Source organism: Streptomyces tuirus, from assembly GCF_014701095.1.
GTDB classification, from domain to species: domain Bacteria; phylum Actinomycetota; class Actinomycetes; order Streptomycetales; family Streptomycetaceae; genus Streptomyces; species Streptomyces tuirus.
Map to the genome: position 1 here is coordinate 4,338,599 of NZ_AP023439.1, position 113,613 is coordinate 4,452,211.

General features: G+C 69.8%; 108 protein-coding genes and 3 pseudogenes (2 of these 111 only partly in view). 73 read left to right on the plus strand and 38 right to left on the minus strand.

The genetic code is table 11. From position 1 onward, the window contains the following. From hemL to ccsB, 7 genes are all read left to right on the plus strand, one after another. Positions 1-1,085: the 3' portion of a glutamate-1-semialdehyde 2,1-aminomutase gene (gene hemL, locus IGS69_RS20000; RefSeq protein ID WP_190901755.1), read on the plus strand. The gene continues 232 nt to the left of window position 1, outside the view; 1,085 of the gene's 1,317 nt are visible here — the last part of the coding sequence; the start codon falls outside the window, past its left edge; it ends in the stop codon at positions 1,083-1,085. Further along, the gene (locus tag IGS69_RS20005; RefSeq protein WP_190901757.1) at positions 1,082-1,780 is read left to right on the plus strand and encodes a histidine phosphatase family protein; all 699 of its coding nucleotides are present in this window, start codon (positions 1,082-1,084) and stop codon (positions 1,778-1,780) included. Before hemL ends, IGS69_RS20005 begins: the two co-directional genes overlap by 4 nt. Positions 1,781-2,258: 478 nt before the next feature. Continuing rightward, entirely contained in the window at positions 2,259-3,548 is a 1,290-nt protein-coding gene (locus IGS69_RS20010) for a polysaccharide deacetylase family protein (protein ID WP_190901758.1), read from the plus strand. Positions 3,549-3,614: 66 nt separating this feature from the next. Then, complete coding sequence (locus tag IGS69_RS20015) at positions 3,615-4,262, plus strand: TlpA family protein disulfide reductase (protein WP_190901760.1); 648 nt, start codon at positions 3,615-3,617, stop codon at positions 4,260-4,262. Between the two features lie 13 nt (positions 4,263-4,275). Next, positions 4,276-5,049: a cytochrome c biogenesis CcdA family protein gene (locus IGS69_RS20020; RefSeq protein WP_190901762.1), complete on the plus strand. Its 774-nt coding sequence runs from the start codon at positions 4,276-4,278 to the stop codon at positions 5,047-5,049. 3 nt (positions 5,050-5,052) lie between these two features. Then, positions 5,053-6,792: a cytochrome c biogenesis protein ResB gene (gene resB / locus IGS69_RS20025; protein WP_190901765.1), complete on the plus strand. Its 1,740-nt coding sequence runs from the start codon at positions 5,053-5,055 to the stop codon at positions 6,790-6,792. After that, positions 6,789-7,871 carry a c-type cytochrome biogenesis protein CcsB gene (gene ccsB, locus IGS69_RS20030; RefSeq protein ID WP_190901767.1) on the plus strand — a complete coding sequence of 361 codons (1,083 nt, stop codon included), beginning with the start codon at positions 6,789-6,791 and terminating at the stop codon, positions 7,869-7,871. The genes resB and ccsB overlap by 4 nt, the downstream gene beginning before the upstream one ends. Positions 7,872-7,886: 15 nt before the next feature. Here ccsB and IGS69_RS20035 read toward each other — a convergent pair whose 3' ends face one another. From IGS69_RS20035 to IGS69_RS20045, 3 genes are all read right to left on the minus strand, one after another. Continuing rightward, entirely contained in the window at positions 7,887-9,299 is a 1,413-nt protein-coding gene (locus IGS69_RS20035) for a condensation domain-containing protein (RefSeq protein WP_190901769.1), read from the minus strand. A gap of 135 nt (positions 9,300-9,434) precedes the next feature. Continuing rightward, positions 9,435-9,887 (minus strand): nucleoside deaminase, encoded by a 453-nt coding sequence (locus tag IGS69_RS20040; RefSeq protein ID WP_190901771.1) that lies wholly within the window; start codon positions 9,885-9,887, stop codon positions 9,435-9,437. A gap of 3 nt (positions 9,888-9,890) precedes the next feature. Next, positions 9,891-10,643 (minus strand): MerR family transcriptional regulator, encoded by a 753-nt coding sequence (locus IGS69_RS20045; protein WP_190901773.1) that lies wholly within the window; start codon positions 10,641-10,643, stop codon positions 9,891-9,893. Between the two features lie 144 nt (positions 10,644-10,787). On the opposite strand from IGS69_RS20045, the gene IGS69_RS20050 reads away from it, so the two are divergent. From IGS69_RS20050 to IGS69_RS20060, 3 genes are all read left to right on the plus strand, one after another. Continuing rightward, positions 10,788-11,762, plus strand: a complete 975-nt coding sequence (locus IGS69_RS20050) for a phosphotransferase family protein (protein ID WP_190901775.1) — start codon at positions 10,788-10,790, stop codon at positions 11,760-11,762. Positions 11,763-12,060: 298 nt separating this feature from the next. Then, positions 12,061-13,128, plus strand: a complete 1,068-nt coding sequence (locus IGS69_RS20055) for a ferritin-like domain-containing protein (protein ID WP_190901777.1) — start codon at positions 12,061-12,063, stop codon at positions 13,126-13,128. Positions 13,129-13,306: 178 nt separating this feature from the next. Beyond that, entirely contained in the window at positions 13,307-14,107 is an 801-nt protein-coding gene (locus tag IGS69_RS20060) for a hypothetical protein (protein WP_190901779.1), read from the plus strand. Here IGS69_RS20060 and IGS69_RS35065 read toward each other — a convergent pair. Next, positions 14,085-14,705, minus strand: a complete 621-nt coding sequence (locus IGS69_RS35065; protein ID WP_190901782.1) for a DUF7848 domain-containing protein — start codon at positions 14,703-14,705, stop codon at positions 14,085-14,087. The two genes, IGS69_RS20060 and IGS69_RS35065, sit on opposite strands and share 23 nt — an antisense overlap. 105 nt (positions 14,706-14,810) lie before the next feature. Here IGS69_RS35065 and IGS69_RS20070 point away from each other — a divergent pair, with 105 nt between their 5' ends. From IGS69_RS20070 to IGS69_RS20080, 4 genes are read left to right on the plus strand one after another with little or no spacing between them, the layout of a single operon-like run. Next, positions 14,811-15,773 (plus strand): helix-turn-helix domain-containing protein, encoded by a 963-nt coding sequence (locus tag IGS69_RS20070; RefSeq protein ID WP_190901784.1) that lies wholly within the window; start codon positions 14,811-14,813, stop codon positions 15,771-15,773. After that, complete coding sequence (locus IGS69_RS34705; protein ID WP_232543779.1) at positions 15,721-15,831, plus strand: DUF397 domain-containing protein; 111 nt, start codon at positions 15,721-15,723, stop codon at positions 15,829-15,831. Before IGS69_RS20070 ends, IGS69_RS34705 begins: the two co-directional genes overlap by 53 nt. Positions 15,832-15,878: 47 nt before the next feature. After that, positions 15,879-17,105: an AAA family ATPase gene (locus tag IGS69_RS20075; protein ID WP_190901786.1), complete on the plus strand. Its 1,227-nt coding sequence runs from the start codon at positions 15,879-15,881 to the stop codon at positions 17,103-17,105. Beyond that, positions 17,102-17,713: a DUF4276 family protein gene (locus IGS69_RS20080; RefSeq protein ID WP_190901788.1), complete on the plus strand. Its 612-nt coding sequence runs from the start codon at positions 17,102-17,104 to the stop codon at positions 17,711-17,713. The genes IGS69_RS20075 and IGS69_RS20080 overlap by 4 nt, the downstream gene beginning before the upstream one ends. A gap of 18 nt (positions 17,714-17,731) precedes the next feature. On the opposite strand, the gene IGS69_RS20085 is transcribed toward IGS69_RS20080, so the two are convergent. The 3 genes from IGS69_RS20085 to IGS69_RS20095 all read right to left on the minus strand — a co-directional run bounded on the left by IGS69_RS20085 (position 17,732) and on the right by IGS69_RS20095 (position 19,099). Then, positions 17,732-18,076, minus strand: coding sequence for a hypothetical protein (locus IGS69_RS20085; protein ID WP_190901790.1), 345 nt, complete (start codon positions 18,074-18,076; stop codon positions 17,732-17,734). After that, positions 18,073-18,735, minus strand: coding sequence for a DUF6232 family protein (locus IGS69_RS20090; protein ID WP_332836560.1), 663 nt, complete (start codon positions 18,733-18,735; stop codon positions 18,073-18,075). The genes IGS69_RS20085 and IGS69_RS20090 overlap by 4 nt, the downstream gene beginning before the upstream one ends. A 70-nt stretch (positions 18,736-18,805) precedes the next feature. Further along, complete coding sequence (locus IGS69_RS20095; RefSeq protein WP_190901792.1) at positions 18,806-19,099, minus strand: PLD nuclease N-terminal domain-containing protein; 294 nt, start codon at positions 19,097-19,099, stop codon at positions 18,806-18,808. A 66-nt stretch (positions 19,100-19,165) separates the two neighbouring features. On the opposite strand from IGS69_RS20095, the gene IGS69_RS20100 reads away from it, so the two are divergent. After that, the gene (locus tag IGS69_RS20100) at positions 19,166-20,617 is read left to right on the plus strand and encodes a menaquinone biosynthesis decarboxylase (protein ID WP_190901794.1); all 1,452 of its coding nucleotides are present in this window, start codon (positions 19,166-19,168) and stop codon (positions 20,615-20,617) included. Continuing rightward, positions 20,614-21,516, plus strand: coding sequence for a menaquinone biosynthesis prenyltransferase MqnP (mqnP, locus tag IGS69_RS20105; protein ID WP_190901796.1), 903 nt, complete (start codon positions 20,614-20,616; stop codon positions 21,514-21,516). Before IGS69_RS20100 ends, mqnP begins: the two co-directional genes overlap by 4 nt. Here the strand turns inward: mqnP and IGS69_RS20110 are convergent, their stop codons facing one another. After that, the gene (locus IGS69_RS20110) at positions 21,517-22,131 is read right to left on the minus strand and encodes a rhomboid family intramembrane serine protease (protein WP_190901798.1); all 615 of its coding nucleotides are present in this window, start codon (positions 22,129-22,131) and stop codon (positions 21,517-21,519) included. A gap of 115 nt (positions 22,132-22,246) precedes the next feature. Between IGS69_RS20110 and IGS69_RS20115 the strand changes: the two genes are divergently transcribed. The 9 genes from IGS69_RS20115 to IGS69_RS20150 all read left to right on the plus strand — a co-directional run bounded on the left by IGS69_RS20115 (position 22,247) and on the right by IGS69_RS20150 (position 28,771). After that, positions 22,247-22,909 (plus strand): UbiX family flavin prenyltransferase, encoded by a 663-nt coding sequence (locus IGS69_RS20115; protein ID WP_190901800.1) that lies wholly within the window; start codon positions 22,247-22,249, stop codon positions 22,907-22,909. A gap of 58 nt (positions 22,910-22,967) precedes the next feature. Further along, positions 22,968-23,423: an Lrp/AsnC family transcriptional regulator gene (locus IGS69_RS20120; protein WP_031103084.1), complete on the plus strand. Its 456-nt coding sequence runs from the start codon at positions 22,968-22,970 to the stop codon at positions 23,421-23,423. Between the two features lie 45 nt (positions 23,424-23,468). Further along, positions 23,469-24,632 (plus strand): aminofutalosine synthase MqnE, encoded by a 1,164-nt coding sequence (gene mqnE / locus IGS69_RS20125; RefSeq protein WP_190901802.1) that lies wholly within the window; start codon positions 23,469-23,471, stop codon positions 24,630-24,632. A gap of 70 nt (positions 24,633-24,702) precedes the next feature. Further along, positions 24,703-25,353, plus strand: a complete 651-nt coding sequence (locus IGS69_RS20130) for a UdgX family uracil-DNA binding protein (protein WP_190901804.1) — start codon at positions 24,703-24,705, stop codon at positions 25,351-25,353. 16 nt (positions 25,354-25,369) lie between these two features. Next, complete coding sequence (locus IGS69_RS20135) at positions 25,370-25,894, plus strand: GNAT family N-acetyltransferase (RefSeq protein ID WP_190901806.1); 525 nt, start codon at positions 25,370-25,372, stop codon at positions 25,892-25,894. A gap of 102 nt (positions 25,895-25,996) precedes the next feature. Continuing rightward, complete coding sequence (locus IGS69_RS20140) at positions 25,997-26,296, plus strand: DUF4229 domain-containing protein (protein WP_190901808.1); 300 nt, start codon at positions 25,997-25,999, stop codon at positions 26,294-26,296. Positions 26,297-26,436: 140 nt separating this feature from the next. Beyond that, complete coding sequence (locus tag IGS69_RS35070; RefSeq protein ID WP_332836561.1) at positions 26,437-26,538, plus strand: putative leader peptide; 102 nt, start codon at positions 26,437-26,439, stop codon at positions 26,536-26,538. A gap of 66 nt (positions 26,539-26,604) precedes the next feature. After that, a complete protein-coding gene (locus IGS69_RS20145; protein ID WP_190901810.1) occupies positions 26,605-27,918 on the plus strand; it encodes a dicarboxylate/amino acid:cation symporter in 1,314 nt (437 codons plus the stop codon). A 187-nt stretch (positions 27,919-28,105) separates the two neighbouring features. Then, positions 28,106-28,771: a TetR/AcrR family transcriptional regulator gene (locus tag IGS69_RS20150; protein WP_190901812.1), complete on the plus strand. Its 666-nt coding sequence runs from the start codon at positions 28,106-28,108 to the stop codon at positions 28,769-28,771. Here the strand turns inward: IGS69_RS20150 and IGS69_RS20155 are convergent. Together IGS69_RS20155 and IGS69_RS20160 are read right to left on the minus strand one after the other, a co-directional pair. Further along, complete coding sequence (locus tag IGS69_RS20155; RefSeq protein ID WP_190901814.1) at positions 28,759-29,613, minus strand: MaoC/PaaZ C-terminal domain-containing protein; 855 nt, start codon at positions 29,611-29,613, stop codon at positions 28,759-28,761. The genes IGS69_RS20150 and IGS69_RS20155 overlap by 13 nt on opposite strands. After that, positions 29,613-30,938 (minus strand): 3-oxoacyl-ACP reductase, encoded by a 1,326-nt coding sequence (locus IGS69_RS20160; protein ID WP_190901816.1) that lies wholly within the window; start codon positions 30,936-30,938, stop codon positions 29,613-29,615. The genes IGS69_RS20155 and IGS69_RS20160 overlap by 1 nt, the downstream gene beginning before the upstream one ends. A gap of 469 nt (positions 30,939-31,407) precedes the next feature. Between IGS69_RS20160 and IGS69_RS20165 the strand changes: the two are divergent. Next, a pseudogene (locus IGS69_RS20165) lies at positions 31,408-31,683 on the plus strand (thiolase family protein); the annotation flags it as partial. On the opposite strand, the pseudogene IGS69_RS20170 reads toward IGS69_RS20165, so the two are convergent. Beyond that, positions 31,682-32,044: pseudogene (locus IGS69_RS20170) on the minus strand (RNA-guided endonuclease InsQ/TnpB family protein); the annotation flags it as partial. The pseudogenes IGS69_RS20165 and IGS69_RS20170 overlap by 2 nt on opposite strands. A 338-nt stretch (positions 32,045-32,382) precedes the next feature. On the opposite strand from IGS69_RS20170, the gene IGS69_RS20175 reads away from it, so the two are divergent. Together IGS69_RS20175 and IGS69_RS20180 are read left to right on the plus strand one after the other, a co-directional pair. Further along, positions 32,383-34,302: an AMP-dependent synthetase/ligase gene (locus IGS69_RS20175; protein WP_190901818.1), complete on the plus strand. Its 1,920-nt coding sequence runs from the start codon at positions 32,383-32,385 to the stop codon at positions 34,300-34,302. A gap of 107 nt (positions 34,303-34,409) precedes the next feature. Continuing rightward, a complete protein-coding gene (locus IGS69_RS20180; RefSeq protein ID WP_190901820.1) occupies positions 34,410-35,531 on the plus strand; it encodes a sugar ABC transporter substrate-binding protein in 1,122 nt (373 codons plus the stop codon). Positions 35,532-35,851: 320 nt separating this feature from the next. On the opposite strand, the gene IGS69_RS20185 is transcribed toward IGS69_RS20180, so the two are convergent. The 3 genes from IGS69_RS20185 to IGS69_RS20195 all read right to left on the minus strand — a co-directional run bounded on the left by IGS69_RS20185 (position 35,852) and on the right by IGS69_RS20195 (position 37,343). After that, entirely contained in the window at positions 35,852-36,505 is a 654-nt protein-coding gene (locus IGS69_RS20185) for a class I SAM-dependent methyltransferase (protein WP_232543780.1), read from the minus strand. A 64-nt stretch (positions 36,506-36,569) separates the two neighbouring features. Continuing rightward, positions 36,570-37,028, minus strand: a complete 459-nt coding sequence (locus tag IGS69_RS20190; protein ID WP_190901824.1) for a hypothetical protein — start codon at positions 37,026-37,028, stop codon at positions 36,570-36,572. Between the two features lie 111 nt (positions 37,029-37,139). Continuing rightward, entirely contained in the window at positions 37,140-37,343 is a 204-nt protein-coding gene (locus IGS69_RS20195; RefSeq protein ID WP_004984723.1) for a cold-shock protein, read from the minus strand. A gap of 321 nt (positions 37,344-37,664) precedes the next feature. Between IGS69_RS20195 and IGS69_RS20200 the strand changes: the two genes are divergently transcribed. Further along, the gene (locus tag IGS69_RS20200; protein ID WP_190901826.1) at positions 37,665-38,513 is read left to right on the plus strand and encodes a menaquinone biosynthetic enzyme MqnA/MqnD family protein; all 849 of its coding nucleotides are present in this window, start codon (positions 37,665-37,667) and stop codon (positions 38,511-38,513) included. Between the two features lie 93 nt (positions 38,514-38,606). Further along, positions 38,607-39,353 (plus strand): annotated as a pseudogene (locus IGS69_RS20205) (serine/threonine-protein kinase); the annotation flags it as partial. 88 nt (positions 39,354-39,441) lie between these two features. On the opposite strand, the gene IGS69_RS20210 reads toward IGS69_RS20205, so the two are convergent. Beyond that, a complete protein-coding gene (locus tag IGS69_RS20210) occupies positions 39,442-44,085 on the minus strand; it encodes an FtsK/SpoIIIE domain-containing protein (protein WP_190901827.1) in 4,644 nt (1,547 codons plus the stop codon). A gap of 423 nt (positions 44,086-44,508) precedes the next feature. On the opposite strand from IGS69_RS20210, the gene IGS69_RS20215 reads away from it, so the two are divergent. Then, positions 44,509-44,811: a WXG100 family type VII secretion target gene (locus IGS69_RS20215; protein WP_030840100.1), complete on the plus strand. Its 303-nt coding sequence runs from the start codon at positions 44,509-44,511 to the stop codon at positions 44,809-44,811. A gap of 105 nt (positions 44,812-44,916) precedes the next feature. On the opposite strand, the gene IGS69_RS20220 is transcribed toward IGS69_RS20215, so the two are convergent. After that, the gene (locus IGS69_RS20220; RefSeq protein WP_190901830.1) at positions 44,917-45,597 is read right to left on the minus strand and encodes a hypothetical protein; all 681 of its coding nucleotides are present in this window, start codon (positions 45,595-45,597) and stop codon (positions 44,917-44,919) included. A gap of 143 nt (positions 45,598-45,740) precedes the next feature. Here IGS69_RS20220 and IGS69_RS20225 point away from each other — a divergent pair, with 143 nt between their 5' ends. The 5 genes from IGS69_RS20225 (at position 45,741) to IGS69_RS20245 (ending at position 48,992) form a co-directional block, all read left to right on the plus strand. Then, positions 45,741-46,052, plus strand: a complete 312-nt coding sequence (locus tag IGS69_RS20225) for a WXG100 family type VII secretion target (protein ID WP_190901832.1) — start codon at positions 45,741-45,743, stop codon at positions 46,050-46,052. Then, complete coding sequence (locus tag IGS69_RS20230; protein ID WP_190901834.1) at positions 46,049-47,296, plus strand: putative T7SS-secreted protein; 1,248 nt, start codon at positions 46,049-46,051, stop codon at positions 47,294-47,296. The genes IGS69_RS20225 and IGS69_RS20230 overlap by 4 nt, the downstream gene beginning before the upstream one ends. A 31-nt stretch (positions 47,297-47,327) precedes the next feature. After that, positions 47,328-47,921, plus strand: a complete 594-nt coding sequence (locus IGS69_RS20235) for a hypothetical protein (protein ID WP_190901836.1) — start codon at positions 47,328-47,330, stop codon at positions 47,919-47,921. Further along, positions 47,902-48,570 (plus strand): hypothetical protein, encoded by a 669-nt coding sequence (locus IGS69_RS20240; protein ID WP_190901838.1) that lies wholly within the window; start codon positions 47,902-47,904, stop codon positions 48,568-48,570. Before IGS69_RS20235 ends, IGS69_RS20240 begins: the two co-directional genes overlap by 20 nt. A gap of 62 nt (positions 48,571-48,632) precedes the next feature. Then, a complete protein-coding gene (locus tag IGS69_RS20245; protein ID WP_232543589.1) occupies positions 48,633-48,992 on the plus strand; it encodes a hypothetical protein in 360 nt (119 codons plus the stop codon). A gap of 368 nt (positions 48,993-49,360) precedes the next feature. Here IGS69_RS20245 and IGS69_RS20250 read toward each other — a convergent pair whose 3' ends face one another. The 5 genes from IGS69_RS20250 to IGS69_RS20270 form a co-directional block, all read right to left on the minus strand. After that, complete coding sequence (locus IGS69_RS20250; protein WP_190901840.1) at positions 49,361-50,014, minus strand: hypothetical protein; 654 nt, start codon at positions 50,012-50,014, stop codon at positions 49,361-49,363. Further along, the gene (locus tag IGS69_RS20255; protein WP_190901842.1) at positions 50,011-50,694 is read right to left on the minus strand and encodes a hypothetical protein; all 684 of its coding nucleotides are present in this window, start codon (positions 50,692-50,694) and stop codon (positions 50,011-50,013) included. The genes IGS69_RS20250 and IGS69_RS20255 overlap by 4 nt, the downstream gene beginning before the upstream one ends. Further along, positions 50,691-51,038 (minus strand): hypothetical protein, encoded by a 348-nt coding sequence (locus IGS69_RS20260; RefSeq protein ID WP_190901844.1) that lies wholly within the window; start codon positions 51,036-51,038, stop codon positions 50,691-50,693. The genes IGS69_RS20255 and IGS69_RS20260 overlap by 4 nt, the downstream gene beginning before the upstream one ends. A gap of 118 nt (positions 51,039-51,156) precedes the next feature. Beyond that, the gene (locus tag IGS69_RS20265; RefSeq protein WP_190901846.1) at positions 51,157-52,458 is read right to left on the minus strand and encodes a putative T7SS-secreted protein; all 1,302 of its coding nucleotides are present in this window, start codon (positions 52,456-52,458) and stop codon (positions 51,157-51,159) included. A 3-nt stretch (positions 52,459-52,461) separates the two neighbouring features. Beyond that, positions 52,462-52,776 (minus strand): hypothetical protein, encoded by a 315-nt coding sequence (locus tag IGS69_RS20270; protein ID WP_190901848.1) that lies wholly within the window; start codon positions 52,774-52,776, stop codon positions 52,462-52,464. Positions 52,777-53,463: 687 nt separating this feature from the next. Between IGS69_RS20270 and IGS69_RS20275 the strand changes: the two genes are divergently transcribed. The 3 genes from IGS69_RS20275 to IGS69_RS20285 all read left to right on the plus strand — a co-directional run bounded on the left by IGS69_RS20275 (position 53,464) and on the right by IGS69_RS20285 (position 55,847). Then, positions 53,464-54,126 (plus strand): hypothetical protein, encoded by a 663-nt coding sequence (locus IGS69_RS20275; RefSeq protein ID WP_190901850.1) that lies wholly within the window; start codon positions 53,464-53,466, stop codon positions 54,124-54,126. Between the two features lie 436 nt (positions 54,127-54,562). Continuing rightward, on the plus strand, positions 54,563-55,198 hold the full coding sequence (locus IGS69_RS20280; RefSeq protein ID WP_190901853.1) for a hypothetical protein: 636 nt from the start codon (positions 54,563-54,565) through the stop codon (positions 55,196-55,198). A 79-nt stretch (positions 55,199-55,277) separates the two neighbouring features. Beyond that, positions 55,278-55,847 carry a hypothetical protein gene (locus tag IGS69_RS20285; protein WP_232543781.1) on the plus strand — a complete coding sequence of 190 codons (570 nt, stop codon included), beginning with the start codon at positions 55,278-55,280 and terminating at the stop codon, positions 55,845-55,847. A 77-nt stretch (positions 55,848-55,924) separates the two neighbouring features. Here the strand turns inward: IGS69_RS20285 and IGS69_RS20290 are convergent, their stop codons facing one another. The 4 genes from IGS69_RS20290 to IGS69_RS20305 form a co-directional block, all read right to left on the minus strand. Next, positions 55,925-56,956 carry a hypothetical protein gene (locus tag IGS69_RS20290; RefSeq protein WP_385863313.1) on the minus strand — a complete coding sequence of 344 codons (1,032 nt, stop codon included), beginning with the start codon at positions 56,954-56,956 and terminating at the stop codon, positions 55,925-55,927. Then, positions 56,944-57,396: a magnesium transporter CorA family protein gene (locus tag IGS69_RS20295; RefSeq protein ID WP_232543590.1), complete on the minus strand. Its 453-nt coding sequence runs from the start codon at positions 57,394-57,396 to the stop codon at positions 56,944-56,946. The genes IGS69_RS20290 and IGS69_RS20295 overlap by 13 nt, the downstream gene beginning before the upstream one ends. A 348-nt stretch (positions 57,397-57,744) precedes the next feature. Beyond that, positions 57,745-58,407, minus strand: coding sequence for a hypothetical protein (locus tag IGS69_RS20300; RefSeq protein WP_190901859.1), 663 nt, complete (start codon positions 58,405-58,407; stop codon positions 57,745-57,747). Between the two features lie 224 nt (positions 58,408-58,631). Beyond that, a complete protein-coding gene (locus tag IGS69_RS20305; protein ID WP_190901861.1) occupies positions 58,632-59,303 on the minus strand; it encodes a hypothetical protein in 672 nt (223 codons plus the stop codon). A gap of 1,017 nt (positions 59,304-60,320) precedes the next feature. Here IGS69_RS20305 and IGS69_RS20310 point away from each other — a divergent pair. The 3 genes from IGS69_RS20310 to IGS69_RS20320 all read left to right on the plus strand — a co-directional run bounded on the left by IGS69_RS20310 (position 60,321) and on the right by IGS69_RS20320 (position 64,359). Then, on the plus strand, positions 60,321-60,548 hold the full coding sequence (locus tag IGS69_RS20310) for a GntR family transcriptional regulator (protein ID WP_033309133.1): 228 nt from the start codon (positions 60,321-60,323) through the stop codon (positions 60,546-60,548). Between the two features lie 576 nt (positions 60,549-61,124). Next, positions 61,125-63,050 carry a glycosyltransferase gene (locus IGS69_RS20315; protein WP_190901870.1) on the plus strand — a complete coding sequence of 642 codons (1,926 nt, stop codon included), beginning with the start codon at positions 61,125-61,127 and terminating at the stop codon, positions 63,048-63,050. Positions 63,051-63,204: 154 nt separating this feature from the next. Next, positions 63,205-64,359, plus strand: a complete 1,155-nt coding sequence (locus IGS69_RS20320) for an LCP family protein (protein WP_190901872.1) — start codon at positions 63,205-63,207, stop codon at positions 64,357-64,359. 11 nt (positions 64,360-64,370) lie between these two features. On the opposite strand, the gene IGS69_RS20325 is transcribed toward IGS69_RS20320, so the two are convergent. Together IGS69_RS20325 and IGS69_RS20330 are read right to left on the minus strand one after the other, a co-directional pair. Further along, a complete protein-coding gene (locus IGS69_RS20325) occupies positions 64,371-65,075 on the minus strand; it encodes a sensor domain-containing protein (protein ID WP_190901874.1) in 705 nt (234 codons plus the stop codon). 163 nt (positions 65,076-65,238) lie between these two features. Continuing rightward, the gene (locus IGS69_RS20330; protein WP_190901877.1) at positions 65,239-67,341 is read right to left on the minus strand and encodes a hypothetical protein; all 2,103 of its coding nucleotides are present in this window, start codon (positions 67,339-67,341) and stop codon (positions 65,239-65,241) included. 844 nt (positions 67,342-68,185) lie between these two features. Here IGS69_RS20330 and IGS69_RS20335 point away from each other — a divergent pair. The 10 genes from IGS69_RS20335 to IGS69_RS20380 all read left to right on the plus strand — a co-directional run bounded on the left by IGS69_RS20335 (position 68,186) and on the right by IGS69_RS20380 (position 75,350). Continuing rightward, positions 68,186-68,926: a hypothetical protein gene (locus IGS69_RS20335; protein ID WP_190901879.1), complete on the plus strand. Its 741-nt coding sequence runs from the start codon at positions 68,186-68,188 to the stop codon at positions 68,924-68,926. A gap of 17 nt (positions 68,927-68,943) precedes the next feature. Beyond that, entirely contained in the window at positions 68,944-69,825 is an 882-nt protein-coding gene (locus IGS69_RS20340; protein ID WP_190901881.1) for a hypothetical protein, read from the plus strand. After that, a complete protein-coding gene (locus tag IGS69_RS20345; RefSeq protein ID WP_104787415.1) occupies positions 69,822-71,129 on the plus strand; it encodes a CpaF family protein in 1,308 nt (435 codons plus the stop codon). The genes IGS69_RS20340 and IGS69_RS20345 overlap by 4 nt, the downstream gene beginning before the upstream one ends. Before the next feature lie 46 nt (positions 71,130-71,175). After that, positions 71,176-72,126 carry a type II secretion system F family protein gene (locus tag IGS69_RS20350; protein WP_190904570.1) on the plus strand — a complete coding sequence of 317 codons (951 nt, stop codon included), beginning with the start codon at positions 71,176-71,178 and terminating at the stop codon, positions 72,124-72,126. Further along, a complete protein-coding gene (locus tag IGS69_RS20355; protein WP_190901890.1) occupies positions 72,126-73,049 on the plus strand; it encodes a type II secretion system F family protein in 924 nt (307 codons plus the stop codon). The genes IGS69_RS20350 and IGS69_RS20355 overlap by 1 nt, the downstream gene beginning before the upstream one ends. 100 nt (positions 73,050-73,149) lie before the next feature. Further along, positions 73,150-73,401, plus strand: coding sequence for a hypothetical protein (locus IGS69_RS20360; RefSeq protein ID WP_010041603.1), 252 nt, complete (start codon positions 73,150-73,152; stop codon positions 73,399-73,401). A gap of 55 nt (positions 73,402-73,456) precedes the next feature. Next, a complete protein-coding gene (locus tag IGS69_RS20365) occupies positions 73,457-73,918 on the plus strand; it encodes a TadE family protein (RefSeq protein ID WP_097219035.1) in 462 nt (153 codons plus the stop codon). Continuing rightward, a complete protein-coding gene (locus tag IGS69_RS20370) occupies positions 73,919-74,347 on the plus strand; it encodes a TadE/TadG family type IV pilus assembly protein (RefSeq protein ID WP_190901892.1) in 429 nt (142 codons plus the stop codon). Next, positions 74,344-74,814: a pilus assembly protein TadG-related protein gene (locus IGS69_RS20375; protein WP_190901894.1), complete on the plus strand. Its 471-nt coding sequence runs from the start codon at positions 74,344-74,346 to the stop codon at positions 74,812-74,814. The genes IGS69_RS20370 and IGS69_RS20375 overlap by 4 nt, the downstream gene beginning before the upstream one ends. A 305-nt stretch (positions 74,815-75,119) precedes the next feature. Next, entirely contained in the window at positions 75,120-75,350 is a 231-nt protein-coding gene (locus IGS69_RS20380; protein WP_190901896.1) for a hypothetical protein, read from the plus strand. A 65-nt stretch (positions 75,351-75,415) separates the two neighbouring features. On the opposite strand, the gene IGS69_RS20385 is transcribed toward IGS69_RS20380, so the two are convergent. The 6 genes from IGS69_RS20385 to IGS69_RS20410 form a co-directional block, all read right to left on the minus strand. Beyond that, complete coding sequence (locus tag IGS69_RS20385; protein WP_190901898.1) at positions 75,416-75,769, minus strand: hypothetical protein; 354 nt, start codon at positions 75,767-75,769, stop codon at positions 75,416-75,418. 25 nt (positions 75,770-75,794) lie between these two features. Further along, positions 75,795-76,400 (minus strand): hypothetical protein, encoded by a 606-nt coding sequence (locus IGS69_RS20390; protein ID WP_190901900.1) that lies wholly within the window; start codon positions 76,398-76,400, stop codon positions 75,795-75,797. Between the two features lie 32 nt (positions 76,401-76,432). Beyond that, positions 76,433-76,825, minus strand: coding sequence for a hypothetical protein (locus IGS69_RS34715; protein ID WP_232543592.1), 393 nt, complete (start codon positions 76,823-76,825; stop codon positions 76,433-76,435). Between the two features lie 26 nt (positions 76,826-76,851). Then, on the minus strand, positions 76,852-78,489 hold the full coding sequence (locus tag IGS69_RS20400) for a putative T7SS-secreted protein (protein ID WP_190904572.1): 1,638 nt from the start codon (positions 78,487-78,489) through the stop codon (positions 76,852-76,854). A gap of 82 nt (positions 78,490-78,571) precedes the next feature. After that, on the minus strand, positions 78,572-79,630 hold the full coding sequence (locus tag IGS69_RS20405; RefSeq protein ID WP_232543593.1) for a hypothetical protein: 1,059 nt from the start codon (positions 79,628-79,630) through the stop codon (positions 78,572-78,574). Then, on the minus strand, positions 79,627-80,277 hold the full coding sequence (locus tag IGS69_RS20410; RefSeq protein ID WP_190901902.1) for a hypothetical protein: 651 nt from the start codon (positions 80,275-80,277) through the stop codon (positions 79,627-79,629). Before IGS69_RS20410 ends, IGS69_RS20405 begins: the two co-directional genes overlap by 4 nt. A 401-nt stretch (positions 80,278-80,678) precedes the next feature. Between IGS69_RS20410 and IGS69_RS20415 the strand changes: the two genes are divergently transcribed. From IGS69_RS20415 to IGS69_RS20430, 4 genes are all read left to right on the plus strand, one after another. Next, entirely contained in the window at positions 80,679-83,615 is a 2,937-nt protein-coding gene (locus IGS69_RS20415) for a BTAD domain-containing putative transcriptional regulator (RefSeq protein ID WP_385863301.1), read from the plus strand. Next, positions 83,612-84,340: a prepilin peptidase gene (locus tag IGS69_RS20420; protein WP_190901907.1), complete on the plus strand. Its 729-nt coding sequence runs from the start codon at positions 83,612-83,614 to the stop codon at positions 84,338-84,340. The genes IGS69_RS20415 and IGS69_RS20420 overlap by 4 nt, the downstream gene beginning before the upstream one ends. Before the next feature lie 70 nt (positions 84,341-84,410). Continuing rightward, positions 84,411-85,610: a cyclic dehypoxanthinyl futalosine synthase gene (gene mqnC / locus IGS69_RS20425; protein WP_190901908.1), complete on the plus strand. Its 1,200-nt coding sequence runs from the start codon at positions 84,411-84,413 to the stop codon at positions 85,608-85,610. Positions 85,611-85,634: 24 nt separating this feature from the next. Continuing rightward, complete coding sequence (locus tag IGS69_RS20430; RefSeq protein WP_190901910.1) at positions 85,635-86,342, plus strand: imidazolonepropionase-like domain-containing protein; 708 nt, start codon at positions 85,635-85,637, stop codon at positions 86,340-86,342. 55 nt (positions 86,343-86,397) lie between these two features. On the opposite strand, the gene IGS69_RS20435 is transcribed toward IGS69_RS20430, so the two are convergent. Next, positions 86,398-87,420, minus strand: a complete 1,023-nt coding sequence (locus IGS69_RS20435; protein WP_190901912.1) for a chitinase — start codon at positions 87,418-87,420, stop codon at positions 86,398-86,400. A 396-nt stretch (positions 87,421-87,816) separates the two neighbouring features. On the opposite strand from IGS69_RS20435, the gene IGS69_RS20440 reads away from it, so the two are divergent. Next, entirely contained in the window at positions 87,817-88,512 is a 696-nt protein-coding gene (locus IGS69_RS20440) for a demethylmenaquinone methyltransferase (RefSeq protein ID WP_190901914.1), read from the plus strand. Between the two features lie 39 nt (positions 88,513-88,551). On the opposite strand, the gene IGS69_RS20445 is transcribed toward IGS69_RS20440, so the two are convergent. Together IGS69_RS20445 and IGS69_RS20450 are read right to left on the minus strand one after the other, a co-directional pair. Continuing rightward, positions 88,552-88,863, minus strand: coding sequence for a PASTA domain-containing protein (locus IGS69_RS20445; RefSeq protein WP_190901916.1), 312 nt, complete (start codon positions 88,861-88,863; stop codon positions 88,552-88,554). A gap of 110 nt (positions 88,864-88,973) precedes the next feature. Beyond that, positions 88,974-89,498, minus strand: a complete 525-nt coding sequence (locus IGS69_RS20450; RefSeq protein WP_190901918.1) for a GNAT family N-acetyltransferase — start codon at positions 89,496-89,498, stop codon at positions 88,974-88,976. 100 nt (positions 89,499-89,598) lie between these two features. Here IGS69_RS20450 and IGS69_RS20455 point away from each other — a divergent pair, with 100 nt between their 5' ends. Further along, entirely contained in the window at positions 89,599-90,891 is a 1,293-nt protein-coding gene (locus IGS69_RS20455; protein WP_190901920.1) for a geranylgeranyl reductase family protein, read from the plus strand. 368 nt (positions 90,892-91,259) lie between these two features. On the opposite strand, the gene IGS69_RS20460 is transcribed toward IGS69_RS20455, so the two are convergent. Continuing rightward, the gene (locus tag IGS69_RS20460; RefSeq protein ID WP_190901922.1) at positions 91,260-92,090 is read right to left on the minus strand and encodes a C40 family peptidase; all 831 of its coding nucleotides are present in this window, start codon (positions 92,088-92,090) and stop codon (positions 91,260-91,262) included. A 724-nt stretch (positions 92,091-92,814) separates the two neighbouring features. On the opposite strand from IGS69_RS20460, the gene IGS69_RS20465 reads away from it, so the two are divergent. From IGS69_RS20465 to recQ, 15 genes are all read left to right on the plus strand, one after another. Continuing rightward, a complete protein-coding gene (locus IGS69_RS20465) occupies positions 92,815-93,174 on the plus strand; it encodes an NADH-quinone oxidoreductase subunit A (RefSeq protein WP_003974383.1) in 360 nt (119 codons plus the stop codon). A 13-nt stretch (positions 93,175-93,187) separates the two neighbouring features. Continuing rightward, positions 93,188-93,742, plus strand: coding sequence for a NuoB/complex I 20 kDa subunit family protein (locus IGS69_RS20470; RefSeq protein ID WP_030610600.1), 555 nt, complete (start codon positions 93,188-93,190; stop codon positions 93,740-93,742). Next, a complete protein-coding gene (locus IGS69_RS20475) occupies positions 93,739-94,479 on the plus strand; it encodes an NADH-quinone oxidoreductase subunit C (protein ID WP_190901924.1) in 741 nt (246 codons plus the stop codon). The genes IGS69_RS20470 and IGS69_RS20475 overlap by 4 nt, the downstream gene beginning before the upstream one ends. Further along, a complete protein-coding gene (locus tag IGS69_RS20480) occupies positions 94,476-95,798 on the plus strand; it encodes an NADH-quinone oxidoreductase subunit D (protein WP_142160732.1) in 1,323 nt (440 codons plus the stop codon). The genes IGS69_RS20475 and IGS69_RS20480 overlap by 4 nt, the downstream gene beginning before the upstream one ends. After that, positions 95,795-96,655 (plus strand): NADH-quinone oxidoreductase subunit NuoE, encoded by an 861-nt coding sequence (gene nuoE / locus IGS69_RS20485; RefSeq protein WP_190901926.1) that lies wholly within the window; start codon positions 95,795-95,797, stop codon positions 96,653-96,655. The genes IGS69_RS20480 and nuoE overlap by 4 nt, the downstream gene beginning before the upstream one ends. After that, positions 96,655-98,001 carry an NADH-quinone oxidoreductase subunit NuoF gene (nuoF, locus tag IGS69_RS20490; RefSeq protein ID WP_385863291.1) on the plus strand — a complete coding sequence of 449 codons (1,347 nt, stop codon included), beginning with the start codon at positions 96,655-96,657 and terminating at the stop codon, positions 97,999-98,001. The genes nuoE and nuoF overlap by 1 nt, the downstream gene beginning before the upstream one ends. Continuing rightward, positions 97,998-100,499 carry an NADH-quinone oxidoreductase subunit G gene (locus tag IGS69_RS20495; protein ID WP_190901930.1) on the plus strand — a complete coding sequence of 834 codons (2,502 nt, stop codon included), beginning with the start codon at positions 97,998-98,000 and terminating at the stop codon, positions 100,497-100,499. Before nuoF ends, IGS69_RS20495 begins: the two co-directional genes overlap by 4 nt. 20 nt (positions 100,500-100,519) lie before the next feature. Then, the gene (nuoH, locus tag IGS69_RS20500) at positions 100,520-101,896 is read left to right on the plus strand and encodes an NADH-quinone oxidoreductase subunit NuoH (RefSeq protein WP_190904574.1); all 1,377 of its coding nucleotides are present in this window, start codon (positions 100,520-100,522) and stop codon (positions 101,894-101,896) included. Further along, positions 101,889-102,554, plus strand: coding sequence for an NADH-quinone oxidoreductase subunit NuoI (gene nuoI / locus IGS69_RS20505; RefSeq protein ID WP_190901932.1), 666 nt, complete (start codon positions 101,889-101,891; stop codon positions 102,552-102,554). Before nuoH ends, nuoI begins: the two co-directional genes overlap by 8 nt. Then, positions 102,551-103,393 (plus strand): NADH-quinone oxidoreductase subunit J, encoded by an 843-nt coding sequence (locus IGS69_RS20510; RefSeq protein ID WP_190901934.1) that lies wholly within the window; start codon positions 102,551-102,553, stop codon positions 103,391-103,393. The genes nuoI and IGS69_RS20510 overlap by 4 nt, the downstream gene beginning before the upstream one ends. Then, a complete protein-coding gene (gene nuoK / locus IGS69_RS20515; RefSeq protein ID WP_003992252.1) occupies positions 103,390-103,689 on the plus strand; it encodes an NADH-quinone oxidoreductase subunit NuoK in 300 nt (99 codons plus the stop codon). The genes IGS69_RS20510 and nuoK overlap by 4 nt, the downstream gene beginning before the upstream one ends. Positions 103,690-103,704: 15 nt before the next feature. After that, positions 103,705-105,669 (plus strand): NADH-quinone oxidoreductase subunit L, encoded by a 1,965-nt coding sequence (gene nuoL, locus IGS69_RS20520; protein ID WP_190901936.1) that lies wholly within the window; start codon positions 103,705-103,707, stop codon positions 105,667-105,669. A gap of 5 nt (positions 105,670-105,674) precedes the next feature. Beyond that, positions 105,675-107,246 (plus strand): NADH-quinone oxidoreductase subunit M, encoded by a 1,572-nt coding sequence (locus IGS69_RS20525; RefSeq protein ID WP_190901938.1) that lies wholly within the window; start codon positions 105,675-105,677, stop codon positions 107,244-107,246. Further along, the gene (gene nuoN, locus IGS69_RS20530) at positions 107,243-108,892 is read left to right on the plus strand and encodes an NADH-quinone oxidoreductase subunit NuoN (protein WP_190901940.1); all 1,650 of its coding nucleotides are present in this window, start codon (positions 107,243-107,245) and stop codon (positions 108,890-108,892) included. The genes IGS69_RS20525 and nuoN overlap by 4 nt, the downstream gene beginning before the upstream one ends. A 209-nt stretch (positions 108,893-109,101) precedes the next feature. Next, positions 109,102-111,249: a DNA helicase RecQ gene (recQ, locus tag IGS69_RS20535; RefSeq protein ID WP_190904575.1), complete on the plus strand. Its 2,148-nt coding sequence runs from the start codon at positions 109,102-109,104 to the stop codon at positions 111,247-111,249. A gap of 48 nt (positions 111,250-111,297) precedes the next feature. Here the strand turns inward: recQ and IGS69_RS20540 are convergent, their stop codons facing one another. After that, a protein-coding gene (locus IGS69_RS20540; protein ID WP_232543594.1) for a fumarate reductase/succinate dehydrogenase flavoprotein subunit crosses the window boundary here: on the minus strand, positions 111,298-113,613 show its 3' portion. The gene runs 507 nt beyond the window's last position; the window shows 2,316 of its 2,823 coding nt (coding positions 508-2,823); its start codon lies beyond the right edge, outside the window; its stop codon occupies positions 111,298-111,300.

Genomic DNA, 113,613 nt, shown 5'->3' on the forward strand with positions numbered 1-113,613 from the left:
CCGAGGTCATCGCCGCCGTGCAGGACGCCGTCTCCCGCGGTACGTCCTTCGGCACGCCCGGTGAGGGCGAGGTCGCGCTCGCCGAGGAGATGGTCGCGCGGGTCGCGCCGCTCGAGCAGGTGCGGCTCGTGTCCAGCGGCACCGAGGCGACCATGTCCGCCATCCGGCTCGCTCGCGGCTTCACCCAGCGCACCAAGGTGATCAAGTTCGCCGGGTGCTACCACGGGCACGTCGACTCGCTGCTCGCCGCCGCCGGCAGCGGCGTCGCGACCTTCGCGCTGCCCGACACCCCCGGCGTCACCGGCGCGCAGGCCGGCGACACGATCGTCCTGCCGTACAACGACCTCGACGCCGTCCGCGAGGCCTTCCGGGCGCACCCCGGCGAGGTCGCCTGTGTGATCACCGAGGCGTCCCCGGGCAACATGGGCGTCGTCCCGCCCGCCGAGGGGTTCAACCAGGGCCTGAAGGACATCTGCGCCGAGAACGGCGCGCTCTACGTCTCCGACGAGGTCATGACCGGCTTCCGGACCAGCCGCGCCGGCTGGTTCGGGGTCGACGGCGTGGTCCCCGACCTGATGACCTTCGGCAAGGTCATGGGCGGCGGCTTCCCGGCGGCGGCCTTCGGCGGACGGGCGGACGTGATGGCCCACCTCGCCCCGGCCGGGCCCGTCTACCAGGCCGGCACCCTCTCCGGTAACCCCGTCGCCACCGCGGCCGGGCTCGCCCAGCTGCGGCTCCTCGACGACGCCGCGTACGCCAAGGTCGACGCCGTGTCGAAGGAGATCCAGGGGCTCGTCACCGGGGCCCTGAGCAAGGAGGGCGTCGCGCACCGGCTGCAGACCGCCTCCAACATGTTCTCGGTGTTCTTCACCGACCGGCCCGTGCGGAACTACGAGGACGCCAAGACGCAGGAGTCCTTCCGCTTCACCGCGTTCTTCCACTCGCTGCTCGCGAACGGTGTCTACCTGCCGCCGTCGTCCTTCGAGTCCTGGTTCGTGTCCACCGCGCACGACGAGCGGGCCGTGCAGAAGATCGCCGACGCCCTTCCGGCGGCGGCCCGGGCGGCTGCGGAGGCCACGGCATGAGCGAGCAGCGGAGCAACAGCGCCGAGGACATCACCGTCGTCCACGTCATGCGGCACGGCGAGGTCGCCAACCCGGACGGCATCCTCTACGGCCGCCTTCCCGGCTACCACCTCTCCGACCTGGGCCGGCGCATGGCCGACCGGGTCGCCGAGCACCTGTCCGGCCGTGATGTGACGCACGTCGTCGCCTCGCCGCTGGAGCGGGCGCAGGAGACGGCCGAGCCGATCGCCAAGGCGCACGGGCTGGATCTGGCGACCGACGAGCGGCTGATCGAGGCCGACAACATCTTCCAGGGCAAGACGTTCGGCGTCGGGGACGGGGCGCTGCGCAAGCCGGGCAACTGGAAGCACCTGGTCAATCCGTTCCGGCCGTCCTGGGGCGAGCCGTACGTCGACCAGGTCGTCCGCATGATGAGCGCGCTGGGCGCGGCGAAGGACAAGGCCCGGGGGCACGAGGCGGTCGTGGTCAGCCACCAGCTGCCCATCTGGATCGTCCGGTCGTACGTCGAGCGCCGGCGCCTCTGGCACGACCCGCGCAAGCGCCAGTGCACGCTCGCCTCGCTGACGACCTTCACGTACCAGGGCGACCGGATCGTCTCCGTCGGCTACACCGAGCCGGCCCGCGACCTGGTCCCGGCCCACCTCCTCGCCGGCGCGAAGCCGGTCAAGGGCCAGGCCAAGGCCTTCGGGGCGTAGGCGCGGCCCGCGTCAACGGGGTGTGGACGAGCGCGCCGATCCGGGCGGAAGCGCACTCCCCCTCCGCCCCCGGGGACCCCCGCGACCCGGGAGCGTGGCGCTGCCGCGGGCGCGGGGCTCGCGGTCTCGCCGCTTCGGTGAGGGGAGCCCAGAGTCGAGCGCGCTCGCGGCGCGACGGGCATGAACCGTGCGCGGACGAGGGCTCCGGCCCGGGCGGAATCCCGGGCAGCCGCGCACGCCGCCCCGGGGGACGGGGGACCTCTGTGAGGCACGCCCCGTCTCCGCCGCGGGGGCGGGAGACACCCCCTGAGGCACACCCCCGTCTCCGCCCCAAGGCCAGTGCGTAAACCCCTCTCCGCGACCTCTTCCGCTCGCTTACGACTGCTTCGTTACGGAATCTGCGCAAACACGCGGAACCTCCCCGTTCGTCACGTCCTCTGACTGGGTGACCAGCACGACGTGATGAATCGGGGATGCCATGCGCGCTCTCTCCCGCAGGGGAATGCTCGGACTCGGCGCGGGAGCCGCCGCCGTCTCGCTCGCCGGGTGCGGCGGTCTCACGGGCTCGGACGACTCCCGCCAGGCCGACGGTTCCGGCGGCGACTCCGCGCAGGGCGGAGCGAAGCCCAAGCCCACCGCCCGCCCCATCGGCGACGGGTCGACCAGTCACACCGGCAAGCAGCCCCACCAGCCCTCGGCGCCCGAGCCGCTCGAGCCGGGCCAGACCCCGCCGCAGTTCGTCGTGTTCTCCTGGGACGGGGCCGGCGAGGTCGGCAACGGCCTCTTCCCGCGCTTCCTGGACCTCGCCAAGGAGCACGGCGCGAGCATGACCTTCTTCCTGTCCGGGCTGTACCTGCTGCCCGAGTCGAAGAAGCGCCTCTACAACCCGCCCAACAACCCCCGCGGCGCCTCCGACATCGGCTACCTCACCGACGACCACGTCAAGGCGACCCTGAAGAACGTCCACCGAGCCTGGCTCGAGGGCCACGAGATCGGCACCCACTTCAACGGGCACTTCTGCGGCGAGTCCCACGGCTCCGTCAAGAACTGGACGCCCCGGCAGTGGCGCAGCGAGATCGACCAGGCCAAGGCCTTCGTGAAGGAGTGGCGCACCAACACCGGCTGGACCGACCTGCCGTCGCTGCCGTTCGACTACGACAAGGAACTCGTCGGCGGCCGTACGCCCTGTCTGCTCGGCCAGGACAACCTGCTGCCCACCGCCCGCGAGCTCGGCTGGCGCTACGACGCCTCCTCGCCCGGCGGTCTCCAGGTCTGGCCCACCAAGCGCCAGGGCATATGGGACCTGCCCCTGCAGCAGATACCTTTCCCCGGCCGCGGCTTCGAGGTCCTGTCGATGGACTACAACATGCTGGCCAACCAGTCCCTCGCGACCACGAAGGCACCCGCCCACAACTACCCGGGCTGGCGGAAGCAGTCGGCGCAGGCGTACATCCAGGGATTCAAGCGGTCATATGAGACAAACCGGGCACCCTTGTTCATCGGCAACCACTTCGAACAGTGGAACGGCGGCATCTACATGGACGCCGTCGAGGAGTCCTTCAAGCACATCGCGCGCGAGAAGGAGAAGGGCGCGGATGTGCGTCTCGTCTCCTTCCGGCAGTTCACCGACTGGCTGGACGCGCAGCGGCCCGAGGTGCTCGAAAAGCTCCGCACGCTCGGCGTCGGACAGCAGCCGGCCGGTGGCTGGCGGGAGTTCACCGGCCGGACCTCCACGCCCGGCGCGGACCCCTCGCGGAACGCCGCCTGAAATGCGGTCTTCCGCCCGCAAGGGGGGTGGGCGAGAGTCCCAGAACGGGCATGCGAAACTTTTCACATGAGTGCCGACAGCGCCCCCCAGCGTTCGAACCGCACGACCCGTGCCACCGAGCGCACCCGCCGTGTCCGCCGTAGCGCCGTCCTGACCGCCGGTCTCGCCGCGAGCGCACTCCTCGTCACCGCGTGCGGCTCCGGCGGCACCTCCGGCGGGGGCGGCAACACCAACTTCGTCACCGGCACCGACGGCGTCGCCACCGTCGCCCAGGGCAAGCGCACCCCGGCCCCCGACCTGTCCGGCAAGACCATCGCCAGCAAGACCCTCGACGTCGCCGACTACAAGGGCAAGGTCGTCGTCCTCAACGTGTGGGGTTCTTGGTGCAACCCCTGCCGCGCCGAGGCCAAGTACTTCGCGAAGGTCTCCAAGGCCTACGCCGGCAAGGGCGTGCAGTTCGTCGGCATCAACACCCGGGACACCTCCACCGGCGCGGCCCTCGCCTTCGAGAAGGACTGGGACATCACCTACCCCAGCCTCTACGACCCCACCGGCAAGCTGCTGCTGCGCTTCAAGAAGGGCACCCTCAACCCGCAGGCGATCCCCTCCACGCTCATCCTCGACCGCGACGGCAAGATCGCGGCCCGCTCGCTGTCCGCGCTCAGCGAGGAACGGCTGCTGAAGATGCTCAAGCCGGTCGTCGCCGAGAAGTGAGCGGAGTAGTGACGTGAGCGCCCTCACCACGCTCGCCGCGGTGGCGGACCCCAACGGCACGGTGCTCAACGGCGCCCTGCTGGTCGCCCTGCCGATCGCGCTGCTCGGCGGGGTCGTCTCCTTCTTCTCGCCCTGCGTCCTGCCCCTGGTGCCCGGCTACCTGTCCTATGTGACGGGCGTCGCGGGCACCGACCTCGCCGAGGCGCGGCGCGGCCGGATGGTCGCGGGCGCCTCCCTGTTCGTGGCGGGCTTCACCGCCGTGTTCGTCTCCGGCGGGGCGCTGTTCGGCTACTTCGGACAGACGCTGCAGGAGCAGCAGGGCGTGCTGTCCAAGGTGCTCGGCGTCCTCATGATCCTCATGGGCGTCTTCTTCATGGGTCTGATGCCCTGGCTCACCCAGCGGGAGTTCCGTTTCCACCGGCGGCCCGTGGCCGGGCTGGCCGGCGCGCCCCTGCTGGGCGCCCTGTTCGGCATCGGCTGGACGCCCTGCATCGGCCCCACCCTCGCCTCCGTGCAGGCGCTCGCCATCGACCAGGCCAGCGCCGGACGCGGTGCCGTGCTGACCATCGCGTACTGTCTGGGCCTGGGCGTGCCGTTCGTGCTCGCCGCGGTCGCCTTCCGCAAGGCCCTGGGAGCCTTCGGCTGGATCAAGCGCCACTACGTCTGGGTGATGCGGATCGGCGGCACCATGATGATCGTGACCGGTCTGCTGCTGCTGACCGGCGCGTGGGACCGCATCGTGCAGGAGATGCAGGTCTGGTCCGACGGCTTCACTGTGGGGATCTGATCGATGAGCAAGACCACCGCCTCCGACCCGGCCCCCTCCGCCGCCGAGGACCAGGAGCTGGGTGACGCCGGCTCCCAGCTGTCCACCGCCCCCAAGGAGGAGGCGCCCAACCTGCCCGCCCTGGGCGTCATCGGCTGGGCCCGCTGGTTCTGGCGGCAGCTGACCTCCATGCGGGTCGCCCTGCTGCTGCTCCTGCTGCTCTCCCTCGGCGCGATCCCCGGCTCGCTCATCCCGCAGTCCGGCAGCGACGAGACGAAGGTCGCCGACTTCCGCAAGGCGCACCCGACGCTGGGGGACGTCTACGACAAGATCGGCATGTTCCACGTCTACAGCTCGGTGTGGTTCTCCGCGATCTACATCCTGCTGTTCATCTCCCTCATCGGCTGCATCGTGCCCCGCACCTGGCAGTTCGTCGGCCAGCTGCGCGGCCTGCCGCCCGGCGCGCCCCGGCGGCTGAACCGGCTGCCCGCCCACACCACCTGGCGCACCACGGCCGAACCCGAGCAGGTCCACGAGGCCGCTCTCGCCCTGCTGAAGAAGCGCCGCTTCCGCGCCCACCGCACCGGGGACGCCGTCGCCGCCGAGAAGGGCTACCTGCGCGAGGTCGGCAACCTCGTCTTCCACATCGCCCTCATCGTGATGCTGGTCGCCTTCGCCTGGGGCCAGCTGTACAAGTCCGAGGGCAACAAGCTGGTCGTCGAGGGCAACGGCTTCTCCAACACCCTCACCCAGTACGACGACTTCAAGTCCGGCAACCTCTTCACGTCGGACGACCTGGTGCCGTTCAGCTTCAACCTGAAGAAGTTCACCGGCACCTACGAGCGCACCGGCCCCAACAAGGGCACCCCGCGCGTCTACAAGGCCGGCATCACCTACAGCGCGGGCGCCTACGGCAAGGACGAGACCGACACCGTCGAGGTGAACCACCCGCTGGAGATCGGCGACTCCAAGGTCTACCTCGTCAGCCACGGCTACGCCCCGGTCGTCACGGTCCGCGACGCCAAGGGCAAGGTCGTCTTCGACGACGCCGTACCGCTGCTGCCGCTGGACGCCAACGTCACCTCCTCCGGTGTCGTCAAGGTCCTCGACGGCTACCGCAACGCCAAGGGCGAGAAGGAGCAGCTCGGCTTCAACGCGTTCTTCGTGCCGACCTTCGGCGGCCACGCCAGCGGCACGATGCTGTCGCAGTTCCCCGCGCTGGACAATCCGCTGCTCGCGCTGTCCGCCTACCACGGCGACCTCGGGGCCGACTCGGGCATCCCGCAGAGCGTGTACCAGATGGACCGCAGCAACATGAAGGAGTTCAAGAACTCCGAGGGCAAGCTGTTCAAGAAGCTGCTGAAGCCCGGCGAGACCATGACGCTCCCGAACGGCGCCGGTTCGGTCACCTTCGGCAAGGACATCAAGGAGTGGGCCGGCTTCCAGGTCGTCCAGCAGCCCGGCAGCGGCTGGGCCCTCGCCGGTGCCCTCGCCGCGATCGGCGGCCTGGCCGCCTCCCTGTTCATCCAGCGCCGCCGCGTCTGGGTGCGCGCCGTCAAGGGCGCCGACGGCGTCACCGTCGTCGAGATGGCCGGCCTCGGCCGCAGCGAGTCCGCCAAGGTCCCCGAGGAACTGGGGCACCTCGCCGGCGACCTCTACGAGCAGGCGCCCGGCGCCCCCGACGACCCCGCAGATTTCCCCGACCCCGACCAGGAGCCGGGTACCGAACCCCCCGTACCTGCCGAAGGGGCTGAGAAGCAGTGACTCTCGCCGCCGCCACCAACGAAAACCTCGCGGAGATCAGCAACGTACTGATCTACTCCGCGATGGCCGTCTACACCCTGGCCTTCTTCGCGTACATCGCCGAATGGCTCTTCGGCAGCCGCAGCAAGGTCGGCCGGACCGCCGCCGCGCTCACCGCCAAGGCGGACGCCGGGAAGGCGGCCCCGGCCGTCACCGTGAACCAGTCCGGCGGCACCGCCGTGCTGGAGCGGCCGAAGGTCACCGTGCGGGCCGCCGCCGGCCGGCGCGACGTGCCGGACGGCCCCGGGGCGCACGGCGGGGACGAGCAGGGCGACCTGTACGGCCGGATCGCCATCTCTCTCACGGTGCTTGCCTTCCTGATCGAGTTCGGCGGTGTCCTCACCCGCGCCCTGTCGGTGGAGCGCGCACCGTGGGGCAACATGTACGAGTTCAACATCACGTTCTCCACGGTCGCGGTCGGCGTGTACCTCGGGCTGCTGGCGCTGAAGAAGAACGTGCGCTGGCTCGGCCTGTTCCTGATCACCTCGGTCCTGCTCGACCTGGGCCTGGCGGTCACGGTCCTCTACACCGCCAGCGACCAGCTGGTCCCGGCGCTGCACTCGTACTGGCTGTACATCCACGTCTCGACGGCGATCTTCTGCGGCGCGGTCTTCTACGTGGGCGCGATGGCCACGATCCTGTACCTGTTCAAGGACTCCTACGAGAGCAAGCTGGCGAGCGGCGGCACGCCCGGCACCTTCGCCACCTCCGTCCTGGAGCGGCTGCCCTCCTCCGCCTCCCTCGACAAGTTCTCCTACCGCGTCAACGCGGCCGTCTTCCCGCTGTGGACGTTCACGATCATCGCGGGCGCCATCTGGGCGGGCGACGCCTGGGGCCGCTACTGGGGCTGGGACCCGAAGGAGACCTGGTCCTTCATCACCTGGGTCGCCTACGCCTGCTACCTGCACGCCCGCGCGACGGCCGGCTGGAAGGGCCGCAAGGCCGCCTACCTGGCCCTCATCGCCTTCGGCTGCTGGCTGTTCAACTACTACGGCGTGAACATCTTCGTCTCCGGCAAGCACTCCTACGCGGACGTGTAGTTCCCGCCGGGGCAGTCACCGCCGGGCGGCGGGGGCGTGGTCCGCGACCGACACGACGATGTCGCGCAGCCGGTCGGCGTACAGCCGCAGGTTCTTGTGCGCGACATCCGTGTCCGGGTAGCGGGACGCGAACCACAGGCCCTCGTGGAGCCGGGTGACCCAGGCGCAGACCTGGTCGCCGTAGGACACCCGGATCAGGCCGTAGGCGTTGCGTTCGGTCCAGGTGGCGGACTCGGGGATGCCGCGGGCGTCGGCGAACGACACGATCGAGTACATGTCGGGGGACGTCGGCCGGAAGTCCGCGCCGAGCAGCCGCAGTACCCGGGCCAGCGGCATGCGGGCCAGTGGCCGGTTGGCGTGCAGCGCGGCGCGTACGGTCTTCAGCGCGGCGGGGAAGTCGGGCGCCTCGGCGACCGGCACCTCGATCGGGGCGCCGCCCACGTACCAGCCGACCGAGTCCGAGTAGGCGGACTTGGCCCGGGTGTGGAAGGGCACCACCGTCCGGTAGACGGGCTCGCCGCCGATCTCGTGGACGATCAGGGCCGTGGCGGCCAGCAGCCCGACCAGGGAGCCGCCGAAGGGGCGGCAGTACGCCTCGAAGGCGGCGGCCGCGTCGGCGTCCACGAGCATCTCGCGCATGAGCTTCTGGGTCGGCAGCGCGCCGTCCGGCTCCAGGCCGAGGTCGACGGGGAAGCTCGGCAGCCGCCCGTCGCAGCGCCGGATGAACTCCCGCCAGCGGGCGACGATCTCGTGGTCCGCGTCGATCCGGTCGGCGTCCGCCCGCTCGGCCTCGCAGAAGTCGACGTAGCTGGAGACCGGCGACTGCTCGGGGGCGCTGCCGGTGAGGTGGCCGGTGTACAGCTCCTGGATCTCTGCGGGGATGCGGTAGATGGAGAACGCGTCGACGTTGCTGTGGTCGAAGGCCATGTACACGCTGGTGGAGTCGTCGCGGACGACGGCCGTGTAGATGAGGTTCGGCCAGCGCAGCGCGTCGGCGGTGGTGTCGAAGCGGTCCTGGAGGTGCTGGGCCAGGGCCGCCGGGTCGGTGAACTCGCCGGCGTCCTCGCGGTGCAGGGAGACGGACGCCGGGTCGAGGGTGAAGCGGCGGATCGAGTCGCCCGGGCCGCCCGCCCAGCGGAAGCCGCTGCGCAGCGTCTCGTGCCGCAGTGTCCAGGCGCGCAGGGCCTGACCGAGGGCGTCCAGGTCGGCCCGGCCGGGCAGGTCGAAGGCGGCGCCGATCCAGGTCGGCACGAACAGCCCGTCCTCGCGCACCGACCGCGCCGTCCGCAGATGTGACTCCTGGATGTAGGCGGGAGGCCGGGAGTCCTCGGGCAGGGCCTTCGCCGTCGCGACGGTCGCGGGACTGAGCGTCCATTCGACGAGTCGTCCAGGCCGGACGTCGCAGCGCTGGATGTCGGTCATTCGCACGGGGCGTCTCCGTTCGCAGTTGGGACAGACCCGATCAAGGGAATGCCGAGCCCGCCACCGACCACACCGCATGTCGCAGCATTTCAGGGAAACGGATGGCATCTCGAACGGCGATACGGGGCCTGCCCGATGTGCTCAGTTGACGCCGATGTCCTCGTTCCAGAGCGCGGGGTGTGCGGCGATGAAGTCGCGCATCAGCCCGGCGCATTCGGCGTCGTCCAACAGCACGATCTCCACACCGTGTTCGGCCAGCCAGTCATGGCCGCCGTGGAAGGTGACCGCCTCGCCGATCACCACCCGGGAGATGCCGAACTGCCGCACCAGGCCGGAGCAGTACCAGCAGGGCGACAGGGTCGTCACCATCGTCGTGCCCCGGTAGGTGCGTTGCCGTCCGGCCGCGCGGAAGGCCGCCGTCTCCGCGTGCAGGGACGGATCGCCGTCCTGGACACGGCGGTTGTGGCCGCGGCCCAGCAGGGTGCCGTCGGCGCCGTACAGCGCGGCACCGATCGGGATGCCGCCCTCGGCGAGCCCGGAACGGGCCTCCTCGACGGCGGTCGTGAGCCATGTGCGTGCCCGTGCCTGGTCCATGACTCATCCATGACCCGGCTCCGCCGCTCCGTAACCCGGCTCGGCCGCCGTGCGCCGTTCCAGATAGGCGTGCAGAGCCCCCGCGCCCTCGATCATGACCCTCGTGCGGGCCGTCAGCGCCTCACCGCGCGCCGCCACGGCCGCCCGCAGCGCCGCGCTGCCGCCTTCTCGCCGCAGCCCCTCCAATACCGGCCGGATCTGGTCGAACAAATAGTGGCTGCGGCGCAGGGTGTGCACGAGCCGGGCGTCGCGCACATCAGCCGGCGCGTAGAGGCGGTACCCCGTCGCGCGCTCCCGGCCCGGCGTGAGCAGCCCGGCCCCCTCCCACACCCGCAGCGCCGACGTCCGTACGCCCAGCAGCACCGCCACCTCCCCGATGCGCAGCCCGCCCGAACGCGGCAGCGGGGCGGGCGGTTCTGCCGCGAGCAGCTCCAGGGCCTCGCTCGCCGCCCGCAGGGACACCCGCTCCTTGTGCAGGGCGGCATGGGCGGCGTCGAGCCGCGCGAGCGCGCCGGGGACGTCCCCCTCGTGCACGGTCCGCATGATCGCCGTCGCGGTCACCGGCCCGTACCCCCGCATCAGCGTCCGGTACGCCAGCAGCGCGCTCCGGTGCGTCTCCCCGAAGACGCGGTAGCCGGACGCGGTCCGCGCGGCGGGCGGGAGCACACCGGCGTCCTCGTAGTTGCGGATCTGCTGCGTCGAGACACCGGCCGACCGGGCCAGGTCGACGGGGCGGAGGCGGCGGACGTTCGTCATCGATTTGGAGGTTACGGCAGGCGGCCCCAGGGGCCGGGGTGTGTGCCGGCAGGGGTCCGGTGAGACTGAGCTCCTGTACGGGGCTATCGGCAACCTGCGCGACCGCCATCGACATGCGTGCCACCGTCCGGATGGTGAGGTGGCATGGTGACCAATCATGATGAGACGGCGGCTGTCCGGCCGTTGACACTGGCCTGGGTGGGCCGGCACCTGGAGGCCGGCGAGTGGATCGCCGGAGGCGAGGCGCTGCACGGCGGTGCCACCGCCGACATGCGGAGGCTGACCATCGGCACGCGGGGCGGCGGCACCCGGCACCTGGTGCTGCGCTCCTTCGTCGACCCGACCTGGCAGGGGCCGGCCGAGGACCTCCTGCACCGGGAGGCCGACGCCCTGACCGCGCTCACCGGCACCGGCGTGCCGACCCCCGAACTCGTCGCCGTCGATCCGACCGCCGCGCAGTGCGAGTACCCCTCGCTCCTCATGACCCACCTGCCGGGCCGGACGGTCCTCGACGACGAGGGGCTGGAGACGCGCCTGCCTCTGCTGGCCCGTCAACTCGTGGCGGTCCACGCGGTGCGGCCGGCCGTCCGGCCCCGGAAGTACGTGGCGCTGACGACCGCCGACACGGTCGTGGCCCCCGAGGGCGCCGACGCCGTGGTCTGGGCCGCCGCGATCGACGTGATCCGCAAGCCCGCGCCGCGCTACGAAGGGCGGTTCCTGCACCGGGACTTCCAGCCAGGCAACGTGCTGTTTGACTTGCCGCCCGAGGACCCGGCCGGTGCCACTGGTGCCCGGATCACCGGCGTCGTCGACTGGGCGGCGGCCTCCTGGGGCCCGGCGGACCTCGACGTGGCCCACTGCTCCACCAATCTCGCGCTGCTGCACGGCCCGGCGTGGGGCCTGCGCTTCACCGAGGCGTACCAGGAGGCCGGCGGGATGCCGGCCGCGGCCGCAGACGAACGGCTGTACTGGCAGGTGCGGGCGCCAATGGCGTTCTCGGAAGAAGTTCAGTGGGTGGCGCAGCCGTGGCAGGAGGCAGGACGGACCGAGTTGACGACACGAGCCGTGGAGGAGCGGCTGGATGCCTATGTCATCTCGTTGATGGACACGCTGGGCTGAGCCAAGGCGACGCGGGCCACTCCGTCGTCACCATCGAACACAACGTGGACGTGATGCGGGCCTCCGACTGGCTGATCGACCTGGGGCCGGTCGGCGCGGCCGGCGGGGGAAGGGGCATGGCGGAAGGAACACCGGGAAAGGTGCTGCCCCGCGAGGGGACGCATTGACCGGCTTCCGGATGGGCTGCGGGCTGTACGGGTGCGTCGTAGGCTCGTGAATATCGGGGACGCGCGCCGAAAAACGTGACTCATTATGCGCCTTCTGATGGTGCACGAGCACAGCGGGGAAGTGACGTCCGATGAGGACCATCGTCAGCTATCAGAGCAGCAGAATCGTCGAATTGATGGACACGCGTGATGATCAGCGTGATGCCGAATGGTTGAAGGACGCACTGCAACAGGCCGTCATGCTGGAGCTGTCCACCCTTCCGCCGTATCTGTGCGCCATGTGGTCCATCGAGGACCAGGAATCGGATGTGGCCCTGGCCATCCGGCGCATCGTCTTCGACGAGATGTCGCATCTGGGGCTCGCCGGGAATCTGCTGACCACGATCGGCGGTATGCCGCGGCTGGCCGACGCCCAGACGGCACCGAAGTATCCCGGCCCGCTGCCCGGGGGAGTGCGCCCGGAGCTGACCGTGTTCCTGAGCGGGCTGACCAAGGAGTCCCTGGATCTGTTCTCCCGGATCGAGGAACCCGACGACCCCCTCGCGGAATCCGGCAGCGGGCACACGTCCATCGGAGCCTTCTACGCGGCGATCGGCGAGGCGTTCCGGCAGCATCCGGAGCTGATCACCGGCGCCCATCAGATCCGCCGGTTCATGTCGCACCACGGCGAGGGCAACGACGTGGTGGAGATCAACTCGCTCGCCGCCGCCGAGAAGGCCATCGGCATCATCAAGGAACAGGGCGAGGGCACGACGGCGTCGCCGGAGAACCCCCACCCCGGTGAAGAGGGGGAACTCGCCCACTTCTACGTCTTCCGGGAACTGTTCCACGGCCGCAGGCTGGTCCGGACGTCGGAGAACCCCGACCGGTGGGATTTCACCGGGGACGCCATCGCGATGCCCTCGGCCCTGCCCATGGGGAAGGTGCCGGTGGGCGGCTGGGAAGCCGGAGGCCTGCCCGCGCCGGACGACGAGACCAGGCAGCGGCTGGTGGAGGTCAATCTCCAGTACAGCAAGATGCTGAGCTTCCTCGAAGAGGCCTGGGAGGCCACCGCGACGGCCGTGATGCAGAGCAAACTCGCGGCGGCGGTGACCCGGATGCGCATGCTCGTCGAGCCCTCCCAGCTCCTGATGCAGCGCGCCCTGCCCGACGGCAGCGGAAAGACATATGGTCCGGAATTCAGGTGTGTGGACCCTTGATCTCCGACTGTAAATTCGAATTCAACCAGTCGGGCATTTCGCGTTGTTGGTCACGACTCGCAATGGTCCGCGGTGAGTGCAATAGTGAAGTATGAGTGAAAACATAGCCATTGACGTCTACGATGATGAACAGTTGACGTCGGAACAACGAGAAGAAGCGATCCGCTCAGTGCGGACAATGGCGGCACCGGCCGTCGAGTCCCGTAACGGGTATCTCGAAAGTGAAGCCGCCGCAACGGAATTGTCCAACGCGATCAACAGGCCCCTGCTCGACCTCGTGGAGCAGGATGACAAGGCCCGGCACGCCGCTGAGGGAGCGGTGCCGTTGCTCAGGGTCGAGCCTGACTTCCACGTCGACTGGCTGGACTCACCGGTCGGCTACACCGAACCGCCGAGGGCCGCCGGCCGAAGCTTCTTCGCGCCGCCGTTCCACTTCGGCTGGGCGTGGCACCGGATCGACGGCGGTGCGCCCGAGGCGGTCATCATCGACAGGCCCAACGGTGTCGTCATCTTCGACGGCCGCTGCGGGCCCTTGGCACCGAATGGACGGAACAAGTTCGTCGAGATCCACGCAGGCTTCGGTGTCGGTTTCAGGCCCGACCGGGACGGAGTGCTGACCGCCACGTCCGACCGGCGGTTCATGAAGTTCTACTACGGAGTGGCCGCCCACGGAATCGGTACCTGGGCCGTCGCCGAAGGCGGCACCGAGTGTTCCATCATGTCGGAAGGGAACTGGAAGGCCGGCGAGTCCCGGAAGAAGTTCCGCAAGAGGGTCAGCGTCAACGAGCGGGAGACGTTCGAGTCGAACCTGTTCGGAGACGGAGTCATGCGCCACATGGTCCCGGTGCGGGCCGGCCACGACTACCAGTTCAACGTCGGGGCGTGGCTGTTCGTCGACAACACCTCGGCCGTGGGCCAGTCCGGGGCGCTCGCCCAGGTGCGGTGCGAGATCCCGATCATGGAGCTGACCGGGCCGTGACCTGTTCGAGCACGGCGTAGTCCGCGAAGCTGCGGCGGTAGCGCAGGTGCCTCGTCTCCTGGGTGTGCCTGCGCTGCCACTCCTCCACCTCGCCGGGCGCCTGACACGGACCCGAACCCGCCCCGCAGTCCTCCTCCTCGCCCGAGACGCAGTACGCCTCGTACTCGGGCTGCGCCGACGCGTCCTGCACGATCGTGTACGGCACGTACCGGAAGATCCTCCGACCGGTGGATTCCCCACCGTGCTCGTCGCGTTGGTGCTGGCGCAGCAGCACGTTCGCGTCCGTCACGGCACTGCCGTCGAACGCGGCGCGTGCGCGGTCGCGCCGGAGCGCCAGTTCCTCACAGCCCACGCATCCGGGTACCGGGGTGGGCGGCCGGGTCGGATCGGCCGACAGGCCCTCCCTGGAACGGTCGTTGAGCGCGCGTACGCCCGCGCTGAGCCGTTCGTCCAGGGTGGCCTCCCGGATCCTCGCCGGGTCGGCCTGCCATTCCCGGCCGCCGCCGACCGGGCGCAGCATCGCATACGGGCCGGTCCTGTCCTGGTACTCGCCGACCTTGCGCGTGTGCGGGTCGAAGACGAGCGTTCCCGGTTCCATGTCGCGTACCTCCGTCACTCTGGGTGTACCGAGCGTTGCGCACGGGAACAGTCCGGTTCAATGCTTGGCGTGTGACACCGGTGCACTGTCACGGAGGGGGGAGCAGTGAGCCGACGGAACGGCGGGGCGGAGTCGGGGGCGAGTACGGCGGCGGTGTTCGGGGAGGTGCTGCGTCATTTCCGCGAGGCGGCGCTGCTCACGCAGGAGGGTCTGGCGAGGCAGATCCCGTGCGACCGTTCGCATGTGGCGCGGGTGGAGGCGGGGACGAGGGTTCCGCAGGACACGTTCGCCAAGACCTGTGACGAACTTCTGGGTACGGGTGGGGTGTTGGCTCGGCTGTGGGGTCGCATCGACTGGTATCCGCAGGTGGAGCATCCGGATTGGTTCGAGCGGCGTGTGCGGATGGACGCCGAGGCGGTGTCGCTGCTGGCGTACCAGGCCAACGTCGTTCCCGGTCTGCTGCAGACGCAGGACTACGCGTGGGCGCTGTTCGCCCGGCACATCGCCGACCAGGATGAGGTGGAAGAGCGCGTGAAGGCGCGGATGAGTCGACAGCGACGCTTCCTCGCCTCGGACGGTCCCCTGTTCGTGGTCGTACTCGACGAGAGCTGCCTACGCACCAGGGTGGGTGGTCCGGCGATCATGCGCGATCAGTTCGCCCATCTGCTGGAGGCGGGGCAGCGCCCCAACATCCGCATCCAAGTAGTACCGGCCGACGACCCCGGCATTGACCGCCCCAACACGTCCATGTCACTGATCACGCTGCCGGACGGCCACCAGTGGGTGTACTCCGAGTCGCTGGATCAGGGCCATTTCAACGACAATCCGGCCCTCTTTGCGAAGCATCGCCACACCTATGATGTGCTCAGGGCTGACGCGCTGTCCGCCCGCCAATCAGCCGCTCTGATCAGCGACTTGTTGAAGGGGTATGAGCACGATGAGCAGCCAGCAACTCAGGCGCGCGACCTGGATCAAGAGCAGCCACAGCGGCACAAACGGCGGGGACTGCATAGAAATAGCCCCCGGTTACCCCGAAACCGTCCCCGTCCGCGACAGCAAGAACCCTGACGGACCCGTCCTCCTCGTCACCCGACACGCCTGGTCGGTGTTCGTGTCCGCCCTGTGAGCGCACCGCTCCGCTGGCGAGGCGCTTCTGCTGGATAGGGTTCGGGCATGACCTATGAGCAGGAGCGCAGCCCGGTGTTCCTGACCCGCGTGCGGGTGGAGAACTACCGTTCCATCGCGTCCTGCGATGTGCGGCTCGGGCCGCTGACCGTCCTGGCCGGGCCGAACGCGGCGGGCAAGTCGAACTTCCTTGACGCCATCCGGTTCGTTCGTGACGCCCTGCGCTCCTCGCCGGGACGTGCTCTGGAGCCCCGAGGGGGTCTGGAAGAGGTGCTGCACAGGGACGTCTCGGGCCGGCAGGCCGACTTCTTCCGTATCGAGCTGAGCCTCAGCGTCCAGGGCTCCGCCCGGCCGGCGTTCGAGGCGACGTACCGCCTTGAGGTCGGCGTACGTCCGGGCGGTGATGATTTCGCGCCGGTGCTGCGACGAGAGGAACTGCTCGTCGACGGGGTTCGGCGAGGGCACTCCTTCCTCCCGGAACCGGCAGGTGAGCATCCGGTCGCGTGGAGGGACGACATCCTGCTGCCGAGGGTGAGCCCGGACGACCGTGAGGGGCGGGAGGTCCTCGCGGGCCTGCTGCACACGCGCTTCTACGAGCTCCTCACTCCCACGCTGCGCGCGGTCGACGACACCCCTCACCGAGCGGGCAGCAGCCCCCTCGGTGAGAACGGGGAGCATCTGCCTCGCGTGCTGAACGCACTGTCCAGCAGCCACCCCTGGGTCAAGGAGACCCTCGACGGCTATGTCGCCACCATGATCGACAACGCGATGGGGCTGGACGGCGTGGAGGTGCGGGAAGCGGACCTGGCGTTCGTCGTCGGGCGCTTCCTGGGCGCGGACGGGCAGGTCGCCAAGGTGGACCGCCGCGCGCTGTCCGAAGGGACCCTGCGTCTCGCCGGTGTCCTTTCCGCCCTGTTCCAGCCACTCGCCCTCACGGGTGACATCCCCCTCGTCGCCATCGAGGAACCCGAGATCTCGCTGCATCCGCCGATGCTCGGCGGGCTGTACGACGCCCTGGTCGCCGCCGCGCGCAACACCCAGGTCATGGTGACGACGCAGAGCGCGGACCTGCTGGACAACGCCGCCGCCGATCCGGCGCATGTGCTGGTGGCCCGCGACGAGGGCGCCGGCACCCTGATCGGCCCGGTCGACGCGGCGGGGCGCCGGCTCCTGGCGGACGGCGTGCTGACGCTGTCCGAACTCCTGCGCAGCGGAGAGCTGCGCCCGGCACCGGGGCCCGCGCCGGAAGGCGAGAAGGGGACGGACGAGCGGTGAGCGCCCCGTACCCGGTGATCGCCTCCCTCGTCGAGGGCCACGGCGAGGAGCGAGCCCTCCAAGGTCTGCTGCACCGGCTCGTGCCCCACCTCGTGCCCGGCGCCTACGCCGAGATCCAGCGCCCGTTCCGCGTCCCCAGGGACCGGATGTTCCGGCGAGACGTGCTGGACAGCGCCCTGACCATCGTCACGACGCGCATGCCCGCACCGACGGGCATCGTGGTCCTGCTCGACGCCGACGACGACTGCGCCGTGCAGCTGGCGCAGTGTGTCCGCAGCCATGCGGAGGCCACCCACGCGCACCTGCCGGTCGTGGTGGTCGCCGCTGTCCGGGAGTTCGAAGCGTGGTTCCTCGCCGGTGCCGCCGGGCTCGCCGGCAAGGCGGGTCTGCCCGAGGATCTGGCGCCGCCGGCCGAACCGGAATCGATCCGTGGCGCCAAGGAGTGGCTCTCCCGGCGGATGCCACGCGGCTCCACTTACCAGGAGACCGCTCACCAGCCGTCGTTCGCCACGCTGTTCGACCTTGACACGGCGCGCGCCGCGGCGCCCTCGTTCGACAAGTTCTGCCGTGATGTGCGGTTCCTGCTCACCGGCAAGCGGGAAGGCTGACCGGCGGGGCCGGCTGACCTACTGCCCGCCCACCATCTGCAGGATCCGGTTGGCCGCCTCCGCGACCGGCTGGCCCACCGCTCCGACGGCCGCGGCGATCGCGGCGACGGCCAGCAGGGCGCGGTGGCGCTCCTGCGGGGGCGCGGCGTCGGCGGCGAGGACCGGGAGGGAGTCGTCGATGAGCTGCGCGCTCGGCTGCGGCAGCTGGTCGCGCAACTCCCGGACCTCGCGGATCAGTTCGGCGAGGGCCAGCCGCAGGGCGGGGTCCGTGTCGCCCGTGGAGCCGTTCTTCACGATGCCCGTGTTGCCGGTGCCGCCATGCATGGTGACGCTGTCGCCGTAGTGGTAGTTGTTTCCGCTCATGCCGCGATCCCCGTGTTTCCGCTGCCGCCGTACATGTTCACGCTGTCACCGAAGTGGTAGTTCGTGGGCGAGTTGATCGTCAGGCGCTCCACCGTCACCTGGAACTCGGTGTCGGGATTCTCCAGAGCTCCCGAGACATAGCCCACGAGCCGGTCCAGGTGCTGTGGGTCGGGGCTGGTCACCATCGCCGTGGAGGGGCCGGCCGTCTCGACGGCGAGGACGTAGTGCGAGGGGGCCGTCACGACGGAGAGCATCTCCACGAAGAAGTAGATCAGCGCCGCGCCGGAGCAGAGCCACACGAAGACGATCAGTCCACCACCGCCGCCGGACGACTCACTCTCGTACGGGCCTCTGGAACTCCCCGCCAGGGAGATCAGGCCGCCGATGACCGACAGGCCGATCCCCACCGCCAGGACGATCAGGAGGCGGGTCAGGAAGCGGAAGACCGCCTCCTTGCGCTTGGGTCGGAGGGTGAAGGTGTACACCCGGGCGATGTTGCGCAGGGGGTAGGCCGCGCCGCCGACCCATAACAGCCGCTTGTGGACGCGGAGTTGGACGTCGGTCATGGCGCGCGGTGGAGTGGAGGGCGGGGGCGGCACGTCGAACTGCCCCGGTGGCTGCTGGATCTCCATGGCGTCCTTCTGAAGGCCGGTGGTCACACTGTGAACACCATTGACGACCATGCGTGCACCTGGGGGCAACCCGTTTCCCGAAAGCTTCGCAGGACCCTCAGGACTCCTCGCGCCTCGGGTCGTCGTCCTTGTTCTTGTCCTCGTCCAGCGACTTCAGGAAGTCCGGATTGTCGTCCGGCGCCACCCACTGCCGCGGACGCTCCGCCGCGGGCACCCGCTTCTTGCCGGCGATCAGCCAGGAGATCGACCCGACGAGCGGGAACACCAGGACGAGCAGTGCCCACAGCGGCTTGGGCATGTGGCGGATCTCGTCGTCCTGCGTGCTGATGCAGTCGATGAACGCGTACACGCTCAGCGCCAGCGGCACGAGGAACATCAGTACCCGGAGCATGCGGCCTCTCAGCGAAAGCGGTGGGTGGTTCCAGGCCAGGGTAGCCGCTCGGGGATACTGGACCCCATGGCTTACGACGATCTTCGCTCCCTGCTCAGGGCGCTGGAGCGCGAGGGCGACCTCAAGCGCATCAAGGCCGAGGTGGATCCGTACCTGGAGGTCGGGGAGATCGTCGACCGGGTGCAGAAGTCCGGCGGCCCCGCCCTGCTCTTCGAGAACGTGCGCGGGTCGAGCATGCCGCTGGCGATGAACGTGTTCGGCACGGACCGGCGGCTGCTGAAGTCCCTGGGCCTGAAGTCCTACGCCGAGATCTCCGAGCGGATCGGCGGGCTGCTGAAGCCCGAGCTGCCGCACGGCTTCGTCGGCGTGCGCGAGGCCTTCGGCAAGCTCGGCGCGATGACACACGTACCGCCGAAGAAGGTGAAGGACGGCCCCGTGCACGAGGTCGTCCTGACCGGGGACGACGTCGACCTGGACCAGCTGCCGGCCCTCTTCACCTGGCCGAAGGACGGCGGGTCGTTCTTCAACCTGGGGCTGACCCACACCAAGGACCCGGAGAGCGGCGTCCGCAACCTCGGGCTGTACCGCCTCCAGCGCCACGACAAGCGCACCATCGGCATGCACTGGCAGATCCACAAGGACAGCCGCAACCACTACCAGGTGGCGGCGCGCCGGGGTGAGCGGCTGCCGGTCGCGATCGCCTTCGGCTGTCCGCCCGCCGTGACGTACGCGTCCACGGCGCCGCTGCCCGGGGACATCGACGAGTACCTGTTCGCCGGGTTCCTCGCGGGCAAGCGGATCGAGATGGTCGACTGCAAGACCGTGCCGCTCCAGGTGCCGGCGCAGGCCGAGGTCGTCATCGAGGGCTGGCTGGAGCCGGGCGAGATGCTGCCCGAGGGCCCCTTCGGCGACCACACGGGCTTCTACACGCCGCAGGAGCCCTTCCCCGCGCTGAAGATCGACTGCGTGACGATGCGGAAGCGGCCGCTGCTCCAGTCGATCGTCGTGGGCAGGCCCCCGACGGAGGACGGGCCGCTGGGCCGGGCGACGGAACGCTTCTTCCTGCCGCTGCTGAAGATCATCGTGCCGGACATCGTGGACTACCACCTGCCGGAGGCGGGCGGCTTCCACAACTGCGCGATCGTCTCCATCGACAAGAAGTACCCGAAGCACGCGCAGAAGGTCATGCACGCCATCTGGGGCGCGCACATGATGTCCCTGACCAAGCTGATCGTGGTCGTCGACTCCGACTGCGACGTGCACGACCTGCACGAGGTCGCCTGGCGGGCCCTGGGCAACACCGACTACGCCCGCGACCTGTCGGTCGTCGAGGGCCCGGTCGACCACCTCGACCACGCCTCCTACCAGCAGTTCTGGGGTGGCAAGGCCGGCATCGACGCGACGAAGAAGTGGCCCGAAGAGGGCTACACCCGCGACGGCGGCTGGCCCGACATGGTGGAGTCCGACCCGGAGACGGCGGCGAAGGTGGACCGCCGCTGGAAGGAGTACGGGCTGTGAGTTCCGCTTCCGCCGCGATCCCCCAGCCGGGACGCACCAAGGCCTTCCTGCGGCTGGTGATGATCGAGCACTCGGTCTTCGCGCTGCCCTTCGCCTACATCGCCGCGCTCACCGCGATGTTCCAGTGGGACAAGAACATCCACTGGGGCCGGCTGCTGCTGGTCACCGTCTGCATGGTGGGCCTGCGCACCTTCGCGATGGCGGTCAACCGGATCATCGACCGGGAGATCGACGCGCGGAACCCGCGCACGGCGCAGCGCGAGCTGGTGACGGGCGCCATGTCGGTGAAGCACGCCTGGACGGGCGCGCTGATCGCCCTGGCCGTGTTCCTGACCGCGGCCGCCCTGCTGAACCCGCTGTGCCTGGCGCTCGCCCCCATCGCCGTGATCCCGATGGTGGTCTACCCCTACGGCAAGCGGTTCACGAACTTCCCGCAGGCCATCCTCGGCCTCGCCCAGGCCATGGGCCCGGTCGGCGGCTGGCTGGCGATCTCGGGGGAGTGGTCCTGGGACGCGGTGATCCTCGGCCTCGCGGTGGGCATCTGGATCGGCGGCTTCGACCTGATCTACGCCTGCCAGGACGTGGAGACCGACCGCGAGATCGGCGTCATGTCCGTCCCCGCCCGCTTCGGCATCCCGTCGGCGATCTGGGGCGCGCGGGTCTGCCACGCCCTGACCACGGCCCTGTTCGTCTGGTACGCCCTGGCCACCGGCGCCGGCGCCTTTTTCTGGCTGGGCCTGCTGATCGTCGCCGGCGCGTTCCTCTACGAGCACTCGATCGTGCGCCCCCATGACCTCTCCCGCGTGAACCGCGCCTTCTTCAGCGTCAACGGCTTCATCGGGATCGCGCTGTTCGTGTGCGCGCTGCTGGACCTGCTGGTGCGCGGTCTGACCGTCTGATCAGGAGGCGCCCAGCGCGCGGCCGGGCTCCGGCTCCGGGCGGCGGCGGAACAGGAACGCCGCCGCCACGCCCGCGAGCAGGCCTATGAGGTGGCCCTGCCAGCTGACGCCCGTCTGGGTGGGGGCCAGGCCCGCCAGGATCGAGCCGCCCCAGACCGCGGCGATCAGGACCCCGGCCAGGACGCCCAGCGGGCGGCGCTCGACGAAACCGGTGACCAGGAGGAACCCGAACAGGCCGAAGATCACACCCGAGGCGCCCGCGGTGTTGGAGTGCGCCGGGGCGATCAGCCAGACGCCCAGGCCGTCCGCGACGATGATCAGCGCGCAGACGAGCAGGAACCGGCGCAGCCCCGCGAGCGCGGCGAGGAAGCCGAGCACCAGCAACGGCACGGTGTTCGCCGCCAGATGGGCGAAGCCGAAGTGGATGAAGGAGGAGGGGACGACATCGACCAGCTCGGAAGGGTCGCGCGGGGTGACACCGAAGCCGTCCAGCGCATGGCCCGTGGCCACGTCCACCACTTCCAGCAGCCACAGCAGCGCCACCCAGGCCAGCATCAGCTTGCCCGCGGCCAGCGCACGATCGCCCGGTGACCACCCGGCTCGTGGATCCGACATGGCGACCCCCAGTGCTCGCTCGTCCCCTCCGTGCAACGGCCCGCACCCCTTGGCCGGTTCCCACCCTGCGACGCCGGATAGGCTCGGTGTTGTGAACCCAGTCAAGCCAGGCGAGATGCCGCGTACGCCTTGGATCGTAGGGGTGTCCGGGGCCTCCGGCACCCCGTATGCCGCTGCCGTGCTGAGGGCTCTTCTGGACGCCGGCGAGAGCGTCGACCTCGTGGTGTCCCGGGCCTCCCGGCTCACCCTGCTGGACGAGACCGGGATCTCCTTCCGGGACGCCCACTGGCAGGCCGACCTGCGGGAATGGCTGTCCCGGGGCGCCGACGGCAAGCCGGACACCTTCTCCGTCGACATCGACGCCGTACGGCACTGGAGCGCCGGCGACCTGGCCGCCGGGCCCTCCTCGGGGTCGTACCGCACCAAGGGCATGCTCATCGTGCCCGCCTCGACGGCGAGCGTGGCGGGGGTCGCGCTCGGACTGTCGAAGGACCTGCTGCAACGGGCGGCGAGCGTCACCCTCAAAGAGGACCGCAAGCTGATCGTGGCCGTGCGCGAGACCCCGCTGAACGGCCAGACCCTGCGGCACCTGGTCACCCTCGACGGCGCGGGCGCGACGGTCGTACCCGCCTCACCCGCTTTCTACGCGGGCGCGACGCACATCCAGGACCTGGTGGACTTCGTCGCCGGACGCGTACTCGACGCGGCGGGCGTGCCGCACCGGCTCTACCGCCGTTGGCAAGGTGAACTCGGCGGCGGTGCGCACCGCGACGGCTGAGCAGCACCCGACCCCCATCGGACTTCAACCACAACTTCAGCGGAAGGCTTCGATCGCAATGGACGCGGTGGACAGGCAGCTCATCCAGGCCCTCAGGGAGAACGGCCGGGCCTCCTACGCGGAGCTGGGACGCCTCGTCGGACTGTCGGGACCCAGTGTCACCGACCGCATCAACCGGCTGGAGGCGGCCGGAGTCATCACCGGCTACCGGGCCACCGTCGACGCCGCCTCGCTCGGCCTCGGCGTCACCGCCCTGGTCGGCATCTCGCTCTCCGACGCCACCGACCACGAGGACGTGGCGCAGCGCCTGAAGGACCTCTCGGAGATCGAGGACTGCTGGTTCATCGCCGGCGACGACTCGTACATGCTCAAGGTGCGCGCGGCCGACGTGGACGGCCTGGAGAAGATGATCCGGCGGCTCAGCGGAACCAAGGGCGTCTCCCGGACGCGTACGACCATCGTGCTCTCCACCAAGTGGGAGAACCGGGTCGGGGAGCTGCCGGAAGAGGAGTAGGCGCGTAGTCGTACGGTTGGGACGTCTTCGGAGAAAGGTGTGGGCATGGATCTCGGGCTCAAGCGCGAGCTGGAGGAGAAGGTCAGGGCGGGTGTCCGTCTGACCCGTGAGGACGGCATCGCGCTGTACGAGTCGGACGACCTGGCCTGGCTCGGCGGCCTGGCGCACGAGGTGCGCACCCGCAAGAACGGCGACGTCGTGCACTTCAACGTCAACCGGCACCTCAACATGACGAACGTGTGCACGGCCTCCTGCGCGTACTGCTCCTTCCAGCGCAAGCCGGGGGAGAAGGACGCGTACACGATGCGCATCGAGGAGGCCGTCAAGCTCGCGAAGGCGATGGAGTCGGAGAACCTCACCGAGCTGCACATCGTCAACGGGCTGCACCCGAACCTGCCGTGGCGCTACTACCCGCGCTCGCTGCGGGAGCTGAAGGCCGCGCTGCCGGACGTCTCGCTGAAGGCGTTCACGGCCACGGAGATCCACCACTTCGAGACGATCTCGGGGCTGAGCGCGTCGGAGATCCTCGACGAGCTCATCGACGCCGGTCTGGAGTCCCTCACCGGTGGTGGCGCCGAGATCTTCGACTGGGAGGTCCGGCAGCACATCGTGGACCACCGGACCCACTGGGAGGACTGGTCCCGGATCCACCGGCTCGCGCACGAGAAGGGTCTCAAGACCCCGGCCACCATGCTCTACGGCCACATCGAGGAGCCGCGGCACCGGGTGGACCACGTGCTGCGGCTGCGCGAGCTGCAGGACGAGACCGGGGGCTTCCAGGTCTTCATCCCGCTGCGGTACCAGCACGACTTCGTCGACATGAAGGACGGCAAGGTCCGCAACCGGCTTCAGGCGCGGACGCAGATGGCGACGGGGGCGGAGGCGCTGAAGACCTTCGCGGTGTCGCGGCTGCTGTTCGACAACGTGCCGCATGTGAAGGTCTTCTGGGTCATGCACGGCGTCCAGACCGCGCAGCTCGCGCTTCAGCATGGTGCGGATGACATGGACGGGTCTGTCGTCGAGTACAAGATCACTCATGACGCGGACAACTATGGGACGCCGAACAAGCTGACGCGTGAGGACTTGCTCGACCTGATTCGTGATGCCGGGTTCCGGCCTGTGGAGCGGAACACGCGGTACGAGATCATTCGGGAGTATGAGGGGCCCGACCCCTTGCTTCGCGAGTCGCCGCAGCCGATGCGGGTTTGATTGCGGCTTTCGGTGCGTGGGGGGCTGGTCGCGCAGTTCCTCGCGCCCCCAAGTCGGGTACCCGGAGGGCATGGTCAGGACCGAGGCACCTGAGGATGCCTACACCGCTGAACCGTTCGTTCCCAGTCGCGGCGGGCTCGTTGCTCTGCGGCGGGCCGCTGCCGGATGTCGGGGGTGTCCCTTGCACCGGGACGCCACGCAGACCGTGTTCGGGGACGGGAGTGCGGACGCCCGGGTCATGCTCGTGGGGGAGCAGCCCGGGGATCAGGAGGATCGGCAGGGGAAGCCGTTCGTAGGGCCCGCCGGGAAGGTGCTGGACCGGGCCCTGGCGGAAGCCGGGATCGATCCATCAGAGGCCTATGTCACCAACGCCGTGAAGCACTTCAAGTTCACGCAGGCCGAGCCGCGGAAGCGGCGGATCCACAAGGCGCCGACCCTGCGGGAGATGACCGCGTGCGGGCCCTGGTTGGCCGCGGAGCTCGCCGTCGTGGAGCCGGAGCTGATCGTCGTGCTGGGGGCGACCGCCGGGAAGGCCCTGCTCGGTTCCTCGTTCCGGGTCACGCAGGTGCGCGGGACGGTGCTGGAGGAGGAGATCCACGGGCGGGCCGAGCGGCTGGTGCCCACCGTGCATCCGTCGTCTGTGCTGCGGTCCGACGACCGGGAGGCCGCGTACCGGGGGCTGGTGTCGGACCTGAAAGTGGCGGCGGACGCGCTGTCGTAATGGCTAGAATCCCCGCATGCCCCTTACCTTCACGCTCGAACCCGCCGTCACCCCCGAGCTGCGTGACGGTCTGCTCGATCTGTGGACCGATGTCTCCAACGCCGGCGGAGCCGTCGGGTACGTGCCGCCGGTGACGCGGGAGGAGATCCGCCCCGCGCTGGTGCAGCACTTCGCGTCGATGGCCGAGGGGCGGGTCAAGCTGCTCGTCGGGCACGACGAGGAGGGGCGGGTCGCGGCGACGGCGTTCCTGACGTACAACACGCACCACCTGATGACGCACTGGCTGTGGCTGTACACGGTGATGGTCCACCCGCGGCACCAGGGCAAGGGCTACGGCCGGGACCTGCTGGCCGCCGCCGCCGACGCGGTCCGGCGCATGGACGGGATCGAGGCGATCCGGCTGACCTGCCGGGGCGGACTCGGACTCGAGCGGTTCTACGCGTCCTGCGGCTACAAGGAGGTCGGCCGCATCCCCGGGGCGATCCGGGTGGCGCCGGGGGACGACCGCGACGACGTCATCATGCTGCTGCCGCTGGCCTGACCCCGGCCCGACCCCCGTGCAAGATCGGCCGTTCGGCGTGCTTCACTGGACGGTGCCCCTTTGGGTGCGTTCCGACCGTTCGAACCGGAAGAGTGGATTGAGATGCTCCGCTACACGCTGATGCGCCTCGGCGTCTTCGTGGGCTGCCTCGTGGTCGTCTGGGGCGCCGTCTACTCCGGCATCGCCCCGCGCGGTCTCGGCAACAGCAACGGCCTGTGGGTCGTGCTGCTCGCGCTGCTGATCTCCGCGCCGATCAGCTTCGTCGTCCTGCGCAAGGAGCGGGACCGGGCGTCGATCCAGGTCGCCCAGCGCGTCGACCGGATGAAGGCCAACCTCGACGCCAACCGCAGCCAGGAGGACGTGGCCGACGACGCGGCCCGCACCCAGGGTCAGACCTCGTAAGGTCCCCGCACGCGTTCACGGCGCCCCGTTTCCGTACATCCTCGGAAACGGGGCGCTTTGCGTTGTATGGGTGTGTGTGCGCCGTCACCTGTCAAAGCCAGGCTTTGGGGTGCCCAAAGTTCAGGTGTTAAGGTCGTTGTATGAAGTCAGCAGTCGCGCCCCATTCGCCCCCGAGCGCTCGGCTCGTGGCGCGGCTGCACGTGGATCTCTGTCGGTGCGCGTCCGCTTTCTGTCGTCCCTGACGTAACGCAACCCCCCGTCGTCTCCCACGTCAGTTCCCCCCTCGCGTCCCCCAACGGAGTCAGTCCGTGTCCTCACACACGAAGTCCTTCAAGGTGCCCTTCTGGGGCCAGATACTCGCCGGTCTCCTCCTGGGTGTGCTGCTCGGCTGGGTCGCCCGCAACCAGGACGTGTCCTGGCTGGTCACGACACTGGAGAAGGTCGGCGACACCTTCATCGGGCTGCTGAAGCTCGCGGTCGCCCCGCTCGTCTTCTTCGCGATCCTGGTCTCGATCACCAACCTGCGGAAGGTCAACAACGCGGCCCGGCTGGCCTCGCGCACCCTCCTCTGGTTCATGATCACGTCGCTGATCGCGGTCAGCATCGGCCTGATCATCGGCCTGGTCACCAACCCGGGCGCCGGCACCGGCCTCACCCCCAAGGACGGCGGGAAGCCCGAGAGCACCGGCTCCTGGATCGACTTCCTGACCGGCATCATCCCGACCGACGTCATCACGCCGTTCACCGAGCTGAACGTGCTGCAGATCGTCTTCATGGCCGCCGTCGCCGGTATCGCCGCGCTCCAGCTCGGTGAGAAGGCCCAGCCGATCCTCACCCTCAGCGAGTCGGTCCTCAGCCTGCTCCAGAAGGCGCTGTGGTGGGTCATCCGGCTCGCCCCGATCGGCACGATCGGCCTCATCGGCTACGCCATCGCCACCTACGGCTGGGACCTGATCGGCAAGTACGCGACGTTCACCGCTGACATCTACGTCGGCTGCCTCATCGTGCTGTTCGGTGTCTACCCGACGCTGCTCGCGACCGTCGCCAAGGTCAACCCGATCCAGTTCTTCAAGGGCGCCTGGCCCGCGATCCAGCTGGCCTTCGTCTCCCGCTCCTCGGTCGGCACCATGCCGCTGACGCAGAAGGTCACCGAGCGGCTCGGCGTGCCGAAGGAGTACGCGTCCTTCGCGGTGCCGTTCGGCGCCACGACCAAGATGGACGGCTGCGCCGCGATCTACCCGGCCGTCGCCGCGATCTTCGTCGCCCAGATCTTCGACATCCAGCTGGGCGTCGGCGACTACCTGCTGATCGCGTTCGTCTCGGTGGTCGGCTCCGCCGCCACGGCCGGCCTGACCGGCGCGACGGTCATGCTGACCCTGACCCTGTCCACCCTCGGCCTGCCGATGGAGGGCGTGGGCCTGCTCCTCGCGATCGACCCGATCCTGGACATGATCCGCACCGCGACCAACGTCGCCGGACAGGCGCTGATCCCGGTCCTGGTCTCCGCCCGCGAGAACCTGCTCGACCGTGACGCGTACGCCACGGCCGACGGCTCCTCCCTGGACGACCCGTTCGACCAGGAGCCGCGCGACAAGGCCGAGCCGGTCCCCGCGGCCGCCTGACGGGCCGATCAAGACCGAGCCGGTCCCCGCACCGAGCCGGTCCCCGCACCGAGCCGGTCCCCGCACCGAGCCGGTCCCCGCGGCCGCCTGACGGACCGATCGGTCCCGGTCACAGACGGGCCCCCTCGGCGGTCCTTCCCCGGTTTCCCGGGCGAGGGCCGCCCAGGGGGCCCGTACGCTAAGCGGTATGGGTGCCGTGAAGACCAAGAGGATGCCGCGCGCGGTCCGTGAGCAGCAGATGCTGGACGCAGCCGTGCGGATCTTCGGCCAACGGGGCTACATGGCCGCCTCGATGGACGAGATAGCCGAACTCGCCGGTGTGTCCAAGCCGTTGGTCTACCTGTACCTCAACTCGAAGGAAGACCTCTTCACCGCCTGCATCCGCCGGGAGGCGGGCGCCCTCGTCGAGGCGGTGCGGGCCGGGGTCCGCCGCGACCTGCCCGCCGACCGGCAGCTGTGGGAGGGTCTCGGCGCCTTCTTCACGCACACCGGCGAGAACCCGGACGCCTGGTCGGTCCTGCACCTCCAGGCGCGCACCCACGGCGAGCCGTTCGCCGCCGAGGTCACCGCGATGCGCGAGGAGATCGTCGCCTTCGTGACGCAGCTGATCCTCGCCGGCGCCCGCGAGGCCCACCGCGACCCCGACCTGCCCGAGCGCGAGGTCGCGGGTCTCGCCGAGGCCCTGGTCGGCGCCGCCGAGTCGCTCGCCGCCTGGGCCAACGCCACCCCGGGCGTCACCGCCCGCCAGGCCGCGGCCACACTGATGAACTTCGCCTGGGCCGGGCTCGGCGACCTCATGGCGGGACGGCCCTGGGCACCCCCGGAGGAGCCCCCGGGCCCTCACACCGGGTAGACCTCCCCCGTCACATGGATGCGGTCCTCGCTGCCGCGCAGCTCGAACCGGCCGTCCCGCTCCGCGTACGTCACCGTCCCGGGCAGCAGCACCGGTGCCCGGAACTCCGCGCGCAGACGGCAGGACTCCGGGACGCCGTGCGCGGCGAGGCACCGGGCCACGGTCCACATGCCGTGGGCGATGGCCCGGGGGAAGCCGAACAGCCGGGCCGTGAGCGGGTGCAGATGGATCGGGTTGCGGTCCCCGGAGGCGGCCCCGTAGCGGCGTCCTGTGTCCCCGGCCAGCCGCCACCGTGCCGCCTCGGGCAGCGGTTTGCGCGTCTCCGCCTCCCGGGGGGCCGCGGCCGGCTCCCGTGTGCGGTGCCGGGCCAGGTAGGTGCTCCTGGACTCCCACACCGGATCCCCGCCGGCGCGCACCTCGGTGACGACCGTGGCCTGCGTGCCGCGCCGGTGCGGGGCCAGCCCCTCGATGTGCACGGACAGTTCGTAGGTGCCGCTCGCCGGCATCCGTGCGTGCCGGATGACGGTGATCGACGTGTGGACGAGACCGAGCAGCGGCAGCGGGAAGTCCCGGCCGCTCATCAGCCGCATGGCCAGGGGGAATCCGAGCACATGCGGATACGTCACCGGCAGCCCGTCCTCCCCGGTCGGGAACCCGCAGACCCGCTCGTACGCCGCGAGCCGCGCGAGGTCCACGCGCAGGCCGGGCAGGACGAGCCGGGTGCGGGGGAACTCCGCGTCGGGGCCGGGGCGTTTGAAGGGCGACAGCAGGGCGCCCCGGGCGAGGAGCGGGGCGAGGGAGGGGGACTCCGTGAGGACGACAGCGGCGGCGGGGTCGGCCATCACGCCCCCAGCAGGCTCTGGCCGCAGACGCGGACGACCTGGCCGTTGACCGCGCCCGAGCCCGGGTGCGCCAGCCAGGCGGTGGTCTCGGCGACGTCGGCCGGGAGGCCGCCCTGCGCGAGGGAGTTCATCCGGCGGCCCGCCTCCCGGATGAACAGCGGGACGGCGGCCGTCATCTTCGTCTCGATGAAGCCGGGCGCGACCGCGTTGACCGTCACGCCGTGCTCGTCGAGCGCGCGCGGCGCGAGGGAGCGGACCATGCCGACGACGCCCGCCTTGCTCGCCCCGTAGTTGGTCTGGCCGGCGTTGCCGGCGATCCCCGCGATCGAGGCGGTGGCGACGATCCGGCCGCCGTGCTTCAGCGTCCCGTCCTTCAGCAGGGCGTCCGTGGTGCGCAGCACGCTCGCCAGGTTCACCTCCAGCACGGAGATCCAGCGCTCGGCGGGCATGTTCACCAGGCGCCGGTCGCGGGTGATGCCCGCGTTGTGGATCAGCAGGTCCAGGCCGTCGGGCAGCGCCTCGGCGATCCGGGCGCCCGCGTCGGCGGACGTCATGTCGAGCAGCAGCGCGGTGCCCCCGAGCCGCTCGGCGACCCGCCGGGCGTCCTGCTCGGCCTGCGGCACATCGAGCACGACGACCCGCGCACCGTCGCGCGCGAGGGTCTCGGCGACCGCCTCACCGATGCCCCGGGCGGCGCCGGTGACGAGGGCGGTGCGGCCGGACAGGGGGCGGTCCGGGTCGACGGGGGCCGGCTCCCGGTCATCGGCGGTCGGCTTCCGGCCGGCTCCGACCTCGATCACCTGCCCGCTCACATACGCCGACTTGGGGGACAGCAGGAAGCGCAGGGTGGACTCCGCGGCGGCGGCGTCCGTGAGCCGGACCAGATTCACCGTCCTGCCCCGGCCGATCTCCTTGCCGAGGGAGCGCGTGAAACCCTCCAGGGCCTGCTGGGCCGCGGCCTGCTGGTGGTCGGCGGGGTCGAGCGGCGCGCCGAGCACCACGACGCGCCCGCTCGCGGCGACCGACCGTACGACGGGATGCAGGGCGGCGTGCACCTCGGCCAGGGCCTCGACGCACCGCACCCCGGTCGCGTCCAGGACGACGGCGGCCGTGCGGCCGGAGCCGTCCCGGCCGGTCGCAGTACGGGCCAGGACCGCAGCCGCGTCGAGGGCGGAGCGGCCCGCCGTGAGGTGCAGCAGGCCGCCGTCCAGGGCGGGCCGCTCGGCGGACCAGCGGGCCAGCGCCGCGGGCTGCGGCAGCCCCAGCCGGCGCGTGAGGAAGCGGCCGGGCGCGGTGCCGGTCAAGCGCAGATAGCGGTCGGCCATGGACGACTCCCAGTTCCCGAGGACGGCTCACGAAGCCCCACTCCTGCTTACTCTGGAGTAAGGTTACCGAAGGTAAGGCTACGTCACGGACGAGGAGCGGGTCGAGATGAGTTGGTCGAGATGAGCCCCCGGCAACTGTCGCAGTCGGTGCGGCGCGTGGCGGTCGTGGGCGGAGCGCGCATCCCCTTCACCCGCTCCGACAGCCCCTACGCCACCGCCTCCAACCAGCAGATGCTCACCGCCGCCCTAGGGTCTGTCGTTTGGATCAGCCCGCAGACGCGGGGCCTGGCACGCGCATCTGCCGCGTTGTCGTCGGTTGTCAACTCCCCCACGCTCGGCTGCGCTCGCGCGGGAGGGACCCCCATCGCGTTGACGCCCTCCTCCGCCTTGCAGCTACACGCACCAGGCCCCGCTCACCGGCATCGAGAAGCACCGCCGATTCCCTGCGACCTGATCCAAACGACAGACCCTAGACGGCCTCGTCGAGCGGTACGGACTCCAGGAGCCGGGCGCGGTCGGCGAGTTCGTCGCCGGAGCCGTACTCAAGCACAGCCGCGACTTCAACCTCGCCCGCGAGACCGTCCTCGGCTCGAAGCTCCACCCGCGCACCCCCGCCTACGACATCCAGCAGGCCTGCGGCACCGGTCTCCAGGCCGTCATCGCCGCCGCCAACAAGATCGCCCTCGGCCAGACCGAATCGGCCGTCGCGGGCGGCGCCGACACCGCCAGCGACGCACCCCTCGGCGGATCGACTGCCGGGCGTCCTTCTTCGACTTGTACCGAGGCGGCCCCACTCTCCGGCCCTTCCGCTCGCCGCTCCGGCTGTCGAAGAAGTTCTTGAAGGCGGTGTCCAGGTCCCGCAGGGACTGCTGCAGGACCACCGCCGACACCTCGGCGAGCCAGGCACGCTCCTCAGTGCGCTTGGCCTGAGTGATCCGCAGCCGCGAAAGCTCCGTCGATTTCACATACGGCAACCCCGCAGCATGCGCCTCCTTCCGGTCGCGCAGGCAGTCGTTCCACACCACACGTGCACACCCGAACGCCCGCGCCAGCGCACGGCACTGGGAGGCATCGGGGTAAGCCCGGTAGTTGTAGCGAAGCTGCATACCGATCACCGTAGGGACGCCCCATGGCTGCACACGGCGAAAGATCATATTCAACCGTTCTTGCGCGCAATGTGGGGTAAGTGCGTTCGAGGCGAGCCCGGTACTTCTTCACGCTCGGTGGCAGGGTCCACGTAACCCCCGAGATTGCACAGGCCCGGCTCCGGACCATCCCCGAACCTGCACGGACCCGCCACGTCAGCGCCGTACGATCCCGTTCCTACCGCCAGTAACCCATTGAGGACCTCTCCGGGGGGATTGAGCCGGCTGAGCGCCTCGGCGTGCGAGGCACGTACGTCATGCAGCAAGCAGTTCTTCGCTGCACGCCCCAGGAGCCGCCCGTGTCCACTGCGTATCCCTCCTCCGTCCACGGCAACGCGTACGAAGGGCCGGTGCTCGTCGAGCCCCAGGTGCGACGGCTGGACGGAGCGGTACGGGAGGCATCCGTACCGCCGCTGGCCCCGCCGCGGACCCACGGGTCGCTCGCCGACCTGCCGTTCCACAACGCGAGCGCCGACCCGGGCGCCGCGGCCCTCAGCCGCAGGGACGCCGACGGCCGCTGGAGCGACGTCACGGCGGCGCAGTTCGCCGACCAGGTGCGGACCGTGGCCAAGGGCCTGATCGCCGAGGGCCTGATGCCCGGCGACCGGATCGCCGTGATGGCCCGCACCATCTACGAGTGGACCGTCCTGGACTTCGCCGCCTGGGCGGCCGGACTGGTCACCGTCCCGATCTACCCCACCTCCTCCGTCTTCCAGGCCCGCTGGATCCTCCACGACTCCGGCGCGGTCGCCCTGGTCACCGAGACCGCCGCACAGGCCGCCGCCCTCGGCCCGGAGCGCGAGCGGCTGCCCGACCTCAAGCACATATGGATCGTCGAGAAGGGCCACGTGGACCGGCTCGCGGAGGCCGGGGCGCACCTGCCCGACCAGGAGGTCGAGGTGCGGCGCGGCATGCTCGGCCCCGACACCCTCGCCACCCTCGTCTACACCTCGGGCACCACGGGCCGCCCCAAGGGCTGCGCCCTCACCCACGGCAACTTCTTCGCCGAGGTCGACAACGCCATCGAGCTGCTCTACCCCGTCTTCCGGGCCAGGACCAGCGAAGAGGCCTCCGTCCTGCTGTTCCTGCCGATGTCCCACGTCTTCGGCCGCATGGTGGCGATCGCCTGCGTCCGGGCCCGCGTCCGGCTGGGTCACGCGCCCAGCATCAAGGCCGACGACCTGCTGCCCGACCTCGCCGCCTTCCGGCCGACCTGTCTGCTGGCCATCCCGTACATGCTGGAGAAAATCTTCAACTCCGCCCGCGCCAAAGCCGAGTCGAGCGGCCGGACCTCCTCGTTCGACCGCGCGGCGTCGGTCGCGCAGCGCTACGGAGAGGCCATGGAGGCCCGGCAGACCGGCACCGGCCCCGGCCCCTCCCGCGTCCTGAAGACCGCCCGCGCCATCTACGACCCGCTGGTCTACCGTCGCATCCGCAACGCCATGGGCGGCCGGGTCCGCTACGCCATCTGCGGCGGCTCCCCGCTCGGCCGCCGCCTCGCCGCGTTCTACGCCGGTGCCGGCATCGAGATCTTCGAGGGCTACGGCCTGACGGAGACCACCGGCGCGAGCACCGTCACCCCGCCCCTCAAACCCCGCCTGGGCACCGTCGGCTGGCCGCTGCCCGGCACCCGCGTCCGCATCGCCGCCGACGGCGAGATCCTGGTCGGTGGCGACCACGTGCTGCGCGGCTACTGGGACCCGCAGGCCGGGGGCGTCGTACCCGCCGCCCCCGACGGCTGGCTCGCCACCGGCGACCTCGGCGAACTCGACGACGAGGGCTATCTGACGATCACCGGCCGCAAGAAGGAACTGCTCATCACCGCGGGCGGCAAGTCCGTCGCCCCGGCCCCGCTCGAGAACTGGCTGCGCTCGCACCCGCTGATCTCCCAGTGCCTCGTCCTGGGCGACGGCCGCCCCTTCGTCTCGGCACTGATCACCCTCGACCCGGACGGCGTCACCCACTGGCGCCAGATGAACGGCAAACACCCCGTACCGCTCACCCTCCTCGTCGACGACGAGGAACTGCGCGCCATCCTGCAACGCGCCGTCGACGAGGCCAACAAGATGGTCTCCCGCCCGGAGTCCATCCGCCGCTTCGCCGTCCTGACCGAGGACTTCACGGAGGAGGCCGGCCATCTGACCCCGTCGATGAAGCTCCGCCGGGAGGCCGTACTGCGCGCTTTCGCCACGGAAGTGGAGGGTCTGTACACCCGGTGAGTCACCTTTGCGAGGTCTTCACACGTGGTTCTTGACGACGCACGGCGTCTGCCCGTTGGCTTTCGACCACGTCGTCACGATGATCCCCCCACCGGAAGGCACCACCAGTGATACCGCGCAACCCCCGCCAGGCCGCCGTCCGGCGCATCTCCGTGGCCCTGGCGGTCTCCGTATCGGCCGTGTCCCTCGCCGCCTGCGGCGACGGCGGGAGTGACGACTCCGCCGCGAACAAGGGCAACGACATCACGGTGGGCCTGCTGCTGCCCGACCGGGACACGGCACGCTTCGAGAAGTTCGACTACCCGCTGATCAAGCAGGAAGTCGCGTCCCTCACGGAGAACAAGGGCACGGTCCGCTACGCCAACGCCGAGTCCAGCGTCACCAGACAGAGCGAGCAGTTCCAGAAGATGATCGCCGACAAGGTGGACGTCATCCTCGTCGACGCCCTCAACTCCAAGGCCATCGCCACGGACGTCCAGAAGGCCAAGGACGCCGGGATCCCGGTCATCGCCTACGACCGGCTCGCCGAGGGCCCCATCGACGCCTACGTCTCCCACGACAACGAACTCGTCGGGCAGGTCCAGGGCCGCGCCATCATCGGGGAACTCGGCGGCAAGGCCCAGCAGAGCAAGGTCGTCATGATGAACGGCGACCCCGGCGACCCCAACACCGCCCGCTTCAAGGACGGCGCGCTGAGCGAGCTCCGGGGCCAGGTGAACATCGTCAAGGAGTACGACACCAAGGACTGGAAGCCCGCGACCGCCAAGGCCAACATGAGGAAGGCGATCCAGTCCGTCGGGCTGAACGACATCGCCGCCGTCTACTCGGCCAACGACGGCATGGCCGGCGCCGTCATCGAGGCGCTGGAGGAGGCCGGGGCCACCAGGATGCCGCCGGTGACCGGGCAGGACGCCAACCTCGACGCGGTGCAGCGGGTCGTCTCCGGCGAGCAGAACATGACCGTGTACAAGTCCTTCCTGCTGGAGGCGACCAACGCCGCGAAGATCGCGGTGGCCAAGGTGCAGGACCGCGCGATCGAGTTCGCGGCACTGACCCGGGAGACCGTCGACAGCCCCACGAAGAAGAGCATCCCGGCGATGCTGGTGCCGGTGGTCGCCCTCACCCAGGACAACATCAAGGAGACGGTGATCACGGACGGCGTGTACACCGTGAAGGACATCTGCACCGCGAAGTACAAGGCGGACTGCGCGGCCATCGGCCTCGAGTAGCGGAAGGCGGATGGCCGCCGGATCCTCCGGGGTGCGGGGCTCGCCCCCGAAAGAAGGGCGTTGCCCCGCCGTCAGGTTCGGGTGGTGGACGCGCGGCGGGTGCCGCGGGGGTCTTGACTTCGCAAGACCCCCGCGCGACATTTCCCCACCCCTTCCGCGTTCTCGCCGGGCTGGATGTGGAGGCGGCTGAGTGTGTGTCGGCCGGTTGAGCGTGCGGGCGGCTGAGCGTGCGCCGGGCGCGGTGCGTCTGGGGGCACCGCGGCCGGACACGGGGCCACCCGGGGCGTCGCGCGTGGGGTCGCGGCGGTGCCCCGGGCGGTTCAGCCCCCTGGCTTGCGCGCCACGAGGCTCGCCTGGGCGACGGGCTCGCCCTGGGTCTCGTCGGGCTCTCGTACGGTCGTGGCGCGGACCGTGAAGCCGGCGCCGCTCAGCAGGGCGGCGACGCGCTCCGGCCGGCCCCGGCGGAAGGTGACGGACACCTCGTGCCCGAAGGCCTTCTCGTAGCGGCGGGGCTCGTCCCCGCACTGGAAGCCGAGCAGCAGATGGCCGCCGGGGCGCAGGACGCGGTGGAAACCGGCGAAGAGGGCGGGCAGGTGCTCCTCGGGCGTGTGGATGATCGAGTACCAGGCCACGACACCGTCGAGCGAGCCGTCCGGCAGGTCCAGCTCCTGCATCGAGCCCTGCTGGAACCGCAGGCCCGGGTTCTCGCGGCGGGCGATCGCGAGCATCGACCCCGACAGGTCCAGCCCGAACACCGACAGCCCCTGGGACGCCAGGTACGCCGTGACCCGCCCGGGCCCGCACCCCAGGTCGGCCACCTCGCCGCCCTCGCCCACCAGCTCCGCGAACCCGTGGAGCACGCCCCGGTCCAGCGGCGTCCCCGGGCGCAGGTCACCGAACTGGACGGCGTACTCCTCGGCGACGGTGTCGTAGAACAGGCGGGTCTCGGTGAGGAAGTCGGGGGCGTGGGTCACGTGATCGGGGGCGCTCACCTGGTCGGGGGCGTCGGGCGGGTGGTCAGGGGCGTCATTCACCTGGTCAGCGGCGTCGGTCATGGCCGGAGACCCTAGCGCGAGCCGCTGTCTCCGCGGCCCTCGTCGGACCGGCCGCGCGCCTGGTTCCGGCCATGCTTCCCGCCACCGGGGGTTTCCCGGCCGCCCGGGTTCGCTCCGCTGCCTCCCCCCGCCGCCCGGAGCCCCCCACGGCCGGGGTTTCACTTCTCCCCGTCCCTTGCCTCTCCCCGTCCCCGTGGACTTGCGAGGCCCGCCCCGCGCCGATGCCCGCTCCCGCCCCGATCGCCGTGCCGAAGCCGAGGCCCTGGGCCAGGCCCAGCGCGAGATTGTCGAAGACGGTCCTGCCGAGCGCGATGCCTATGGCCGTGCCGAGGGACAGGCCTACCGACAGGCCTACCGACAGGCCCGTGGCCAGGTGCTTGCCGGTGCCTTCGGAGGCGGGCGAGCCGCCGGCCTCCCCACTGTTCTCCTGGTCTTCCCGCATCCGCTCATCGTTCCACGGCCGGAATTCGCCAGGAATTCACCGGACGTAAGGGATCCGGAAAGGGCAGGAGCCCCGTCGCCTGGCGGCGCGGGGCTCCTTGGGTACTACAAATCAGACCGGCGTGACGTTCTCAGCCTGCGGGCCCTTCGGACCCTGCGTGACGTCGAAAGACACCTGCTGGTTCTCCTCGAGGGACCGGAATCCGGTCGCGTTGATCGCGGAGTAGTGGACGAAGACGTCGGGGCCGCCGCCCTCCTGGGCGATGAAACCAAAGCCCTTTTCGGCGTTGAACCACTTAACGGTTCCGGTAGCCATAAGCCCTCCTTGGGCCCAAAAGGGTTGCCCTGCTCCAGAACCAGCAAGTGTGAAGATGAATTCCGCACAAGTGCATATGTCTGAGAATGACGAGAGCCCGCGGTCACATGCTCCGCAGGCTCTGTACTGCAAGGGAAACCAAACTGCAACTTGCGACGAGCCTAGCACGCAGGCCGTGGAATGCAATAGGGGTCAAGATCACGTCACCCGAATGTTTGAACATCCCCCGGCCGACTGGCGGAGGGGGCGCCCGCAACCGCCCCACACCCCGACGGCGGGGTCGCGCGCCGGTCCGTACGCCGTGAGGGCTAGCCTCACGATGTGGACAATCCTCGCACCCGGCCGCGCGTCGGCCACATCCAGTTCCTTAACTGCCTGCCCCTGTACTGGGGGCTCGCGAGAACGGGCACGCTCCTCGACTTTGAGCTCTCCAAGGACACCCCGGAGAAGCTCAGCGAGAAGCTGGTGCAGGGCGAACTCGACATCGGCCCGATCACCCTCGTCGAGTTCCTCCGGCACGCCGACGACCTGGTCGCCTTCCCCGACATCGCCGTCGGCTGCGACGGCCCGGTCATGTCCTGCGTGATCGTCTCGCAGGTCCCCCTGGACCGGCTGGACGGCGCCCGCGTCGCCCTCGGGTCGACCTCCCGCACCTCCGTGCGCCTCGCCCAGCTGCTCCTCGCCGAGCGCTACGGCGTCCAGCCGGACTACTACACCTGCCCGCCCGACCTGAGCCTGATGATGCAGGAGGCCGACGCCGCCGTCCTCATCGGCGACGCCGCGCTGCGCGCCAACATGCTCGACGGGCCGCGCTTCGGCCTGCAGGTGCACGACCTGGGCGCGCTGTGGAAGGAGTGGACGGGCCTGCCGTTCGTCTTCGCGGTCTGGGCGGCCCGCCGCGACTACCTGGAGCGCGAGCCGGTCATCACGCGCCGGGTGCACGAGGCGTTCCTCGACTCCCGCAACCTCTCCCTGGAGGAGGTCGGCAAGGTCGCCGAGCAGGCCGCCCGCTGGGAGGCCTTCGACGAGGAGACCCTCGCCCGCTACTTCACGACCCTCGACTTCCGCTTCGGGGGCCCGCAACTGGCGGCGGTCGCCGAGTTCGCCCGGCGCGTCGGCCCGACGACCGGCTTCCCCGCGGACGTGAAGGTGGACCTGCTCCAGCCGTGAGCCGGACGGTGCTCCCGCACTCCTCTGCTGGGTGGTGCCGGCGCACCGGGACCGGAGCCGTCCCCGCCTGCCCACGGGGGAGGGGTGACGCCCATGTCGTCGCTCGACCTCGACGAACCCACCGTCGTGGGGCCCTACCGGCTGCTCGGCAGGCTGGGCTCCGGCGGCATGGGCCGGGTCTACCTGGGCCGCAGTGCCGGTGGCCGCACGGTCGCCGTGAAGATGGTGCATCCGCACTTCGCGCTGGACGAGGAGTTCCGGGCGCTCCCCCAAGCTCTCGGCTTCGCTCGAGCAGGGGGGACCCCATCGGCGTGAGGTCGAGGCCGCGCGCCGGGTGGGCGGTGCCTGGACGGCGCCCGTGCTGGACGCCGACCCGGGGGCGAGCGTCCCCTGGGTGGCGACCGCGTACGCCGCCGGTTCCTCCCTGTCGGCCGCGGTCTCCGACGGCGGACCCCTGCCGGCCCACACCGTGCGGGCCCTGGGCGCGGAACTCGCCGAGGCGCTGGCGGCGGTGCACGAACTGGGCCTGGTGCACCGGGACGTGACGCCGTCGAACGTCCTGCTGACCCTCGACGGGCCGCTGCTGATCGACTTCGGGATCGCCCGGGCCACCGACGGCACGGCGTCCCTCACCTCCACCGGCGTGTCCATCGGCTCGCCCGGCCACATGTCGCCCGAGCAGATCCTGGGCAAGGGCGTCACGGGCGCGGCCGACGTCTTCTCGCTGGGCGCGGTCCTCGCGTACGCGGCGACCGGCCGCCCTTCCCCGGCGACTCCTCGGCCGCCCTGCTCTACAAGGTCGTCCACGAGGAACCGGAACTCGGCCTGCTGGACGGGGAGTCGGGGCGGCCGCAGGCCCGGATGTCGAAGGTCGGGTAGCGGGGGCAGCCGGTCCTTCGCGCCGGGCCGGCTGCCCCCGCTCGACTCCTCACCCCGGAATGACCACCGTCCGCAGCTCCCCGTCGCCGAGGTGGAGCATGCCCTTGCCCGGGGCGACCTGGCCGCCGACCATGCTGCGGTTGAGACGGACACCGACGAGGTCGCCGCTGGAGGACTCCTGCGGGGACAGCAGGATGCCGCGGCGGGCCTTCTTCGCGTCGACCTGCCAGCCCGAGAAGCCGCTGCACACGTCCTCCTCGTCACCGGCGATGACGAGCGCGAGCCCGCGTTCCGCGCCGCGGGAGACCAGCTTCTTCATCTGGCTCTCGGCGTCGCAGTCCTCCAGGAGCTCGCCGTCGTCGACGAGGACGGCGATCGGCTCCTCCAAGGACGCCTGATCGACGAGCTCCTCGAACTCGTCCTCGTCGATGTCGTCACCGGTGAAGACCTTCAGGACGCCGTCCGTGCCGTCGAGCCCGCGGAGCGGGGACTGGCGCGGGGCCGCGATGACCAGGCGGGTGCCCTGGGACAGGAACGAGTGGGCGAAGTTCAGCAGGACTGTCGAGCGGCCCGACTTGGCCGGGCCCGCCACCACGAACGCCGGTACGCCCTCGGCCAGATCGGGGCCGAAGCCGACGATCTCGTCGCCGCCGATGCCGACCAGACCCCACAGCCGCGAGCGGGACGCCTCCGGGTCGCGCATCTCCCAGGCCTCCGGGAAGGAGATGCGGCTGGGCAAACTGTCGACGCGGAAGGGCCGCCGCGAGCGGGGGACGTCCGCGTCGCGGGCCGCGGCCGCCTCGCCGATCGCCGCCAGCGCCGCCGCCTGCCCCTGACCCGTGGTGTCCGCGGCGAGCAGCGCGAACTGCGTCTCCGTACCGAACTCGTTGCGGAACGCACGGCCCGGCGGGATCTCCTCCGGCACCTTGCGCGCCGGGATGCCGAGCGCCGAGAAGTCGCTGCGGTCGGCGAGCCGCAGACCGTACTTGTCCTCGGTGAGGGTCGCGATCCGGCCCACCAGGAGGGTGCGGTCACCCGTCAGCACCAGGTGGATGCCGACGCTGGCGCCCTCGCGCATCATCGTCTGCAGCTCGTCCGTCAGCGACCCGTGGTCGACCTCGCCGAGGGTGGGCACCCAGCCCTCCCAGCGGTCCAGCAGCACCACGATGTGCGGCAGCCGCTCGTCCTCGGCGACCGACGCCCGCTGCTCGCCGATGTCCGCGAAGCCCTTCTCCGCCAGCACGTCCTGGCGGCGGCCCATCTCGCCCTTGAGCCGGTTGACCAGCCGCACGACCCGCTCGGTCTGGTTACGGCTCACCACCGCACCGCAGTGCGGCAGCCGCGTCAGGGCGTTGAGGGCGCCGTTGCCGCAGTCGATGCCGTAGAGGTGCACGTCGGCGATGGAGTGCGTGCGGGCGATGGAGCCCGCGAGGGTGCGCAGCACCTGGGAGCGGCCACTGCGCGGGGCGCCGCCGATCATGAGGTGACCGAAGGAGGAGAAGTCCACGGCGACCGGGCGGCGGGCCTGGCTCGCGGGCAGGTCCTCGATGCCGTACGGCGCCGGCGGCAGTTTGCCCGGGCCGCCCGCGAACGCGGGCAGCTCCACGTCGTCCAGCAGCAGCGTCTCGTCCAGGGCGGGCAGCCACGGGCTGTGCTGCGGCGGGATGCCGAGGGAACTGTTGGCGTCGCGGATGGTGTCCACGAGGACCTTCAGGTCGGTGATCTCCTCGTCCTCGCGGGACTCGGCCTTCGGCTTGACCAGCGCCGCCCGGCCCAGGTCCTCCCAGGCCAGCGCGCCCACCCACGGCATCAGCACGGCCGGATCGGCCGCACCGGGCCGGCGGCCACCGACACGGCCGGACTGGAACGGCACCAGCGAGGCGTGCCCGAGCCGGGCGTACGCGCGGCCCGGGGTGTTCTTGGAGATGTGCCCGGCCTCGGGCGAGTCGATGACGTCCGACGACTCGCCGCCGTCCGTCACCCGCAGCGCGATACGGAGGTTGGTGTTGGCGCGGATCTCGGGAGACACCACACCGGAGGGCCGCTGCGTCGCCAGCAGCAGGTGGATGCCGAGGGAACGACCACGCTGGGCGATGTTCACCAGCCCCGTGACGAAGTCGGGCAGGTCGCGCACCATCGAGGCGAACTCGTCGATGACGATGAGCAGTCGGGGCACCGGCTTGTGCGAGGGGTCCCGGCGCACCAGGTCCTGGTAGTCCTCGATGTCCTTGGCGTCGGCGGCGGCCAGGATGTGCTCGCGCCGGTGCAGCTCCGCGCCCAGCGACTCCAGCGCCCGCTCCACCAGGTGGGCGTCGAGGTCGGTCACCATGCCGACCGTGTGCGGCAGATGCACACAGTCCTTGAACGCCGCGCCACCCTTGTAGTCGACCAGCACGAACGTCATGTTCTCGGGCGTGTTCGCCACCGCCAGCGCCGCAACGATGGTCTGCAGCAGCTCCGACTTACCCGAACCGGTCGTACCGGCGATGAGCCCGTGCGGCCCGTCCTTGCGGATGTCGATCCCGAACGGCCCGTCGTACGACTCGCCGATCACGGCCAGCGTCGACTGCCCGCCCATCCGCCAGCGCGCCTCGATCGCGTCACTGGTCGGCGGCTCCAGCTGGAGCACGTCCAGCAGCCGGCTCGACCCGGGCAGCGCCGAGTCCTCGGTCTCGCCGCTGATGTCCCGCAGCGGTGACAGCGACCGGGCCAGGCGCAGACACCAGGCGGCGGAGACGAAGTCGGGCCGTACGTCCTTCAGGCGCTCCGCACCCGCCTCCTCGACGCGCAGCCGCAACCGCTCGGTGTGCTCGGCCTGTTCGGGCCGGCGGTCGTCGGTGTGCCAGGCCTGGAAGGAGGGGAAACCACCGGCGGCCTGCTGAGGTTCCTGCTGGGTCTGCCGGTCCGGCTCGTACTCCGCGGCCTTCGGCTCGGCCACCACGTACGCCTGGCACTCACCCGGCAGGAACCGCTCCTCGGCGTCCAGGCAGATGGCGAACATCGACACGGCCGGCCCCTCGCGCAGCAGCCGCACGACACCGGGAAGGGACCGCAGTCGCCGCGACCCGTCCCACACCACGACGATGTCGGGGTCGCCGAAGCTCGAATTACCCTGCGACTTGTTCTCCTCGGCGGCCTTCTTGCGCGCGTCGAGGATCTGCGTCAGCTCACCGATCCGCGCGCCGACCGTCTCGGCGTCCGTCCCGATGAGCGCGTTGACGTCCTGACCGCCGGACGGCCGGGCGTGCGGCAGCCAGCGCACCCAGTCCCAGGACTCCTGCGCGGCGTTGTCGCTCAGCACGTAGAACTGCACGTCCATCGGGCTGTGCAGCGCCGCGGTCTGCGCGACGGCCCAGCGCCCGAGGGCACGGGCGGAATCCCCGGGCCCGGCCAGGCCGACGACACCGAGGGTGCGCAGGTGCAGCGCGACCGGGGCGTCCTCGATCTTCCAGGTCACCTGGCGGCGGTGGTCGTCCTGCTCGGGGTCGTCGAGCACCACCTCGGAGGGCAGTTGCCCGGTCCCGAAACGGACCAGCAGGTGGTCGCGGTCGGTGCGCCGCCGCTCCCACAGCCGGGTCCGCGGCCCGGTCCCGAGGGCGAGCACGGTCGCCGGGTCGGGTATGGCGTGCCGCCGGTCGTTGCGCTCGGCGACGAGCGCGTCCTGGGCGTCCTTCTCGATCCGCTCCTTCTGCTCCTCGTACTCCTCGACCTGCTTGGCGTGCGACTTACGCCCGTGCTTCTTGTCGTTGTAGTAGTTGGCGAAGAGCAGGATCGGGCTGAGGGCCGCCATGATCAGGTAGTACCAGCGCTGGAAGATCATCACCGACACGACGGCACCCACGAGCGGCGTCAGCGCCATCAGCCAGGGCAGCGGCCTGGCCTCGTAGTCACGGGGCCGCGACGGCAGCCGGAAGCTGGTCTGCCGCTCGGGCGGGCGCAGCCGCGGGGGGCGGTTGTAGTCGAGGCCGACCCCGTCGTCGGACCACTTGAGGGCGGCGTTCGGGGGCGTGTACCGGGTGAGCTCGAAAAGGGTGTTCCCGACCCCGATCTGAGCGCCGAGGGGCCACTCGGTGGGCCCGGTCCTCTTCTCTTCCGACTTCTCCGGGCTCTTCTTCCTGCCGCGCTTCTTGCCGCCGGACTCGTCCTTCTTCTTGTCCTCGTCCTCCGCGAGGGAGGTGCCGTCGAGGGTGACGTGCTCCTTGCCGGTGTGCACGGCGACCTGGCAGGTGCCGTCGGTGGCGACGGAGAGGGTGAGGGCCCGGGCGTCGACCTCGGGGTCGTCGACACGGATGTACGACGCCGCGCCGCTGCCGATGTCGTAGCGCCCCACGCCGAGCCGGTGCACGAACCCGGCGGCCGGCCCCCCGACGACGCGCAGCTCGACGAGTCCGGTCGGCTCACCCGGCAGACACCCGGACGGATCCAGAAGACTGACGACGGCGCCCTCGCGCAGGGGCGACCCGACGACGGTGGCATTCGGATCGACGGCGTACCCGTCCACGTACACGAGGGGCGCGTTGTTGGCCGGCGCGTGCCGGTGCTGCCCGAGCGGGATGACCTGCGCCCCGCTGTGCCCCACCTGCTTGGCCAGCTCCTGCGCGATGTCCCCCACGGTGGACTCAGGATCGGCATCGAGCACCACGTCGGCGGTGCCACCGCCGTACGGGTCGACGACGGTCAGAGTCAGGCGCACGACTTGTCCTCCCCGTGCCACTGGGCCGGTACGGCCGTGTGGTGTCTGTCGCTGGTACCGCTGTGCCGTCGGCTTGCTGTGCCGTCGGCTTGCTGTGCTGTCGGCTTGCTGTGCTGCTCGTTCGTTGTGCTCTTCAGCCACGTGGGTCACAGCGGTACAGGGACGATATCCGCTCGGTACGACAGCGGGGCAATGGGGAGGCGCCGTGACGTTCCCGATGGCAACGGCGTACACGCTTTCATGACGGCTCGTTCACAAGGCGGGTATGGGGCACCACAGACCACCCCCGTAAGCTGCTGACGCAAGAGCGGACGATCACACCGGTTGCCACGTGCGGTCGGCAACTCGGCTTCAGGGCCGAAGAGTCCGCAAACAGGGAGCCACGGGGGTTGGCCCTGCGGCGTTGCGAGAGGGAGCGGCTTCATGGCCAAGGACCTTGATGTCACATATCAGGACATGCGGGATGCAGCCAAGCATGTCGTGAAGGAGAAGGAAAAGCTCCAGGAGAAGCTCGAGGGCCTCAAGAAGTACATCAACAACCTTGTGCAGGGCGGCTACGTCACGAAGAGCTCGTCGAAGGCGTTCGACGAGAACTTCGACGAGTTCGTGCGCGGCATGAAGGACACGCTGGACGGTCTCGACGGCATGGGTGACTACCTGACCATGGCCGCGGACAAGTTCGAGCAGATCGACGACGAGCTGGCGAAGCAGGCTCGGAGCAAGTAGGGCTCAGGGCTTCGGAGCCCGTAGAGCCCGGGGCTCAGGGGCTTGTCGGGTGCCGGGAGCGAGATGCTGCCGGCCCCCGGCCGGTCGCCGACCGGACGGGGTTCGTCAGTTGTCCGGGAGAGGCTGCCGGAGCAGGTAGGTGTGCAGGTCGCTGCGGAGCTCCTCCGTGTCGACGCGCAGCCAGGATCCGTCGCGGAAGCGGAGCAGCAGCATCCGGGTTTCGTACGCTCCGGAAAACGGGTCGACGAGGAGTGCTTCGCCGGCGGGGAGCCGGGCGACGATCTGCATGGCTTTCTCCCTTCCGACGGTGACCCGTTGCGGTGGGGCCGCCAGCAGGATCCCGTCCTCGGTGGCGAGCACCAGACGCTGATGGTGAGTGGAGTGGCTGTACCACTGCAGCAGGAACTGCCCGGCGGAGCCTTGCCAGTTGCCGTCGAACACCCGGTCGAGTCCCTGTTCGGCGATGATGGCGTCCCGACGTCTGTCGTCCTCGTCCGCGGCTCGCAGTCGCTCCTTCTCGCCCTTCGTGGCGAGAGCCCGCTTGAACGCTTCTTCCATGTTGGACAGAAGGGTCAGCAACATGAGGAGAGGCATGAACGGTACTGCGAGCACCGCGCCGACCATGCCCAGAGGACGCAGCCTTCCAGGCCGAAGGCGAGGAGAGCCGGCAGCCTGAAGCACCTCCGCGGGGGGCTGCGGGATCTTGTCGATCGTGCACCATTCCCCTGCTTCGGAGTGAATGCCCAGACGCTCGGATATCACACGCTGCTTGCTCCTGGATGTCACGTCACGACTCTCCTTGTCCACGCGGAACGGCCCCGTATACCGAGAGCGTATCCGGTGCCGGGGCGCGGACAGGGGTGACGATCGTTCGGACTGTGCCCGCGCTCATCTGATTTCACCGAGAACAACCAGAAAGAGAAGTGCTCATGGGGGACCACATCAAGGCGGACCTTGCCGCCATCAAACGATGCTCGCGCGATCTCACCAAGATTCACGGCGAGTTCGAGCGGCACGGCAACCCTGCGGACGAGTACGGCCGGGCTGTCGGGCATGGAGGTCTGAAGGATGCCTTCTCCGATTTCGGGGACACCTGGAAGAAAACTCGGAAGAAACTGATGAAGGAGCTCGAGCAGCTGGCTGAGTTCACCTCCACCGCCGCCAAGGCGTATGACGAGGTCGACCAGAAGCTGGCACAGGCCATCCGGGACGCCAAGGCGGAGAGCAAGGGGAAGAAGTGAGCAGGACGGACTCCGACTGGCCCCCTCTGTGGCATGACGACCCGACGCCGGGCGACCCGGAGGAAGTGGCCGAACTGGGGCGCAAGTTGCGCAAGATGGCGGACATGATCGACGAGCAGTCGCGCGTCATCAAGGCACTCGCGTCCGTGGAGGGCTGGGACAGCGAGGCCGGTAAAGGCTTCCACGAGTTGGCCGGTGGCACGGCGGACAAGCTGAAGAAGTCCTTCGAGCGCTACGACGAGGCGGCCAAAGCCATCGGCGAGGACGTGCGCGAAGGGAGCTCGGACCAGTTCGCCAGCGAGATGCGCCGTGCGCAGCGCAAAGCCGACAAGGCGCTGAGCGACTATCGCGAAGCCAAGAGTGACCACGATCTCGCGGATCGTGAAGTGCAGAAGTACGACGACAAGTACCCGACGCACAACATACCGGCGGCAGAGAAGGACGACTACGACCGCTGGGTCAAAAAGCGCTCAGAGGCGCTGCTGCGCATCGGCGGTGCCCGGAAAGATGTGAAGGACGCCAGGGAAATCTATGACGATGCGGGGGACAAGGCCGCTCGTCACATCAAGAACGTCGTGCATCACGATGACGTTCGGGACCCGGGCGGATTCATGAACTTCCTGGCCGACTGGGCGGATATGCTGTCGAATATCTCGGCAGTGCTGTCCGTGCTCGCGGTCATCTGCGCCTTCGTGCCGCCGCTGCAGTTCCTGACTCCCATTTTCGCCACCCTCGCCGTGCTGTCCAGCGCTGCCGCCCTCGCCGGTCACGCGTACGACATGTCGGTGCGCGGAGGGAAGGTCGACTGGCTGAAGCTGGGTGCCGACGCGCTGGGAATCCTGCCCGGATTGGGTGCGCTGAAGGGGTTCAGGGCCCTGACCGGGCTCAAGGGGCTGGCGAAAATCAAGGCATTCGGATCGCTGAAGACCATCGGGTCGTTCCGTGGCATGGCCGCGATGGACGGAATCGGACACGCCTTCTTGAACGGTGTCGGTGTCACGTTGACCAACAAGGTCCTGGGCAGGGTGGCGCGCAACGAGCTCGTCGACGGCAGGAAGGTCACGGCTGTCATCAAGGGCACCGGCCTCGCGAGCGCCTTGCACAGAATGATCGGCGGCGAGAACGGCGAGCGCACCGGATACCAGGAGCCGGAGACGGCCAAGCCCACTCCCATGCCGTCTCCCTCACCCGGCCCCGCCCCGAGCGTCTCGCCCAAGGCGTTCAACACGGCTCTGGCGGCGTAGGCCGCGGAGATTGTCCAGGAGGGCAGATGCTGTGAACGACGATGACGAGCTCAAGGAACGGGAGTTCATCGGGCGGCGGGGTGGCGATGTCGCCACCCTGGTCAGCGGTTCGGTGATCGCTGCCGTACCCGAGGCGAATCGAGCCGCGGAGCAGGCAGGGCAGGAGCTGCGGTTCGACTTCCTCGACGACCGGGCCGTGCTGACCATGCTGCACCGACGCCATGGCGACGAAGAGGACATGTTCAAGGCGGGCTTTGCGCATGGCGTGCCCTTGGCTCTCGTGGGCTTCGGGGCCGTGCTCTATTGGGCCGGTGTGGCGCAGTACTGGGAGACCGCAGCTCCCCGCAACGCCTATCTGGCGGTCGCCATCACCGTCGTGGTGACTCAGCTCTTCTTCTTCGTGCGCGGCGCGATGTCGCACTGGGGCGACCCGGTCCGGCAGAACCTGCGGGCCCGGGCGGCGGCCTACCGGAAGATCGCCCACATCGCTCGACGGGGAGGGGCGGACATCCCCGCCCACTATCCGCACTACGGGCCCTACCCCTTCGCGGCGACCTTTCGCCCTGAGGTGGACGACCGCGAACAGTCCGGGAGCAAGAAGGCAGATGACCACGGAGACCGTTGACGAAGCCCGGCGCAGCCTCACGGAGGCCGGTGGCATAGAGGTCCGCTGGATCATGCCGGAGGGTTTCCTCGAGCTGCCCTTCGAGGCGGACGACCTGGATGAGCTGGCCGAGCAACTGATCGAGCTGGCCAAGCAGGCGTTGCCCGGTGCCGACGAGGAAGTGCAGGTGCAGTACGCCGCGATGTGCGCGGCGCACTACGACGAGTTCATCGAGTCGGGGGTGCAGTACGCCGGCTTCGTCACCACGGAGGTCGACGGCGTCCGCTGCACCGCCACGGTGAACGTCAGCCTCCTGGACCTCGACGAGCGAGCCGGCGCCAATCCGGCGGGCTTCATCGCGACCACGATGCGGCACCTGGAGCTCGGAGAGATCGGCGAAGTGCAGCTGCCCTGCGGCCCCGCGGTGACGTGCGTGGGCAGCCGGTCCTCCCACATCGACGGCACTCTGACGCAGTCGGGCCGGGACGAGCCGATCTGGACGTCGTTCATACAGGCCCAGATCCCCCTGAACAACGGGACCGTGCTCCTGCTCGAGATGGGCACGCCGACCGTCGAAGGGTGGGACGTCTTCTCCGCCATGTTCGCCGGCATCGTGAAGAGCGTCCGCCTCTTCGACAACGACGGAGCTCCGCTGGTGATGCCGGGGTGAAGGAAGCGGCAGCAGGCGATACCTCACCGGCGACGGGAGTACCCAGTGACTACAAACTGCTGGTGCCGCGCGAGTGGTTCCGTGTCGACCTCATGCGGGACCGCTGGCGCTCCCAGCTCAAGACGTTCGTCGACCGCCAGTCGGAGGGCCGGACCGTTCCCGCGGAACTCAAGCGGGACGTCTGGACCACCCTGCGCAATACCGCGGAGGCCGGCCGGGCACGCGGGGCCATGGAGTTCTTCCTCCTGACGACCTCCCGGGACGGCGGCCTCCCCGCCTCGCTCCTGGTGTCCCTGCTGCCTCTGGGCGATACCCCCGCCGACCCGGAGGAGTACGCGGCGTGGCTCGAACTGCGAGAGCCTGAAGGGGCAGGGCGGCGACAGGTGTCGGTGGTGGACCTTACGGCGGGGCCGGCTACCTGACGCTCTCCTTCTCGTCTCCGCTCACCGGGATGGCCGGTCCGATGGAGCGCTTGTGCGACGCCATCGCGGGGTCGTTGCGGTGGGTGGAGTGACGTAAGGGGCCGCCTGCAGACTTCGGAAGGACGACGAGGCGCGACGGCTTTGGAATCGCCGGAGTGAGTCTCTGCCTGGTGGCCGGCGCGGGCGTGGTCCTGCTGCTCATGGGTCTGTGGAAGCGGTTCGTTGCGGGACCGTCCCGACGCCCGTGGAGCTGTCCGGAGGACCTGGGGCATTCGGTGGAGTCCTCGGTGCTGTCACCGCGCCAGGGGCGGCGGAGGGCTGCGCCGCGCCCCCGGCGTCTCGGGTGGGATCCGCCTGGCACGCGGAGGTCATGAGGACTTCCAGGTATCGGCTTCCTCATCCGGGCTGATCCGGATGGTGCGGGCGAATTCGTCGACATCGTCGAGAGCCCGGAGGATCCTGCCGGCGTCGGGATCGGCCAGGATGATCAGGACGTCCGCGGCTTCCTCGCCCTTCTCGTAGCGCCAGGCGTAACGGAGTCCGACGTGCACCTCGTTGCTGTCGTCGTCCTGGTAGTAGCGCAGCACCCGCAAGCCGGCTCCCAGGTGCGGAGAGTCGAAGTCCTCGACGATGGGGGGCTCGACGGTGTAACTCGCATCGGCATGGGTGAGCTCCCGCAATGCCGTTTCCCGGTCTTCGCCCTCCTCGATCTGCACCAGATCGACATACGCCGGAAGCGGGATCTCCCGAGGGTGCGGGAGATGGAGGAAGACCTCGAAGTCCGGAAAGGCCGCGGGGGCCCTGAGGGCGTACATCAACAGGATGTTGGTCAGCAGGTCGACTTCGCCCGGCTCTGGCTTCTCCGACGAAAAATCCGCCCAGAGACCCTCGGCGAAGTAGCGTGCCCACGCCTCAGGCGTCTGTGCCTCCTCGACGTCCTCAAGGCCAGGCTCCGGCCACATGAGCGGGATGCGGATCCAGGGGGCCAGATCCATAACGTGCTTGACGTTGAGCCAGCTCACTCATAACTCCATCTGAACGTGCCGACCACCGCGTCGAACAACTCGACCAGCACGCCGGTGAACTCACTTTCCAGATCGCCGTCACCTGGTGTGGAGAAGCTGATGCTGATCCAGCGACCGGGACCGTCGGCCACGGGGAGCACATACTCGACCCGCCGCGTCGGCAGGGCGGTCTGCCGTACGGCTTCGGGGGCGGAACTCAGCTCCTCCTCGGCAGGGGCGGAACGGTAGGCGCGGCGGAGCGCGGGAGCCCCTGCCACCTCGACCTCCGTCGCCGTTCCGTCGGGGACGCCTTCGTCGGCCAGTTGAGCGATCACTGCCTGTGGAGGAACCGCATGGTCTTGGCCGATCGGCATCTCGGCAACGATGAAAGAGGCCATGAGGAAGATGCCCCCGCGTGGGAGCACCGGAAGGTAAAGGTCAAGGCCGCCGTTTCTCCTGGCTGCACGGGCCTGCTTCTCCATCTGGCGACGCATGTCCAGTCGGAAGCGCATCGCCTCGTCCCGGGGAATGCCTTCCGGGACTTGCCCCATGTGTGAGAAGAGGACATTCTCGAGCGCTTCCTTGGTGCCCTCGCGCAGGGGGATGCGAACCCAACCGGGCGGCAGGACGAGCTCATAGCCGCGGGGAGCGGCCAGCTTGACGGGGGATGGCTGTTGCTCCAGATCGGACGTACTCACGCGCCTGCCTGCTTCTTGAGCTGCCGGTCGGCCACCAGGATCGTGAGGGAGGAGAGCACCGAGATCACGGCGAGCCAGCTGTAGCCGAGGGCCGCGAATACGTTCGGGAGCAGGAAGAGGCAGGAGACAATCTTGATCACCTGGGAGAAGTTGGCACCCCTCCTCGGGTCGCGGATCAGCTCCCGATTGTTGATGAACAGGAGCAGCATCAAGACGGGTGCCACCATCATCGGCCAAGCTGCGTAACCTTTGGTGAGCCAGTCCACCCCTCCATACTTGCTTCCAAGGTCCTGGAAGGCGAAGCATAGGATCGGCACCAAGGTGAACGCGGCAAGGAATTTCATGGCCCGAGACTCTTCCGGGCTTTTCGCCGGTACTGTTGCCACTATCTCCCACTCCAAAAGGAAACTTGCTTCACATCTTGTTGTGTGCGGTCTCTGCGGGTCGAACCTAGCGCAGGAGTCACCAGCGACTCCCTACTTCACGTGTCAGAACATCCTTGGCATCTCCATAAGCGTCCCCGCCAAGCTTTTCTCCGGCCTTGTCGCCGAGATCTACGAAGGTAGCTGCTCCGTAGTTCAAGCGAAAATTCCTTACGGCTTTGTCAGTTGCATCGGCCGCCGCCCGCACGCTGGCATTCCCGCCGAACTCGGCCCGCATCGCCTTGGCGAACTTGGAGGCGCTGGCGACCTCCCCCTCGCCGCTCAGCAGGCGGTCCAGCCGGGTCGTCCCGGGTCGCGTTTCCTTCGCCCCGATCTGACGCAGCGCATCCTTCGCGCGCACTGCTTTCGCGCCGCGGGCCGAGTCGGCACCGTATCGCATGACGTTCTTGTCGAGCAGCTTGCGCAGATTCGTGTAGCGCTGGAACCGCCCCGCCCTACTGGCGGTCTTGAGCGTCGTCGCTGCCGCCTTCACACCCTTCATCGCGATGCTGCCGAATCCCAGCGTCGCCAGCGCGAAGACGTCCATGGCGACGTCCGCCCAGTTCCCGTCACCGGAGAGGGCGAGCAACGTGTGCCCGACGCCGACAAGTGCCGTGAGACTGAGGGTGGTTACCGTGATGAGAGTCGCCAGCCAGCCGACCGGTGTGAAGAGGAGGGCGATGACCCCGATGATGGTCGCGGCCCAACTCAGTACTTCGATGACGCTCTTGATGGTATCCGCGTGCTCGTGCACCCAGTCCTTGAAGTTCTCCCACTTGCTGTCCTTGATGACATCCGAGATGTCAGCGCCGATGTTCTTGGCGTAGTACTGGGCACGGGAGTTGCGGTCGGAGATGACCTGGTTGAGCTGCTTGTGGTACGACGCCAGGTGGCTGTTGGGATCGGACTCCTCCGACGACTTGTTGTCGCCGTCTTTGCCGTCCTTCTTGGCCTCGGCTTCCTTCTTCTTCACCTCGGCAGCGTGTTCCTCGTCAGCCTGCTTCGCGGCTCGGAGGACGCCGTCGGCCCGCTCCTGGAAGCCCTCCAGCTCGTTGGCCCAACTGCCGAGGTCGCCCACCACGCGTTCGTAGCGACCCGCTGTCTCGCGGAAGCGCTTCTCAAGGTCGCCGGACTTCTCGCGGATCTTGTCGGCGTACTTGCCCTGCAGGGCGTCGCCGTCAGCGGCCTTGCGTAGGATGCCGGCCTGGTCGCGGAGGGTCGAGGCGAGGTCCTTCATTCTGCGGACCTCGTCTCGGATGTCCTCCGGATCGCCGGGGATCGGGTCCTTCTCCGCCAGCGGATGCCAGTCGACCGGTCGGCGTTTTCCCTTACCTGTGCCCATCGGTCAGTTTCCCCCGTTCTGGCTGTGCTTTTTCTCGCTCGCCTTCTTGAGGTCGAGGTCCAGCTTTTCGAAGCTCTTGAGTGAGGTCTCTACTTGCTTGCCCAAGTCCTCGACGTTTTCGAGGAGTTCACGTCGATAGTTGTCCCAGTTGCTGACGAACTCGTTCATCTTTCCGGAGATGCTCTCATGGCCCCAGATGTCATGAATGTCGGAACGATGCTTATCGATGCCTTTGAGGGCTCTTTTGATGTCCCTGAGATTTGTCTTCGAAGACTCCAGAAGTTTGTAGTCGACCACCAGGCGGTCGTGCTCCCCCATGGGTCCCTCCATCTGTACGTGCGTCGTCAAAAATACTCTTGTGCGGGTTCAACCCGCTGGCACAGTCACCGCAAACGCCTCCCCGCTCGTCAGGGCGCAGTCCCTGGGCCTTGCTCGTGAATGTGGGCACCCAATGATGTGCGGGGCCGGATCGGGCAGCACCGCCGCCGGTCACGGCCGACACCGGTCGTCGCAGGTCCGTGACCTGCCAGTGGCGGACCGCGCCTGTAATCGGTCAGCGGTCGGCGGTCGTGCACGCCCAGGCGGTGGCGCCGAGCGTCTGGCCGAACGGTCCGTGGCGTGAGCCGTAACGGAGAGCCTGTGGCGGACGCGGTGGCGGGCGGAACTGCAGACGGCGTATCAAGTGACTCACCCCGAGAGCGAGAACGGTGTGCCAGGTACGCCGACGGTATCTGTTGGGTTCCGCGGTCTGTCGGGCAGAGCCTCTCGGTGAAGGGGGTGATTCCTGTGCTTGCGGGTGGAGTTGGGGGTGTGCATAGGCGGCGCGTCATCTTCTTCGAGACGTGAAGCTGGTGAAGGTTCGGTGACGCGGGCGATCCTCCATGTGAAGGGGTCTCCGCACGGATCACACGACCGTACCGGTCCTGATAGGCGTTTCGGTGAACGGCTGCGCCCCATGGGATCATCCGTTGTCACGCCGACCATCTGCCTCTGAGGACGAGCGCCATGCTGACTACCCGCCGGAGGGTGGCTGCGGCCTGCCTCCTTGCTGCTGTCACTTTCTCTGCGGCTGGTTGCAGCAGCGATTCGGACGACGGATCGAGTAGCGACGAGATCGTAGGAGCTGGTGGGGGAGGTAAGGAGTCGCCGTCGTCGTCCGCATCCGTTGTGCCGGAGGAGGGCGCGCCGACGTTCGACCTCCCGTCGGATGTCAAGGCTGTGGTCGAGAACGAGCAGAGCGGAGACGCTACGAAGGACGCGATCCTGCGAGACGTGGCGTACTCGGCTCAGGCACGCCTGGAGGCTTTCGGTAAGGGCAGTGGTCGGACGGCGAACATGAACCGCTATTTTGCGGCCTCGGCCCTTACCTACTGGACCGATCGGATCGCGGCGGTCAAGGAGGACGGGCTCACCGTCAGTGGTGACTACCGATATTTTGGCTTCGAGGTCACGGACGTGACGAACGGCAAGACCGCGGCGGTCCGTTACTGCGAGGACCAGAGCAAGGGGTATAGCAAGGAAATCAGCACGAAGAAGGTGCTGCGCACCCAGCCGAGCGACAAGGACTTCATCCTGTACACCCTTCAGGCCGCCAGGGACGCGCGGGGTGACTGGCAGGTACAGAAGCAGAGCTGGAAGAAGGGGGACGCGTCGTGCGTTCAGGGGTAGGGGCACGGGCGGTTCGGCAGGATCGTCGTCCGATTCTCCGCGCGGCCGCCGCCGCAGGGCTCCTAGTGACGTTGTGCCTCGGCTCCCCGGCGTACGCGGGTGACGGCCAGGTCAGCGGTGACAGCGGCACCACTGAGACCGACCAGCCGGGTGCCGAGTCGGGCGTCGGCACCGATGCCGGCGCCAAGTCCGGCAAAGGTTCCATCGGTGCCCACATCCGCATCAACCAGAGCACCCCGGCCTCGAGCGGCGCCACCGCGTCCGCCACCTCCGCCGACACCAACTGGGAACCGCCCGTGTGCTGGTACGAGCCCATGTACACGCCGGAGGAGTACGAGACGTTCATCAAGGACGCCTATGGAGACGCGGGGGAACCTGCCGCGAGTTACGCGCGTAAGCGAGGCAAGGAGAAGTACCACAAGGGCGATAAGGGCCTGTGGTGTGGCAGGTCCAGTTCCGCGACGACAATTTCAGCAAGGCCTGCCCCGTCACCACGGACAACTGGGAGATCTGGGTCCCGCCCGCCGACCCGCAGCCGGACCCGAACAAGGTGACCCCCGAGATCCTCTCCGAACTGGCCTTCAACTCGACCAAGTTGCCCAGTCCGCCAGTGGAGTTGCAGCCCCGCGCGGACCGGCTGCTCGTGAACCTCGGTACGCGGGTCGCGTTCAAGGGCGATCTCGACCGCGTGTGGACGACGGCCAGCCTTGACTACAAGGGCGTCCAGCTCGCCGCCACCACCGTGGCCACGCCGGTGGCGCTCAAGGTCGAAGCGGGTACCGCCGACGCGGACCCGCAGAGCTGCACGTATGACCTGGTCAAGGGCAAGGGTGGCTACACGGCCGACAGTGAGGGTGCCGGCTGCAACGTCACGTATCTCCGGGCGTCCGGCAATGCTACTTACCCTTTCAAGGCGTCGATCACCTGGAAGGTGACCTGGACCGACTCGGTCGACCCGGACGGTCCAGCGCGGCAGCCGGGGCTGCCGGACGGGCTGTCCACGTTCGAGCAAGATGTGACGGTCAAGGAAGCCCAGGCAGTGAACCGTTCGACCGGCGGAGACCATGTCTGAGACCGCGGTGCGGGTATCGCGATGCGGTCAAGGGGCCTGGTGGCGCTTCGACTTGGTGCGGTGGGCGGCGTTGAGCGTCATGTGTGCCGGCGGTTCGCTCGGGCTCGCCTGGCTCGGGCCCGTCGTGCCGTTGCCGAGTCCAGTGGGCGGGGTGGCCCTGCTCCTCGCCTGGATCGTGCTGCCGCTCGCTGCGGTTCTCGTGCCGGTTCTGGTGCTGCGGAGGGTTCCGCGCAAGCGGCGGAAGGTCGCCTGGCAGTTCCTCTTCCCCGTTGTCGCCGGGGTTGCGCTGGGAGTGTTCGGCGGGGAGGCCGGTGACCAGGCCGCCCTGGCAGAGCGGGGGACATGGAGCGACGCCGTGGTCGTACGGAAGGACGACAGCGGGAAGACCGACTTCTGCGACCTGCGCACAGCCGACGGGCGCGAGATCTCGCCCGCGCTCTCGGAAGGCGAGGGATGCGGGGAGTGGGTGACGGCGGGCTCCAAGCTGCGAGTCCGGTATGACCCCGCAGGCGTTGCCAGGCCGACCACCGACGAGGAGACCGGCTCGGAGGCCGGGCTCCTCGCCGTCCTGTTCGTGCTCGCGGTAGGGATGGGGACGTGGGGTGGTGTGCGGCAGAGTCGGTGGGATCGGGAGCATGTGGGGGAGTGAGCGAGTGAAGGGTACTTATCCCTGTCGAATCGGCGCTCGCCGCACCTCGCACCCTCGCTGTCCCCCTCTTCGCCAGGTCACCTGTTGACGGACTGGATCTCCTGGACGGTCACGTCCTGGTCGTTGCCGAAGGTGCCGTTGGGAAGTTGTGTCGGGTTGGGGTTGCCCGTGCCCGTCCAGGTGATTTCCCAGGTCACGGTGGCCTGGAGATTGAAGGTGCCGTCCCCGGAGGAGCGGAGGTACCTGATTCCGCAGGGCGGGGTCCTGTCGGCCTTGCCCTTGGCATAGGGCTCGCCGATTGAACCGTCCTCGTTGATCGTGCACTCGCCGGAGGTGGGATAGGTCTCGGCGTCGGGCGTACCGGGTTCCAGCTTGAGAGAGACCGGCTTTGCGGTGGTCGTGGCTTGGATGTTGAGGCCGCCCACATTGAGCGCGGCGGTGACCGAGACCTCTTTGAACTTGGCTTTGTCCAGCCAGGCCCAGGTGGGGAGATTGACCTTGGTGGTCGCCTCGGGGGCGACGGTTACTTCGGTGTTCGGCAGTTGGATGCGGTTGTAGGCGAGTTCGGCGAGAACTTGGGGAGTGACTGGGTTCTCCACGGGTGGGGCAGCACCGTTCTCGACCCAGAAGGGGGGCTTGTCGCAGAGCTGGGCTTCGGGCTCCATCCAGCGGTCCTCGTCGCGGACGGCGACCCACCAGTTGCCCTCGTCCTTCTGGTCGAGGTTGTAGTTCTTGTACTTTCCGTCCTTGTATTTGTCGCGGAACATACCGGCCGAAGTCTTGGCGTAGCTGTGCTGGCCCGGAGTGTTGATCGTCTCGTCGTACATATTCTCGACGTACTTGGAGAACTCCTGCGCGGAGCGCGGTTCGTACCAACATGCAGGCGGGGTCCAGTTGCCTACAGGGGTGACATTGCCCTTGCGGCCATCGCCCGAGGCGGTGCTTGTGTACCTGATCATGGAGACGAGGTCGCTTCCGGACCGCTTGCCGCTGGCATCGACCTCGGCCTCGGACGCGCCAGGGCCTTTCGCCGCTGCAGTGCCGGCGGTCATGCCGACAGCCGTGAGGAGAGCACTCAGCGTGGTTATGCCACGGGTCAGGGCGCGCACGTCTTGTCCCCTCGCTTCGACAGCACCTCCGTGGTCTGCCAGACCCCCTTGGTGTTCTTCTTGAGCTGGGTGCTGTACGTGACGTACGGGCTCTCGTCGGACGGCGACTTGTCCACCGTTCCGGTTTTGCGGTTCTTGTTGTAGGCCTTGCTCTCGTCAGCGCAGTAGGCAACCGCGGCCGTGTCGCCGTCCGCGACCTTGACCTTCGGGTTGAAGTAGCGCGTGGAGCCTGTCCACGTGAGGTCCTCGTCCAGCCAGGCCCGGACCCACTTCTGCGCGCTCACGAGTGCCTTGCCCTGGCGGTAGTAGGCGAGTGTCGCCGAGTTCGAATCGCCGCGGAGGATCGCGTCGTCCACCGCGTTCACCGTCTGCGTCACGTCGGACAGCACGGCGTCCTTGGTCGGGTCACCCGTCTTCCAGCTCTCGAACTTGTTCTCCACCCCGTCGGGAAACGTGATCTTGGGCCTGTCAGCGGGACCGGATGCGCCGGCGCTCGGTGAAGCCGATGGCTCCGTCTTGCCTGTATCGGCGCCTGCGATGTTGTCGTTGCTCTTCGAGCTGTCGTCCCCGCTGCCGCAGGCCGTCAGCAGGAGGGCTGCCGTTGCCGTGAGTGCGGCAGCAACGGGCAATGGGCGGCGCTTCACAGTGACTCCCCGTGAGACAGAAGAACAGTCCAAAGCACTGACGGTATCGGTGAGGTTCCTGGTTTCACCAGTGCGAATTTCCGTGAGAACTGGGGCAATTTGGAGTGTATGGGGATGGTTGGAGTGCGGTGCGCCGTGACCTGTTCACTGGCACTTCGCTGCCTTCGTCTCGACGAACACCTTGGATGCCTGCCACAGGTCCTCGCTCGTCGGGAACTTGACCATGACGATCTTGAAGTAGTCGAAGTCCTCGATGCTGGGCTTGGTCTTGAGGAGCTTCTTGGTCTTGACTTCCCTGCCGAAGAACTTGCCCGAGTCCGCGCAGAACCCCACCTCCACCGAATTGCCGTTCGGAGCGGAGCGCGTGGTGGTGTCGTAGTGACGCAGTGTTCCGGTGGCGGTCCAGCCACCCTTGATCCACTCGTTGATCTGCACCTGCGCGTAGTGCAGCCCATTACCGGTGGCGTAGGCCGTCACGGCCGCATCCTTGGTCGTTCGCTTGTCGACACCCCGGTAGATGGCCCGGATGTAGTTCGCGGCGTCCTCCATCGCGGCAGCCTCGTTCTTGTCCTTCGGCTTGTCCCAGTCGAAGACCAGGTCTATGTCGCTGGGCAGGGACACGTCCACGCCGTCCGGCTTGTCCCCCGCCGAAGAATCCGCGGACTCCTTCGGGGATTCCGCCGCCTGGCCGGCACCTGCGGTCTTGTCGTTGTCGCCGGGCTTGCCGTCTCCGCTACCGCAGGCCGTCAACAGCAGTGTTGCCGTCGCCGCCAACGCGGCAGCAACGGGCAATGGGCGGCGCTTCACAGTTACTCTCCGTAAGACAGAAGTTCAGTCGAGAGCACCGAAGGTATCGGTGAGGTTGTTGGGTTCGCCAGAGCGAACTTCCGCGCGTGCCGGGGTAACTGGTGCGTTTGGGACTCGCGCGGGCTGGTTGTGTCTTGGCCGTTCCCGGACTGGGGACGGGTCCCGGACGCTGCGGTGTGCGTCGTCCGGAGTGCTGGTGCCGAGAAGTCTGCGGTGTGGTCGGTTCACCGGCACTGCGCCGCCCTTGCCTCGACGTACACCTTGGACGCTTGCCACAGACCCTCTCCGGTGGGGAGCTTGGCCATGACGATCCTGAAGTAGTCGAAGTCCGTGATACTCGGCTCGGTCTTGCGGACCTTCTTGGTTCTGATGTCCTTGCCGTAGAACCTACTGGAGTCCACGCAGAACGCGACCTCCACCGAGTTGCCGTTCGGGGCGGACCGGGTGGTCTCCTGGTAGTGGCGCCGGGTGCCGGTCGCCGTCCAATCACCTTCGAGTCTGACGTCGATCTGGGTCCTCGCGTACTTCAGCCCATCGCCCGTGGAGTATGCGGTCAATGCCGCGTCCGTGGTCGTGCGTTGGTCAACGCCCCGGTAGATGGCCCGGATGAAGTTCGCGGCGTCCTCCATCGCGGCAGCCTCGTTCTTGTCCTTCGGCTTGTCCCAGTCGAAGACCAGGTCTATGTCGCTGGGCAGGGACACGTCCACGCCGTCCGGCTTGTCCTCCGCCGAGACCGACGGCGGTTCCGTGGACCACTTCGGTGCTTTCACCTCCTGGTCGGCGCTGGCGTTCCGGTCGTTGCCGCTGGACTTGTCATCCCCGCTACCGCAGGCCGTCAGCAGCAGTGCTGCTGTCGCCGTCAGTGCGGCAGTAACGGGCAATGGGTGGCGCTTCACAATGACTCCCCGTGATACAGAAGTTCCGTCAAGAGCACTGACGGTATAGGTGGGGTTCCTGGTTTCACCGCGGCGAACTACTGCAAGAACAGGGGCAATCCTGAGTGTTTGGGGCCTTCAGGGCGCCGGTTGGGTCCTGATCGCGCCCGAAGAGGGGACGGCCCCGGCGTCGCGGTGTCCGGCGTCCGGGGCCTGGAACTGGGGGTTCCGCTCCGCTAGTGCGGTGCCCTGCATCTCGGGCAACCACACGGCGGATAAGCCGAGGTGAAGGGAACCGGGTGGATGTGTTCGTCGGCCAGGAACTCGACCTTGCCGCGCTCTTCGGTCACCGCGCCCTCTGCGTTGATCTTGTAGACATGGATGGTGAGGCGGGATCGGTGACCCGCCGGGGCGGGGATTCCGAGAGGGCCTGCCGGAGATGAGTAGTGGGTGGCGCACTCCGAGCAGGCGTACACGTTGAAGCCAGGGCCTGTGGGGGTGTGGATCAGGTGCACCAGGACCGGCTCGTCCGTGTTGCGCTGGCAGCGAGCGCACATTCGGAGGGCCGGACGGGTCATCGGGCGGCCGCCGGGACTCGAACGCTGTGTAGGCGCTTCGGCCCTGTGTCGATGCCGAAGGTGGTCAGGTGGGCGGCTCTGCGGCGTTCACTTTGGCGGCGAAGTTCGGTCGGGTCCAGAACGTAGGGGCGCACGAGGTGGGATGCGTTGCCGTCGAGTCGTTCGGTGAAGCGGCGAGGGGGCGGTGGGGTGGGGATGATCCGCAGGGGTGGTAGCGAGCCGAGGCGGTGACGACCGCGAGGCCGTGGAGGGCACAGGCTCAGTGCCCACGAGAGGGTGCGGGCGATAAGGTCCAGCATGTCGACGCTCCTTGCAGCGTTGGCCATGCCCCGGGACGGCCAGCATCCGTCGCCGGGGTCTGTCGTGAGAAACCGTAGGGCGACCTGTATGCGCCTGTCTACCCATATGGGCTCAGAGGGGCATCTATGACTCGATGGAGGGTCGTACGTACAGTTCACCTGTGTTCGAATTTGACCCGACCAGACCAAAGTGGCAGCAGATCGCCGAAGTGGTTCGGCAGCGCATCGCCAGTGGCGAGTACCCGGTGCGAGGCTTGATCTCCGAGGTGAAGCTGGAGCAGGAGTTCGGAGTTGCTCGCGAGACTGTCCGTAAGGCCACCGCGGCTTTGAGGGAAGAGGGGCTGATCGTCACCACGCGGGGCATGGGGTCCTTCGTCGCGGAGCGCTGAGCGAGGCTTGCGGCGCTCGCGGTGTTGCAGTCGCGACGAACCGCCTGACCGCACCACCAGGGCACGAGTGGTGTACGCCTTCTGCAAGGGGTACACCTGGGGCCCATTTGCTGAGCGCCGACCAGCGGTGTCAGTGCGTCGCTGGCCGGGCTGCCCGTCGCCGCGCTCGGGAGCATCCACCCCGTCCGTCCACGACGCTCTCCGTTCCGGCCCTACGGCCCGGTCTCCGAAACTACAATCGCGCCCCATGCGTAACTCCCGCAGCATCACCGCGAATACGGCAGCCGTGGCCAGGAGCATGTTCTACGCCGGCGTGTGGAGACGGCAGCCCGCGGAGGGAGCGGGAGTCGGGCGATGGCCGGAGTCCGGAGGCGGTGACGCCCCCTGACCCCCGCCGCGTCCAATGCCAATGCCAAGACCCGGGCCCGAGCCCGCCACAAACACCCCCGCGACCCCCGAGCCCACTGGCTTCTCCTCGCCCTCACCCTCCCCCTCCTCCTAGCCCTGCTGACCTTCCAGGGCTGGACCCAGCACGAGGTCGACGCCGCGAAGGCGCGGTCGCCCTGTACGGAGCCCGTGCCCGACGCCGTCGCCCGGGGCGGACCCGTGATCGGGATCAACCGGGACGGGATACGCACCGGGTCGATGCCCGCGCGGACCGTCGCGCTCACCTTCGACGGCGGGCCCGACCCCGTGTGGACACCCCGGATCCTCGACCTGCTGCACAGGAACAACGCGCGGGCGACCTTCTTCGTGTACGGGGCCCAGGCCGCCCGGCACCCCGAGTTGGTCCGGCGGATCCGGGCCGAGGGGCACGAGATCGGGTCCCACACGTACACCGGGGCCGTGCTCGGTGAGTCCTCCGCGCCCCGTTTCCGGGCGGAGCTCGAGATGACCCAGAGTGCCCTCGCCGGGGCCACCGGCCGGCGGACCCATCTGGTGCGGCTGCCCCGCACCACCAGCCCGGACACCCTGTGCGGGCGCGAGTGGCAGGCAGCGCGGCGGGCCGCCGGGTACGGGTATGTGCTCGTCGCCGCCGACAAGGGGTCCCGCAGCCCCGCGCGGGGCATCGTCCGGCAGCTCAGCCAGACGGAGAGCGCGTATCAGGAGGCGCGCCGGCTGCTGAAGAACCGCGGCGTCGAACGGTTCACGACCGTGTCCGACGGGCTCGAGCTCGTCCCGGACGCCCCGTCGTCCCTCGTCACGCGGTGGCTCGGGCAAGGGCTGATCCGGATCACCGGCCTCGGGCAGGTCCTCTCCACCGCCATGATCTGGATCCTCGGCGTCGCCGGTGGCCTCGGCGTGCTGCGGCTGTTGCTGCTCGCCCTCTTCGCCCGGGCCCATGTGCGGCGGCTGGAGCGGTTCCGGACCGGGGCGCCTTGGATGGGGGAGACGTCCGGGCCGGTCACCGTGCTCGTCCCCGCGTACAACGAGGAGGCCGGGATCGGGGCGACCCTGCGGTCCCTGCTCGACTCCCGGCTCCGGGAACTCCAGGTCGTCGTCATCGACGACGGGTCCACCGACCGGACCGCCGACATCGCCGCGAACATGGGGGACGCCCGGGTCGAGGTCGTACGGCAGGCCAATGCCGGTAAGGCCGCCGCCCTCAACACCGGGATGGCGCAGGCCCGTTACGACATCGTGGTGATGGTGGACGCCGACACCGTCTTCGAACCCGACGCCATCGAGCGGATCGTGCAGCCGCTCGCGCACCCGGCCGTGGGTGCCGTCAGCGGCAACACCAAGGTCGGCAACCGGCGCGGCCTGCTCGCCCGTTGGCAGCACCTGGAGTACGTCTTCGGCTTCAACCTCGACCGCCGCATGTTCGAGGTGCTGGAGTGCATGCCGACCGTGCCGGGTGCCATCGGGGCGTTCCGGCGGGACGCCGTGCTCGGTGTCGGCGGGGTCAGCGAGGACACCCTCGCCGAGGACACCGACCTGACCATGGCCCTGTGGCGGTCCGGCTGGCGGGTGCTGTACGAGGAGTCCGCCGTCGCCTGGACCGAAGTGCCCACCACCGTCCGGCAGTTGTGGCGACAGCGGTACCGGTGGTGCTACGGCACGCTGCAGGCGATGTGGAAGCACCGGGGTGCTCTGGTCGGCAGGGGCCCGGCCGGGCGGTTCGGGCGGCGCGGGCTGACGTATCTCGCGCTGTTCCAGGTCGCGCTGCCGCTGCTCGCGCCCGTCATCGACGTGTACGCCCTCTACGGCGTGCTGTTCCGCGACCCGTGGGAGTCCGCCGCGGTCTGGTTCGCGTTCCTCGGCGTGCAGATCGTCTGCTCGGGCTACGCGCTGAGACTTGACGGCGAGCCGGTGCGGGCCCTGTGGTCGATGCCGTTCCAGATCGTCGTCTACCGGCAGTTGATGTATCTCGTCGTCATTCAGTCGCTGGTCGCGCTGCTGCTCGGCAGCCGGCTGCGGTGGCAGCGGATGCAGCGGTCCGGGACGGCCGCTGAACAGATCGGTGGGCCCGTTCCGTATAGGGGTGTGCCGATGCGCTGACCCGAGAGCCCCCCCCACAGCACCTTCGAGGCGTCATGAGCGACTGGACCGACCATCCGGGAGACGAGCGGCCGGGGCAGGACGACCCGAGACCGGTCCCGCGCTCGGCCCCGCGGGTGCCCCCGCCCTCCACCCGTACCGCCCGCTGCCCGGCATGCCCTCGCTCGCCGCCCCCGGCCGCTACGAGGGCGGCTCCTTCGGCCGCTACGACGGCGGCTCCACCGGCCGCTACGACCCCGGCTCCCGCGCCCCCCACGACCGCGGCTCCCACGCCCGCTACGACGGCGGCTCTCACGCCGGCGGCGGTCGCGGCAGCCGCAATCCGCGGCGCCGGGCGGGCAGGGGCCGGCGGTTCCTGCGGACGGCGGCCGTCCTCACGTCCCTGCTGCTGCTCGCGGGCGCCGGTACGTACGTCTGGGCCGGGACCCGGCTCAACCAGCAGGTCGACCTCGGCGCGCTCGGCGCCCGGGTGCCGGCCGGAGAGGGCACCACCTACCTGGTCGTCGGCTCCGACAGCCGCGAGGGACTGTCGGAGCGGGACCGGAAGGACCTCACCACCGGCTCGGCCGACGGCCGCCGCACCGACTCCGTGATCCTGCTGCACACGGGCGCGAACGGCGCCACGATGCTCAGCCTGCCGCGCGACTCCTGGGTGACCCTCCCGTCCTACGTCGATCCTGGCACCGGGCGCGGCTACCGGGCCGCGCCGGACAAGCTCAACGCCGCGTTCTCACGGGGAGGTCCCGACCTGCTGGTGCGGACCGTGGAACGCAACACCGGCGTGCGCGTCGACCATTACGCGGAGATCGGCTTCGCCGGCTTCGTGGGCGTGGTCGACGCCGTCGGCGGTGTCGACCTGTGCCTGGACAAGGCCGTCCGGGACGAGGACTCCGGCGCCGACCTGCCCGCCGGCTGCCAGACCCTCGACGGCGCCGAGGCGCTGGCCTTCGTACGGCAGCGCAAGCAGGAGGCCCAGGGGGATCTGGGCCGCACCCGTAACCAGCGGCGTTTCCTTGCCGCCCTCGCCCGGAAGGCAGCCACCCCGGCCACCCTCGCCGACCCGTCGAAGTCGTTCCCGACCCTGGACGCGGGACTCGACACGCTCATCGTCGACGAGGACACGGAACTGCCGGATCTCGTCGGGCTCTTCGAGGCTCTGCGTGAGGCCACGGGGCGCGGGGGCCGGCAGCTCAACGTCCCCGTGGCCGACCCGGACCTGCGCACCTCCAAGGGAAGCGCGGTGAAGTGGGACGACCGGCGGGCCCGCGCCCTGTTCGACGCCCTGCGCGAGGACCGGCCGCCCGGCTGATCGACGGGCGTTCACTGCGCGAGCTTGGAGTTCTGCGCCGTCACCACCTTCGCGGGCATCTTGGCGTCGCTGGGTCGCCTGCTGTCGGCGATGGCGAAGCCGTTCACCGAGAAGTAGACGGCGAGCACGTCACCGTCGCGGACGACCTGGGTGCGCACCGTGTGGGTGATACCCCGGAACGGCGTCGTCGCGCGGAAGGCCACGGCACCGGGCGCCGTCCCCTTCTCTGCGGTGACCGAGTCGTAGGCCGTGCTGTTCTTGCCCGCCTTCGCGGTGAACCCGCCGCCGCACTCCCGGACGGCCTTCGCCAGCCCGGCCAGCACCGACTCGGCCTCGGCCGCCGGCTCGTAGGAGGCGAGGGTGATGTAGATGCTCTCCTTGCCGTAGCCCGCCCCGGCGCTGCGCGTGAGGTCGGCCCGCGGTTCTCCGAGGGGGAGTTGGTTCATCGCGTAGGCCAGCGGGGCGCAGCCGGGCTTGTCGACCGTGACCTCGTCGGAGGACTTGGCGAAGGCGTACTCGGCTTCCAGCTCGGAGACGTTGTATCCCGGCAGGTCGTCCTCCGTCACGATGGCCTTCGCCAGCCGCTGCGCCGGGGTGATCTGCTTGGCCTTCGGCGTCGTCCGCGCATCGGAGGGCGTGTCCTCACCGCCCGAGCAGGCGGTCAGTGCGGAGGTCAGGGACAGGACGGAGACGACGGCCAGGGCGGCGCGCTTCATGGGGGGCTCCTAGGTCGCTGATCGAGCGAAGGTCAGGGCATGGGGGCATGGGGGCATGGGGGCATGGGGGCGTGGGGATGGGGAGGCTCCTCAGTGGACACCTGCGGTCCGGCCTTCATTGGACACCCGCGGTCCGCCTTCAGTGGACACCCGCGGTCCGCCCTCAGTGGACACCCGCGGCCCCCCTCACCCTGTCGACGAGCCGGCCGATGCCGTCGGGTACGGCGGTCAGAGGGCTGCCGGTGATGTCGAAGTAGGGGAAGCGGGTGTTGCCGAGGGCGGGGTCGGGCAGTCTGAGCAACCGGCCGTGGACGGCGCCCGGTTCGGCGACGGCCGTGTCGCGGCAGGGCGCGCAGACAGGGAGCAGGCGGCGGCGGTTGCCGTCGGCGGAGACGCGGACGTGGTGGCGGTGCTCGGCGGGGCCGTGCAGCGGGTTGACGCCGCAGCACAGCTTCGACGCCCGTCCGGTGAGGGCGGCCCGGCCCGCCCGGGCGAGCACGATGACGGCGACCAGGGTCGCGGGATCCGCCCCAGATCGCCGGGCGCGGCCGGGATCGCCGTCGACCAGGAGCAGGGCCGCGTCGAGACGCTCCCGGTCGCGGGCGCGGTCCTCCCGGTCGGTGAACTGCGCGCTGAGAGCGGTGAGTTCGTTGTACGCGGTACGCCGGAGGTACGACGTCGACGGTGCGGTCGGGGCGGTGAACGGCATCCGGTCGAACGACTCGGGCACGGGCGAGCGACGGCGCAGCAGGCCCCGGACGATCCAGGTCGCCCCGGCCGCGGCGCCCGTCAGCAGGAGAGCCGCGACGGCGCCCACGAACAGGCCGGGCCAGAAGTCGGTGGAGTACAGGGCCGGGAGGGTGGTCTCGTCGGCGGCCCGGGGAGCGGGGGCCGGGGCGGGCTCGGTCTGCGGCCGGTCGGTGCGCGGGGTTTCGTCGAGGAAGGTCATCAGCTTGTCGAGGCGCTCGCCGAGGAGGTGGTCGTCGGCCTCGTCCGCTCTGCGGTCGCCCAGGGTGAGGGAGTCCGGCAGGTCGAGGGACAGGTGGTTGGAGTCCAGGCGCAGGCCGTGGTTGAGGACGTCGATCGTGCCGTCGTCCGGATCGGCCACGACGTACACACCGTCCTCGCCCACCTTGGCGTGCACCGCCGCGGCGAACAGGTCGGCGTCACCGGCCGATTCGCTCTCCGGGGTCTGCGGCACGAGGGAGACGTACACGGGGCCGCCGCCGTCGGAGCGCCGGAAGTCCCGGACCCGCTCGTGCAGCCGGTCCAGTTGCCGGGCGTCGAGGACGCGCGGGCTCTCCGGGTCGGCGTAGACGGGGTCCTGTTTCAGCCCCGCCGCGACCCGCTCCACGCGGGCGGACAGTTCGGCGGGGGTGGGGGGCCGTGCCGCGCTCGACCTGGTCTCGTCGAAGACGACGGGGGCGGTGAGGGCGATCGCGGCGGCGGACAGGAGCGCCGCGCCCGGGGCGATCAGGCGCAGAGCGGGCTTTCCCTTGCGTCCGCGTCTGGCGTAGGCCGCGAGCAGCAGGATCGACAGCGGTACGCCGGTGAGCAGGATCCCCGTGAGGAACGACTGGTTGCGGCGGTCGGACGGGCCGATGTACATCTCGGCGGGCTCGTCGTCCCGGTACTTCCCGCGAGCGGCCTCGGCGCGGGCGGCGGCCTTCTCCTCGCCCTGTGCGATGACGTCCACGAAGCGCTCGAAGCCCGCCAATGCGCCCGCGTCGTAGGGGAGTTCGTGCAGCGTGACGGTCACGGCGGCGTCAGCGGGGGCGCGGACGCCGTAGGCCGCGGCGTGCGCGACGTCCGTCCCCTCGATCAGGACGTACAGTCCGTCGCGCCCGAGCCGGTCGTGTACGGCGCCGAGCAACCGTTCCCCTTCCATGCTGCTCAGCATGGGCAGGACCAGGACGTAGGTCGGGACACCGGTCTTCTTGGCGAGTCTCGCGAAGTCGGGGGCGGTGGATCGGGGCAGCTCGCGGGGGAGTTGGTCGGTGACGTAAACCGGGTTCTCGCGGAGGCGGTCGGCGAGGTAGGCGGCCTGGGTGACGGGGGGCGTGTCCGCCGAGTCCGCCGCGGAGGCCGGGGTGGCGGTCACGGCGCGGGGGAGGGGAGCCGCGCCCGCCGTATGGGCGGGGGTGGCGGTCGCGAAGACGGCCGGCAACGCGCAGAGTACGAGGAGCAGTCGCAGGGCGCGGGTGCGGCCGTCGCGCCCGGCCCGTGTTCGTCCTGCCCAGGCGTGTTTCGTCCTGACTGCTCTCACCGGTGAGCCCCCCGCGGTCCGATCGCTGTCCGCGCGGCACTCTACTCGGGGCTTCGCGAGTGCTACAGGTCGGCCGGTTGCGGCCGGCCCGCTGAAGCACATCCGCCGGTCCGGCGGCGAGGGACTCGCGCCGACACTCGGTCATGACATCCGCCTTGCCGATCTCACGACTGGCAGGCGATGACCTGCGGTTGCACCAGAAGCGCGGCCCATGTCCCGGAGGACTTCCGCACCGCTCTGGACGGCCCACTCCCGGGCAGGGTCGGGGAAGGCTGGGCGGACAACCACGTGTACATCCAGTCCAATCCCATGGAACCGGCTTACGCGACCGCGGTGATGCTCGTCGCCGCCCTCGCCGCCCTCGCCGCCCTCGCCGACCGGCGGTGCCCTCCAGGAGTGGCACCGGCGGGCGTCGACGTCACCCTCGCGAGGGCATCTGCGCGGGCTGCCCGGCCCCGCTTCGTGAGTGAATCGTGCAGGCATGATGGCCGGCAGGTGACGAACCGGTTACCCGGGGCAGGCCGTTGAGGTTCGTGGCGATTCGCTGGCGCACAGGGGGCGCTGTCATCCGGGGCTGGTCCCGGCCGGGTTGACCCGGGCCGACGTTGCAGATGGATAACGGGCCGTGCCCTGCGGCCCGTGGGGCCGGACGCGCCTTGAGGGGCTTATGTGCGGCTGATACGGTGCGATGGCTTGACACTCACCCCCAGTGCGGGCCATTCGCCCAGGTCGGGCGGGTAAGTCCGGCCCGTCCCGTACTTCTTCGTGCGGGTCGACGCGGGTGAAGTGTCCGAATTTGAAGGCACATGACAGACATCTTCTTGGGTGTACGGGGAGCGGTTGCGTGAAGATCCAAGAGCGTACGGGGGCGGGCGCGGGTCGTCCTGCCGCGCCGGCTCAGCCGTCGGTCGGCGACCGGCTTCCCACCCCGCCTCGCGAGCGCAAACCGGCACTGGCCGCGCTCGCGGTGCTGCTGATCCTGGTGGGTGCGCTGGGCGCGACCATGCTGGTGCTCCAGGCCGGTGACCGCATCGAGGTGGTCAAGGTCACGGAGGCGATCCCCGCGGGCGGGTCGGTGAACTCGTCGAACACGACCTCCGTCATGGTCGCCAAGGACGACAGCATCCACTACGTCGAGTGGACCCAGTTCAACGAGCTGAAGAAGCTGAAGGCCGTCAACGCCATCCCCGCCGGAGTCGTCGCCGTCGGCGAGATGTTCGGCAGCGAAGCGGGTGTCGCCGCCGGCAAGGCCACCGTGGGCCTGTCCCTCAAGGCCGGCCAGTACCCGACCGGCATCAAGCAGGGCGACACCGTCGCGGCCTACCGCGTCAGCTCCGCCTCCGGCTCGTCCAACAGCAACAGCAACGGCAACTCCTCGTCGTCGGCGTCCAGCAACTCCGTCATCGCCGACAACGCCCGCGTCAGCTACGTCCCGGGCCCGAAGGACAGCGGCGACGAAATCGTCGGCAGCACCAACCTGGCGGTCACCCTGACCGTCGACAGCGACAAGGCCGCCGACCTGGCCCAGGCCGCCTCCAACGGCGAGGTCGCTCTCGTCAAGGTCCCCGGCACCTCCGGCAACTAGAAGGCGGCACTCGACCCATGGCGCTCATCGCTCTCGCCGCCGACAAGGGTTCCCCCGGCGTCACCACCGCGGCCGTCGCACTGTCGGCGGTCTGGCCGCGGCGTGTCCTGCTCGCCGAGGCCGACCCGGCGGGCGGTGACCTCGTCTACCGCAGTGCCGCCGCGCACGGCGGACCGCTCAACCCCAACACCGGCATGCTGTCCATCGCCGCCACCGCGCGCCGCGGCCTCGTACCCGACCAGCTCTGGGACCACGTACAGCCGCTGAGCGGCGGGCTCGAGGTCCTCGTCGGGCTCGGGATCGCCGAACAGGCCGCCGGACTCGCCGGGTTGTGGCCCACCCTCGGGCACGCCTTCCACTCCCTCGCCGACTCCCCGCACGCCGCCGCCGACGTCATCGCCGACTGCGGACGCATCAGTGGCGACACTCCGGCCCTGGAACTGTTCCCGCACGCCGCGCTCGTGCTGCTCGTCTCGCGCACCGAGCCGGAGGCCATCGCCCGCGTCCGTGACCGCGCCGCCGCCCTCGCCGGCAAGCTGCACGGCGGATCGCGCGGCGCCGCGAGCCTCGGCACCCCGATGATCGGTGTCGTCCTGATCGCCGACACCGGCACGGCCGGCAAGCTCGCCTCGCAGGTCAACGACATGCTCGTGCACGCCCAGACCGGTGCCCGCGTGGTCGGCACCATCGCCGACGACCCGGCCGGCGCCGACCAGCTGGCCGGCCGCAGGCGCGGCCGCCTCGACAAGTCGCTGCTGATCCGCTCGGCCCGCAAGGTCGCCGCCGACCTCTACCAGCAGTACGGCGCCGCCTGGGCCGCCTCCGCCCAGGCCAACCAGGCACCCCAGGCCCACCACGCCCCGGGCCAGATGCAGGGCCACGCGGGGGCCGGCGCATGACCGCTGTCGACCACCAGTTGGTCAAGCGGTTCCGCCAGGACGCCGGCGACCGCATCGCCGAGCAGCGCCGGCAGGACCAAGTCGCGGGCGTCACCCCGATGTCCACGGAGGACGAACGGCAGTACGCCCGGGCCGTCATAGCCCAGATCCTGGAGGAGTACGCCCGCGCCGAGATCAACGCGGGCCGTACGCCGCTGGACGCCGAGACCGAGGAGCAGTACGCGGCAGCCGTGCACGCCGCGCTGTTCGGCGTCGGCCGGCTCCAGCCGCTGCTGGACAACCCCGAGGTCGAGAACATCGACATCAACGGCTGCGACCAGGTGTTCATCGGGTACGCCGACGGCCGCGAGGTGCAGGGCGACCCCGTCGCCGAGACCGACGAGGAGCTCATCGAGCTCATCCAGGTGCTCGGCGCGTACTCCGGTCTGTCCTCCCGGCCCTTCGACTCGGCCAACCCGCAGCTCGACCTGCGCCTGCCCGACGGCTCGCGTCTGTCGGCCGTCATGGACGTCACCCGGCGCCCCGCCCTGTCCATCCGCCGCGCGCGCATGGGCAAGGTGTTTATCTCCGACCTCGTCGGCAACGGCACCCTGTCGCCCGAGGTCGCCCACTTCATGGCCTGCGCGGTCCGCGCCCGCAAGAACATCATGATCGCCGGCGCCACCAACGCCGGAAAGACCACGCTCCTGCGCGCCCTCGCCAACGAGATCCCGCCCCACGAGCGCCTCATCACCGTCGAACGGGCCCTGGAGCTGGGCCTCGACACCTTCCCCGACCTGCACCCCAACGTCGTCGCCTTCGAGGAGCGCCTGCCCAACTCCGAGGGCCAGGGCACCATTTCGATGGCGGAACTGGTGCGACGCTCGCTGCGTATGAACCCCTCCCGCGTCATCGTCGGTGAGGTCCTCGGCGACGAGATCGTCACCATGCTCAACGCCATGTCGCAGGGCAACGACGGCTCCCTGTCCACGATCCACGCCAACAGCTCGCACGAGGTCTTCAACCGTATTTCCACCTACGCGCTGCAGGCCACGGAACGGCTGCCCATCGAGGCCAGCCAGATGCTGATCGCGGGCGCGGTCAACTTCGTCGTCTTCATCCAGCGGCGCAACAACTACGGCAGCGGCGGCCGCCTCCAGCGCATGGTCACCTCCGTCCGCGAGGTCAACGGCGTCGACGGACGCGTGCTGTCCAGCGAGGTGTTCGCGGAGGCCCCCGACGGCCGGATCGTGCCGCACGCCCCCATAGCCTGCCTGGAGGAACTGATGGCACACGGCTACCGGCCGACCGGGACCTGGGGGTGAGCCGGGAATGACCACGAACCTCGCGGCACTCGGCTCGCTCGGCTCCATGGGCGGCCTGTTCTCCACCACCGTCCTGTACTCGATAGGGAGCGGTGTCGCCGTCGGCGGCGGCCTCGCCCTCCTCCTCATCGCCGTACGGGGGCTGCCCGCTAAGCCCGACCACGAGAAGCAGAAGGCCGCCGAGCGGGCGAGCGAACTGATCCGCTTCGCCGGCCGGCGCGGCTCGCTCGCCGCCATCGTCGGCCTGGTCGTCCTCGTCCTCACCCGCTGGGCGGTCGCTGGCCTCGCGGCCGGTGTCCTCGTCTTCTTCTGGGACCGCCTGTTCGGCGGAGCCGGTGAGGAACGGGCCGCCATGCGCCGCGTGGAGGCCCTGGCCTCCTGGACGGAGTCCCTGCGCGACACCATCGCCGGCGCCGTGGGCCTGGAGCAGGCCATCCCGGCCTCCGCCCGCGCCGCGGCCCCCGTCCTGCGGCCCCACCTCGACGCCCTCGTCGACCGGCTGCGCGCCCGCACCCCGCTGCCCGAGGCGCTCCAGCAGCTCGCCGACGAGATCGACGACGCCTCCGCCGACATCATCGTCGCGGCCCTCATCCTCAACGCCCGCCTGCGCGGCCCGGGTCTGCGCCAGGTCCTCGGCGCCCTGGCCAAGTCGGCCCGCGAGGAGGTCGACATGCGCCAGCGGGTCATGGCCCAGCGCGCGTCGACCCGCAGGTCCGTGCAGATCGTCGTCGCGGTCTCCATCGCCTTCGTCCTCGGCCTGTCGATCTTCAACCGCGACTTCGTCGCGCCGTACGGAACGGCCGTCGGCCAGCTCGTCCTGGCCTGTGTCTGCGGCCTGTTCGCGCTCGGCTTCTGGTGGCTGCGCAAGCTGTCCACCATCGAGACGCCCGAGCGCTTCCTGGTCCGTGACGAGGCCTCCGTCCAGTTCGTCCGCCCCAGGACGCCGTCGCACGCGCAGTCCCAGCAGCGGATGCCGCAGGAAGAAGGGGCACGCTGATGGACCTCACGATGCCGCTCGTCGTCGGCGCCGTCATCGGCCTGGGCATCTACGCCCTCGTCCGCGCCCTGATGCCCAGCAAGCGCAGCGCGATCTCCCAGGTCGCGCGGATCGACGCGATGCGGGCCCGCGGCTCGGCCTACGAGTCGGCCCGCGCCGAGCGCGAGAAGGGGCGCCTGGGCGCGCTGCGGGCCGAAGTCGGCCTGCGCGTCTCGGAGTTCTACCTCCAGCAGGGATGGGAGCAGCGCTCGCTGCGCGCGGACCTGGCGGTGCTGGACCGCAGCTGGGAGAAGTTCCTGGCGACGAAGGCGCTGCTGGGCGTGGCCGGCCTGTTCTTCGGCCCGTTCCTGTTCGCCATCGTCTACACGCTGGGCTTCGGCCGCAGCCCGATCATCCCGGTCTGGCTGGCCCTGCTCTTCGCGGTCGTCTTCTTCTTCCTGCCCGACCTGGAGGTACGGCGCGACGCCGCCGAGAAGCGGCGCGACCTGCGGCGTGTGATCGGCGCCTACCTCGACCTGGTGTCGATGAGCCTCGCCGGCGGACGCGGTCTGCCCGAGGCGCTGATGGCGGCGGCCGAGATCTCCGACGGCTGGGCCAACCAGCGCATCCGCAACGCCCTGTCCGACGCCCGCATCACCGGCGTCAGCCAGTGGCAGGCACTCGGCGCGCTGGGCGAGGAGATCGGCGTCGAGGAACTCAAGGACCTCTCCGCCTCCCTGGCCCTGGTCGCGGACGACGGTGCCAAGGTCCGCGAGTCCCTCGCCTCCCGCGCCGAGACCATGCGGCACCGCGAACTCGCCGAGATCGAGGGCAGCGCGGGCGAGAAGTCCCAGTCGATGCTCGTCGCGCAGCTGCTGCTGTGCGCCGGGTTCCTGGTGTTCCTGATCTTTCCGGCGGCGATGCGGGTGTTCCAGGTGCAGTGAGCCGTGCGTGAGCCTTGCGGTGAGCTCGCGCTGAGCTCGCGGTGAGCGACCTTCACAACTCCAGAACTTCCGTGAACCGATTTCGAAAGGACAAGACGTCATGAACGGACGCAACTTCCACACCGGCATTCCTGCCGTGGACTTCCTCGTCACCTTCCTCCAGGCCCGCACCGAGCGGGCCCGCTCCGGGGAGCTGGACCGCGGTGCCTCCGCGGTCGAGTGGGTCATCATTTCCGCGGTCGTCGTGGCGATCGTCGGTGTCGTGGCCGCCATCATCAACGCCGCGCTCAGCGAGGGCGCCAACAAGGTCGGCGACTGCATCAAGGGTGCGGACGCGGGCAAGACCTGCTGATCGCCTCAGGGCCATCAGGACCATCAGGAGCATCAGAGCAACGGGGTTCACGGGGATGCCGGCAGACGTCAGCAGACGGGTACGCCGCTGGGTGCGGGCCGCACGGGAACGGGCGGCCACCCGCGGTGACTCAGGCATGACCGCGATCGAGTTCGTGCTGCTCACCCCGGTCCTCTTCTTCATGATCTTCGCGACCGTGCAGTTCGCCCTGTACTTCTTCGCGGACCACGTCGCCCAGGCGGCGGCCCAGGCCGGAGCCCGCAAGGCCCGCGCGACGGCCGACGAACAGCCGGGCGCGTGGCGGGGCGAGGCGCGCGACGTCGTCGACAGCTACATCCGCCAGCTCGGCCCCCAACTGGTCCTGTCCCCGGACGTGACGATGGTGCAGCCGGAGCAGAACACGGTGGGCGTGGAGATCGCGGCGCGGGTCCCGACGGTGTTCCCCGGGCTGGATCTGACGGTGCACGCGCAGTCGGTGGGGCCGGTGGAGCGGTTCGTACAGGAAGAGGGCAACTGAATGTCCGTCCCTTCCCCCGCCCGGGGCCGCCGGCCCGTGGACGACAGGGGCTTGTCCACCGTCGAGGTCGTGATCCTCGCGCCGGTGATGATCCTCTTCATCCTGGTCCTGGTGGCCTTCGGCCAGCTCGTGGACGGCCGCGGCGCACTCGACGGAGCGGCCCGGGACGCGGCCCGCGCGGGTTCGATCCAGAAGGACCACGCGACGGCCATGGCCGAGGCCAGGAAGGCCGCCGAGGCGAACCTGGCGGACGTCTGCTCGGGCCCGGTGACCGTCACTCAGACCAGCCGGGGCTTCGAACCGGACACCATCTTCACGGTCGAGGTGAGCTGCCAGGTGCGAGGTCTCGCCATGCTCGGCCTCGACATCCCGACGACCCTGTCGGCGAGCTTCAGCTCCCCGCTCGACCCGTTCCGGAGGTCGGTGTGAGACGCCTTCGGTCCTTCGGGCCGGGCTGGTGGGCGGCCCGTCGCGCACGGCTTGACGACCGCGGCTCCGGCGCCGGCGCGGTCATCATCTTCACGCTCGTCTTCCTCTCCCTCTCCGCGTTCGTCATCGACGGCGGCATGTCCATCTCCAAGCGGGAACGCGCCGCCGACATCGCCGAACAGGCGGCTCGTTACGCGGCCCAGGACATCGACCGCGACGCGCTCTACGAGAACGAGGGCGGCCCTGCCCCGATCAACTTCGAGAACTGCGACGCCCGCGTGAAGGCCTTCGCCCGCGAGTTGGACATGACGGGCGCGGACATCGGCGCGACCCACTGCGTGGCGGCGGACGCCGAGCAGGTACAGGTCGAGGTCCAGCTCACCTACTCCCCGGTCTTCACGGGCATGTTCTACGGCGGCGACGTGGTGGTCCACGGCGAAGCGGTGGCGCAGAACGAGGTCGGCTGAGCCGGTCCGGAACATTCGGCGAATCTGCACACCGTTCACCGTGAGGTCGGGATGGAGCGGGGCAGAAACCGAGGCCGGCTCATTTCCCACCCTGCGGAACGCATTTCGGCACCGCGAAGTGGCAGAAGATGTGAAGACCGTCGGGTCTGCGACGACCGAATGGTCACACCCGTGAATTCCGGCCCGGAAATCCCCCCGGATCCATATCCACGGACTGGGCACTGACTGGCCGCCCCTTCTTCCGACGTGCTTTGATCGATCACGCTCGAGCACTTCGAATTATTGAACGAAGGGAACCGCCTTCCATGGCCTTCACCCCGCAGATCCAGACCGCCCAGATGTCCGACGCGGAGCTGGACTCCATCGCCGGCGGCCAGGCGGGCGGTGTTGCCGCGGGTGCCGGCGCCGCAGCCGGTCTCTACGTCGAGACCACGGCCGCCGGCCTCACCGCCGGCGTCGGCGGCGGCCTGGGCCTCGCCGTCTCGCCGCAGGGCATAGCGGCGGACCTGCACCTCAACGCGGCCGTCGCTTCCTGACGCACGCGCTAGAAATGGGCCCCGGATCTCCGGATCCGGGGCCCATTCACGTCTCGCCCGGCGGCCTACTTCCCCCCGCCATCCCCTTCACGGCCCTTACCGCCCCGCTTGTCCTCGGTCTTCATGGCGTCGTTCACCTTCTTGGCGAGTTCGTCATCGAGCTTCTTGAACTCGCGCACGACGGCATCGGACATACTCGCCAGCGCATCGAGCTGCTGCGTGATGTCCTCGCGCCCGTCTTCCCAGTTGGACTCGAAATCGCCGAGCGCGTCATTGACACTGCCGTCGCCGATGTCGTCCTTGTACGACTCGAAGAGCTTCTTGGTGTGATTCAGACGCGTCTTGAGGGACCGCAGCCGCCGCCCATAGCCCTCCAACTCGGTCAGCGGAAGCGCGAGGTCGCTCTTGCCCTTGCCCATTCGGATCCCCCAGCGGGTCGGACGGTCAGATGAAGCGGAAGGTACTGGTCACAGCGTCGAAGATGTCATGGAAGGCGTCGGCCAGGTCCAGCACGGGGCTGGCTCCGGAGATGAGGACGACCTTGCCGGTGGCCCCCGGCAGGGGTACGTAGGTCTGTGTCAGCACCATCCGCAGGGTTCGGGTGTCGCCCTCCGCGACGGGCACGTCCTCCACGCCGTACGTGCGCGCGGCGGGGCCCACTTCCGGAATCTCGACGGTGGTCACCGTGCGCCAGGCGTCGCCCTCGCGGCGGGGCGTGATGGTGCGCAGGCTCTCCGCGATGGCCCGGGGGTCCGTGTCCAGGGCCACGCCCTGCTTGTTCTTCGCCCCGAGAACGGAGACGGTCACGGTCGCGGAGAGCGGGATACCGTCGAAGTTCTCCGCCATACAGCCCATGTACAGCGCGCCGGAATCGTGCGCGTCCTTGGCCATCTTGCGGAGCATGGTGGTCACGTCGGCACGATAGGGCGCCAACTCGGGCGTCTCGCGCACCCGCTCGTCGACGAGAGCGCGGACGGTGGCCTCACGACCCTCCGGGCGGATGTCGAACTCCCACCAGGATTCCGGTACCGCCAGCGAGAAACTGGGCATCGATGCAACCTATTTCTTCCGGTCCACTTCAGTCACATGCTGATTCCGAGGTCGTTTCTGGCGATGTCGATCAGCCTGCTCTCCGGCACTGCAGGCGCCTTGTGTTCCAGGGTCCTGATGTGCTGGACGAACTCGTCGGGCAGAGCAAGGTGATACTTGGTCACATAGTAGGGGAGATCTTCGCGCCAGAGCCAAGTGCCGTCTGTGTACAGGGATCCGATGCCGGTCAATTCGGGTGCGTTCTGATCCAGAACATCCGGGCCCGCACTCATTTCGCTCCAGATCCCTGTGCCATTTCTGAGGTAAACGAGGATGCTGCTTTCGTCCGGCTCGCCCGAGGGTCTGACCGCATCCTTGATCGAACCGGTCTCCGCCAGCCCCCAGCCGGGAGAGAGCTCAGAGAAAAACCCTACGGGGCGAATCATTGAAACTCCTTCGTGTGCCGCCGACTTCAGACCATGGGAAGAAAAGTGAGCCACACACCCTCGTCCCTGATGTGCGGTGTGAAAGGGCCTTCACCGAAGCTGGGCACACCGACTGCGTTGGTAGGAGCCTTGACGGGGACCCCCAGGGAGTTCGCCATGTCTTGGATCACGTGCGGCTGCGCAGCTCCGGAATGGCAGGTGAGCATCCTGATGGGCTCGCCGTTGTAGCCTGGTATTCGGTTGATTGTATCAAGGACATGATTCGGGTTGACTGTGTGGCCACCTGCCCGCAGGCCCGACCGATTCGCCTCGCCCGCGAGCATGCGGCCGTCCCTGGTCCCGTGAATAATGACGTCCTGATAACCGGGAAGCCGCTCGGCGACATCAAAGTTCCTGAGGGTGGCGGGGTCATATCCGATGGCAGTCGCTCCCTCCCTGTGGTACACGGGAATGTCGGAGGGGAGCGCGTCGTCCGCCGCCCTGGTAGGGGGACTTACGTGAGGGGAGTCGGCCTTCCACCAACGGCTTTTTCCCATCATGCTGAACGTCAAGAAGCGGACGTCTTTCAACGCGCGGACGCTGTTGGCGAGATTCTTCAATCCGCCGCCGATTCCGCCCATGAAGCCGGCGCCGAGCGCCTTGAGACCTCCGGCCTTCCAGAGTTTCCCGAGCTTGGCGAGACTCGTGAAGCCCTTCGTGGCAGGTATGCAGTCCAGGGCCGCCCATAAGAGATCACCCCAGCCCGCTTGGCCCTTGATGACTTTTCTCAAGGTGTCGGCCAGCACGACGAGGGCCGCCGCGAAGACGAGCCAGCCGAGTGGGCCGCCGATGATCATCACGATGATGCCGACAACCGTCACGACCCACTTGCAGACCGTGACGATCTCGTCCCAGTGGTCGGTGACCCAGTCGCCGATCTCCTCCCACCAGTGCCGGTTGGGGATCCCGGCGTCGGAGGCTTCCTCCAGTTTCGTGACCGTCCGGCGAGCGGCCTCCTCGTGCATGCGCCGTGCCTGCCCGGCGAGCTTCTTGGCCGCGTCGAGGGCACTCTGCGCGGCCTGCACGTCCTGCTCGGCCGCGATCTGGCGGGCCTTGGCGTGCTGCGCGTTACGGGTGGCGCGGCGGACCTCGGACTCGTCCGGCTTGGGGACGTCCTTGCCGCCGTTCTTGGACGGGTCGTACGAGTCGGTCTTCTCGGTCGCCGTCCGCACCCAGTCGTTGGCTCCGGACAGGGCCGTCTGCGCGGTGGTGAGTTCCGCGCGTGCCTTCCGGCCGTCCCGCAGCGCCTTGTCGGCCTTGTCCTGCGCGGTCTCCAGGTCAGGCCAGAAGGAGGCCAGGGCATCACCGGCCAGGTCGTAGGACTTCTTCAGCTTCCGCAGCTTCTTCGGTGCGTCCGCGAACTCCTCCGCGAACACGTCCGCCGTCTTGCCCGCCCAGGAGAGGATCTCGTCCTCCTTGGCGATGCCCTTCAGATCGCGCAGGGCATCGGCGACGTCGTCTGCGAAGTCGTGCAGCGTTCCGGCGAGTTTGCGGACGCGCTGGGGATCGCCCGGGGTCGGGTCCCCGTCCAGGTCGAGTATGTGCCAGTCGGTCGGCCTGTGTGACTCCTGGGTTCCCCCCGTAACACCCGCAACGGCCCGTAAGAGAGCGGGAGTCGAACCTATCGCACGGCTGGTCGAGGGAAGCAGGCTTGATCGGCTCCGCGCCTGGCGGGGCCGACGGTGCGGCCAAGTGGGCCGCGTCCGCTCAGCGGTTGATCGACTGGATCTCCTGGACGTTCATGTCCTGGGTCGTCTCGAAGGTGCCGTCGGGCAGGTCGTCGCCGGTGCCGTCGGAGCCTTGCCAGGTGATCTGCCAGGTGACGCCGGCGGAGAGCTGGTAGGGGGTGCCGTCGGTCGCGCGGAGGTAGCGGATGCCGCACGGGGGCGTCCTGTCGGCAGCGCCCTTGGTGTACGGGGTGCCGATGGAGCCGTCGTCGTTGATCTCGCAGTCGCCGGAGGCGGGGAAGACCTCGGCGTCCTCGGTGCCGGGGTCCAGGTGGAGGGCGACCGGCTTGGCCGTGGTCTCCGCCCACAGGCCCGTACCGGGGAGCTCCGCGCGGACCTTGACGTCCTTGAAGGTGCCCTTGTCCAGCCAGACCCAGGTCGGGAGGTTCACCGTCGACTTGGCGGCCGGCTTCAGCTCGACCTCGGTCTCGGGGACCTTGACCTTGTCGTAGGCGTAGTCGGCGAGGGTTTCGGCCGTGGGGGCGTTGGGAACCTTGGGGATCTCACCGGCGTCCTGCCAGAACATGAGCCTGCTGCACAGTGATGTGTCATCGATCCCGGTCACGTTCGGGGCCACTCCGCGCCAGAAGTAGCCCTTCTTGCCGAGGTTGTAGTTCTTGTAGCCCTTCACGGTCGCGGGCTTCGTGAAGATCGTGGTGGCGTCCTTCTCGTCCCTGAAGTGGTCCGTCCAGAGCTCCGAGCCGTACCAGCCGTCGCGCAGACCGGCATCGCCGCTGCCGTCGTTCTCCGAGAAGTCCTTCAGCTGTTCGGGGGTGAAGACGGGCTCGTACCAGCACGGCGGCGGCTTCCAGTCGACGTCCGCCGACGCGAGGGTGCCTTGCCTTCCGCCGGTGGGGCCGCTCGTCCGGGTGATCTTGATCCGGGACTGCGAGGCGGAAGCGGACAGTTCCCCGCTGGCGTCGGAGCCGCCTCGGACACCGTTTCCCATGCCTCCGAAGGCGCCTGCCGGCGAGGAGCTCAGCAGTGCCACGACCAGTGACGTGGCGACCAGGGGTATCGCTCGGAACGTCGCCCTCACCGGGAGCACTTCCCTCGCTCACCGCGCACCGACGAGTTCTGCCACACGCCCTGCTCGTTCTTCGTCAGGGAGACCGAGTAGCTGACGAAGGGGTTCGTGCCTGCCGGATTCCCCTCGACCTTGCCGGTCTTGCGGTTTCTGGTCTTGGCGTCGCTCTCGTCCGTGCAGTAGCTGAGCGCTGCTCCCCGGCCGTTCTTGGCCATGACGACCTTGGGGCCGAAGGCCGGGAGCTTGCCGATGACAGTGAGGTCCTTGTCCGTGTAGGACTTGATCCACTGCTTGGTCATCCCGCGGACACCCTTGGTGTCGTAGAAGCTGACGGCTTCACTGTCGGGGTCGTTGGCGATGATCGCCGCGTAGCCGGCCCGGACCTCTTCCTTCGCGTCATCGAGCACCGCCTGCTCCACCGGATCACTGCTCGTCCAGTTCTCGAAGGTCAGCTGGAAGCTGCTCGGGAGCTTGATCACCGGGCGCTTGACGTCGGTCCCCGCGGAGGACGACGCCGATGCCGACGGGCTGCTGGAGCTGTCGCCCGCGCCCTTGATGTCGTCCGATGACGAATCGTCGCCCCCGCCACAGGCGGTCAGAAGCAGCGCCGCCGTCGTGGCGAACGCTGCGGCAGTGGTGGTCAGTGCGCGGCGGGCCACAGTTGATCTCCCCCGTAGTTTCGGTGTACGCGACAGGGAACGAAGCTATCAGGGGCTAGTGGCGTCCCCCTGAACGACCTTGAGGGATTGTGTGGGGCACGTGGCGAGCCCGCGTGGCAGTTGCGAAGGGGGAGTTCCTGGTCGCGCGGGTGCCGGGGCAACTGTCCCCGGTTACAGGGGCAAACCGGACTTCACTGGCGTTCCCTTCCTCCGCCCTTCGGCGACCCCGGTAGGAGTCCATAAGATCTCTGTAGGCTCAGCACACCCCTCACTTCACACTCGACCCCAGGACACCCGCCATGCCGCGACGCCGCACCTCAAGCTCGTCAAGCTCGACGGGAAGTACGTCGGGAAGTACGACGGGGACCACGGCCGCCCCGCGGAACCGGACCCCGCAGCCCGTGCGGATCCGGCGGCGGTCGTTCGGGGACTTCGTGAAGGCGTTCCTCGCCTTCCTCGCCCTGGCCGTACTGCTCGTCGGCGTGCCGGGCGCGCTGGCCACGCAGATCGGGTGGCCGCTGCCCAGCGGGGTGCCCAGTTTCGACTGGCTGCAGCAAGAGATCACCGTCCACACGTTCCTGAACATCCTCACCGTCATCGTGTGGCTGGCGTGGGCGCAGTTCACGGCGTGCGTGCTCGTGGAGATGAAGGCGGCTCTGTCGGGCGTCGGCGTGCCGGGCCGGGTGCCGGGTGCGGGGCCGAGTCAGCTGCTGGCGCGCCAGCTCGTCGCCGCGCTGCTGCTCGTCGGCGCGACCGCCGCCAGCTTCACGCCCGGGCTGTCACAGCTCGGGAACGCCTACGACGCCAACCAGAAGCCGACCGTTGCGGCCGCCCAGGCCACCCCGGGCATCTTCGCCCAGCAGCAGGAGCAGGCCTCCGGCGCCGCGGCGGCCCTCGCCGAGCAGGCGTCGCACGCCGCCGCCCACGCCGACGCCGGCGGCAGCACCGCCAAGCAGGGCGACACGAAGTACTACCGGATCCAGCCGCCCGAGGGGCGTCACCACGACTCCCTCTGGGAGATAGCCCAACGGCACCTCGGTGACGGGCGCCGCTACAAGGAGATCTTCGAGCTCAACAAGGACCGCGTGCAGCCGGACGGGTCCAAGCTCTCCGAGGCCAGTCTCATCCGGCCCGGCTGGATCATGGAGATGCCGGGCGACGCCCGCGGCGGCGACCTCGTCGAGATGCCCGACGAGGCACCCAACGTGTCGCCGGACGTGCAGCAGCAGATCAGCGACTACGCCCGGACCGGGGACCACGCCCAGGGCGGCGGCGGCTCCGGCGCCCAGGGGGGAGGCTCTGGAGCTCAGGGCGGCGGACACGAGCACGCCGGTGGCGGTGGACACGAACAAGCCGGTGGCGCCACCCAGGTGTCCGTCCCCGACCAGCAGCGGCCCGCCCCCGACACCGGGCACCAGCAGGCCACCCCCGTCGGCGCCGAGTCCGACAGCTCCTTCGGTCTCCCCGAAGCCCTCCTCACCGCCCCCCTGCTCGCCGCCGGTCTCCTCGGCGCCCTGGGCCGGCGGCGCCGGCAGGCGCTGTGGCAGTCGGCGTTCGGGGCCGTCGGCGGCCGGCGCGGCATGGAGCCGCCCACCCCGAGCGGTGACGCGCAGGACGTCCAGGACGCGCTGCTCGTCGGTGCCGACCCCGAGGGCGTCCGGCTGCTCGACCGCAGCCTGCGCGGCCTCGCCGCCGCCCTCGCCGAGGAGTCGCGCGCGCTGCCGGTCGTCTACGCGGCCTGGCTGAGCAACGGCGACCTGCACCTCCAGCTCGCCCAGCCCGCCGGGAAGCCCCCGGCCCCCTGGCAGCAGGGCCAGGACCAGACGTTCTGGATGCTGTCGCGGACCGACGCCGAGCGCTACGAGGACGTCGACACCGCCGCGCCCTACCCGGGTCTCGTCAGCCTCGGCACGATGGACGACTCGCGGCTGCTGCTCAACCTGGAGGCCGTGCCCGGCATCGTGTCGCTGAGCGGCCGGGAGGCCGACCGGGCCGCCGTCTTCGCGTCCGTCGCCGCCGAGTTGGCGACCAACGGCTGGTCCGACCGCATGACCATCACCCTCGTCGGGTTCGGCGAGGACCTCACCCCGCTCGCCCCGAACCGGATCCGTCACCTCGAGGACATCGAGGCGCTCGTCGAGACGATGGAGGCCGAGACGCGGCAGCGGCGCGGAGCGCTCGGCGCCGCCGGGCACGACTCCGTCCTCACCGGACGCACCGGGCCCGCCCAGCACACCCGCTGGGCCCCGCACCTCGTCCTGCTCGCCGCCCAGCCGTCCGCCGAGGACGCCGTCACCCTCGCCGAACTGGCCGCCGACGCGAGCCGTCTCGGCATCGGCTACCTCGTCGGCACCGAGACCGGCGATCTGCCGGGCGCCGCCTGGGAGATGGAGATCACCGGCGAGGGCAAGCTGCTCGCGCCGCTCCTCGGGCTCGAACTCGACGCGCAGTTGCTGCCGGTCGCCCAGCAGCGGGCCGTGGTCGAGCTGTTCGTGGAGGCCGACCCGGAGCGCGAGAGCGACGGGCCCGCGACCACGCCGCCGTTCCTCGTCGACATCAGCGAGCAGGGGCGTCCGGCCGTGTACGCGCGGCTCGTCGGACCGTACGAGATCATCGGCCTGGACACCCCGGACGGGGAGCGCAGTGCCCTGCTGCACGAGGCGCTCGCCCTGCTGCTCCTGCACCGCGAGGGCGTCCACCCGCGGGTGCTGTCCTCCGCGCTGTGGCCGCGCGGCGTCACCGACGACGTGCGCAGCGCGCTGCTGGACCGGCTGCGGATCTGGCTCGGCACCGACCCCGACGGCACGCCCCGCCTCGGCAGGGACGCGAGCGGGCGGCTCACCCTCGCCAAGACCGTCGTCTCCGACCTGGACGTGCTGCGCTCCCTCTACCACGAGGCCACGCAGGGCAAGGGCGTCGACAGCCGGGCCGTGCGCGGGCGGCTGCTCACCGACGCACTGGTGCTGGTGCGCGGGCCGCTGCTCGCCGACCGGCCCGAAGGGCGCTACCGGTGGCTCACCCACGAGATCGTCGACGCCCAGCTGCCGCTGCTCGTCGCGGACACGGGCCTCGCGCTGTGCGAGTTCCACATGGAGAAGAACCGCGCGGAGAAGGCGATCGAGGCGCTGAACGCGGCCCTGCGCACCGCTCCGGCCGACGAGCGCCTGTGGCACGAGCTGCTGCGCGCCACCCACTCCACCGGCGACTCGGAGCGGCTGACCGGACTCGCCACCGACCTCATCGGCCGCAGCGGGGCCCGCGGGCTGCCGCCGCGCACCGAGGCGCTGCTCGACGAGCTGCTGCCGACGTGGCGTGACGCGATCGCCGCGACGGGATGAGCATCTGGGTGCTGGTCGCCGCCGCCGCGCTGTGGGGCGCGGCGGCCGGAGCGCTGCTGCCGCGCGCGGCCTACCGGTTCTCGGCGCCCTCGGGTGAGGCATGGCGGGAGGCGTGCCCCGGCGGGCACGCCCTGGGCGGCTGGCTGGGGCGCGCGGCGTGCCCGGAATGCGCGGAGCGCGGATACGGGCCCCGTACGACCCCCCTGGTGATCGCCACCGCCCTGGTCTGCGCCGTCCTCGCCGCCGCGACCGGCACCCGCCCCGAGCTCGGCGTCTGGCTGCTGCTCGCCCCGGTCGGGGTGCTGCTCACGGTCGTCGACTTCCGCGTACGGCGCCTGCCCGACCCGCTCACCCTCCCCTTCGCCGCCGCCGCTCTGGCCCTGCTGGGCCTCACCGCCCTCGTCCCCGAGCACGCGGGCGTCTGGACGACCGCCCTGCTCGGCTCCCTCGCGCTGGGCGGCGGCTACTTCGTCCTGTTCCTCGTCAACCCCGCGGGCATGGGCTTCGGCGACGTCAAACTCGCCCTCGGCGCCGGTGCGGCCCTCGGCTGGTACGGCTGGCCGACGGTCATGCTCGGCACGTTCGCCGGCTTCCTCCTGGGCGCGCTGTACGGCGCCGCCCTGGTCGTCACCCGCCGGGCCACCCGCAAGACGGCCATCCCCTTCGGCCCGTTCCTGATCACGGGGGCGTACCTGGGGCTTCTCGTGGGTTCCCGCACGGCCTGACGTCCAGCCCGCCGAACCCCTGGCGTACGCTGGGCTGGTCCGTCCACAACCCTTACGAAAGGGACGCCCGGTGACCGAGAAGGCCGACCTTCAGCCCATCCTCGACCGCGCAGCCGCCGGTGGGCGGATCACCCCGGACGAGGCTCTCGTGCTGTACCGGGACGCCCCGCTGCACGCGCTGGGCGCCGCCGCCGACGCCGTACGCCGCCGCCGGTACGCCGGGACCGAGCACATCGCGACGTACATCATCGAGCGCAACATCAACTACACGAACGTGTGCGTCACGGCGTGCAAGTTCTGCGCGTTCTACGCCCCGCCGAAGGCCAAGGACAAGGGCTGGACGCGCGACCTGGACGACATCCTGCGCCGCTGCGCGGAGACCGTCGAGCTGGGCGGCACGCAGATCATGTTCCAGGGCGGGCACCACCCGGACTACGGCGTGGAGTACTACGAGAAGCACTTCGCGGCGATCAAGAAGGAATTCCCGCAGCTGGTCATCCACAGCCTGGGCGCCTCCGAGGTCGAGCACATGGCCCGGATCTCCAAGGTGAGCGTGGACGAGGCCATCCAGCGCATTCACGCCGCCGGCCTCGACTCCTTCGCCGGCGCCGGTGCCGAGCTGCTGCCCGAGCGGCCCCGCAAGGCCATCGCCCCGCTGAAGGAGTCCGGCGAGCGCTGGCTGGAGATCATGGAGATCGCGCACAACCTGGGCGTGGAATCCACCTCCACCATGCTGATGGGCACCGGCGAGACCAACGCCGAGCGCATCGAGCACCTGCGGATGATCCGGGACGTCCAGGACCGCACGGGCGGCTTCCGCGCCTTCATCCCGTACACGTACCAGCCCGAGAACAACCATCTGAAGGGCCGCACGCAGGCGACGCTCTTCGAGTACCTGCGGATGATCGCCATCGCGCGGCTGTTCATGGACAACATCGCCCACATCCAGGGCTCCTGGCTGACCACGGGCAAGGAGGTCGGGCAGCTCTCCCTGCACTACGGCGCCGACGACCTCGGCTCGATCATGCTGGAGGAGAACGTGGTGTCGTCGGCCGGTGCCAAGCACCGGTCCAACCGGATGGAGATCATCGATCTGATCCGGAAGGCGGGCCGGGTGCCCGCCCAGCGCGCGACCACCTACGAGCACCTCGTCGTCCACGACGACCCGGCGAACGACCCGGTCGACGACCGCGTCGTCTCGCACATCTCCTCCACGGCCATCGAGGGCGGCACGGCTCACCCCGAGCTGAAGCTGCTGGCGCCCAACTGACCCGGCCGCGCTGACGATTCGACCGTGCTGACGATTCACGCCGCCCCGCTGGTCCTCCCGGCGGGCGCGGCACCCGGCATGGACGCACCCGGCATGGACGCACCCGGCATGGGCGCACCCGTCGTGGACGGCGCCGTGGCGGTCGACGGTGACCGGGTCATCGCCGTGGGGCCCTACGACGAGGTCGCCGAGGACGCGCCCGGCGCGCGGGTGCGGCGCTGGCCCGGCGTGCTCACCCCGGGCCTGCGCCAGTGGCACCCGCTGTGGCTGCTGCGCCAGTGCTACCACCCCGACCCCCGTGAGGCCGACGAGCTGGGCGAACAGCCCTTGTGGGGCGAGCGGCTGGCCGCCCTGGGCGACCTCACCGAGGCCCGCTGGTCGGGCAGTGTGCGGCGCGGTGTGCAGCGGATGCTGCGCTACGGCACGACCGCGGTCGCCTCACCCGGCGCCCGCTTCCGCGATCCGGTGGTGGCCACGGCCGTCGCCCGCTCAGGTCTGACCGTCGTGGGGACCGCTGGGGCTCCCGGAATGCTGCTCGGTGAGCGGCCCGACCTCGACCCGTTCGCGGAGGGGTACGACCTCCCGGGCACGGTCCACGGCCCGTTGACCGTGGGCGGCCGGGCCGACCTGGCCGTGTTCGACGTGCCCGACGAGGCGGCCCTGCGCGAGCGCGGCGCGGCGACCTGTGTGGCGACCGTGCTGGCGGGCCGGCTGGTGTACCGGGCCCGCTGACCGGGCCGACTGGTGTACCGGGCCCGCTGACCCGGCCCCCTGTTCCACGGCCGGCTCAGCCCGCGAAGGCCTTCCCGAACGCCCCCGGCCCCTGCGTCACCCCGCTGCAATTCACCGCCGCCTTGGACGACTTGGAGCCGTCCGCGCACTGCCGGTCCCGGGCCGTCGACCACATCGACACCCAGGCGATGCCCTTCTCCTCGGCGAACTCCCGCACCTCCGCGGCGTCCCCGAGGGTGAAGGTCTCGTTGCCGACGTCGTTGACGCCGATCATCGAGGTGAGCGCCATGCCCTGCCAGGCGGTCGCGTCGGAGGTGCCGAAGACCTTCTTCAGCTGGGTGTGCGCGGCCTTTGCGGAGGTGAGGGCGTAGCCGCCCATGTCACCGTCGTAGGAAGAGCCGTAGTTCATCGTCATGAGGTTGACGGTGGAGACCTGCACGCCGTTGTCGTTGGCGGAGGCGAGGAGCGCCAGGCCGTCCTTGTCGAGGCCCGAGGGCATCACCGGGAGCGTGAACGAGACCTGAAGGCCGGTCCGTTCCTCCTGCAACCGTGCGATCGCCTTCGAACGCAGGGCGACGGACGCGGAGTCGGAGAGCTCGTCGCCCTCGATGTCGAAGTCGGCGAGGGTGGTGCCGGCCGCGTCCAGGGCCTTGCCGTACGCCGCCGCCAGCTCCGCGGCGCTGTCGCAGTTCGCCGCGAGTTCCCTGCCGGAGGCGCCGCCGAAGGAGACCCGGACCCGGCCGCCGTCCGCCTTGAGTTTCGCGATCCGGGAGGTGACCTTCGCGTCGCCGATGGCGTGCGTGCCGTTCCAGCGCGGGGTGCAGGCGTCGCCGTCGGCTATGACGAACGCCAGGTTGTACGTCCTGGGGGAGCCGGCCGAGTCGGTGCCGGCGGCCTCGGTGGCGCTGACGTACGGGGCGTACGAGGTGCCGGCCGCGGCCGTCGCCGTGGGAGACGCGGCGGACGTCGGCGCCCCGGTGGCCGGAGGGGCCGCGTCGCCCTGCCCGGAGCATGCGGCGGTGGCGAGGGCGAGCAGACAGCCCAGCCCGGCCGCCGCCGGTTTCCGGTAACTCCTCATGACGTGCGCTCCCGTTCTCGTGAGGTCAGGGTAGGACAGGAAGTACGTTTCCCGGCAGCAAACGTCTCACGGTGTCGGTTGCGCGCGACGAGTTCCGCGGGCATTCCCGAGAACTCTCAGAGAAAGGACAGCTTCCGTTGTTTCTCATGGCTCTCTCACAAGAAAACCCGAGTTTAGTGCACATGAAGGCGCCCTACTGTCCGGGGAATGCATTCCGAGCCTGCCATCGAAAACCGCGCCCCTCGCGGTCGCCGCCGCAAACGCGGAAACGGGTCCGCGGAAGGTCCCGTGTTCGTTGATCGCGGGGTTCGTGCTGCTGTGCGGCTGGGTGGAGGACGTGGCGGCACGGAGGAAGCCGAGGCTCCTGCCCTGAGGACGTGCTGCAAGAATGGGCCCGTGACCCGCGCATCCCTGGACAAGCAGCCGCACGAAGTCGCCTCGATGTTCGACGACGTGGCGGCACGGTACGACCTGACCAACGACGTGCTGTCCCTCGGCCAGGACCGGCGATGGCGCAAGGAGGTCGCCAAGGCGGTCGACGCCCGCCCGGCGCAGAAGATCCTCGACCTGGCGGCGGGCACGGGCACCTCCTCGCTGCCCTTCGCCCGCACCGGCGCCTACGTCGTCCCCTGCGACTTCTCCCAGGGCATGCTCCAGGTCGGCAAGGAGCGCCAGCCCTGGCTGCCGTACACCGCCGGCGACGCGACGCGGCTCCCGTTCAAGGACGACACCTTCGACGCCGTCACCATCTCCTTCGGGCTGCGCAACGTGCAGGACACCGACGCGGGCCTGCGCGAGATGCTCCGGGTGACCCGGCCCGGCGGGCGGATCGTGATCTGCGAGTTCTCGCACCCGACGTGGGCGCCGTTCCGCACGGTGTACACCGAGTACCTGATGCGCGCCCTGCCGCCGGTCGCCCGGGCCGTGTCCTCCAGCCCCGACGCCTACGTCTACCTCGCCGAGTCCATCCGCGCCTGGCCCGACCAGCCCGCACTCGCCGAACGGCTGGGCAAGGCCGGCTGGTCGCGGGTGGCCTGGCGCAACCTGAGCGGCGGCATCGTCGCCCTGCACCGGGGCTTCAAGGCCGAGTGAGGCCGGGGTCCGCCGGCCTCGGGCCGGGACCTGTCGGCCCTAGGGCGAGCTGAGGACCATGTAGGGATCGCCCGGCTCGTCCAGCTCGCGCTGGAGACCGCCCCTGGGCGGACGCGGGATCCGCGGTTCGTGCACGCCCCCGCCGCCCTCACCGGGGCCGAAGTCGAACCACACGTAGACCATCGAGTCCCGCGGCACCTCGGCACCGGGCTGCGGGTACTGGCGTACGACGTAGTCGACGACGGCGAGAGGGAGCTCGGGCCGGTCCGGTGCGGTGAGGAGGAGGCCCTGCGCCCGGGCCGTCTCCCGCGCGTCCACGGCCATCAGGCCGACCAGACGCGGTACGCGCACTTCGGGTGTTTTGTGGGATATCTGCACAGATGTCACCCCCAGCGGTACAGGAAGGGTAACTCCCGCCCCGTACCGACCGGAAGCGACCGATGTCGGTCTGTGACAGTCGACTACTCTCCGTCAACAGACTGGAGTTCGAGCCGGTAGCAGTGACCCTCCCGCTGCGAGGCCGGGGTCGTGAACGTCTCCGCGAGGCGCATCCCGAGGCGCTTGGTCACCGCGATGGACCGGCTGTTGCGGGCGTCGACCATCGCGACGACGCCCGGGACGCCGCTGGCCCGCATCCGCTCCAGCGTCTGCAGCGCGGCGGCGGTGACGTAGCCCTTGCCCCAGTGCTCCCGGCCCAGCCGCCAGCCGATCTCGATCTCCCCGGCCGGGCGCCAGGACCGCTCCCACGGCTGGGCGCCGGTGAAGCCGATGACCTGCCCCGACTCGTCGAGCACGGTCCACAGGCAGAAGCCGAGCTCCGCGTCGTGCCGGCGCTGGCGGGCGGTGAGCTCCTCGTAGACCGAGAGTTCCGCGGCCCGGCCGCCCTGGTACTCCATGACGTCCGGATCGTCGAAGATCCGGTGCCAGACGAACGCGTCCTCGTGGGTGGGAACGCGAAGCCGCACAGCGGGGAGAGCGCGATTCACAGAGGCAGCCCTTCAGCCGGGTGACGAATGCTGCTGCATAGACTGCCCATGTCCAGTGCCGGTCGGCACGCAAGATTGACGAACTTGGGGAGATCCCGCCGTGACCGTCGTGACCGAGCCCCTCTCCGAGAACACCGCCGATGTGATCGTCGTGGGCGCGGGGCCGGCCGGCTCCACCACCGCCTACCACCTCGCCAAGGCCGGACTCGACGTCCTCCTGCTGGAGAAGACCGAGTTCCCCCGCGAGAAGGTCTGCGGCGACGGCCTCACCCCGCGCGCCGTCAAGCAGCTGGTCGCGATGGGCATCGACATCTCGGAGGAGGCCGGCTGGCTGCGCAACAAGGGCCTGCGCATCATCGGCGGCGGGGTGCGGCTCCAGCTCGACTGGCCGGATCTCGCCTCCTTCCCCGACTACGGCCTCGTCCGCAAGCGCGACGACTTCGACGAGCAGCTCGCCCACAACGCCCAGAAGGCCGGTGCCCGGCTCTTCGAGCGGTGCAACGTGGGCGCGCCGATCCTGGACGAGCGCACGGGCCGCATCACCGGGGTGCACGCCAAGCTCGGTGAGGACAAGCGCGAGGTCACCTTCCACGCCCCGCTGGTGGTGGCCGCCGACGGCAACTCCACCCGGCTGTCCCTGGCGATGGGCCTGCACCGGCGCGAGGACCGCCCGATGGGCGTGGCGGTGCGCACGTACTTCACCAGCCCGCGCCACGACGACGACTACCTGGAGTCCTGGCTGGAGCTGTGGGACCGGCGCGGCCCGCAGGACCGGCTGCTGCCCGGCTACGGCTGGATCTTCGGCATGGGCGACGGCACGTCCAACGTCGGGCTCGGTGTCCTCAACACCTCAGACTCCTTCAAGGAGCTGGACTGGCGCGAGGTGCTGAAGGCCTGGTGCGCGTCCATGCCGGAGGACTGGGGCTACACCCCGGACAACATGACCGGCCCGATCCGCGGCGCCGCGCTCCCCATGGCCTTCAACCGCCAGCCGCACTACACCAAGGGCCTGCTGCTCGTCGGCGACGCCGGCGGCCTGGTGAACCCCTTCAACGGCGAGGGCATCGCCTACGCCATGGAGTCCGGCCAGATCGCCGCCGACGTCATCGTCCAGGCCCACGCCCGGCCGACCCCGGCGAGCCGCGAACTGGCCCTCCAGCGATACCCGCGCGTCCTGAAGGACACCTACGGCGGCTACTACACGCTCGGCCGGGCCTTCGTGAAGCTCATCGGCAACCCGAAGGTCATGCAGATCGCGGCCCAGCGCGGTCTCACGCACCCGATGTTGATGAAGTTCACCCTGAAGCTCCTCGCGAACCTCACCGACCCGACGGGCGGCGACGCGATGGACCGCATCATCAACGGGCTGAGCAGGGTGGCCCCCAAGGCCTGACCGGGCGTTCGACGCCTCGCTGCCGGCGGCCCGGCGCGCGTACACCGACGCGCGCCGGGCCGCCGTCTGCCGTCGTGCATGCAGGCAGTGATCGGTACGGCGTCAACACCCGGCCACGCCGGGACAATTCGGGCGCATGATGCCGGAGTGACAGGAGCGGACGGGCGTGCCGCGAGGTCACGTGGCCCCCAGGAGGGCCCTGAAGGCCCCTGGAGCGGCCCGGGGACGGGCCGAGAGGGTTACGGGGCTACGGGGCCCGAACGGCCCCGGACAGGCCGGGAGGGCCGGTGCCGTACAGCGGCAACGGCCCTCGAGCCCGAACGTACAAATGTGTCAGACGTGTCAGACGGGTCAGACGACGCGTGACGTCACAGGACGCGGACCGCGCCCGACGCCGGGTAGCCCGACAGGTCCTGGATGACGACGCCCTTGGACGGGTTGGCCGCGTCCAGGTACTGGCCGTTCCCGATGTAGACACCCACGTGGTACGCGGAGCCCTTGCCGCCCCAGTACAGGATGTCGCCGACCTGGACGCTAGAGAGCGGCACGTCCGTGCCGGCCATCGACTGGTCCTGCGAGACGCGCGGCAGATCCACACCAACCTGCTTGTACGCGGCCTGCACGAGGGAGGAGCAGTCCCAGGCATTGGGACCGGTGGCGCCCATGACGTAGGCGTCGCCCACCTGGGCCTTGAGGAACGCGACGACCGTCGCGACGCTGCCGCTGGCGGGCGCCGACACGGAGGTCGAGGTGGACGCGGAGGCGGAGAGGGTGGTGCGCTCGGCGCTGCGCGTGGCGCGCTCGGCGGCGGCCTTGCGGGCGGCCTCGGCGGCCTTCTTCTTGGCCTCGGCCTTCTTCGCGGCGGCGAGGTCCTTCTTGGCTTCCGCGGCGGCCTCGGCGGCGGCCGCGTCACGCTCGGCGCGCAGCTCGTAGTTCGCGGCGGCCTGCTGGGTGGCGGCCGCGGACTGGGCGACCTGAGCGGACAGGTCGGCCGTCAGGGTGGGCAGTTCGATGGTCTGCGTCACCGGCTCGGCGGCGCTCGCCGAGGCCGACGCACCCGCCGCTGCCATGCTGAGAACACCACCGGCGACTCCGGCACGCACGGCGATCGAAGAGGTCGCGCTGCGGCGGGGTTTCCGGTGGCTGCGTATGTGAGCGGTGTGGGACATGGGAACAACCGGTACCAGGGGCTCCTTCATATCTTCAAGAAACGTGTGCTGCGCCACAGTTGTTCAACCGGGCCCTCAAAAACCCCCGACGAGCCCCTTTATTGACGCCGTAACGGACATTGCGGGCGGTCCGTGATCGGCCTGTGATCACGGTGTTTGATCAATACGCCCGAATTGCCCCGCGCCTACCACCGGTTGGGTTGATTGGCCAAGCCCCGTTCTCATGGATCTCTCATCCATGTGACGGAGGTCACGGAACGGCTGCCCCGCCGGTCGCGTCCCGGTACATCGATCACGACCGGGTCACGGCCTCCCGAAGATCGTGAACGCGTGCACGCGTCCACACCCCGCCTCGCATCCCCCCTGATGTGTGAACGCGCTTCTATCAAGAGATCAAGTCCATCGCCAATTTGCATGCAAGAGAACCCTCTTGATATTGAGACGACCCCTCCGGCCTGCACTGACGAGCCAAAATGTCACCTCTCGTGATCACTCGGACGCTTCGCGTGTGAAGATCACCGCTCATCCGACTTCATGATCGATCGTCAGGTGGTGGAGATCACAAAGGTTGAGTAATACCCCGTGTCGCAGATCACAGAGCGTCGGGCATAAGATGCACGCGGTTGGGCTTGTGACCTGCTTCACATGTTCCCGATCTTCGTCGGGGCGGGCGGGGTTCGAGGGACAGGTGGGACGGATGTGAGCCCGATGCACACCGCCAGCAGTCAGTGCCGACTGAGAGGAGCGAGGAGCGGTGAACGCTTATGCGCCCATCCTCGTACTGGGAGCCCTCGGGGCAGGCTTTGCGATCTTCTCCGTGGTCATGGCCACGTTGATCGGGCCCAAGCGGTACAACCGCGCCAAGCTCGAGGCCTACGAGTGCGGTATCGAGCCGACCCCCACGCCGGCCGGCGGCGGGCGGTTCCCCATCAAGTACTACCTGACGGCGATGCTCTTCATCATTTTCGATATCGAGATCGTCTTCCTCTACCCCTGGGCCGTCACCTTCGACGCCCTGGGGATCTTCGGGCTCGTGGAGATGCTGCTCTTCGTGCTCACCGTCTTCGTCGCGTACGCGTACGTATGGCGGCGCGGCGGCCTGGAATGGGACTGAGGGGCCACACGTCATGGGACTCGAAGAAAAGCTGCCGAGCGGCTTCCTGCTGACCACCGTCGAGCAGGCCGCGGGCTGGGTGCGCAAGGCCTCGGTCTTTCCGGCCACGTTCGGCCTCGCCTGCTGTGCCATCGAGATGATGACCACCGGCGCGGGCCGCTACGACCTGGCGCGCTTCGGCATGGAGGTCTTCCGGGGCTCGCCGCGCCAGGCGGACCTGATGATCGTCGCCGGCCGGGTCAGCCAGAAGATGGCGCCGGTGCTCCGGCAGGTCTACGACCAGATGCCGAACCCCAAGTGGGTGATCTCCATGGGGGTCTGCGCCTCGTCGGGCGGCATGTTCAACAACTACGCCATCGTCCAGGGCGTCGACCACATCGTGCCGGTCGACATCTACCTCCCCGGCTGCCCGCCCCGGCCGGAGATGCTCTTGGACGCGATCCTCAAGCTCCACCAGAAGATCCAGAGCTCCAAGCTCGGCGTGAACGCCGAGGAGGCGGCCCGCGAGGCGGAGGAAGCGGCGCTCAAGGCGCTGCCCACCATCGAGATGAAGGGGCTGCTGCGGTGAGCGACGCGAACGGCAACGGGGTCAACCCCGAGAAGGACCTCTCCGCGGAGAACCTCCCGGGCCAGCGCGGCCAGGGCGGTGAGGAGATCCGCGTCCAGCGCGGCATGTTCGGAGCCGGCAACGGCGGAGACACCTCCGGCTACGGCGGCCTGGTCCGCTCGGTCCGGCTCCCGGGACCGGCGAGCCGCCCCTACGGCGGATGGTTCGACGACGTCGCCGACGAGCTGGAGGGCGCCCTGGAGGAGCAGGGCCTGGTCCCCGGCAACGCCATCGAGAAGACGGTCGTCGACCGCGACGAGCTGACCTTCCACATCGAGCGCGAACACCTCGTCCGCGTCGCCCGCACCCTGCGCGACGACCCGGCCCTGCGCTTCGAACTGTGCACCGGCGTCAGCGGCGTGCACTACCCCAACGACAAGGGCCGCGAGCTGCACGCCGTCTACCACCTGCGGTCGATCACCCACAACCGGGTGATCCGCCTGGAGGTCAGCGCCCCCGACAGCGACCCGCACATCCCGTCGCTGTTCGAGGTCTATCCGACGAACGACTGGCACGAGCGCGAGACCTACGACTTCTTCGGAATCGTCTTCGACGGTCACCCGGCCCTGACGCGGATCATGATGCCGGACGACTGGCAGGGCTTCCCGCAGCGCAAGGACTACCCCCTCGGCGGTATCCCCGTCGAGTACAAGGGCGCCCAGATCCCGGCTCCGGACCAGCGGAGGTCGTACTCATGAGCACTTCCCACGCCTCCCCTCGGGAGACGACCGAGGGCACCGTCTACACGGTCACCGGCGGCGACTGGGACGAGGTCGTCCAGTCCGCGGCCCGGGCCGACGACGAGCGCATCGTCGTCAACATGGGCCCGCAGCACCCGTCCACCCACGGTGTGCTCCGCCTGATCCTGGAGATCGACGGCGAGACCGTCACCGAGGCCCGCTGCGGAATCGGTTATCTGCACACCGGCATCGAGAAGAACCTCGAATACCGCACGTGGACGCAGGGCACCACGTTCGTGACGCGCATGGACTACCTGACGCCGTTCTTCAACGAGACGGCGTACTGCCTCGGCGTCGAGAAGCTCCTCGGCATCGAGGACCAGATCCCGGACCGCGCCTCGATCATCCGCGTGCTCCTGATGGAGCTGAACCGCCTCTCCTCGCACCTGGTGTGCATCGCCACCGGCGGCATGGAGCTCGGCGCGACCACGATCATGATCTACGGCTTTCGTGATCGTGAACTCATTCTCGATATCTACGAGCTGATCACCGGCCTGCGGATGAACCACGCGTACATCCGCCCCGGCGGACTCGCCCAGGACCTGCCGCCCGGCGCGGTGGACCAGATCCGCGAGTTCGTGAAGAAGATGAAGAAGAACCTCCCGGAGTACGACAAGCTCGCCACCGGGAACCCCATCTTCAAGGCGCGTATGCAGGACGTCGGCTACCTCGACCTGGCCGGCTGCATGGCCCTCGGCGCGACGGGCCCGATCCTGCGCTCCACCGGCCTGCCGCACGACCTGCGCAAGGCGCAGCCCTACTGCGGCTACGAGACCTACGACTTCGAGATCCCGACCGCGGACACCTGCGACTCCTACGGCCGCTTCCTCATCCGGCTGGAGGAGATGCGCCAGTCCCTCAGGATCGTCGAGCAGTGCCTGGACCGGCTCCAGCCCGGCCCGGTCATGGTCGCCGACAAGAAGATCGCCTGGCCGGCCCAGCTGGCCCTCGGTCCCGACGGCCTCGGCAACTCCCTCGACCACATCAAGAAGATCATGGGCACCTCCATGGAGGCCCTGATCCACCACTTCAAGCTGGTGACCGAGGGCTTCCGCGTCCCGCCGGGACAGGCGTACGCGGCGGTCGAGTCGCCCAAGGGCGAACTCGGGGTGCACGTCGTCTCCGACGGCGGCACCCGTCCCTACCGGGTCCACTTCCGGGATCCGTCCTTCACCAACCTTCAGGCCATGGCGGCGATGTGCGAGGGCGGCCAGGTCGCCGACGTCATCGTCGCCGTCGCGTCCATCGACCCCGTGATGGGAGGCGTCGACCGGTGACCACATCGTCTTCCGAGCGGGGCGTCAGCCTGGGCATGCCCGAACTGCCCGCCCCCGCCTACCCGGACGACGTCCGGGCCCGTCTGGAGACGGACGCGCGCGAGGTCATCGCCCGCTACCCCGACTCCCGGTCCGCCCTGCTGCCGCTGCTGCACCTCGTCCAGGCCGAGGAGGGGCACGTCACCCGCACCGGCATGCAGTTCTGCGCGGACGTGCTCGGACTGACCACGGCCGAGGTGACCGCGGTCGCCACCTTCTACACCATGTACCGCCGCCGGCCGAGCGGCGACTACCAGGTGGGGGTGTGCACCAACACCCTGTGCGCCGTCATGGGCGGGGACGCGATCTTCGAGGAGCTCCAGGAGCACCTCGGCGTCGGCAACGGCGAGACCACCGGCGACGGCAAGGTCACCCTGGAGCACATCGAGTGCAACGCGGCCTGCGACTTCGCGCCGGTCGTGATGGTCAACTGGGAGTTCTTCGACAACCAGACCCCCGACAGCGCCAAGAGCCTCGTCGACGACCTGCGCGCGGGACGGCCGGTCACGCCCACCCGCGGCGCGCGCATGTGCACCTTCAAGGAGACCGCGCGAATCCTGGCCGGCTTCCCCGACGAGCGGGACGGAGCCGTCGAGTCCGGCGGAAGCGCGGGACCCGCCTCCCTGATCGGCCTGAAGCTCGCCAAGGGGGAGGCATCTCCCGCACGCGTGGTGCACCCGCGCGGTGAGGCGGCCCGGAGCGGGGCACCGCACGAGCCGTCACCGACCGAGCACCTGAGCTCGCACGACGCGCCGCAGGACACATCGGCCTCCGACCCGGCCCACCCGGCCGGGCCCACCGCCGAGGAGGGGGAGTGATGACCTTGGCACCCGAGCTGAAAGACATGAGCCCCGAGAAGCTGCTCGCACCGGTGCTGTCGGCCTTCTGGGACGAGGACAAGTCCTGGACGCTGGACGTGTACCGCAGGCACGACGGCTACGAGGGGCTGCGCAAGGCGCTCGCCATGACGCCGGACGACGTGATCGCGTACGTCAAGGAATCCGGTCTGCGCGGACGCGGCGGCGCGGGCTTCCCCACCGGCATGAAGTGGCAGTTCATCCCGCAGGGAGACGGCAAGCCTCACTATCTTGTTGTCAACGCCGACGAGTCGGAGCCCGGGACGTGCAAGGACATCCCGCTCCTCTTCGCGAACCCGCACAGCCTCATCGAGGGCATGATCATCGCGTGCTACGCCATCAGGTCGTCGCATGCCTTCATCTATCTGCGGGGTGAAGTCGTCCCGGTGCTGCGGCGGTTGCACTCGGCCGTGCGCGAGGCGTACGAGGCCGGCTTCCTCGGCGAGAACATCCAGGGCAGCGGACTCGACCTCGACATCACCGTGCACGCGGGCGCGGGCGCGTACATCTGCGGTGAGGAGACCGCACTGCTCGACTCGCTCGAAGGCCGCCGGGGCCAGCCGCGGCTTCGTCCCCCCTTCCCTGCCGTCGCGGGCCTCTATGCGTGCCCGACTGTGGTGAACAACGTCGAATCGATCGCGTCGGTTCCCGCGATCATGCAGCGGGGCAAGGAATGGTTCCGGTCGATGGGGAGTGAGAAGTCGCCCGGCTTCACGCTCTACTCCCTCTCCGGCCACGTCGCCGGCCCCGGCCAGTACGAGGCGCCGCTCGGGATCACGCTCCGCCAGCTCCTCGACATGAGCGGCGGGATGCGCCCCGGGCACCGCCTGAAGTTCTGGACGCCGGGCGGCTCCTCGACCCCGATGTTCACCGACGAGCACCTCGACGTCCCCCTCGACTACGAAGGGGTGGGCGCCGCGGGTTCCATGCTCGGCACCAAGGCCCTCCAGTGCTTCGACGAGACGACCTGCGTGGTGCGGGCCGTCACCCGCTGGACGGAGTTCTACGCACACGAGTCCTGCGGCAAGTGCACGCCCTGCCGCGAAGGGACCTACTGGCTCGTGCAGTTGCTGCGCGACATCGAGGCCGGCAAGGGACAGATGTCCGATCTCGACAAGCTGAACGACATCGCCGACAACATCAACGGCAAGTCCTTCTGCGCCCTCGGCGACGGCGCCGCCTCGCCGATCTTCTCCTCGCTCAAGTACTTCCGCGAGGAGTACGAGCAGCACATCACGGGCCGGGGCTGCCCCTTCGACCCGGCCAAGTCGACGGCCTGGGCCGACCGCACGGAGGTGAACGCATGACCGTGACCACCAGCTCTCCCTCCGGCGGGGAAGCGGCGGTCCCGCCGGAGGACCTCGTGTCGCTGACGATCGACGGCGCGGAGATCAGCGTGCCCAAGGGCACCCTGGTCATCCGGGCCGCCGAGCAGCTCGGCATCGAGATCCCCCGGTTCTGCGACCACCCCCTGCTCGACCCGGCCGGCGCCTGCCGCCAGTGCATCGTCGAGGTCGAGGGCCAGCGCAAGCCCATGGCGTCCTGCACGATCACCTGTACGGACGGGATGGTCGTCAGGACTCACCTCACCTCCCCGGTCGCCGAGAAGGCCCAGAAGGGTGTGATGGAGCTCCTGCTCATCAACCACCCGCTGGACTGCCCGGTCTGCGACAAGGGCGGCGAGTGCCCGCTGCAGAACCAGGCCATGTCGCACGGCGACGCCGACTCCCGCTTCGAGGGCCGCAAGCGGACCTACGAGAAGCCCGTCCCGATCTCCACCCAGGTGCTGCTCGACCGCGAGCGGTGCGTGCTGTGCGCCCGCTGCACCCGGTTCTCCAACCAGGTCGCGGGCGACCCGATGATCGAGCTGATCGAGCGGGGCGCGCTCCAGCAGGTCGGCACCGGCGAGGGCGACCCCTTCGAGTCGTACTTCTCCGGCAACACCATCCAGATCTGCCCGGTCGGCGCGCTGACCTCGGCGGCGTACCGATTCCGCTCCCGCCCCTTCGACCTGGTCTCCTCGCCGTCGGTGTGCGAGCACTGCTCCGGCGGCTGCGCCACGCGCACCGACCACCGGCGCGGCAAGGTCATGCGGCGCCTCGCCGCCGACGACCCCGAGGTCAACGAGGAGTGGATCTGCGACAAGGGGCGGTTCGGGTTCCGGTACGCGCAGCAGCGCGACCGGCTCGAGACGCCGCTGGTGCGCAACGCCGAGGGCGAGCTGGAACCGGCCTCCTGGCCCGAGGCGCTCCAGATCGCGGCCCAGGGGCTGCTGGCCTCCCGGGGCCGCACCGGAGTCCTCACCGGCGGCCGCCTCACCGTCGAGGACGCCTACGCGTACAGCAAGTTCGCGCGCGTGGCGCTCGACACCAACGACATCGACTTCCGCGCGCGCGTGCACAGCAGCGAGGAGGCCGACTTCCTCGCCGCCCGGATCGCCGGGCGCGGCCGGGACCTCGACGGCACGGGCGTCACGTACACCGCGCTGGAGAAGGCCCCCGCCGTCCTGCTCGTCGGGTTCGAGGCGGAGGAGGAGGCCCCCGGCGTCTTCCTGCGGCTGCGCAAGGCCTGGCGTCAGCACGGGCAGAAGGTCTACTCCCTGGCCACGCACGCCACGCGCGGTCTGGAGAAGGCCGGTGGCACGCTGCTGCCGGCGGCTCCCGGCACCGAGACGGAGTGGCTGGACGCGCTCGCGGGCGGCGCCGGCCTGGAGGACGACGGCGCACTCGCCGCCGAGGCGCTGCGCGCCGATGGCGCGGTGATCGTCGTCGGCGAGCGGCTGGCCGCCGTGGCCGGCGGGCTCACCGCCGCCGCGCGCACCGCCTCCGCCACCGGCGCCCAACTGGTGTGGATCCCGCGCCGGGCCGGGGAACGCGGTGCGATCGAGGCGGGCGCGCTGCCGTCGCTGCTGCCGGGCGGGCGCCCGGCCACCGACCCGCGCGCGCGTGACGAGGTCGCCGGCGTCTGGGGCGTCGCGGGCCTCCCGCACCGCTACGGGCGGGACACCGGCCAGATCGTGGAGGCCGCCGCGAGAGGCGAGCTCCAGGCCCTGCTGGTGGCGGGCGTGGAGGTCGCCGACCTGCCCGACCCGGCACGCGCGCGTGCGGCGCTGGACGAGGTGGGCTTCCTGGTCTCGCTGGAGCTGCGGCCGAGCGAGATCAGCCGCAAGGCCGACGTGGTCCTGCCGGTCGCGGCGGTCGCCGAGAAGGCCGGCACCTTCCTCAACTGGGAAGGCCGCATCCGCTTCTTCGAGGCGGCGCTCAAGCCCGACCAGATGACCCGCCGCTCCGCGCCCACCGACGCGCGGGTGCTGCAGATGCTGGCCGACGCCATGGACGTCCACCTCGGACTGCCGGATCTGCGCACCGTGCGCGGCGAGATCGACCGGCTCGGCGCCTGGGACGGCCCGCGGGCCGGCGAGCCGCTGGAGACCGCGGCCGCGCTGCCGCGGCCCGCCGCCGGGGAAGCCGTGCTCGCGGGCCACCGGCTGCTGCTCGACCAGGGCGTCCTCCAGCAGGGCGACGAGGCACTCGCCGGCACCCGGCACGCCGCCCGCGCGCGGGTGTCGTCCGCGACGGCCGCCGAGGCCGGCGTCAAGGACGGCGACCTGCTCGCCGTGACCGGCCCCCAGGGGGTCGTGGAACTCCCGCTCCAGATCAGCGACATGCCGGACCGGGTGGTGTGGCTGCCGCTGAACTCCACCGGCGGCGGCGTCGCCTCCGACACCGGGGCGCGGCCCGGCTCCCTCGTCCGCATCGGCCCGGCGACGCTCGCCGGCGAGGCCCACAAGGAGGTGGAGGCATGAGCCTTCGAGGAGGCGGCGGCATGAGCCCGTACCTCGCCGCTGAAGACCTCTCGATGTTCGGCACCGACCCCTGGTGGCTGGTCGTCATCAAGGCGGTGTTCTGCTTCGCCTTCCTGATGGTGACCGTGCTGGTCTCCATCGTGATGGAGCGCAAGGTCGTCGCCTGGATGCAGCTGCGCATCGGCCCCAACCGGCACGGCCCCTGGGGCATGCTCCAGTCGCTCGCCGACGGCATCAAACTGATGCTGAAGGAGGACGTGATCGTCAAGCGCGCGGACAAGGCGGTCTACGTCCTCGCGCCGGTCATCGCGGCCATCCCGGCCTTCATGGCGATCGCGGTGATCCCCTTCGGCCCGGCCGGCAACGAGATCTCGATCTTCGGCCAGCGCACCACGATGCAGCTCACCGACCTGCCGATCGCGATGCTCTACATCCTCGCCGTCGCCTCGGTCGGCATCTACGGCATCGTCCTGGCGGGCTGGAGCTCCGGCTCGACGTACCCGCTGCTGGGAGGCCTGCGCTCCTGCGCGCAGATGATCTCCTACGAGATCGCGATGGGCGCCGCCTTCGCCTCCGTCTTCCTCTACTCGGGGTCCATGTCGACCTCGACGATCGTCGAGCAGCAGGCCGACCGCTGGTACATCGTGCTGCTGCCGGTCTCCTTCATCATCTACATCGTCACGATGGTCGGCGAGACCAACCGCGCCCCCTTCGACATGCCGGAGTCCGAGGGCGACCTGGTCGGCGGCTTCAACACCGAGTACTCGTCGATCAAGTTCGCGATGTTCATGCTCGCCGAGTACGTCAACATGGTGACCGTCTCGGCCGTCGCCACCACCCTGTTCCTCGGCGGCTGGCGGGCCCCCTGGCCCGTCAGCACCTTCTGGGAGGGCGCCAACCACGGCTGGTGGCCGCTGCTCTGGTTCACGGTCAAGGTCCAGCTGCTGCTGTTCATGTTCATCTGGATCCGCGGCACCCTCCCGCGCGTCCGCTACGACCAGCTGATGAAGCTCGGCTGGAAGGTCCTCATCCCGGTCTCGCTGGTGTGGCTGATGCTCGTCGCGAGCGTGCGGGCCTTCCGCAACGAGGGCTACGACTTCGCCGACATCGCCCTGTACGTGGGCGGCGGCGTCCTCGCCCTGCTGCTGCTCTCCTTCGTCGCCGACATGTTCCGCGAGAAGGCCAAGAAGGCCGAGCAGCCGGCCGAGACCCCGGCCGCCTTCGACCCGATGGCGGGCGGATTCCCCGTACCGCCCCTGCCCGGACAGGAACTTCCGCCGGTCCCGCGCCGCCGCTCGCGCCGTGAGCGGGAGCTGATTGTCAGTGGTGGGCCCGATACTCAGAGTGACGAATCTCTGGGCGGATCTACGGATGGAAAGGAGGCGTCCGATGGCTGAGGAACTCGAGCGTTCGAAGGCCGAGGAACCCAAGGACACCAAGCCCGGTTTCCAGAACCCCGTGGCCGGCTTCGGCGTGACCTTCAAGGCCATGTTCAAGAAGCGGCTGACCGAGCAGTACCCGGAGCAGCAGAAGACCACGGCTCCGCGTTTCCACGGACGGCACCAGCTCAACCGCCATCCGGACGGCCTGGAGAAGTGCGTCGGCTGCGAACTGTGCGCCTGGGCCTGCCCCGCCGACGCCATCTACGTGGAGGGCGCGGACAACACCGACGAGGAGCGCTACTCGCCGGGCGAGCGGTACGGCCGCGTCTACCAGATCAACTACGCCCGCTGCATCCTGTGCGGCCTGTGCATCGAGGCCTGCCCCACCCGGGCGCTCACGATGACCAACGAGTTCGAGCTGGCCGACTCCAGCCGGGCCAACCTCATCTACACCAAGGAGCAGCTGCTCGCCGGTCTGGAGGAGGGCATGGTCGACTCGCCCCACGCCATCTACCCGGGCACGGACGAACAGGACTACTACCGGGGCCTGGTCACGGAGGCCGCGCCCGGCACGGAGCAGCAGGTCGCCCACTCCAAGGGCGAGGTCGTGCAGGAGGCCGACTCCACCTTCGGCGGGAGCGAACCCGCCTCGGAGAAGGTGATCGGCCGATGACCGCCCAGCTCGCCGCCTACTCCACCTCCACCGGAGAGGCCGTCCAGTTCTGGATCCTCGGCACCGTCGCGGTGATCGGCGCCCTGTGCACCATCCTCATGAAGAGGGCCGTGCACAGCGCGCTCTGCCTCGCCGGCACCATGATCGTCCTGGCGGTGTTCTACCTCGCGAACGGCGCCTACTTCCTGGGCGTCGTCCAGATCGTCGTCTACACCGGCGCGATCATGATGCTGTTCCTGTTCGTGGTGATGCTCGTCGGCGTCACCGCGGCGGACTCCCTGAAGGAGACCATCAAGGGCCAGCGCTGGCTGGCCGTGCTCTGCGGACTCGGCTTCGGCGTCCTGCTGATCGGCGGGATCGGCAACGCGTCCCTGACGGAGTTCAACGGCATCGGCCAGGCGAACGCCGGGGGCAATGTGGAGGGCCTCGCCGCCCTCCTGTTCACCAAGTACGTCTTCGCGTTCGAGATCACCGGCGCGCTGCTCATCACGGCCGCCGTCGGCGCCATGGTGCTCACCCACCGCGAGCGCACCGAGCGCGCCAAGACGCAGCGGGAGCTCGCGGTGGAGCGCGTCCGGTCGGGCAAGCAGCTGCCGCCCCTGCCGGCACCCGGTGTGTACGCCCGGCACAACGCGGTCGACATCGCGGGCCTGCTGCCCGACGGCACCCCGTCCGACCTCACCGTCAGCAAGACCCTGCGCGAGCGCGGCCAGATCCGTGACGTGTCGCAGGAGGCGCTCAACGACCTCAAGGCCCTGGAGCAGCGGTCCGAGGAGCGTCTGGAGCGCAGGGCGGTCGGGCCGGCGAAGTTCCAGCGGTCCGAGGAGGCGTCGAAGTGAACCCCGTCAACTACCTCTATCTCGCGGCCCTGCTGTTCACGATCGGCGCCACCGGCGTGCTCATCAGGCGCAACGCGATCGTCGTGTTCATGTGCATCGAGCTCATGCTCAACGCCTGCAACCTCGCGTTCGTCGCCTTCTCCCGGATGCACGGCAACCTCGACGGGCAGATCATCGCCTTCTTCACGATGGTCGTGGCCGCCGCCGAGGTCGTGGTCGGGCTCGCGATCATCGTGTCCCTGTTCCGTGCCCGCCACTCGGCCTCGGTCGACGACGCCAGCCTGATGAAGCTGTAAGGGGTCGGAAGAATCGTGGAGAACCTCATTGCGCTGCTGGTGGCGGCGCCCCTGCTCGGAGCGGCGGTCCTGCTGTGCGGCGGCCGGCGGCTGGACGCCGTCGGCCACTGGATCGGCACGCTGTTCGCGGCCGTCTCCTTCGTGCTCGGCCTGGTGCTGTTCACCCACATGCTGGGGCAGAGCGCCGAACACCGCGAGATGTCCCAGCACTTGTTCAGCTGGATCCCGGTCGGGAGCTTCCAGGCGGACGTCGCCTTCCAGCTCGACCAGCTGTCCATGACGTTCGTGCTGCTGATCACCGGCGTCGGATCGCTGATCCACCTGTATTCCGTCGGGTACATGGAGCACGACGAGCGGCGCCGCCGCTTCTTCGGCTATCTCAACCTGTTCCTCGCGGCGATGCTGATCCTCGTCCTCGCCGACAACTACCTGCTGCTGTACGTCGGCTGGGAGGGCGTCGGTCTCGCCTCCTACCTGCTGATCGGCTTCTGGCAGCACAAGCCCAGCGCCGCCACGGCCGCGAAGAAGGCCTTCCTGGTCAACCGCGTCGGCGACATGGGCCTGTCCATCGCGATCATGCTGATGTTCCTGTGGTTCGGCACCTTCGCCTTCGGGCCGGTGCTCGGCACCCACACGGAGGCCGGGCTCGCCGGTGCCGCCGGTGAGGACAAGCTGACCGCGATCGCGCTGATGCTGCTCCTCGCCGCCTGCGGCAAGTCCGCCCAGGTGCCGCTGCAGTCCTGGCTCGGGGACGCGATGGAGGGCCCGACCCCGGTCTCGGCCCTCATCCACGCCGCGACGATGGTGACGGCGGGCGTCTACCTGATCGTCCGCTCCGCGGCCGTCTTCAACGGCGCCCCGGACGCGCAACTGGTCGTCACCATCGTCGGTGCGGTCACGCTGCTGTTCGGTGCGATCGTCGGTTGCGCGAAGGACGACATCAAGAAGGCCCTGGCCGGCTCGACCATGTCGCAGATCGGCTACATGATCCTCGCCGCCGGCCTCGGCCCCATCGGCTACGTCTTCGCGATCATGCACCTGGTGACGCACGGCTTCTTCAAGGCCGGCCTGTTCCTCGGCGCCGGCTCGGTCATGCACGGCATGAACGACGAGGTCGACATGCGCCGCTACGGCGGACTGCGCAAGTACATGCCGGTCACCTTCGTCACCTTCGGCCTCGGCTACCTGGCCATCATCGGCTTCCCGGGCCTGTCCGGCTTCTTCTCCAAGGACAAGATCATCGAGGCGGCGTTCGCCAAGGGCGGCACCGAGGGCTGGATCCTCGGCGCCTGCGCCCTGCTCGGCGCGGCCATCACCGCGTTCTACATGACGCGCGTGATGCTGATGACGTTCTTCGGCGAAGAGCGCTGGCGCAACGCCCCGACGCCGTCCCCGGCCAGCCCGGACGTGGAGCCCGCCGCCGAGACGCGCGGCGAATACACTCCGCCGCACCCGCACGAGTCGCCCAAGGTCATGACGATCCCGATGATCGTGCTGGCCGTCGGGTCGGTGGCCGGAGGCGCGTTCTTCAGCATCGGCGACCGCTTCATGCACTGGCTGGAGCCCGTCACCGGCCACAGTCACGGCAACCCGCCGATCAGCGCGGGTGTGGTCACCGGCGCGACCGTCGCCTGCATGGTCATCGGCGTCGCCATCGCCTGGGCCCAGTACGGCCGCCGCCCGGTCCCGGCCGTCGCCCCGCGCGGCTCGCTGCTCACCCGGGCGGCCCGGCGCGATCTGCTCCAGGACGACTTCAACCACGTCGTCCTGGTCCGCGGCGGGGAGCACCTCACGCGGTCCCTGGTCTACGTCGACCACACCCTGGTCGACGGCGTCGTCAACGGCACGGCGGCCTCGGTCGGCGGCCTCTCCGGGCGGATGCGCAAGCTGCAGAACGGCTTCGTCCGCTCCTACGCGGTCTCGATGTTCGGGGGCGCGGCGGTCATCGTCGCCGCGACCCTGCTGATGAGGGCGGTCTGATACCGATGTCCTTTCCTCTGCTGACAGCGACAGCGGCGCTCCCGGCCGTCGGGGCGATCGCCACGGCCGCCGTACCGGCCGCGAAGCGCACCGCCGCCAAGTGGCTGGCGCTGCTCTTCTCGCTCGCCACGCTCGTCCTGGCGATCACCGTCCTGGTCCGCTTCGACCCGGACGGCGACCGCTACCAGCTCACCGAGTCCCACGCCTGGATCGCCGACTTCGGTGTCCGCTACGAACTGGGTGTGGACGGCATCGGCGTGGCGCTCATCGCGCTCACGGCGCTGCTGATCCCGTTCATCATTCTCGCGGGCTGGCACGACGCCGACCCCTTGGAGACCGGCAGCAGCCGGTGGCGGCCGACGCAGGGCTTCTTCGCCCTGATCCTTGCCGTCGAGGCGATGGTGATCCTCTCCTTCGAGGCCACCGACGTCTTCCTCTTCTACATCTTCTTCGAAGCCATGCTGATCCCGATGTACTTCCTCATCGGCGGCTTCGGGGACCGTGCCCACGAGCACGGCGAGAAGGCGGCGGCGACCCAACGCTCGTACGCTGCCGTCAAGTTCCTCCTCTACAACCTGGTCGGCGGTCTGATCATGCTGGCCGCGGTGATCGGCCTGTACGTGGTCGCCGGGAACTTCTCGCTCCAGGAGATCGCCGAGGCCCGCGCCAACGGCACGCTCGACATGGCGACCAGCACCGAACGCTGGCTGTTCCTCGGGTTCTTCTTCGCCTTCGCGGTGAAGGCGCCGCTGTGGCCGCTGCACACCTGGCTGCCCAACGCCATGCAGGAGTCCACCGCCCCGGTCGCCGTGCTCATCACGGCGGTCGTCGACAAGGTCGGCACCTTCGCGATGCTCCGCTTCTGCCTCCAGCTGTTCCCGGAGGCCAGCAAGTGGGCCACGCCGGCCATCCTCGTCCTCGCCCTGATCAGCATCATCTACGGGGCGCTGCTCGCGGTCGGCCAGCGGGACATCAAGCGGCTGGTGGCGTACGCGTCGATCTCCCACTTCGGCTTCATCATCATGGGCATCTTCGCGATGACCAGCCAGGGCCAGTCCGGCGCGACGCTCTACATGATCAACCACGGCATCTCGACAGCCGCGCTGATGCTGGTGGCGGGCTTCCTGATCTCCCGGCGCGGCTCGCGGCTCATCGCCGACTACGGCGGAGTGCAGAAGGTCGCCCCGGTGCTCGCCGGCATGTTCCTGATCGGCAGCCTCGCGACCCTGTCCCTGCCGGGGCTGGCACCGTTCGTCAGCGAGTTCCTGGTCCTGGTCGGCACGTTCACGCGCTACCCGGTGATCGGCATCATCGCCACCTTCGGCATCGTCCTCGCCGCGCTCTACACCCTCGTCCTCTACCAGCGGACGATGACGGGCCCGGTGAAGCCGGAGGTCTCCGCGATGCCGGACCTCAGGATCCGTGAGATCGCGGTCGTCGCCCCGCTGGTCGTCCTGCTGATCTTCCTCGGCGTCTACCCGAAGCCCGTCACGCAGATCATCGATCCGGCGGTCAAGCAGACCCTGTCCGACGTCCAGAAGAAGGACCCCCAGCCCGAGGTGGAGGCGGCCAAGTGAGCGCAACAGCCGTCCACAGCCTGTGGACAACAGCGGCCGATCCGATCACCAAGATCGACGCGCCGACGTTCGAGTACGGCCAGCTGTCGCCGACCCTGATCGTCGTCGGCGCGGCGATCCTCGGGATCCTGATCGAGGCGTTCGTCCCGCGGAAGTCGCGGTACTACGCCCAGATGTTCGTCTCCGTCGTCGCCCTCGCGGCCGCCTTCGCCGCGGTCGTGGCGCTCGCGGCGGACGGGTACGGCACGACCAAGGCACGCATCGCGGCGATGGGCGCGATCGCCGTCGACGGACCGGCCCTGTTCCTCCAGGGCACGATCCTGCTGGCGGCCCTGGTGGGCCTGTTCACCTTCGCCGAGCGGCGCCTGGACCCGGAGGCGCACGGCAACCGCGTCGACTCCTTCGCCGCGCAGGCCGCGTCCGTCCCGGGCAGCGAGAGCGAGAAGGCCGCGGTCAAGGCCGGGTTCACCACCACCGAGGTGTTCCCGCTGCTGATGTTCGCCGTCGCCGGCATGCTGATCTTCCCGGCGGCCAACGACCTGCTGACGCTGTTCGTGGCGCTGGAGGTCCTCTCCCTTCCGCTGTACCTGCTGTGCGCGCTGGCCCGCCGCAAGCGGCTCATGTCGCAGGAGGCGGCGGTCAAGTACTTCCTGCTCGGCGCCTTCGCCTCCGCGTTCACGCTGTTCGGCATCGCGCTGCTCTACGGCTACGCGGGCTCGATGTCGTACGCGACGATCGCGCAGGTCGTCGACGGCACCGTGCAGGACGTCAACCCGGCGCTCGCCGGCACTATGGGCAACGACGCGCTGCTGCTGATCGGCGCCGCGCTGCTGGTCATGGGCCTGCTGTTCAAGGTGGGCGCGGTGCCGTTCCACATGTGGACGCCGGACGTGTACCAGGGCGCGCCGACGCCGGTGACCGGCTTCATGGCGGCGGCGACGAAGGTGGCGGCGTTCGGCGCGCTGCTGCGGCTGCTCTACGTCGTGCTGCCGGGCCTGCGCTGGGACTGGCGGCCGGTCATGTGGGCCGTGGCCATCGTCACCATGCTGGGCGGTGCGATCGTCGCGATCACGCAGACCGACATCAAGCGGCTGCTGGCGTACTCGTCGATCGCGCACGCCGGGTTCATCCTCGCGGGTGTCATCGCGACCACGCCCGACGGTGTCTCGTCGGTGCTGTTCTACCTGGCGGCGTACTCGTTCGTGACGATCGGCGCCTTCGCGGTGGTCACGCTGGTGCGCGACGCGGGCGGTGAGGCGACACACCTGTCCAAGTGGGCGGGGCTGGGCCGGCGTTCGCCGCTGGTGGCGGCCGTGTTCGCGGTGTTCCTGCTGGCCTTCGCGGGCATTCCGCTGACGTCCGGGTTCGCCGGGAAGTTCGCCGTGTTCAAGGCGGCGGCGGAGGGCGGGGCCGCCCCGCTCGTCGTCATCGGTGTGATCTCGTCGGCGATCGCGGCGTTCTTCTACATCCGCGTCATCGTGCTGATGTTCTTCAGCGAGCCGCGGCCGGAGGGCCCGACGGTGGCCGTGCCGTCGCCGCTGACGATCACGGCGATCGGGGTCGGCGTGGCGGTCACGCTGGTCCTCGGTGTGGCGCCGCAGTACTTCCTTGACCTGGCGGGCCAGGCGGGCGTCTTCGTCCGCTGACGTCCGCGTACGGCTGCGTGGGGTCCGGTCTCCTTCGGGGGCCGGGCCCCACGGCGTTTCCGGGCGGGCGGCTGTCGTGCCGAGTCAGGTCGAACGAAGGTACGGGTACCGCCTTCGCCGGGCGGGACCTGTGGATAACTCCGGGGCTGTCGGTGCGGGCGCCTATGGTGGACGCAGTGGTCGAGGCGCGACGCACGGGGGACGCAACGATGGGCGCGACGGGCGGGACGGGTGTGATGACGGAACTGGACGCGGTGACCGGAGCCGGGGCGACCGGGGCCGGGTCGGCCGGTGCCGGGGTCGGCGCGGGCAGTGGTCCTGCCGGGCCCCTCGGCGCCGACGCGAGCGAGGCGCTGGCCGCGCTGCACCGGGTCTTCGGGTACGAGGCCTTCCGCGGCGAGCAGGAAGCGGTCATCGAGCATGTGGTGGCGGGCGGCGACGCCGTCGTGCTCATGCCCACCGGTGGCGGCAAGTCGCTGTGCTACCAGATCCCGTCCCTGGTCAGGCCGGGCACGGGTGTGGTCGTCTCCCCGCTCATCGCCCTGATGCAGGACCAGGTGGACGCACTGCGGGCGCTGGGCGTGCGGGCCGGGTTCATGAACTCCACGCAGGACTTCGACGAGCGGCGGATGGTGGAGGCCGAGTTCCTCGCCGGCGAGCTGGACCTGCTGTACCTGGCGCCGGAGCGGCTGCGGCTGGGGAGCACGCTCGATCTACTCTCCCGCGGCAAGATCTCCCTCTTCGCGATCGACGAAGCGCACTGCGTCTCCCAGTGGGGCCACGACTTCCGGCCCGACTACCTGGCGCTGTCCCTGCTCGGCGAGCGCTGGCCGGACGTGCCGCGCATCGCGCTGACGGCGACGGCCACGCACGCGACGCACCAGGAGATCACCGAGCGGCTGCACATGCCGGCGGCCCGGCACTTCGTGGCGAGCTTCGACCGGCCCAACATCCAGTACCGGATCGTGCCCAAGGCCGACCCGAAGAAGCAGCTGCTGAGCTTCCTGCGCGAGGAGCACGCGGGCGACGCGGGCATCGTCTACTGCCTGTCGCGCAATTCGGTGGAGAAGACCGCCGAGTTCCTCAGCCGCAACGGCGTCGAGGCGGTGCCGTACCACGCGGGCCTGGACGCGGGCACTCGCGCGGCCCACCAGTCCCGCTTCCTGCGCGAGGACGGCCTGGTCGTGGTGGCGACCATCGCCTTCGGCATGGGCATCGACAAGCCGGACGTCCGTTTCGTCGCCCACCTCGACCTGCCCAAGTCGGTCGAGGGCTACTACCAGGAGACGGGCCGGGCCGGCCGCGACGGGCTGCCGTCGACGGCCTGGATGGCCTACGGGCTGAACGACGTCATCCAGCAGCGCAAGCTGATCCAGTCCGGGGAGGGCGACGAGGCCTTCCGGCGCCGCGCCCAGGCCCACCTGGACTCGATGCTGGCACTGTGCGAGACGGCCCAGTGCCGCCGGGGCCAGCTGCTCGCCTACTTCGGCCAGGACCCCGACCCGTCCGGCTGCGGCAACTGCGACACCTGCCTGACCCCGCCGGAGACCTGGGACGGCACCGTCGCGGCGCAGAAGGCCCTGTCCACGGTGGTCCGGCTGCAGCGGGAGCGCGGGCAGAAGTTCGGCGCGGTGCAGATCGTCGACATCCTGCTGGGGAAGCGGACCGGCAAGGTCATCCAGTTCGACCATGACCAGCTGTCCGTGTTCGGCATCGGCGAGGAGCTCACCGAGGGCGAATGGCGGGGCGTGATCCGGCAGTTGCTCGCCCAGGGGCTGCTCGCGGTGGAGGGCGAGTACGGCACGCTGGTGCTGACCGAGGCCAGTGGGGCGGTGCTGCGGCGGGAGCGGGAGGTGCCGCTGCGCAAGGAGCCCAAGAAGCCGGTGGCCTCCCGGTCGGGGTCCTCGTCGGGCTCCGGGCGGGGCGAGCGCAAGGGCAAGGCTGCTGCCGCCGAGCTGCCCGAGGAGCTGGTGCCGGCCTTCGAGGCGCTGCGCGCCTGGCGCGCCGAGCAGGCTCGCGAGCAGGGCGTCCCGGCGTATGTGATCTTCCATGACGCCACGCTGCGGGAGATCGCCACGGTGTGGCCGACGTCGGTGGGGGAGCTCGGCGGCATCAGCGGGGTCGGCGAGAAGAAGCTCACCACATACGGGGAGGGTGTGCTGGAGGTGCTCGCGTCGCTGGGCGGGCCGGCCGGTTCCGCCCCCGCGGGCGACTCGTCCCCGGCCCCGGCAGCGTCCGGCCAGGGGCCGGCTCACGCCGCATGCCAAGGACCGGCTCACGCCCCGGGTCAGGACGCGGGCGAGCCGGATCACTGGCCGGAGATGGACGAGGAGCCGGAGCCCGACGACTGGATATAGACGCCTGGCTCCGGCCGGATCACCGGGATCGGCGACCTGCCGGGGCGGTCACAGCGCCCGTCCCGCGTACGCCCTGACATCCGCGTCGGAGTCCGTCGTCGCCGTGGCGAGCGCCGCCCGGGCCTCCTCGGTCCCGCGGTGCCGGGTCAGTGCCAGGACGGCGGCCTTGCGGACGTCGGCGTTGGGGTCCGCCAGGACCTTGGCGAGCGCCGGGACGGCCGCCTCGGGGTCGGCGACCGACAGGGCGGTGGCAGCGCCGGAGCGGACCTGCCAGGCCGTCTCGGACAGGGCGGCCACGGCGCGTGCGGTGAGGGGCGCCGGGCAGCCGGTGGTGCCGAGTGCTCCGTAGGCCGCGGCCCGCACCAGGGCATCGGAGTCGTCGAGGAGGCCGGTGAGGGCCGCTTCGATGGCGCCCGCGGCGGGATCAACGGCGGCAGGGGCGTCAGCCGCGAGCCGCTCCGCACCCACCGTGGCGAGGCCCTTGGCGATCGCGACCCGGACCTCGCGGGAGGGGTCGGAGAGCGCCGCGCGGGCCAGTTCGCCGGCGGCGTCGACGGACACCAGGGCGCGTACGGCCTCGATGCGGACGGCGATGTCGGAGTCCGCGAGGGAGTGCGCGAACAGGGCGGCGTCCCCGAGGCGCAGGGCGCGCAGGACGTCCAGGGCCGCGGCGCGCACCACCTGGTCCGGCTCGGCCAGGGCGGCGGCGAGACCGTCGCGCAGGTCGGGCTCGGCCGGGAGCGTCTCGACCAGCTCGCGCAGTGAGGCGGCGGCGGCCGCACGCACCTCGGCGGCGCTGTCGCGCAGGGCGGCGGCGAGGGCGGTGCCCGTCCCGGGCGGGAGCGTCTCGGTGAGCACGGCGACGGCCTCACGGCGGACGGCGGCCACGGGGTCGGCCAAGTAGGGCCGGAGGGCTTCGAGTTCGGGCTCCTCCTCGGCAAGGGCGACGAGTTCGAGGAGACGGGTGGCGGACTGCTCGTCGGAGGGCGCGGCGGCCGAAGGCCGCGGTGGCGGGACCGGCTCCGTCGTCGCGGCAGCCGCCCCCGCGGCCGCCGCGACCGGGGCCAGGTCACGTGAGCCCGCTGTGGCCACCTGCTCGGCGTGGACCTCGCCGAGGGCACGGGGCGGGCCGCCGACGGGGTCGAAGCCGTCGACAGGAACGAGATAGGGAGCCACGGGACGGGCCGTGAACTCCATCGCACCAGAGGGGGACTTGTGCAGATCGAGATGGTGGAACCAGGACGCGTCGTCGCGCTGCGGATGGTCGAGGCGGTCGTGGTAGAGGCCCCAGCGGGACTCCGTGCGGGCCAGGGAGGAGCGGGCGGCCATCTCCGCGCAGTCGCGGATGAAAGTGACCTCGGCGCAGCGCATCAGCTCGTGCGCGGTGCGCGCGCCCATCCCGGCGATGTCGGTGTGCATCCGCTCGAAGGCCTCCAGGGCCAGCGACAGCCGGGCGCCGGACTTGGGCGGGGCGACGTAGTCGTTCACGAAGCGGCGCAGCTTGTACTCGACCTGGGGCTGCGGCGGGCCGTCGGGGTTGCGCAGCGGGCGGTAGATCAGCTCGTGCGCCTCCCGCAGCTGATCGGACGGCAACTCGCCCGCGTAGGCCCGGTACCGGGACGCGTCCGCGCCCGCCAGGTCTCCGAAGACGAACGCGCCGATCATGTAGTTGTGCGGCACGCAGGCCAGGTCGCCGGCGGCGTACAGCCGGGGGACGGTGGTGCGGGCGTGCTCGTCCACGCGGACGCCGGAGGCGGAGTGGCCGCCGCACAGGCCGATCTCGGAGATGTGCATCTCGATGTCGTGGGTGCGGTAGTCGTGGCCTCGGCCGGAGTGGAAGGTGCCGCGGGTGGGCCGCTCGGTGGAGTGCAGGATCGTCTCCAGGGCCGAGACCGACTCTTCGGGGAGGTGGCTCAGCTTCAGGTAGACGGGCCCCCGGTCGGAGGCCACCTCGGCGGCGAACTCGGCCATCATCTGGCCGGACCAGTAGTCGGAGTCGACGAAGCGCTCGCCGTGCCGGTTGACCTGGTAGCCGCCGAAGGGGTTGGCGACGTAGGCGCAGGCCGGGCCGTTGTAGTCCTTGATCAGCGGATTGATCTGGAAGCACTCGATGCCGGTGAGCTCGGCGCCCGCGTGGTAGGCCATGGCGTAGCCGTCGCCCGCGTTGGTGGGGTTCTCGTAGGTGCCGTAGAGATAGCCGGAGGCGGGCAGGCCGAGACGGCCGCAGGCGCCGGTCGCGAGGATCACCGCGCCCGCGCGGACCTGCACGAACTGCCCCGTACGGGTGTTGAAGCCAGCCGCTCCGACGGCCCGCCCGTCCGCCGTGAGGACCCGCACCGGCATCACCCGGTTCTCGATGCGGAT

What these genes read in the sequence shown, in the direction of transcription:
- IGS69_RS20195 (WP_004984723.1), bottom strand. Translation starts at nt 37,343, where the DNA reads ATGGCTACCGGAACCGTTAAGTGGTTCAACGCCGAAAAGGGCTTTGGT.
- IGS69_RS20050 (WP_190901775.1), top strand. Translation starts at nt 10,788, where the DNA reads ATGGTGACCAATCATGATGAGACGGCGGCTGTCCGGCCGTTGACACTG.
- IGS69_RS20370 (WP_190901892.1), top strand. Translation starts at nt 73,919, where the DNA reads ATGTCCGTCCCTTCCCCCGCCCGGGGCCGCCGGCCCGTGGACGACAGG.
- resB (WP_190901765.1), top strand. Translation starts at nt 5,053, where the DNA reads ATGAGCAAGACCACCGCCTCCGACCCGGCCCCCTCCGCCGCCGAGGAC.
- IGS69_RS20380 (WP_190901896.1), top strand. Translation starts at nt 75,120, where the DNA reads ATGGCCTTCACCCCGCAGATCCAGACCGCCCAGATGTCCGACGCGGAG.
- IGS69_RS20135 (WP_190901806.1), top strand. Translation starts at nt 25,370, where the DNA reads ATGCCCCTTACCTTCACGCTCGAACCCGCCGTCACCCCCGAGCTGCGT.
- IGS69_RS20345 (WP_104787415.1), top strand. Translation starts at nt 69,822, where the DNA reads ATGACCGCTGTCGACCACCAGTTGGTCAAGCGGTTCCGCCAGGACGCC.
- IGS69_RS20420 (WP_190901907.1), top strand. Translation starts at nt 83,612, where the DNA reads ATGAGCATCTGGGTGCTGGTCGCCGCCGCCGCGCTGTGGGGCGCGGCG.
- IGS69_RS35065 (WP_190901782.1), bottom strand. Translation starts at nt 14,705, where the DNA reads ATGGAACCGGGAACGCTCGTCTTCGACCCGCACACGCGCAAGGTCGGC.
- IGS69_RS20100 (WP_190901794.1), top strand. Translation starts at nt 19,166, where the DNA reads ATGGCTTACGACGATCTTCGCTCCCTGCTCAGGGCGCTGGAGCGCGAG.
- recQ (WP_190904575.1), top strand. Translation starts at nt 109,102, where the DNA reads ATGGGCGCGACGGGCGGGACGGGTGTGATGACGGAACTGGACGCGGTG.
- IGS69_RS20265 (WP_190901846.1), bottom strand. Translation starts at nt 52,458, where the DNA reads ATGGGCACAGGTAAGGGAAAACGCCGACCGGTCGACTGGCATCCGCTG.
- IGS69_RS20480 (WP_142160732.1), top strand. Translation starts at nt 94,476, where the DNA reads ATGAGCACTTCCCACGCCTCCCCTCGGGAGACGACCGAGGGCACCGTC.
- mqnE (WP_190901802.1), top strand. Translation starts at nt 23,469, where the DNA reads ATGGATCTCGGGCTCAAGCGCGAGCTGGAGGAGAAGGTCAGGGCGGGT.
- nuoF (WP_385863291.1), top strand. Translation starts at nt 96,655, where the DNA reads ATGACCTTGGCACCCGAGCTGAAAGACATGAGCCCCGAGAAGCTGCTC.
- IGS69_RS20010 (WP_190901758.1), top strand. Translation starts at nt 2,259, where the DNA reads ATGCGCGCTCTCTCCCGCAGGGGAATGCTCGGACTCGGCGCGGGAGCC.
- nuoH (WP_190904574.1), top strand. Translation starts at nt 100,520, where the DNA reads ATGAGCCCGTACCTCGCCGCTGAAGACCTCTCGATGTTCGGCACCGAC.
- IGS69_RS20160 (WP_190901816.1), bottom strand. Translation starts at nt 30,938, where the DNA reads ATGGCCGACCGCTATCTGCGCTTGACCGGCACCGCGCCCGGCCGCTTC.
- IGS69_RS20215 (WP_030840100.1), top strand. Translation starts at nt 44,509, where the DNA reads ATGGCCAAGGACCTTGATGTCACATATCAGGACATGCGGGATGCAGCC.
- IGS69_RS20110 (WP_190901798.1), bottom strand. Translation starts at nt 22,131, where the DNA reads ATGTCGGATCCACGAGCCGGGTGGTCACCGGGCGATCGTGCGCTGGCC.
- IGS69_RS20015 (WP_190901760.1), top strand. Translation starts at nt 3,615, where the DNA reads ATGAGTGCCGACAGCGCCCCCCAGCGTTCGAACCGCACGACCCGTGCC.
- IGS69_RS20045 (WP_190901773.1), bottom strand. Translation starts at nt 10,643, where the DNA reads ATGACGAACGTCCGCCGCCTCCGCCCCGTCGACCTGGCCCGGTCGGCC.
- IGS69_RS20130 (WP_190901804.1), top strand. Translation starts at nt 24,703, where the DNA reads ATGGTCAGGACCGAGGCACCTGAGGATGCCTACACCGCTGAACCGTTC.
- IGS69_RS20390 (WP_190901900.1), bottom strand. Translation starts at nt 76,400, where the DNA reads ATGCCCAGTTTCTCGCTGGCGGTACCGGAATCCTGGTGGGAGTTCGAC.
- IGS69_RS20275 (WP_190901850.1), top strand. Translation starts at nt 53,464, where the DNA reads ATGCTGACTACCCGCCGGAGGGTGGCTGCGGCCTGCCTCCTTGCTGCT.
- IGS69_RS20190 (WP_190901824.1), bottom strand. Translation starts at nt 37,028, where the DNA reads ATGCGGGAAGACCAGGAGAACAGTGGGGAGGCCGGCGGCTCGCCCGCC.
- IGS69_RS20495 (WP_190901930.1), top strand. Translation starts at nt 97,998, where the DNA reads ATGACCGTGACCACCAGCTCTCCCTCCGGCGGGGAAGCGGCGGTCCCG.
- IGS69_RS20270 (WP_190901848.1), bottom strand. Translation starts at nt 52,776, where the DNA reads ATGGGGGAGCACGACCGCCTGGTGGTCGACTACAAACTTCTGGAGTCT.
- IGS69_RS20085 (WP_190901790.1), bottom strand. Translation starts at nt 18,076, where the DNA reads ATGAGCGGAAACAACTACCACTACGGCGACAGCGTCACCATGCATGGC.
- IGS69_RS20510 (WP_190901934.1), top strand. Translation starts at nt 102,551, where the DNA reads ATGACCGCCCAGCTCGCCGCCTACTCCACCTCCACCGGAGAGGCCGTC.
- IGS69_RS20470 (WP_030610600.1), top strand. Translation starts at nt 93,188, where the DNA reads ATGGGACTCGAAGAAAAGCTGCCGAGCGGCTTCCTGCTGACCACCGTC.
- IGS69_RS20150 (WP_190901812.1), top strand. Translation starts at nt 28,106, where the DNA reads ATGGGTGCCGTGAAGACCAAGAGGATGCCGCGCGCGGTCCGTGAGCAG.
- IGS69_RS20360 (WP_010041603.1), top strand. Translation starts at nt 73,150, where the DNA reads ATGAACGGACGCAACTTCCACACCGGCATTCCTGCCGTGGACTTCCTC.
- IGS69_RS20005 (WP_190901757.1), top strand. Translation starts at nt 1,082, where the DNA reads ATGAGCGAGCAGCGGAGCAACAGCGCCGAGGACATCACCGTCGTCCAC.
- IGS69_RS20350 (WP_190904570.1), top strand. Translation starts at nt 71,176, where the DNA reads ATGGGCGGCCTGTTCTCCACCACCGTCCTGTACTCGATAGGGAGCGGT.
- IGS69_RS20320 (WP_190901872.1), top strand. Translation starts at nt 63,205, where the DNA reads ATGCCCTCGCTCGCCGCCCCCGGCCGCTACGAGGGCGGCTCCTTCGGC.
- IGS69_RS20385 (WP_190901898.1), bottom strand. Translation starts at nt 75,769, where the DNA reads ATGGGCAAGGGCAAGAGCGACCTCGCGCTTCCGCTGACCGAGTTGGAG.
- IGS69_RS20120 (WP_031103084.1), top strand. Translation starts at nt 22,968, where the DNA reads ATGGACGCGGTGGACAGGCAGCTCATCCAGGCCCTCAGGGAGAACGGC.
- IGS69_RS20240 (WP_190901838.1), top strand. Translation starts at nt 47,902, where the DNA reads ATGACCACGGAGACCGTTGACGAAGCCCGGCGCAGCCTCACGGAGGCC.
- IGS69_RS20060 (WP_190901779.1), top strand. Translation starts at nt 13,307, where the DNA reads ATGGCGGCACCGGCCGTCGAGTCCCGTAACGGGTATCTCGAAAGTGAA.
- IGS69_RS20040 (WP_190901771.1), bottom strand. Translation starts at nt 9,887, where the DNA reads ATGGACCAGGCACGGGCACGCACATGGCTCACGACCGCCGTCGAGGAG.
- nuoI (WP_190901932.1), top strand. Translation starts at nt 101,889, where the DNA reads ATGGCTGAGGAACTCGAGCGTTCGAAGGCCGAGGAACCCAAGGACACC.
- IGS69_RS34715 (WP_232543592.1), bottom strand. Translation starts at nt 76,825, where the DNA reads ATGATTCGCCCCGTAGGGTTTTTCTCTGAGCTCTCTCCCGGCTGGGGG.
- IGS69_RS20435 (WP_190901912.1), bottom strand. Translation starts at nt 87,420, where the DNA reads ATGAGGAGTTACCGGAAACCGGCGGCGGCCGGGCTGGGCTGTCTGCTC.
- IGS69_RS20155 (WP_190901814.1), bottom strand. Translation starts at nt 29,613, where the DNA reads ATGGCCGACCCCGCCGCCGCTGTCGTCCTCACGGAGTCCCCCTCCCTC.
- IGS69_RS20225 (WP_190901832.1), top strand. Translation starts at nt 45,741, where the DNA reads ATGGGGGACCACATCAAGGCGGACCTTGCCGCCATCAAACGATGCTCG.
- IGS69_RS20095 (WP_190901792.1), bottom strand. Translation starts at nt 19,099, where the DNA reads ATGCTCCGGGTACTGATGTTCCTCGTGCCGCTGGCGCTGAGCGTGTAC.
- IGS69_RS20140 (WP_190901808.1), top strand. Translation starts at nt 25,997, where the DNA reads ATGCTCCGCTACACGCTGATGCGCCTCGGCGTCTTCGTGGGCTGCCTC.
- IGS69_RS20285 (WP_232543781.1), top strand. Translation starts at nt 55,278, where the DNA reads ATGTGTGCCGGCGGTTCGCTCGGGCTCGCCTGGCTCGGGCCCGTCGTG.
- IGS69_RS20365 (WP_097219035.1), top strand. Translation starts at nt 73,457, where the DNA reads ATGCCGGCAGACGTCAGCAGACGGGTACGCCGCTGGGTGCGGGCCGCA.
- IGS69_RS20055 (WP_190901777.1), top strand. Translation starts at nt 12,061, where the DNA reads ATGAGGACCATCGTCAGCTATCAGAGCAGCAGAATCGTCGAATTGATG.
- IGS69_RS20340 (WP_190901881.1), top strand. Translation starts at nt 68,944, where the DNA reads ATGGCGCTCATCGCTCTCGCCGCCGACAAGGGTTCCCCCGGCGTCACC.
- IGS69_RS35070 (WP_332836561.1), top strand. Translation starts at nt 26,437, where the DNA reads ATGAAGTCAGCAGTCGCGCCCCATTCGCCCCCGAGCGCTCGGCTCGTG.
- IGS69_RS20115 (WP_190901800.1), top strand. Translation starts at nt 22,247, where the DNA reads ATGCCGCGTACGCCTTGGATCGTAGGGGTGTCCGGGGCCTCCGGCACC.
- IGS69_RS20355 (WP_190901890.1), top strand. Translation starts at nt 72,126, where the DNA reads ATGGACCTCACGATGCCGCTCGTCGTCGGCGCCGTCATCGGCCTGGGC.
- IGS69_RS20460 (WP_190901922.1), bottom strand. Translation starts at nt 92,090, where the DNA reads ATGAAGGAGCCCCTGGTACCGGTTGTTCCCATGTCCCACACCGCTCAC.
- IGS69_RS20075 (WP_190901786.1), top strand. Translation starts at nt 15,879, where the DNA reads ATGACCTATGAGCAGGAGCGCAGCCCGGTGTTCCTGACCCGCGTGCGG.
- IGS69_RS20325 (WP_190901874.1), bottom strand. Translation starts at nt 65,075, where the DNA reads ATGAAGCGCGCCGCCCTGGCCGTCGTCTCCGTCCTGTCCCTGACCTCC.
- IGS69_RS20260 (WP_190901844.1), bottom strand. Translation starts at nt 51,038, where the DNA reads ATGAAATTCCTTGCCGCGTTCACCTTGGTGCCGATCCTATGCTTCGCC.
- IGS69_RS20525 (WP_190901938.1), top strand. Translation starts at nt 105,675, where the DNA reads ATGTCCTTTCCTCTGCTGACAGCGACAGCGGCGCTCCCGGCCGTCGGG.